Here is a 115,343-nt window from a genome sequence, read left to right on the forward strand (position 1 = left end):
GGCGACGACACGGTGCGCGTCGTCGTGATCGGGGCCGCCGGTCCAGCGTTCTCCGCGGGACACGATCTGAAGGAGATGATCGGTCGAACGCTCATGGAGGAGCAGGCCATTTTCGATGCGTGTGTCGAGATGATGCAGGCGGTGGAGGGAATCGGACAACCTGTCATCGCTTCGGTTCAAGGAGCGGCGCTGGCGGCGGGCTGCCAGCTCGTTGCATCTTGTGACCTCGTGGTCGCGTCGTCGAATGCCACGTTCGGGACGCCGGGCGTGAAAATCGGCCTGTTTTGCTCGACACCGATGGTGGCAGTCAGCCGGGCAATCGGACGCAAGCGCGCGTTGCAGATGCTTCTGACCGGTCAAACGATCGACGCAGATACCGCAGCGGACTGGGGCCTGGTCAACCTGGTGGTGCCGGACGAGGATCTCGCCGCCGAGACCCGCGCGCTCGCAGAAAGGATCACGACGGCCAGCCCATTGACGGTGAGGATCGGCAAGCAGGCGTTCTACCGTCAGATCGACCTGCCGCAGGACCGGGCGTACGACGCGATGGCGGAGACGATGGCTACCAACGCTGTCAATCACGATGCGCAGGAAGGCATGCAAGCGTTTCTCGAAAAGCGCACTCCGCAATGGGAAGGGAGGTAGCCGAGGCTCGAGCCGTTGCGCCGCCGAGCCGACCAGTGGAGGATTGACGTGCAGTGGCTGCGGCCGCGGGCCGTTGGTGTGCGCTGACGGTGGACCGCGACGGGTCGGTCACCGAGTTTTTTTGCTCGCAGCAGGGTATCGGCCCTGCCGGAGGAGATGAGTGATGTTCATCCAGGTCATGCAAGGAAAAGTAACGGACGAGGAGGGCTTGAACAGGTGCCTTGACAAGTGGGTCAACGAACTGCAACCGGAGGCGATCGGGTTCTTGGGAACCACGCAAGGATTGTGCGATGACGGGACGTTCATCGCGTTGGCCCGGTTCGAATCCGCCGAGGCAGCCAAACGAAACAGCCAGCGTCCCGAACAGGGCGCATGGTGGGCTGAGGCGCAGCGGTGCTTCGAGGGAGGGAAAATCGAGGTGATGGACTGTCCCGAGGCCACGTCGTGGATGGGCGGAGGCTCGGACGAGGCGAAGTTCGTGCAGGTGATCGAGGGCCACACGACCAACGCGAGTCGGATGCGGGAAATAATGAACGAGGCCGAACCCCAGTTGCGTGAGCTGCGCCCCGAGATTCTCGGCGGAACGCTTGGGACCTACGGCAAAGACGGATTCGTGGAGGCCGTGTACTTCAGTTCCGAGTCCGAGGCCCGGTCGCACGAGAAGATGCACAGGCCGGCCGAGTTGCAGTCATTGTTCGAAGAAGAGAGCCGGTTGAGGGCGGACGTGTCGTACTACGACATGCACAAGCCGATGCTGGTCACTGCAAAGCGGTAGAGGTTCTCCATAGGGCGGGAAGACCACCCTCGAGATACCGGACCGCATCGCTTCTCGCAGGCGGTCCGGTTCCGAAACCCACAGCCTGATACCGCAACATCCCTTTCGGATACTAGAACGAGGGGAGCCGCAATCAGCGCCGCGTCGAGGCTCGCTCGACGAGTTCGACGGGTAGCGCGAGCGACTCCACCTCGTTTCCCGCCATCACCGACAGGAGATGACCCACCCCGGTGGCGCCGATCTGACGTGCAGGTGACCGGATCGTGGTCAGCGGGACCGGAAGTTGTGCAACGACCGGAATGTCGTTGTATCCGACGAGCGCGAGATCTTCCGGGATGTGAAGGCCGAGGTCGCGGGCGACGCCGAGAACGCCGATGGCGATCGTGTCGCTGACTGCAAAGATCGCCTTCGGGCGCGATTCGGGTTCCAGGAGTGTTCTTGCTGCGGCGACACCGCCTGACACTTCGAAGTCCGAGTGGACGATCCGGGCGGGATCCAATGTGACCCCGCGTTCTGCCAGCGCGCCGCGAAACCCGGCAAGACGATTCTGTGAGGTGCTGGCGTAGTCGGGGCCGGCGATGACGGCGATCTCGGTGTACCCGAGGTCGAGCAGGTGCTGCCCGGCCAGGTATCCACCTCTGTGATCGTCTCCCGACACGAAGGGCAGGCCTACGTCGGTGTGGCGGTTGAGTTGCAGCATCGGTAGTTCGCCTACCGGGAGGGAGTCGACGAATTCACGGCCGGGACTGTGCAGGCTGCTGAGCAACAGGCCGTCCACCTGCCTGCTGACGAGGAATTCTATGGAGCGGCGCTGGGCGTCGAGGTCATCGGGGGGGCTCGACAGCAGCACCGAATAGCCTGCCTGGGTCGCGGTCTCTTCGATGCCCTGGAACATTGTCGCGACAACCCCGTCGGTGAGGCGCGGCATCACGACGCCCAGCGTTGTGGTCTTTCGTGTACGCAGACTCGCGGCCCACAGATTGGGTTGATAGCCCAATTCGGTTGCAACTTCACGGACACGTCGCGCGGCTTCGGACCATCCGTCGGCAGGCTCGGGCTGGCGGAGCACACGCGATGCCGTCGACACATGAACACCGGCGCGCTCGGCGATCTCCCGCAGGGTAGGCGGACGACGCCCGGAGGTGCGGGTCAGGCGATCCGGCAGATTCACGTTCGATCCTCGCGGTCAGGGGTTCGGGCCCGGGCACGTCACAATTGACGGCGGCCGGACAGCGTCATAGCCTACGTGCCGAAATCGATTGCGCAATCGTTCTTGCGAACGTTTGTGCGCGCGCCTGCCGGCCTCGTGGAGGAACCATGTCCGATCCGCAGACCCTGACCCAGTTGTTCGAGCTCGACTCCCTGCTCGACGCGGAGGAGATCGCGATCCGAGATACCGTGCGCCGATTTGCCGAGGAACGGATCCGTCCTCACATCGGCGAATGGTTCGAAGCGGCGGCACTACCCGTCAGGGAGTTAGCGGAAGGTCTCGGTGAGCTCGGCGTTCTCGGCATGCACCTCGACGGTTACGGGTGCGCCGGAATGAGCGCCACCGCGTACGGTCTGGCCTGCCTCGAACTCGAGGCGGTGGACTCCGGAATCCGCAGCCTCGTTTCGGTGCAGGGATCGCTGGCGATGTACGCGATCCACCACTACGGCAGCGAAGATCAGAAGCAGGAGTGGCTACCGCGCATGGCCGCGGGCAAGGCGATCGGATGTTTCGGGCTGACCGAGCCCGACTTCGGGTCCAACCCTGGCGGGATGCGTACCAACGCCAAGCGGGACGGGAACGATTGGGTGCTGAATGGCACCAAGATGTGGATCACCAACGGGTCCGTCGCCGACGTCGCCGTGGTGTGGGCACGCGCCGACGACGGCGTCCGCGGATTCGTCGTGCCTACCGACACCCCCGGCTTCTCGGCACCGGAGATCAAGAACAAGATGTCGTTGCGGGCATCCGTCACATCCGAGCTGGTGCTCGAAGACGTGCGCCTGCCCGCCTCTGCCATGCTTCCAGAAGCGAAGGGGCTGTCCGGACCGCTCGGCTGCCTGAACGAGGCACGCTTCGGCATCATCTTCGGATCGATGGGCGCAGCGCGTGATTGCCTGGAGACCGCGATCTCGTACGCGCAGGACCGTCAGGTTTTCGACAAGTCTCTCGCCGCGTATCAGATCACTCAGGCCAAGATCGCCGACATGGCCGTCGAGGTCGGCAAGGGGCATCTGCTCGCCTACCACCTCGGGCGGCTCAAGGACCGCGGCGTGGTGCGCCCCGAACAGGTCAGTACGGGCAAGCTGAACAACGTCCGCGAGGCCATTGCCATTGCCCGCGAGTGCCGAACCATCCTGGGTGCGAACGGAATCACGCTGGAGTACCCCGTGATCCGGCATGCCAACAACCTCGAGTCCGTCCTCACCTATGAGGGCACGTCAGAGGTGCACCAACTGGTGATCGGAAAGGCGCTGACCGGCGAGGACGCATTTCGGTGAGCGGGTCGCTCGAGGGCTTGCTGATCGCGGACTTCGGCCGCGTGCTCGCCGGGCCGTATGCCACGATGCTGCTTGCCGATCTCGGTGCCGACGTCGTGAAAATCGAACGTCCGGGATCCGGTGACGATACCCGGCGGTGGGGTCCGCCCTGGGTGGGAGACGAGTCCACCTACTTTCGCTCGGTCAACCGCAACAAGAGGTCCTTCGCATGGGACTTGCGCGACCCTGATCATCTCGAGCAAGTGCGGGAATTGGTCACCCGCGCGGACGTCGTGGTGGAGAACTTCCTTCCCGGGACGATGGATCGGTTCGGACTCGGTTACGACACCGTGCGCGAGCTCAATCCCGGTATCGTCTACTGCTCGGTCACCGGTTTCGGTGGACAGAACCATCTGCCTGGGTATGACCTGCTCATTCAAGCGGTCGGTGGACTGATGAGTATCACAGGACCCGATCCGCAGACCCCGACCAAGGTGGGAGTCGCGATGGTGGATGTCGTTACCGGACTGCACGCCGCTGTCGGGATCCTCGCTGCGCTTCGGCACCGGGACCGCACCGGAGAAGGTCAATGCGTAGAAGTGAACCTGCTGTCATCGTTGTTGTCGGCACTCGTCAACCAGACGTCGGGATACGTTGGTGCGGGTGTGATTCCGCAGGCAATGGGTAACAAGCACCCGAGCGTCGCTCCGTACGAGGTGTTCCAGACCGGCGACAAGCCGCTTGTGCTGGCGGTGGGTAACGATCGTCAATTCGCCTCTCTCGTCAAGGTTCTCGGAATTCCCGAACTCGCCCAGGACGAACGCTACGAAACCAATGACCGGCGGGTGGCGCACCGGGAACAGCTGGTCGAAGATCTCACCGAGGCGTTGTCTACGGACACCGCTGACGCATGGTTCGACCGACTCACCGCCGAGGGAGTCGCCTGCGGACCGCTCAACGACATCGCCGACGCCGTCGCACTGGCCGAGCGTCTCGGCCTGGAACCGGTGGTGGAGATCGACGATTCGAACCGGGCCGAACCCGTACGCCAGGTAGCGAACCCGATTCGGTTCAGCGTCACACCCGCAACCTACCGCAGCGCACCGCCGCGCCTCGGTGAGCACACCCCGCCGGAGCGTCCCGGCCGAGGTCGGTCAGTGTAGGGCTGTTCGAGCAGCCCTTGCCCGATGATCGCGCGTGGCGTTCACTACGAATTGGGTCGGCGCATCGTTGGTGTCAGCCGACCGTCCAGCAACTGAGAACACGCGGAGTTCCTTGTTCTCTTCGTTCGCTCTCGGTGCCGCGTGACCAGCAACTATTCTGGATTTCAACACGAACTCTCCGACGGTTCGATGTACGGCAAGGGGTGGATAGCGATGGCGGATCGACCACGCGAAAACCGTGAAGTACTTCCGATTCCGCATCGGCAGTATCTCGGCCTGGTGACCTACGACGCGAAGGACCCGGACACTTCGTTTCCGCCGATCGAGCCACTGCGACCACCGGCCGGTGCCCCTAATGTGCTCGTCATCCTGCTCGATGACGTGGGTTACGGGGCAAGTAGTGCCTTCGGCGGGCCGGTGAAGACTCCGACCGCAGAACGCTTGCAGCGCGGCGGTCTCACCTACACCCGGTTCCACACCACCGCTTTGTGCGCGCCGACCCGAACTGCGCTGCTCAGCGGACGTAACCATCACTCGGTGGGGATGGGCGCGGTCACCGAGATGTCGACTTCGGCGCCGGGGTCCTCGGGTCTGCGTCCGAACACCAAGGCGCCCCTGCCCATGACATTGAAACTCAACGGCTACTCGACGGCCCAGTTCGGCAAGTGTCATGAGGTACCGCCCTGGCAGACCTCGCCAGTCGGCCCTTTTGATGCCTGGCCCTCAGGTGGCGGTGGGTTCGAGCACTTCTACGGGTTCGTCGGTGGCGAGACGAATCAGTACTACCCGGCGCTCTATGAGGGATTTTCCCCCGTGGAACCGGACAAAGGACCTGAGGACGGCTACCACCTCACCGAAGACCTGGCCGACCATGCCATCGAGTGGGTTCGCGCCCAGAAGTCTCTCGCGCCCGACAAGCCGTTCTTCATGTACTTCGCCCCCGGCGCCACGCACGCACCGCACAGCGTTCCCAAGGAGTGGGTCGACAGATACACGGGCAAGTTCGCCGAAGGTTGGGACGCGCAGCGTGAAACGACACTTGCGAAACAGAAGCAGCGCGGCGTCGTTTCGCCCGATGCCGAACTGACCGCCCGGCCGGAGGTGATCCCCGCCTGGGACGACATGGACGATGCCCTCAAGCCGGTGCTCGAACGTCAAATGGAGGTATACGCGGGATTCCTCGAGCACACCGACTTTCAGGTCGGTCGCGTTATCGAGGCAATCGACGCATTGGGCGCGCTCGAGGACACGTTGGTGTACTACATCATCGGTGATAACGGGGCCTCCGCCGAGGGAACGCTCAACGGGGCGTTCAACGAGCTGGCGAGTTTGAACGGGCTCCCCGAGGTAGAGACGACGGAGTTCCTGACGGAGGTCAAGGACAAGTTCGGAACGCCCGAGGCCCACAATCACTACTCGGTGGGTTGGGCGTGGGCTATGTGCGCACCCTTCCAGTGGACCAAGCAGGTCGCTTCCCACTGGGGTGGCACCCGCAACGGAACTATCGTGCACTGGCCGACCGGAATCGCAGGCAAAGGAGAGATCAGGTCGCAGTTCAGTCACGTCATCGATGTAGCGCCGACGGTCCTCGAGGTGGCGGGACTTCCTGAGCCCACATTCGTCAACGGCGTGCAACAGTCGCCGATCGAGGGCACCAGCATGGCGTACAGCTTCGACGATGCGGACGCACCGGAACGGCACGACCTGCAGTATTTCGAGATGTTCGGCAACCGCGGAATCTACTACAGGGGGTGGAGCGCCGTCACCCGACACAGCACACCCTGGTTGGCGAACGAGGTTCTGCCCGCGTTCGACGACGACGTATGGGAACTCTACGACGGAGCCGCCGACTGGACGCAGGCACACGATCTGGCGGCCGAGATGCCCGAGAAGCTCGCAGCATTGCAGAGGCTGTGGTTGATCGAGGCCGTGAAATATAACGTACTGCCGATAGACGACCGCCGGTTCGAAAGGTTCAACGCGACCATTGCCGGCCGTCCACAACTGATTTCAGGCAACAAGCAGGTTCTGTTTCCGGGAATGAAGCGGCTCAGCGAGAACAGCATCCTCGATATCAAGAACCGGTCGTTCACGGTGACTGCAGCGATCGAGACACCCAGGAAGGGCGCCGCCAACGGCGTGATCATCGCGCAGGGCGGTCGTTTCGGCGGATGGGCTCTGCACGTCAACGCAGGACGTGCACAGTTCGTCTACAACCTGCTCGGCATAACAGAGTTCGTGATCACGGCCTATGAGGACATCCCTGCGGGGAGTCGGCAGATCCGAGCCGAGTTCGCTTACGACGGAGGCGGTCTCGCGAAGGGCGGCGACGTCACTCTCTACTACGACGGTCGCAGCGTCGGCACCGGCCGGGTCGAACAGACCCACCCGATGATCTTCTCCGCGGACGAGACCACCGACATCGGCGACGACTACGGTATGCCCGTCAGTGCCGGCTACAACGGCGCTACCAAGTTCAACGGGCGTATCGAGGTTGTGCAGTTGGATGTCGGCGACGACGACCATTCTCACCTGATCGACCCGGCTGAAGTCGCCCGGGTGGCCATGAGCCGTCAGTGACGGCGCCGCCGCATCTCGGCGAGGGTAGCTATCGGCCGGGTGGTCAGCGAAGGGCCTGTTTGATCAGCCCTCGTCCGACGATGAGGCGCTGGATCTCGCTGGTGCCCTCGTACAGGCGAAGTAAGCGAACGTCGCGGTAGATTCGTTCGACGGTCACGCCCCGCATGTAGCCGCTGCCGCCGTGAATCTGCACCGCCAGATCTGCCACCTTGCCCACCATTTCAGTGCAGAAGAGTTTTGCGACCGACGGTGCGATCCGCCGGTCTTCGCCGGACACCCATGCCCGGGCGGCGTCGCGCACGAGCGACCGTCCGGCCATCACTCCAGCCTGCTGATCGGCAAGCATGGCCTGCACCAACTGGAACTCGCCGATCGCGGAGCCGCCCTGGGTGGCGGTGGTCGCGTAGTTCAATGATTCGTCGAGGGCACGCTGGGCGGCACCGACAGACAACGCCGCGATGTGCACACGACCGCGGGCGAGGGACGTCATAGCGGCGCGATACCCGACGTCTTCGCTTCCGCCGACCAGAGCCGAGTCCGGGACCTGGGCGTCAGTGAAGTGCACGTCCGCCGTCCACGCACCTTCCTGACCCATTTTCCGGTCCTTGGCTCCGACCAGAACACCCGGAGCGTCGGCGGGGACGAGGAACACGGCGATACCGGTTCCGTCCGCGTCTGCGGGTCGGGTACGGGCGAAGACCACGAACAAGTCGGCGAGGGGAGCGTTGGTGATGAACCGCTTCTCGCCGTTGATGATCCAGCCGCCATCGGTACGAGTGGCCCTGGAACGCAACCCCGACGGATCAGACCCCGCACCCGTTTCGGTCAGCGCGAACGATGCGACCACATCGCCCGAGGCGATGCGCTCCAGCCACATTGCCTTCTGCTCGGCGGTGCCGTAGTTGACCAGCACCTGGCCCGCGATTCCGTTGTTGGTGCCGAACATCGACCGGAGTGCGAGCGAGGAGTAACCGAACTCCATGGCGAGTTCGACGTCCTGAGTGAGGTCGAGGCCGAGGCCGCCCCACTCCTGGGGGATGGCGTAACCGAACAGGCCCATCGCCTTGGCCGCGTCTCGGATATCGTCCGGAATGGCGTCGGCATCCATGATCTCCTGCTCGCGCGGAATCACTGACGTGCGTAGGAAACTGCGCGCCTGCGCGAGGATATCCCGAAAATCCTCGGAACCGACCTGCGACGTCATGGAATCACCGACCCGCCAAATTGTCAGGGAACACAGACGAATGGTAGCTGCCCGAGCAGAGGGGCGGTGGTTTCCGATCCGTCATTCGGAGCCTATGCTTCGCTCCTCTCGTTGCCCGGCGCGGTCAGATTGCCGACGCCTGGGATGAACCGCCCCACTGCACCGCTGTACTCGAGGTAGTCGTCGCCGTGAACGCGGAGCAGGTAGGGCTCCTCGACGACCTTGACCTGCAATTCGATTGCCGTCAGCAGCAAGACGAACCCGACGATCGCGAGGATGTTCGGCACCATCAGGGCGATACCCGAGGCGAAAACGAGCATTGATGTGAAGAACGGGTTGCGGACAATGGAGAACGCGCCGTGACGGACCAATGTTGTCGACTCACTGGCATCGACCCCGATACGCCAGGATTCGCCCATGCCGGCTTGCGAATACAGTGTGGCCGCTATGCCGAGGAGCGCGAGCGCGACCCCGAGCGCCTGAATCCACCACGTGTGTAGAAACTCGAGCGGCGACACCGCTCCAATCAGCTGTAGCAGCGGCGCAACGATACCGACGACAATTGCAACGATGAATCCTGCGCCTGCCATCCATTCCAGCGACCCTGGCGGGCCGCTGATGCCGCGAAATCCGGTCGATCCGGTGCGGCGCCACTGTAGCCAGCTACGCCACCCGAATCCGAGCGCGGCGAATACGAAATAGAGTGTGAGCGCAGCGATGTCCACCAGCAAGTCCTCTTCTTCCAGCTTGTTGCCCGACTTCCCGGACTATATGCACGCATTGCAATATATACAGCATTGAAGATATGCGGTATGGAAACCGGTGGCTTCGGATGCGATCTTGCTGTGGAGTCCATGGGATGGCTGGTCACGGAAGCGCTGCGACCCCGGCCCGAGTGAGGCCGGGGCGGCAGCTCGCTCTTCGCTCAGGGTGTGGCGAAGAACTCCTCAACTGCGGCCTGCGCATCGGGATTTCCCATATCGATAGCGATGACCGCACCCGCAACTGTGCCGATGGCGGTACCGACTATGCAGCCGGCGAGCATGTTCGGGAAGATCGATATGCACCCGACAACCGAGCCGACGTTGGCACCGACCGCCACGCCAGGCAAACCCCCGTTATTCCAGCCGATGTTGATTTCGTTGGTCATGTTGTCGAAGGCGGACTGCTTGGCCTCGTTCCCGGGGAAGAGGTATTCGGCCGCCTGGCTGTTTCCGTCGGGCATCGGGGTCATCAAGGGCTGAGACCAATCGATTGCCTGAGGCTGGGGAACGATTTCCTGAGGCTGGGGCTCGATTGCCTGGGGCTGGGGCTGAGCGAACGCCGTTGAAGCACCGACGACCATCGCACCGGCGACCAACACGGACAGCATCACAGTTCTCGAGAGTTTCATTGAATTCCTACCATGTCGTAGTACGAACACGGACCTCACCTGAGTGCACCGAACATCTTGTGCGTGGACCATATTCGCTGGAAACCGAACGGCTACATGAATATGTGGGTGCGCAGTGATGCTCCCCGTGTTCGCAGCTACGCCATAGGCCTCCCGGAATCGTCCCTCGCAGTGCGACGGAACCCCATTGCACGGTCCCAGGTATTTACAGGGTCTCGAGGTAGTCGAAGACCGCCGGCGTCACTGCGGGGTTGGCGTTGCTGATGCCGGTGACGGCTCCGATCCCCGCGCCTATTGCGGCACCCGGGATGCACCCGCCGAGGATGAAGAAAATGCATCCGACGACAAACCCGATACCGGCGCCTACAGCAGTTGCAGTCGCGCCGCCGTTCTGCCACCCGATTTCTATCTCGTTCAGCATGTTGGCGTATGCCGTGTCCTGATCGACCGGCGTGACGGCGAGGGTTCCCGCGACCGGTGTCGTGGTGGGTGTCAGGCTGAGGAACCTGCCGTCATTGCTGACAACGGGGTCGATCTCGAATTGCACGCCCGCGATCGAGTACCGGAGTGGAATGGTCGCTACCGTCGCTCCGGAGTCGTTGGTGACGTCGACGGCGGCAGCGGTCTTGGACAGGCTGAAAGCTCCTGAGTCGAGAGCAGTGTCTACCGATCGGCCATCTGGGCTCAGACTGGTGAGCGAGGTGACGGTCTGATCGACTGGAGCGGGATTGGCGTACGCGGTGCCCACTCCCACACACAGGGTGGCGATCAGCAGCGCTGCCAGGGCTGACACTCTATGCAGTTTCATGGCGCTTCCCATGGGTAGTAGCGGATGACATCGACAAACCTGGTTCGACCTGGCGCTCCAGAGTTACCCGACCGCTAAAGCGCCCGTAACCTGCCTTCTGTTGCCATCCATCTTCCCTTGTAGGGTGTACCAATTTTCGGTATTTCGGTAAAACACTTATGAAATGAGGTTCCTGCCTCGGACTACACAGTCAGCCGATAAAACCGCCAGAACCCGAAATTCTCGATCGGCAGGATGTCCATGGCGGAGAAACCAGCGGCCTCTGCGTAACCGCGCAATGTGCTGGGTCGCATGACCGTTCCGGTGCCTGCGCTGGGAGTATGGCTCATTCCGTCGGGGAGGCACACGGTGAGACTGATTCCGTACATGAATCGCTCGAGGTCGCTTCCGGGTGCCGAGAACTCGTCATCGACAGCCTCGTCCATCACGATCAGCACACCGCCAGGTTCGAGGGCCCTCCGTGCGGCAGCCAGCACGTCCACTGGGTCGGGCATGTCGTGGATGCATTCGAAAGCGAAGGCAGCGGTGCAACTACCTTCGGGGATTCCTGTGGCGTCGGACTCGGTGATGGTGATCCGTTTTGCGACGTCCGGGTGTGCGCTGACGTTGGCCTTCGCGAGTTCGACTGTTGCGGGGTCGATGTCGTAGCCACGGAGTTGAGCGCCCGGGTAGGCGCGGGCCAGGGCAATTGTCGACCATGCGCCGCCACACCCCACATCGGCGATGACGGCGTCGGGCGTACGCAGTAGCGAGTCCACCTCGGGGACCGAAGCGAGGGCGCCCGGCAGAGCCTGCTCGTACCACGGTCTGTTCATGTCGGCCTGTGACTCGCGGGCGTCGGCGCCGAACTTCGCCCATCCCACACCTCCGCCGGCTCGGTAGACCTCGAGAAGTGCAGGCATTTGCAGGGCCGCGGCGACCACTTGGCGTGCGAGTGGGGCGAGGTAGGAGAGACTGCGTTCGTCTGTGAGTGCCTCGGTGGCGCCGGCAGCCAGTGCGAACGTTCTGGGATTACCGGAGTTCGCGGTGACGAATCCTGACACCGCCTGGTGTTCGAGCCACTCTCTCGCGTATCGCGGATGCGTCGAGGTGCGTTCGGCCAGTTCCTCCGCGGTGGCCGGGCCTTCGGTGGCGAGACTGCGGTACCAGCCCATGCGGTCTCCGATATGGATGGAGAGGACGTCGATCGCGCCGAGCGAAGCGTCGAAAATGCGCTGGGAGAAGGTGTCTGCGTCGGCGTCGGGTGAGAGTGTGGACATCACTGATCTCCGGTCGGAGTGCGTGTGCAGCTTCGTCCCTTCATGCTAGCCACTGATCTGGAGGTGATTGCTTTGCTCGCCAGGCGCTGGGTCGGGAGCTTGCGCGAACAGCACTGGGCAATCTCACGCTGCCCCACTCTTCGCGGCTGTTGTTCAGTGCCAGCTGTGATCGACCACCGCGGTTCGGGGACCGAACTTGGGTTTCACGGCGCCGCCGCTGACCTCCAGCAGTCGGATGGCCCGGTACCGGTGTGGCCGGATTGGTTCGAGATACGCCACCATCTCGGCATCGTCGATGGGCCTGCCCAACAGTGACCACCCCACCACTGCCGCGAGGTGGTAGTCCCCGACAGACAGAGCGTCGGAGTCACCGAGTGCGCGCTGCGCTACCTCGGCTGCCGTCCAGACCCCGACACCCGGGACGGACATCAACCGCCGAGCAGCTTCTTCGTGAGGGAGATCGATGATCTTCTCGAGGCGATCCGCGACTCGAGCGCACTGGACGATGGTGCGCGCCCTGTTCGGATCGACGTTGGCGCGATGAAACTCCCACGAAGGCACGCGCCGCCATATGTCCGCCGTTGGTGGAAGCCACATTCCGTCCGGGGTGGGTCCGGGCGCGGGCTTCCCGAATTTCCGGACGAGGCGCCGCCACGAGGCGGCTGCGGCGACGCCGTGGACGCGCTGTTCGAGGATCGCGGGTACGAGGGCTTCGAATACCCGGTCCGTACGGCCCAGGCGCAAGTGCGGAAAACGGCGGTGAGCCTCGACAAGGACGGGATGTTCAGGGGCGAAATCCTCGCAAACATCGTCGACTCCGACGAGGCGGCCCAGCCCGGCAACCAATTCCTCGGACCCTTCGCCCCAGGCCTGGCAGTGCACCGTATGGCGATCGGGTTGGGTGATCCGATACGTGACGGGCCCTGAGTTCTGCACAGAGGTCCGCCAGATCGAACCGTCCGGAGCCTTTCGGTGGCAAGGGTCGCCTTTGCCACGCTGAAGAGGCTGCAACGTCATAGCGACGTCGAGGGGGCGTTGCGCGGTCACGGTGGCTTCGGCCACCTCCAGCGAAGCTGTCATCCATGCGAGCGTAGCTACTGCAGGGCATACCGCCGCCGAAGGAGGTCTGGGTACGCACGTAAAGTCGCAGCCATGATCATCGTGAGCACCGACGGATCCTGCCTCCGCAATCCCGGTGGGGCGATCGGCTGGGCATGGGTCAACCACGAGGGGCCCAGCCAATCGGGCGGCGAGCCTTCGGGCACCAATCAGATCGCCGAACTGCGGGCGTTGCTCGAAGCGATCATCTCGCATCCCGGATCGGACCCGCTGCTGATCGAATCCGATTCTCAGTACGCCATAAAGTGCGCTTCCGAGTGGCTTCCCGGGTGGAAGCGAAAGGGGTGGAAGACTGCGAGCGGGGCCCCGGTCAAGAACCTCGAGTTGGTGCAATCCATCGATCTGGCTATCAGCGAACGGCTCGGCCCGGTCCGGTTCCGCTGGGTGCGCGGTCACGTGGGCAACCACTACAACGAGATGGCCGACGCGCTCGCCGGCGAGGCTGCGCGCACCGCAGCTTCCGAGCCGGTAGCTTCCACGCGGATGGACACATCTCCGCAGGCTTCGACTCCTCAACCGTCGACTCCGGTCGAACAGCCCGGCACCGAGCCCGAGGATGCGCTTACGTTGTTCTGAGTCGCCTCGTCATCGAAATTGACGTGTGGCAGGAAGTGTCGAAGGAGAATCTGTGTCCGAAGATTCGCAAGTGCAGGAGTTCTGGCGCAGCCTCGGGCTGCCCGGAATCATCGACGTGCACACCCATTTCATGCCCGCGAACGTGATGGAGAAGGTGTGGAGCTACTTCGATGCGGCCGGGCCTCTCACCGGCCGTCCTTGGCCGATTCGCTACCGGCACGATGAGGATGTCCGCATCGACCAACTCCGCAGGTTCGGAGTTCGGCGCTTCACATCGATGATCTATCCGCACAAGCCGGACATGGCCGCATGGCTGAACCAATGGTCGGCCGAGTTCGCGGCACACACACCCGACTGCCTGCGGACATCGACGTTCTACCCGGAGACGTCGGCGGCGACGTATGTAGCTGAAGCGATCGAGTCGGGCACTCGGGTCTTCAAGTCGCATATTCAGGTGGGCGACTATTCGCCCAACGACCCACTCCTCGACCCGGTATGGGGACTACTCGAGGAGTCCGGGGTCCCCATCGTCATCCACTGCGGCTCCGGCCCTGCGCCCGGCAAATACACGGGTCCTGAGCCGATCTCGGAGTTACTGGCGAGATACCCAGGATTGCCTCTGATCATCGCGCACATGGGCCTGCCTGAATATCGGGACTTCCTGGAGCTGGCTGCGAAGTACCCCAACGTCTACCTCGATACGACCATGGCGTTTACCGATCACTCCGAAGAAATGTCGCCATTTCCACGTGATCAGGTGTATCGACTGGAAGACCTGCAGGATCGCATCGTGTTCGGCAGCGACTTCCCCAATATTCCGTATCCGTACCTCGACGGGCTCGCGGGGCTCACCCGATTCGACCTCGGTGAGGCGTGGTTGCGGGCGGTGTGCCACGACAACGCGGCTCGGCTGTTCTCGATCGAGTGACTCACCCGTTCGGATCAATTGTCAAAGTCTTGTGCGAGCACGGGTTACACCCGGACGGCGCGTGGCCGCCGGGTGCAACTCCTTTCGGTTGGCGCCACTCGGTTGGCGCTACGACGAACCGCAACACGCGGCCGGGGAGCGCGACTCGTTTGCAGTTGATTCTTCCGACGAACCGCAGCACGCGGCCTGGGAATCCGGTTCCGAGCCTGGTGCCTTGCGGAACGTGTCGCTGTCGGCAAGGACCGTGTAGACCTCCCACTGCTCATTCGATGGGCCGGTGACCCACACCTTGTCCTGGGTGGCGAAGCAACAGGTGGTGCCGATCTCCTCTGCGGTGAAGAGGCCTTCGTCGCTCAATCGGGCGATCTCCTCGTGCACCTTCTCGCTGCTGTCGACCTCCACTCCGAGGTGATTGATGGTGCCCCCGGTCCCAGGGTTCTCGAACAAGACAAGCTTGAGCGGCGGCTCGGCGATCGCGAAATTGGCGTACCCCTCCTTCACCTTCGCGGGCGCTGTGCCAAAGAGCTTCGAGTAGAACTCGACGGCCTGATCGAGGTCGTCGACATTGAGGGCGAGCTGAACGCGTGACATGAGAACCTCCACCTATTCGACATATGTTGGATTACTTTCATTGGTACCACCTTTTTGACATATGTCAAGAAGGTTGGCAGAATGAGTTCATGCCCAAGACCCTGCCCGTGATCGATGCAACCGCGCCGATCTGCTGCGCCCCAGTCGCGTCGGGGCCGATTTCGGACGGCGCGGCCCTCGAGGTCGCCGTCCGGTTGAAGGCTCTCGCGGACCCGGTTCGGATCAAGCTGATGTCGATCCTGCTCTCCGCCGGCAAAGGAGAGGTCTGCACGTGCGATCTCGCCGGCGGCCTCGGTTTGTCGGAGTCGACGATCAGCCATCATCTTGGTCAACTCAAGAAGGCGGGCATGGTGACCGGTACCCGACGTGGAATGAACGTCTATTACCGTGCGCAACCCGACGCTCTCGATGCGCTTCGATTGGTGCTCGATCCGAACTGCTGTTCCTAGAACCCCTTTAGTAGCAGAGCCATTCATCCTGGCGGCGTGTGGGATTCGTAACGACGGCTGGTCACCATGTGCGATTCCTCGTTAACTTCTGCTATCTTGCTCGGCGAGTCAGTGGCCCAGAGATGGCCGAGGTGTGAGGGAGTAGAAAAGAATGCGGTTGCAAAAATCGGGCCGGTTGTCAGCCGTTGTGGCAGCCGTGATGGTGGCTTTGGGCGCCGGGGGTGCTCAGGCAAGTGCCGAGCCTGCGCCACTGCCTGTGCCGTACTCCTCTCTCCAGTCGGTCGGGGCGGCGATCATGAACCCGGATTCGGATCCGCCCGGCGCAAACGACTGGTCCTGCAAGCCCACGGAGGAGCACCCGTATCCCGTGGTGCTGGCACATGGAACCTTGGCAAACATGGCGCTCAACTTCGGGACGTTGGCCCCGTTGTTGAAAAACAATGGTTACTGCGTGTTCGCCGCCAACTTCGGTCAGGAACCCGGCGCCGGCTACATCGGCTATCCGGGCGCGACAATCGCTTCGGGAACGGCTTCGATGGCGCAATCGGCCGCCGAGTTGGCAGAGTTGGTCGAACGGGTGAAGGCGGCGACCGGTGCCCCGAAGGTCGACATCGTTGGGCACTCGCAGGGTGGATCGATGCCCCGCTACTACCTGAAGTACCTCGGCGGCGCGGAGTCGGTGGACAAGATGATCGCGCTGGGGCCGTCGAATCACCCCGGATCGAATCCGTTGGCTGAGCTGCTCCCCGGGGCCGCCGCAGCTCTCGGTGCTGGGGGAATCGAACAGACGAGCCTGTCTGACTTCCTCCACGAATTGAACGAGGGCGGCGAAACCATGCCCGGCGTCACCTACACCGTGATCACAACCAAGTACGACCTGATCGTCGTGCCCTACACGGCGGCATTCCTGTCGGGCGACAACGTCACGAACATCCTGTTGCAGGACGAATGCCCGCAGAACATGGCCGATCACATGTCGCTGGCGTTCGACAAGCTCACTCTCAGTTACGTGCTCAACGCGCTGGATCCGAGCTACCCCATAGCTGCGTGCGAATTCTCGCCGCCCTTGCTCGGTAGCTTCAGGTAGACGGAGATCACGAACGGCTACGACAGGTCCCGGAATGTCATGACGAATCCGACCAGGGTGGTCAGGAAGGCCAGGACGTAGACGGGTACCTGTAGCCAGACGGGTGCGGTTCGGTACGCGATCATCGCGACGGCCATCGCAGTGACGATGAGCACCACACCGTAGAACGGTGTTCGCTGGGGATGGTCGCCTCGGGCCATGTGCGTGAAGGCCTTCAGCCTATCGGTTCGGAAACCCTGGTCTGTGCGACCCATCGGCCGCGCTGTCGGGTGATCTCGATGGGATGGTCGAAACACTTGCTGATGTGTGCTGTGGTGAGGACATCGGCGACCGCACCCTGTGCGATGACCCGGCCGTCACGGATGAGGACTGCATGAGTGGTGGTTGTCGGGATTTCCTCGAGGTGGTGTGTGACGAGAATGCTGGCGAGATTCGGAAAGCGGATTCGCAACTCGTCCAGCGCCGTGAGGAGTTGTTCGCGTGCAGCCAAGTCCAGCCCGGTGGCCGGTTCGTCGAGCAGTAGCAGTTGAGGCTCGCCGATCAATGCGCGGGCGATGAGAGCGCGACCACGCTCACCCTGAGACAAGTTCGGCCACAGGGAATCTGAGCGGTCCTGCATGCCCAGTGAGCCGATCAGTTCATCGGCGCGCGCAACCTGGGCTTCGGTGGGTGAGAACCGAGGAATGAACTCGGGAGTATTGGTCAGGCCCGTGAGCACCACTTCACGCACAGTCAGAGGGTGTTGGACCGTGTGGCGCGGGTTCACGTGGCCGATGTGAGCGCGCAGCTCCCTCATATCCACTCGACCGAGTCGGTGGCCCAGTACGTGAACGAATCCATGCGTCGGATGGGCGAAGGCGCCGAGCATGCTCAACAGCGTGCTCTTGCCCGCCCCGTTCGCGCCTAGTAGCACCCAGTGCTGACCGCGTTCGACGTGGAGCGTGACATCGCTGAGCAGATACCGTCCGCTCCGTACGAGATCGACGTGTTCGGCGCTGACGACCGAGTCGCTGGTGGTCACTGGGCTTCACCTTTCCGCAACAGCGTCATGACGGGCTCGAGATTGGCGGCTGTGGCTGCGACGGACGCTTCGACATCGCCGGCGTGTAGGGCGCGTAGGAGATCGTCGTGCGCGCACCCTGTGTCTGGCCGCGCTGGTTCGTGATCGACCAACTCCGATAGCGCCTCCACCAGTTTGGGCCGGATTGATTCGAACAGTACAGAAAGAATCGAGTTGCCCGCGATGTCGACGACCGCCGCGTGGAAGTCGAGATCTGCCTCTACCAAGACCGCAGTGGCCGCGGTCGTACTGTCCTGCCGGGTCCCGAGTAGTTCCCGGAGTCGTCGCAGATCTTCGGGGCGGGCACGTTCTGCAGCCAGCCGGGCCGATTCGATCTCGAGGGCGCGCCGCATCTCGCACACCTCGAGGAGTCGCGCGCGGCGCATCAGTTGCTCGAGTTCTGCACCAGCGATGGTTGATCGCGCTACGAACGTGCCGACGCCGTGTCGTACTTCGAGTAGACCGTCGCGGGCGAGGAGTCGAACCGTTTCGCGTACGGACGATCGGCCGACTCCCAGTTCTGCTGCCAGTTCTGCTTCGCTGGGGATGCGAGCGCCCAGGGGCCACTCGCCCGAGCTGATCCGCTCGGCGAGCAGATCTTCGAGTTGAGGTACCAGTGGGCCGCTTCGGAGGCGCTGACGTGCGGACATTCCACGAAGCTAGCGCAGTCCTCAGACGTCTGATGACCACATTGCGCATAGGGTGAGTCGAAGGAGAACCGATCGAGAGGGAATCGCGGTCGGGGAGAGGTAAAGCCCATGGCCATCGCCACCGCAGATCATGTGACCCGGGAGAAGTTGCTCGACTTCGTCCGCCCGCGCCACCACAGCGTCCTGATCACCCGGAGGAGCTCGGGAGGGTTGCAGATCTCCCCGGTCACGTCGGGACTCGACCGAGAAGGCCGGATCGTGATATCGACCTACCCGCAGCGCGCGAAGGCCGTCAACGCGCGCCGCGAGGCCGCCGTGAGCGTGTGCGTCCTCTCCGACGATTTCGGCGGCGCGTACGTGCAGATCGACGGCACCGCGGAGGTGCTGGACATGCCGGAAGCGCTGGAGCCGTTGGTGGAGTACTTCCGCGTAATCTCCGGTGAACACCCCGATTGGGACGAGTACCGCGACGCCATGCGGAAGCAGAACAAGAGCTTGATCCGGGTCACCATCGAGGAGTGGGGACCAATCGCGACCGGCGGCTTTCCGCCGGATTCCGGCCGCGGATAGCAACCCGCCGCGTTGGTGCGGACTCCCATCAAGTCACGACTCGATGTCGAGTAGTGCGATCGCGCGCAATGTGCCCTTGCGTTGGGTACGGCGTGGGACGAGGGGGCCTCGATACTCACTGGTTTCCTGATCGTGATCGCTCCCTCCGGGGCTATATTGACTAGAACGTGTTCCACTTACGGTTGGAGGGGGAGTCCCTATGGGTCAGGTTCTCGACAGGATCGAGGCAGTCGCCGACGAGATTCGTGGCCAGGCAGTCGCATCCGAAGCCGGATGCAGGCTCACCGATACCGCCGCCGGACTTCTGCGCGACTCCGGTGCGATCCGACTGTTGCAGCCCAAGCTCTACGGAGGCCACGAGGCGCATCCTCGCGAGTTCGCTGAAACCGTCATGGGTATCGCAGCGCTGGACGGTGCGAGCGGGTGGGTCACCGGGATCGTCGGTGTACACCCATGGGAACTGGCCTTCGCGGATCCGAAGATTCAGCAGGAGATCTGGGGTGAGGACTACGACACTTGGGTGGCGTCGCCGTATGCACCGATGGGTATCGCGACCCCAGTCGACGGTGGCTACCTCCTGTCGGGGCGATGGTCCTTCTCATCCGGCACGGATCACTGTCAGTGGGCTTTCCTAGGGGCGATGGTCGGCGACGGTGAGGGCGGCGTCGCGATGCCACCGTCATCTCTGCACGTGATCCTGCCCCGTACCGACTACGAGATCGTCGAGGATTCATGGGACGTGATCGGCCTGCGCGGAACGGGGAGCAAGGATCTGATCGTCGACGGCGCCTTCATCCCGAGTCACCGGACGCTGGACGCGGCGAAGGTCATGGACGGACGCGCTCAGAAGGAGGCGGGGAGGTCCGAACCGCTGTTCAACATGCCGTACTCGTGCATTTTTCCGCTGGGTATTACGGCCGCCGTCATAGGGATCGCTGAGGGTGCGCTCGCGTGCCACATCGCTGTGCAGAAGGATCGCGTGGCCATCACCGGCCAGAAGATCAAGGAAGATCCGTACATGCTGAGTGCGCTCGGGGAGTCGGCCGCCGAGATCAATGCCTCGCGCGTATCCCTCATCGAAACCGCGGAACGCTTCTACGACAAGCTTGACGCAGGCAAGGAGATCACCTTCGAGGAGCGTGCGATCGGCAGGCGAACCCAGATCGCCGCCGCGTGGCGTGCGGTGCGTGCGGTGGATGAGATCTTCACGCGCGCAGGAGGTGGCGCGCTGCGTTACAGCACGCCGATGCAGCGGTTCTGGCGTGACGCACACGCAGGTCTGGCTCACGCGGTCCATGTGCCTGGCCCGACCAACCACGCGAGCGCTCTCACCCAACTGGGGGTCGAACCACGAGGAATGATGCGGGCCATGATCTAGGGGGCGGGAAGTGCCTGGCACAGAGCGTTGATCGTGGCTTCGAACCGGGCCGACGACGGTGTGCTGTAGCCGACGACTAGACCGTCGACCTGATTCTCGACCGCATCCGGGTGTCGGAAGGTACTCAGGCCCATGACCTCGACTCCGAGTGCGGTGGCCCGATCGACCGTGGCCGATTCCGTCCCTGCAGGTAGTTCGAGGACAGCGTGCAGACCCGCTGCGATCCCGGTGACCTTGACGTGTGGTGCCCGTTCGGCGAGGGTCGCGACCAGGGCGTCGCGTCTGCGGCGATACGAGGTACGCATTCTGCGGATGTGCCGGTCGAACGCGCCGCTCTCGATGAAGTCTGCCAACGTGAGTTGATCTGTGGCACTTACCCATCTCTCGTAGATGCCCTTGACGGCGAGGATGCCGTCGATCAGATGTTCAGGCATCACCATCCATCCCACCCGGATCGCGGGGGAGAGCGTCTTGGTCGCGGTTCCGAGGTAAACCACTTGGTCGGGTGCCAGGCCTTGTAGGGCACCGACGGGTTGGCGATCGTAGCGAAATTCCCCGTCGTAGTCGTCTTCGATCACGATCCCACCGGTAGTACGCGCCCATTCCACGAAAGCCGTTCTCCTGCTGGGGTGGAGCGGGCCGCCCATCGGGAATTGATGTGCCGGGGTGAGCAGAGCTGCCGAAAGGTGCCTGCCGCTGATGTCGGGGGGTTGCGCGCCGAGGGTATCGAGTTCCATCGGGGTGGTGACGACGTCGGCATCGTGGAGGAGTTCGCGATGCAGATGTAGCCCGTACCCCTCGACCGCGAACGTTCCCTCCAGGGAGCGGGCGAGCAACCATAAACCGTGTCCTGAACTCGCGCTGACGACGATTTGCTCGGGATCGGCTCGTACTCCTCTCGCGCGCGAGAGATATTCGGCCAGGGCGCGCCGTAGTTCGATTCGGCCCCGCGGATCACCGTGTCCAAACGCCTCGTTGGGTGCCGCCGTGAGTGCGCGTCGGGCGGATGCAAGCCAAGCGGTGCGGGGAAATTCGCCGACATCGGGTGAACCGGGTACCAGGCTCAGCGCTGGAGTGGGTGAGGAGGACGGCAGTGAGGAGGTGATGTGGGGACGTGGTCGGTGCGGAGGCTCGCCTGTGCGGTCGGCGACTCGGGTTCCAGATCCCTGCCGAGCGGTGAGCCAGCCCTCGGCTACGAGCTCGGCATATGCCTCGGCGACGGTGTTGCGGGCGATTCCGAGGTCCACGGCAAGCGTGCGCGATGCAGGCAGAGTGGTGTCGGCGCCGAGCCGGCCCGACCGAATCGATTCGCGCAGTGCGGAAACCAGCCGTGCTCGCAGACCGCGTGAAAGGGAGCCGGACGCGGTCAGATCGAGGTGGAGGTCGCGTCCGAGCCCAGAATTGGCCCAAGGTTTCATGATCGAATTGAACCATGAAGTTGGACAATTTTGCGCCTACCGTTCTGGGTATGACCACAACAGAGCGCAAGGCCCGCATCAATCTCGCACACAACGCTCCGGCTTTCTACAAGGCAATGTTCACGCTCGATTCTGCCGCGCGGCAGGGCTTGGAGCCGGAACTGGTCGAGTTGATCCTCACCCGCTGCTCGCAGATCAATCATTGTGCGTTTTGCATCGACATGCATACTGCCGACGCACGCAAGATCGGCGTCAGTGAGCAGAAGTTGTACCTGCTCAATGCCTGGGAGGAGGCGCAGGGTCTCTACACGGACAGGGAACGGGCAGCGTTCGCGCTCGCCGAAGCGATCACCGTCTTGACCGACGGATTCGTTCCCGACTCGGTGTACCAGGAGGCCGAGGAACATTTCGACGAGACGGAGTTGGCCCAGCTCATCTCGCTGGTGGTCACGATCAACGCGTGGAATCGTATCGCTGTGACCACGCGCATGTCCCCACAGGCGCGTTAGGCATCGGCGCAGTTGCCGCGACTGCGCCGCTCGCCTAGCGCGTGAATCGACTGAGAAAGCAGTGGCATCCGGTCAGGGAGCGGAGAAGGTGGTGATCTTCGCTGACCGATGCTGCTGCGCCAGTTGGCGATACATAGCCGCGTTCGCAGCGTTGCGGGATACCTCGTCGTCGGTCAACTCCCGACGTACTTTCGCCGGTACTCCCGCAACGAGCGAACGCGGAGGAATCTTCTGACCCTCGAGAACCAGTGCGCCCGCCGCGATCAGAGACCCTTCGCCGATGACTGCGCCGTTGATAATCGTCGCTCCCATGCCAACGAGAGCGCCGTCCTCTACCGTGCACCCGTGCACTACGGCGTTGTGACCGACGCTGACATTGCGGCCGATCGCAACGGGGAACCCCGGATCGGTGTGCACAGTCACTCCGTCCTGGATGTTGCTTCCCGCACCAAGAGTGATGGAATCGCAGTCGGCGCGCAGAACCGCGCTGTACCAGACGCTGGCCTCCGCACCGATTGTCGTGGCACCGAGCACCGCGGCAGTGGGTGCTATCCACGCGGTTTCGTCGATCTGCGGCGAGTTGCCGTTTATTGCAGCGACATGTGGTTCTCTCACAGAGTTCCCTCCTTCGGGCAGCCGAGTCTCAGCTACATCGGGTTGGAGTCATTCTGACGCGACTCAGAGGAGGTTGACCCTCTTGTAGATGTGTTTCGTTGGGCCGCCGACGAGGCCTACGCTGTCGAGGAACTGCATCAGCTTGGACCCGGACGTGCGGACGGTGTCCTTGTAGTGCCGGTTTCGCTTGGCTTCGGCCTTGGCACGCTTGGGGTCGAGGCCGACGTTCTCGTAGACCCCTTTGCGGACCAAGCTCTTCATGATGATGTACACGCTTGCAGCCGTGCTGATCCGTTCGTACTGGAGTCTGAACCACCCGGCGCTCTCGAGCCGGCGGGCGACTTCCTCGCGCGCGAAGCGGATGTGTCGGGCCTCTTCGAGAACGTGGATCTTGCTGACTGTGCGCGTGAGGGGCTGAACGCGCTCGTCCTTCATGAAATCGCGCTGCATCATGTCGAGGATCTCCTCGGCCGCCATCACGCCGGCGTAAGCGTTGGCGCCCCTGTAGGTGCTGCCAAAGATGCGTCCGAACTTGTGGATCACTGGGTGGGGGCCGTAACTCGGCATGCCCAATCGCTCTCCGGCGCGCGCGAACATCACGGAATGGCGGCACTCGTCGGCCACCTCGGTGAGGGCGAACTGGACGTGTCGCGAATGCTTGTCCTGGCCGTAGATGTCCTTCAGGAGCATCTGCATCAGCAGGATTTCGAACCACAGTCCGACACTCGCGATGCTGGCAGCCTCGTGCTTGGTGAGTTCGACCTTCTTCTCGTCGGTCATCTCGTCCCACAATGCGGTGCCATAGAGTGTGCTCCACTCGGGCGTGAGGCCGAATTTGTCGGCGGGAATGGGCGCTTCCCAGTCGACCTCGACCATCGGGTCGTAGGACTTGCGGGCCGACGATTCCAGCAGTCGGCTGGCGGTCTCTTCCCGATCCGAGACTTCAACCGGTGTTTTCATGACTACCTCTCGATCAATGATCGGTGCTGCCCAATGATCGGCGCCGGCCAGTAGATGTGACATCAAGTAACCGACACCCAACGATACTGTGACGGCGGTCGTAACGGCAAGGTTCGGCCTCGAGCCGCCGCGGCGTAGCACCCAGGCGGTGGACGGGCAGCGCCGGAAACGTCGGCACCGTGTGCAAGAGTTGCGGGGCTCACGAGCGCAATCGACAGACAACCCAGAAAGGACTGCGCATGCCGGCCCTTACACGTTCCGATGCTGCCGCACCGGATCACCTGACCGCGGAGAATCTCGAGGCTCTCACTGCCGCGATCGAGGAAGGTAAACGGGCGACCGTGTACCTGCGTGAGGCAATGCCCAGTCTCGGGCTCGAGGTTGGAACCTCGGCGAAAGTGATCTCTGTGCAAGGAAATACGCTGCTGATTCGCCCCAAGGGAGTGGACGACGAGCTCCCATTCGAAACAGAGGAGCTCTTGATGACGCGACCCCCCGCGCCCAAACCAGTAGCCCCGGCAGAGCCGGTCGTGCATCAGGGCATCGAACCCGGCCCCCCCGTTGCTCCGAAAACTCCCACAGGCAAGGCTGCCGCAGCCAAACCGGTCGCCACATCGAACGCCTCTGCGGCACCATCGCGGCGCACAGCCAAGAAGGCGCCCGCCGGCCTGAGTGTGACGATCCAGGCCGATACCGACAACGAGTGGAGCGTCACGGTCGGGACCGGGGCAAAGAAGCCCGGCAAGGCGATCCCCGTCTCGCCCGATGCTGTCGAGCGCGCTGTTCGAGAGCTCGGTGAGGAATCGGCAATCGAGGCAGTCGAGTCCGTCATCGCTTCGGCACGCAACCTCGCCGCAGCCCGTGTGGACGAGTTGAGCAGGCAACTCGAGGACGCGCGAAAAGCGCTGGCGGCGCTTGGCGTCGGCGAATGATCACGGGACGGTCACGGGGCGCGGATTCTACATCGCCATTCCGCCGCACCAGCCTTGCGTAGGGTGGGATTCTGAGAGGGAGGCACGCGGCCGTCAGGGCTCATTCCTGGAAGGTTTGAATATGTTGAAACGACTAGCAGCGGTTGTCGCAGTGGCGGCGGGAATTCTCGGTTTCGTCGCAGTAGGGTCCTCTGCAGCAGCTCCGGCCGCTGTTATCGGGGGCGGTTCGGGGATCGTGGTGGATAACGAACTGCTCTGTTCGGTCACCACTATCGGACATGACAACTCGGGTCGGCTCGTCGGTCTGACAGCGGGGCACTGTGGTGAGGTGGGTTCGCAAGTTGTATCGGAAGCGAATCCGGACGCCGGTGTCGTCGGCCGCTTCGTCGTGGCCAATCACTCCCTCGACTATGCGGTGATCGAGTTCGACCCCGCGAAGGTCACCCCGGTCAACAAGATTGGCGGCGTCACCATCACCGGGATCGGTGGACCAGCGTCCTTCCCTCAGATCGCCTGCAAGGAGGGCCGGACTACGGGTAACACTTGCGGTGTCGTCTACGGCGACCTCTTGCAGACTCACGAAACATGGACGCAGGCCTGCGTGATCGAGGGCGACTCCGGTGCTCCGATGGTGGTCGGCACGACGCTGGTGGCTATGGTCAATGCGTACCTGGCGGCACCTTGCATCGGCCCGGAGATCGGTACCACCATGAGCGCGATCGTCAGTGACATGAACTCCAACGGTGGTCCAGGAGCAGGCTTCCAGCCCATCTAGGATCGCGACCCGTTGCACGGCGGGTGCTGTGCAACGGGTCAGCCAAGGTTGTCACCGGCTTGTGTGCCGTCGAACCCTTTCAGGCCGCGATCTCACATTGCGTACTCGGTGTAGGTGCCGATCGTGGTGAAACCGATCTTCTTGTACACCCGGGCGCCGTCGGACGAGGCTTGAAGGACTGCGCGCGGCACGCCCGCCGCCCTGGCCAAGTCCAAGGCGGCCAACGTCACTGCGGTCCCGAAGCGCTTCCTCCGATGAGCTTCCAGAGTGACTACCCCATACAGCCCAGCGACCTCTGAGTTGAAATGAATCTCAGCCCCCGCGACGGGTTTCTCTCCGACGTATCCGACAACGAATCGACTCGCGCAGTCGCTGTCCAGGACGGCCGCAGCGGCCATCTCGTAGAACGCGACAACGGCAGGAGATGGGGGAGTCCAGTTGCGCGACATCAGCGAGGCATAGTCGGACAACTGCTCGGCAGATTCGACGGTGACGATCGCCAGATCTTCAGGAAGCCGTGGCAGCGGTAAATTTTCGAGGTCCGCGACCATCGCTTCTTCGGACTCCGATTCCGACAGCCCGTCATCGAGCAGGATCGCACCGAGGTTCGCAGGTGTCGAGGTCGGAGCCACCCACCAGGAAAACGGTCGCTTCGTCGCCGTGGTCTCGGAAATGACATCGGCGACCCGTTCACGGGCGGTGTCGTCGGTGAATCGTGCACGGCAAACGAGATTGAAGGTGTCGTCGGAGAGCCCGCTGTCAGCTATGACGACATCCCCGCTGTCGAGCACCCGCGCACCCTCTATCACGGAATGAAGATGACTGGCGTGCGACGCGCAGTTGGCTTCCATCGCTTCCAGGATCTGAGCAAACACTCCTCGAACCATACCCACGCCGGTATGTTCGGGCATCCCTGTTTTGAGGCTGTCCCGTCGGCGGAGAACGCCCCGGCGATCTCAGGGTAAAATACCGAAACCGCAGGGGCGCAACCGAATCTGCGTGTCAATTCGAGAAGATGCCATTGGATGGTCAATCGCAGACTGCGCCCTCCGAGGCGGAGCCGACAAGTTTCGTGTACTTGGCGAGGACTCCGCGGGTGTAGCGAGGGGCCAGGGGCTCCCATCCGTTCTTACGGGCGGTGAGTTCCTGTTCGTCGACGAGCAGGTCCAGTGTGGCCTTGCCGACGTCCAACCGGATCTGATCCCCGTCCCGTACGAATGCGATCGGGCCTGCGTCGACGGCCTCCGGTGCGACGTGCCCGACGCACAGGCCGGTGGTGCCACCGGAGAAACGCCCGTCGGTGAGTAGGAGCACGTCCTTGCCGAGTCCGGCGCCCTTGATTGCCGCGGTGATCGCGAGCATCTCGCGCATTCCCGGACCACCTTTGGGCCCTTCGTAGCGGATCACGACGACATCACCGTTGGTGATGGTTCCGTTCTCCAGCGCATCCATGGCGGCCCGTTCGCCATCGAAGACGCGGGCGGTTCCGGTGAAGACGTCGGAATCGAAGCCGGCGGACTTGACGACGGCGCCACCCGGGGCGAGGGAACCTTTCAGGATCGAGATTCCCCCGGTGGGGTGGATCGGAGAGTTCATCGCGCGCAGCACCTTGCCGTCCGGGTCGGGAGGTGCGATTTCCGAGAGGTTCTCGGCCATGGTCTTGCCGGTGACGGTGAGGCAGTCGCCGTGCAGCAGCCCGGCGTCGAGTAGAGCTCTCATGACGACGGGGACGCCGCCGATGTGGTCGACGTCCTGCATCACGTGCTTGCCGAACGGTTTGACGTCCGCCAAGTGTGGGACGCGGGCACCAACCCGCGCGAAGTCGTCGAGTGTCAGCTTCACGTTGGCTTCGTGGGCGATGCCCAGCAAGTGCAGGACAGCGTTGGTGGATCCGCCGAACGCCATGACCACGGCGATGGCGTTCTCGAACGCTTCCCTGGTCAGGATGTCCCGGGCGGTGATACCACGGCGGAGCAGTTCCACCACCGCTGCGCCGCTGCGCCTCGCGAATCCGTCGCGGCGGCGATCGGTTGCGGGTGGGGACGCGCTGCCCGGTAGCGACATCCCGAGTGCCTCGGCGGCGCTGGCCATTGTGTTCGCCGTATACATCCCGCCACACGCGCCCTCACCGGGACAGATCGCACGCTCGATGGCGTCGACGTCCTCGCGACTCATCAGACCGCGGGAGCAGGCGCCGACCGCTTCGAACGCATCGATGATGGTGACTTCGCGCTGGGTGCCGTCGGACAACTTCGCGACCCCAGGCAGGATCGAACCCGCATAGAGGAACACGTTCGCGAGGTCGAGGCGAGCCGCCGCCATGAGCATGCCGGGTAGCGACTTGTCGCAGCCAGCCAGCATCACAGACCCGTCGAGGCGCTCGGCTTGCATCACCGTCTCCACGCTGTCGGCGATCACTTCTCGCGATACCAGTGAGAAGTGCATTCCCTCGTGGCCCATCGAGATGCCGTCGGAGACGGAAATTGTGCCGAACTCGAGCGGGTAGCCGCCGGCCGCGTGGATACCGTCTTTGACGGCCTTCGCGAGCCGGTCCAGGGATAGGTTGCAGGGAGTTATCTCGTTCCAAGACGAGGCAACGCCGATCTGCGGCTTTTCCCAGTCCTCGTCGCCCATGCCGACGGCGCGGAGCATTCCGCGCGCAGCGGTCTTCTCGAGGCCGTCGGTGACGTCGCGGCTGCGGGGCTTCAGATCCGGATTTGTGATGGAAGTCATGCGCCTCAGCCTATGCATGAATCTCTGCACCGGCCAGATGAAGGAACCTCGGCGCCCGTGCTCGGTCGGCGGACGTGGGAAAAATACCGGTAAGGCTCTCGACCAGCGGAAACATCTACCGGGGGGTAATTTGTTCTGCGATGAGCAGAGCGTGGTTGGTGTGGGGTGTCGGTGTTTCGGCGTATGTCGTGGCCGTCCTGCAACGCACCTCGTTCGGGGTGTCCGGGCTGGCGGCAACCGAACGATTCTTGATCAATCCGAGCGTGCTGTCGGGTTTCGTAGTCCTGCAGATCGTGGTGTACGCAGGTATGCAGATCCCGGCAGGCGCGTTGTTGGATCGCTACGGTTCGCGCGCCATGATTGCCACGGGTGCGCTGATCATGGCGTCGGCACAAATGATGCTCGCGGTCACCGAATCGTTGCCGCTGGCCTACGCCGCCCGTGTCCTCGTCGGTGTCGGCGATGCCCTGACCTTCATCTCGGTATTGCGTCTGGTGCCGCAGTGGTTCGAGTCGCGCCGGGTCCCCGTCGTGTCGCAGTTGACCGGAATTTTCGGGCAACTCGGCCAGATCCTGTCGGCGTTGCCTCTGATGCTGCTGCTGAATGGGCCGGGATGGAGTTTCGCGTACGGAAGCGCAGCGGCGATGGGGATGCTGGCGTTCGTGCTGGGCCTGGCTGTCATCCGCAACGCTCCGCCCGGACTCGAGCCGGTCGCGGCCCCCGCGGGGCTGCGGGAGGTGGGAAAACAGATCCGGGTGGTGTGGGGGCGTCATGGCACCAGACTCGGGTTCTTCACCCACATGGGGACGCAGTTCTCGATGACGACCTTCGCCCTGCTCTGGGGCATCCCTTACCTCAGGTCGGCACAAGGACTGTCGCCCGCAGAGGCGGGTTCGCTGCTGACGTTGTCGGTTATCTCGGCGATTGTCGCCGGGCCGGTCATCGGCATCCTCAGCGGCCGCTTTCCCATGCGCCGCTCGTATCTGGTGCTGTCCATCATCATCAGCAACGCGCTGATGTGGACCATCGTGCTGGCTCTGCCGGGTCCGGCACCGAGTTGGTTGCTGGTGATCCTTGTGGTGGTTGTCTCGGTGGGCGGCCCCGGGTCGATGATCGGATTCGACTATGCCCGCATGTTCAATCCCAGCACCAGCATGGGAACCGCGCAGGGAATGGTCAACATCGGTGGGTTCTTGGCTTCGTTGCTGGTGATCCAGGCGATGGGAATCATTCTCAACGCAATGGGCGGATACTCGTTCGACGCTTTCCGGGTGGCTTGGCTCGTGCAATACCCGGTCTGGGGCGTTGCGATCTTGGGGGTGCTCGTGACACGGAGGAAGACGCGCAAGCAGATGGGACTGGTGCTGAGGCCGATCCGTCAGGTGTGGCGAGAGCGAAGTGGTCGTTAGACGGGCCTAGTTACACTCTTGCACGATGTGTAACACTACTCCGCATGAGCAATGAGCGACCGGAAGATCAAGCCGTCCTGACGGTACCCCCGATGAAGTGGGATGCCTGGGGCGCGCCGGAGAAGAGCAAGACCCTCTCGGACGGCATCAAGGGCCTGCTGCAGCAGGCCCTCGGCGTCAAGATTCGACAGACGCCCGAACGCATGGCCGAAGAAGATGTGATCCTGGCCCCGAGTGCGGTGTCCGAGGGGCAGCTCGCAGGTCTCGCCGCGATCGTCGGTGAGCAGTTCTGCAGCACCGCCCACAACGACCGTCTGCTGCGGGCTGGCGGCAAGAGCACTCTCGACATGCTGCGGCGCCGCAGCACCGATCAGCAGAACGCACCCGACGTCGTCGTCGTCCCGGGCACCGAGGACGAAATTACCGAGATCTTGGCATTCTGTGCTGAGAACTCGATCGCGGTCGTGCCGTTCGGCGGCGGCACCAGTGTCGTCGGTGGGCTGGACCCGGTGCGCGACCGATTCGACGCGGTGGTCTCGGTGGACCTGCGGCGGTTCGACTCGCTGATCGACCTCGACACCGACTCGGGCATCGCGACCCTGGGTGCGGGCGTGACCGGTCCGCGCGCTGAGGAGTTGCTCGGTGAACGTGGCTTCTCGCTCGGGCATTTCCCGCAGAGCTTCATGTTCGCCACCATCGGCGGCTTCGCGGCAACCCGCTCCTCGGGGCAGGCCTCCGCAGGTTACGGCCGGTTCGAAGACATGGTGCAGGGCCTGCGGGTGATCACCCCGGCGGGCATCCTGGACACCGGGCGCGCGCCTGCGTCCGCGGCGGGTCCGGATCTCGGCGAGTTGTTCGTCGGCTCGGAGGGAACCTTCGGCATCATCACCCAGGTCCGTGTGCAGGTGCATCCGGTTCCGGAGGCCGTCGTCCGGGAGGGGTGGCGCTTCCCTGATTTCGAGACCGGTGCGGCAGCATTTCGTGCACTGCGGCGCGCAGGCGCGGTTCCGACCGTGCTGCGGCTGTCCGACGAGGCCGAAACGGGAGTCAACCTCGCGACCACCGAAAAAATCGGCGAGGAGACCGTAACCGGCGGATGCCTGGCAATCACCACGTTCGAGGGCACCGCCGAACACACCGCGGAGCGGGTGGCCGAGGCTCGTGCCGTCCTGGAGGCCAACGGCGCGACCTCACTCGGTGAGGAGCCCGGGCAGGGTTGGGAACACGGCCGTTACGACGCCCCCTACCTCCGCGACGCACTGCTCGATGCCGGCGCGCTGTGTGAGACCCTCGAGACGGCCACCACCTGGGGCAACCTCGCGAATTTGCGTGCCGCAGTCACGAAGGGGCTGACCGAGTCGTTGTCCGCGCAGGGAACCCCGCCGCTGGTGCTGTGCCACATCTCGCACACCTACGCGACTGGCGCGTCGCTGTACTTCACCATCGTGTGCGCACAGAACGACGACCCGATCGACCAGTGGAGCAAGGCCAAGGCCGCCGCCGGTGACGCGATCATTGCCGCCGGTGGAACCATCACGCACCACCATGCCGTCGGCGTCGATCACCGGCCATGGATGCGGGACGAGGTCGGCGACCTGGGCGTGACGGTCCTGCGTGCGGTCAAGAACGCCGTCGATCCCGCCGGAATCCTCAACCCGGGCAAGTTGATTCCGTGAGCACACAGAAGGCGATCGAGAAGGTCACCGTCCTGATCAACCCGCTTTCCGGGCACGGCAACGGACCGGCTGCGGGTCGCAAGGCGGTCGCACGCCTGCGTGAGCGGGGAGTTGCCGTCACCGAGATCATCGGGACGGACGCCGATCACGCCCGCAAGCTGGCCGAGCGGGCCATCGAAGAGGGCACCGACGCCCTCGTCGTGGTAGGCGGAGACGGTGCGATCAGCATCGGGTTGCAGGCAGCTGCACAGTCCGGGGTGCCGATCGGGCTGATCCCGGCGGGTACCGGCAACGACCATGCCCGCGAGTTCGGCATCCCGGTCGGTGACCCTGTCGCGGCGGCGGATGTGGTCGTAGACGGCGAGGTGCAAGAATCCGACCTCGCTCGGATCACGCTCGACGACGGGTCGATCGTGTGGGCGGGCACCATCATCGCCAGCGGGTTCGATTCACTGTGCACGGATCGGGCGAACCGGATGTCGTGGCCGAAGGGGCCGATGCGGTACAACCTGGCGATGCTTGTGGAACTCACGCGGCTCAAGCCCCTGCGCTACACCGTCGAACTCGATGACGAGAAGGTGAAGGTCGACGCGACGCTCGTCGCGGTCGGCAACGGCCGTTCGTACGGTGGCGGGATGCAGATCTGCCCGAAGGCGGACAAGACCGACGGTCTGCTCGATGTGACGGTCGTCGAGCACGGTCGTCGATCGAGGCTGGTTCGGCTGTTCCCGCGGGTGTACAAGGGCACGCATGTGGACCTGCCCGACGTGCGTACCTACCGTTCGCGCAGCGTGCGGCTGCAGTGCGAAGGAATCACCGCCTATGCGGACGGTGACAGGGTCGGGCCTCTTCCGGTGACGATCGAGGCGGTCCCGTCGGCGTTGCACATCCTGAGCCACGTGCCCGCCTGAGTTGCGACCGCGGGGTGGTCCATCGCTACCTACCGCGGAGTCGGTCCATCTCCCGGCGTTCGCGTTTGGTGGGCCGGCCCGCTCCGCGATCGCGGCGAGGAACAGATGCGAACAGTTCGCGTGGTGGGGGCGGTGGTGTGTTGTCGGTGAAGCATTCGACGGCCACTGCCGCTCCCACGCGTTTGGCGATCGGGCGCGTGACGACCACGATGCGTTCGGTGCCGGCGGCGCGGATGCGTACGTCGTCGCCTACTTTGACGGGCTGCGCGGGCTTGGCGGTGGTGCCGTTGACTCGCACATGACCCGAACGACATGCAGCGGCTGCAGCCGACCGAGTCTTGAACAGTCTGACCGCCCATGCCCAGCTGTCGACCCGAACGCTTGTATGGTCGATATCGGAACGCGCCACCCAATCAGGATACGAAAGCGTCTCGGAGATCGTCCCTTTGCGCCGCGAATGTCCGGATTGTGCGACACTTCCGCCATCTACGTTCGACAGACGGAGTATTCATGGAGAATTCGCGCAAGATCGCCTTCGGAGCTGTTGCGGTGGGGAGCCTGTGTTTCGTCGGACCTGGAACGGCTGTGGCAGACCCGAATTCGCCGCAACCCGGTTCGGTCGATGTAGACCCCGCTCTGCTGCAATCCGACACGTTCGTGGGAAATCTGCCCCCTATGCCGGTCGGGACGTACAAGGGAATATCGAGCCTGCCCTTCGTCGACCAGATCTGGAATGGAAAGACCTTCGGGTTCGGCACAGTGGTCGACGACTTGAATGTGGAGTTCCCGGCTCTGTTCGGCATGACCTTCCAGGACGTGAACGGTGATGTCGTCACCGACTACAGTCCGGCAGGCATGAGCTTCTTGACCGACCGGATCACCATGAGGCCGGACGGATCCTACGAGGGCAGCTTCTACATCAACGACGTCCCGGTTGCCAGCTTCATCCTCCACAAGGACTTGCCGCCGATGGACGAGATGCCACCGTTGGACGAGATGCCGGCGTTGGACGAGATGGGTCCGTTGGATCACTTGCCACCGTTGGACGAGATGCCGGCGATGGCCGAGGTGGGTCCGTTGGATCACTTGCCACCGTTGGACGAGATGGCACCGTTGGACGACTTGCCGCCGATGGACGAGATGGCTCCGGAAGCGCCGCAAGCCTGATAACGCCGGATACTGAGAGTGGCGCGCAGTAGAACGGCCGCGTAGTACAACGGCATGATGTCGGCCTCGCATGCGACCGGCAGACAGAGGTGGTACGGGTGGGCATCGACAATGACGTCTACAACCGTGTGGGCGAGTCGTGGTGGGACGAAGACAACCCACTGAACTTGCTGCACGGCAGCATAACGCCCGGACGCTTCGCGTACTTCCGCAAGGTACTTGGCGAACGCACCGGCCGTGATTACGCTGGTCGCGACTACACGGGCCGCCACGCCCTCGATATAGGTTCGGGTGGTGGGTTCCTCGCGGAGGAGTTCGCTCGTATCGGGTTTCGGGTAGTCGGCGTCGATCCATCGCCGGTGTCGGTGGATGCCGCACGCCGACACGCCGCCGTATCGGCACTCGAGATCGAGTACCGGATCGGTACGGGAGAACGGTTGCCGGTCCCGGACGCCCAGTTCGACGTCGCCTATTGCTGCGACGTCCTCGAGCACGTGTCGGATCTCGAGGCTGTGATTGCTGAGACCGCGCGTGCCCTGAAGCCTGGCGGACTCTATTTCTTCGACACTCTCAACCGCACGTTCGTCAGCAAGCTCGTGATAATCAAGATCATGCAAGAGTGGCGGCTGACCAGGCTTTTCGACACCCCCATCCATGTATGGTCGATGTTCGTCCGGCCCGCGGAACTGGTGTCGGTCATGGAGCGTCACGGCCTTCGACTCGGCGAAATCGTCGGACTCGGGCCGCGGTCGAAGAATCCTCTTCGGTTGCTCGACCTCGTGCGGGCCGGTGGCGCGCGCCTCAGCTACGGAGAGTTGAGCCGCCGACTCGACTTCGGGCAGGTCAAGAGTACGGCCAACTCGTACATGGGGTATGCCGTCAAGCGGTAGAAGACCTGTTCTGGTTTGTCGAGAGCTTTCCAGACGTACCGGTCGCATGAAGCACGGCCGCGTCTGAAGTTCCTCGGACGCTCACCGTTCGATTTACTCTCCGATGTAACCCGTCTCGGGGTTGATCAGATCGAGGAAGTTGGCGATCGCCTCTCGATGCTCGTCGACGGTTGGTGTGGGACAAACTGCGAATGGGTCGCCAGCTACATGTCGTGAGCTGGAGAATCCGTACGCCTCGTTCGGTCCGGATTCCCATGTGTAGTCGGACGTGTTGTCCGGGCGGATTTCGATTGTGAAGATCTCGCCCGTGACCGTCAGCGTGAACGGCCCGTCGCCTGCGGTCGGCCGACCCAAGTGAGGTGGCCGCCGACCTTGTCCAGGCTGGGCGGCCACCTCACACTCGCGGACCGGGGCAGCCCGCTTCACCTACGACTTCGTCACTGCGTAGCAGTGGTACTGGATCAGCTGTAGTCGTAGAAACCCTTGCCGCTCTTCTTGCCGAGGTGTCCTGCGTCCACCTTGCGCTTGAGCAGCGTCGGGGGAGCGTAGTGCGGTTCGGCGAACTCCGCGTACAACGACTCCGCCGCGGCGAGAGTGATGTCGAGACCGACCGTGTCGATCAACGTCAGCGGACCCATCGGATAGCCGCAACCCCCCTTCATGGCCTCGTCGATGTCCTCGGCGGTCGCGTATCCCGACTCGAGCATCCGGACGGCGGATGTGAGGTAGGGGATGAGCAGTGCATTCACGATGAAGCCTGCTCGATCGCCTGCGCGAACGGTCTTCTTGCCAAGCGCGTTCTTCGCGTAGTCGGTCACCGCGGCAACGGTTTCCTCCGACGTTACGAGGCTGACGACGATCTCCACCAACGGCATTACCGGAACCGGGTTGAAGAAGTGAATACCCACGACCTGTCCGGGACGCTGCGTGGCGTTGGCCATCTTGATCAGCGGGATGGACGAAGTGTTGGACGCCAGGATGCCCGATGGCTTGACGATCTTGTCCAGCTTTTGGAAGAGGTCGACTTTGAGCGCCTCGACCTCCGGTGCAGCCTCGATCACGAGGTCGCGGTCCGCGAACTCTTCGATGTCGAGGGTGACCCGAACTCGCGCGAGGGCCGCGTCCGCGTCGGACTGCTCGAGTTTCCCGGCCTTGACGCCGCGGGCCAGGGATTTCTCGATCCGTGCTCGCGCTGCCTCGGCGAACTCCTGCTTGGTCTCGAGGACGAGGACCGAACTTCCAGCCTTGATACATACCTCGGCGATGCCTGCACCCATGGTGCCACCGCCGATCACACCTACTAGCTCCACGATTCTCCTTCTACGTGCGACTGCCGGATATGCGGCGCCGCCTACTTCAACACCGCGGCGGTGCCGCCTACTTCAACACCGCGGCGGTGCCGCCTACTTCAACACCGCGGCGGTGCCGCCTACTTCAACAGCGCGCGGGACATCACGACGCGCTGAATCTGGTTGGTGCCTTCATAGATCTGAGTGATCTTGGCGTCACGCATCATGCGCTCGACAGGGAAGTCGGTGGTGTAGCCGGCGCCGCCGAACAACTGCACAGCGTCGGTGGTGACCTCCATCGCGACGTCGGATGCGAAACATTTTGCGGCGGCGGAGATGAACCCGAGGTTCCCCTCGCCGCGCTCTGCGCGGGCGGCGGAGCTGTAGACCAGCAGCCGTGCGGCTTCGACCTTCATCGCCATATCGGCGAGCATGAACTGCACGGCCTGGAAGTCGCTGATGGACTGGCTGAACTGCTTGCGATCCTTCGTGTAGGCGAGGGCGGCATCGAGCGCACCCTGAGCGAGACCGACGGCCTGCGCGCCAATGGTCGGCCGTGTGTGGTCAAGAGTCTGCAGAGCAGTCTTGAACCCGGTGCCAGGCTCCCCGATGATGCGGTCCCCGGGCACGCGGCAGTTCTCGAAGTACAGCTCGGCGGTGGGCGAGCCCTTGATCCCGAGTTTCTTCTCCTTCGGTCCGACGACGAAACCCTCGTCGTCCTTGTGGACCATGAACGCGGAGATGCCGTTGGCGCCCTTGTCTGGATCGGTCACCGCCATGACGGTGTACCAGCTGGACTTGCCGCCATTGGTGATCCAGCACTTGGAGCCGTTCAGGATCCAGTCGTCACCATCGGCTTTCGCGCGCGTACGCATGCTCGCGGCGTCGGAACCGGCCTCGCGCTCGGACAGCGCGTAGGACGCCATCGCCTCACCCGAAGCCAACTGCGGAAGGACCTGCTGCTTGAGTTCCTCGGAACCGTTGAGGATCAGGCCCATGGTGCCGAGTTTGTTGACTGCTGGAATCAGTGAGGAGGAGCCGCACACGCGAGCGACCTCCTCGATGACGATGCAGGTGGCGACCGAATCGGCGCCCTGCCCGCCGTATTGCTCTGGGACATGGACAGCATTGAAACCCGAGTTGACCAGGGCGGTGAGGGCTTCCTCGGGGAAGCGGGAGTCCTCGTCCACTTCTTTGGCGTAAGGTGCGATCTCCTTCTCGGAGAGCGCGCGGATCGCCGACCGCAGTTCGTCGTGCTCCTCACTGAGCTTGAACAGATCGAAGTCCGGATTTCCGGCCATGGGGGTACTCCTCGTCTAGTTTCATCATTCAGCCTCGGCGACACCGAGCCTGGCTGGCACTACGTGCCAGGTCCTACTCTCGTTTGGGCGAGTTGCAAGCTCGTAGTGGGCATGCGGCCAGCAGCCCTGTGCAGTCAACCACGGCACTGAGTGCCAGTCCAGGGTGGTTGTGGTCACCGGGTCGTTCATACGCGACGCTCGGACAACTGTGTTTTGATCTGTCCGGTGATCTCCTCGACGGGGGTGCCGGGTGGATACGATACGACCAGGACCGCATTGCGGTCCTGGTAGGACGCACCCGGCGCCACCCCGAAGGTCCGGCGCACGTCGAGTAGCGCGCGTTCGAGTTCGTCGGACGTGGCGCCCGGATCACCCCGGATCATGTTCCGAAGCAAGAAGTTGTGGCACGCGGTGACAGCGGCGGCGAACCCGATCACCTTCAGCGGCGGTTCGGTGGGCACGGCGCCGCGTAGGTAGTCCACGAAAGACCGTTCGTAGCGGTCGCCAGTGACAATTTCCCGCTCGCGTAAAGCGGGAACGCGTTGTACCACGTGGTACCGGCGGACCGAGAGGTCGCGATTCTCACAGAACCGGTCGAATACGAGACTTGCCGTCTTGCACACCGCAGCCCACGGGTCGTCGGACTCCGACGACAGATGCTCGGCGACCTGCTGCAGCAACGATTCGTGATCGGCGAAGATCACATCCTCCTTCGAGCGAAATTGCCGGAAGAATGTGCGCCGCGACACACCAGCCGCCGAAGCAATCTGCTCGACGGTGGTCGCTTCGTACCCGTTCTCGGAAAACAACCGGATGGCCTGTGACACGACGTGCATGCGGAAGGCTGTGGCATCGAGGCCGGGGGCATGAACACGTTCGGTCATGACGTCCAGTATCCACTTCGTTGATCCGAGACCGCCGTTCGCTGGACTGCCGCCCAAAACTGCCGTTAGCTGGACTGCAGCGACCAAGACCGCCATTTTCTGGACTCCGGCAACCAAATGGGCGGATACTCGAATCAGTTGGCCCCGCGTTGTTCGAGGGCTGCGGAAGTACGAGATCAGCCGCGCTCACCTGCACAGCGCCCTACCGAAGGGGGGAGAAAGCCACGCTACCCCCCCATTGTCCTGTCTCGGCTGACGCGCTGCCCTCGTTCGTGCTGTCGGGGATACCTTTCCGAAAGGGAAGCCTGTGGAGCCCGCCGAATCGATGAAGATGAGTGGTCCGGGGGCGGGAAGCGGGGAGCGCTTCCCGCTTTCGGCTGCGCAACGGGCCATCTGGTTCGCTCAGCAGCTCGATCCTCGAGTCCCGATCTCCGTCGCGCAGTATGTGGAACTGAAGGGCGATCTCGATGTCGACCTGCTGCGCCAGTCGAACGTTGCGGTCGGCCGTGAGTTCGAGTCGCCGTTCCTGAAAGTGGTGGACGTGGACGGGCAACCGTTCCAATACGTCGACCACGACATCGATACGTCCATTGCCTTTGTCGACTTTCGCGGCGATCCCGACCCGGTGGCGTCCGCGCACGCTTGGATGGATTCCGACTACGCCCGGCCGCTCGATCTCGCGCTGGATCGTCTCGTCGAGACCACGATCCTGTGCATCGGAGATTCTCATTACCTGTGGTACAGCAGGATTCATCACGTAGCTCTGGACGGCTACGGCGCAATGACGATGGTGCGACGTATCGCCGACCACTACACGGCTGAGATCGAGGGTCGTGAACCGGACTCGAGTGTGCCGGCGGATCCGCGGAAGCTGTACGAGCTGGATCGCCAGTATCGATCCTCCAGCCGGTTCGCCACGGACCGTGAGTACTGGGCGAGCAGGGTCGAAGGGCTTTCCGGGTCGAGTCTGGGCGGGCCCCCGGCGCCTGCAGTGGCCAAGAGCAAGCTGGTAAGCACCTCTCTCTCCGACACGGCGGCGGCCGCGAGTTCGGCCGCCACCATCATCGCGGCCTTTGCCTGCTACCTGTCCCGCATGACGGGAAAATCCGATGTGCTCGTAACTATTCCGGTGTCCGCGCGAACGACCGCGCTGCTCCGCAACTCCGGCGGGATGATGGTCAACGTCGCCCCGCTCGCCGTGCATGTCGACCCCGACGACACGGTCGGCGACCTGGTGTCACGGGTGCAACGTGAGCTCGTTGGCGCGTTGCGCCACCAGCGGTGCAGCCTCGACGACATCCGCCGCGACGTCGGTGAGGTCAGAAGTGCCCAGCTGTTTGGACCAATGGTCAACGTGATGCTGTTCCATCAGACGGTCACACTGGGTTCGCTGGAGGGTGAGTTCAACATCGTGACATCCGGGCCTGTCGAGGACTTGCTGGTCAACGTCTATCAGAGCGGCACACCGGAAAGGCTCTACGTCGACTTCCGTGCGAATCCGAATCGATACGACGACGCGGACTTGTATGACCACCATCGGCAGTTCGTCGAATTGCTCGAAGAACTTGCCATCGCCGACCCGAGCGCTCGGGTAGACAGCATTCACGAGATCAGTGCCCGCGCGGGCCGACGACTGGTGCAGGAGGCGGCTGAAGTCGAGTATTGGCGACAGAAGCTCGCCGGCTTGCCTGATCTCCTGCCGCTACCGACCGAGAAGCCACGGCCTGCGCGGTTGTCTGCGGAAAGCGATCGAGTGTCAGTGCGGATGCCGGGCGACTTGCACCGCCGCATTACCGCGGTGGGCGAGGAGACCGGCACCAACGCGGGCACGGTGTTCTTGGCGGCGTTGTCGATCCTGTTGGGCCGGGTAACCGGGAGTGACGACATCGCCGTCGGAACGAATGTCGACGGAGCAGGCCGCTCGGACATAGTAGTGATCCGCACCAGGTATTCGGGCGACGCGTCGTTCCGCGACTTCCTTGTGCACGTAGATACTGTCGCCACCGAGGCCCGAGCCCACACTGGTGTTCCGTTCGAGCGGTTGGTGCGCGAACTCGATGTCTCGAGATCGGACGCCTACGCGCCCATCGTTCAGGTGTTCCTCGACACGCGCACCTCCGGCACCCGAGCCCCGCCGCTACCCGGGCTCGACGTTTGCGTGTCGGTGCCGGAATCCGTCGACGGTTCGGGTAGGTCGGTGGGCGCGACCATCGAACTCGTTTTCGCCACGGATTTGTTCGGAGCCAAGGCTATCCGTGCCTCGGTCGAGCGTTTTCGGTGCATTCTCGAGGCGATTGCCGCCGATCCGGATGTCCGAATCGGGGATATCCCGATTCTCTCCGATGCCGAATGGTCCGCACTGACACCGGTACTCGGCGGGTCGGGCCGCTCCACGCGGACCTTGCCCGAAATCTTCGCAGGTGCCGCATCACTCGACCCCGGGGCAACTGCTCTGTCCCAGCAGGAAGAGGAGATTTCCTACGCCGACCTGGACCGGTGGTCCACACAGGTCGCGCGACTGCTGATCGAGCGCGGCGTGGGACCGGAGTCCTTTGTCGCACTGGCACTGCCGCGATCGTTCCGCTCGGTGGCCTCAGTCTGGGCGGTGGCGAAGACCGGGGCAGCCTTCGTGCCCGTGGATCCAAACTATCCGGCCGACCGAATTGCCTACATGCTCAATGACTCCGGTGCAGCATTGGGTTTGACGGAGCAGTCGATGCGCGCCGGCCTTCAAGACTCGATACCGTGGACGGCCCTGGACGACCCGGACTTTCGGGCTGCTTGCGCAGCACAGTCCGATGCACCACTCACAGACGAAGATCGCGTCCGGCCATTGCATCTCGACAACGCCGCGTATCTGATCTACACGTCGGGTTCGACAGGGCAACCCAAGGGCGTGACGGTCACCCACCGCGGCTTGGATAAGTTCGCGAAGGATCAGCAAAAACGATTCGGGGCGACGAGGTCGTCGAGAACCCTTCACTTTTCGACTCCGAGCTTCGATGCGGCGATGTTCGAGTATCTGCAGGCATTCGGGGTCGGTGCCACGATGGTGGTCGTGCCGCCGTCGGCTTACGGTGGTGCCGAGCTTGCCGACCTGTTGCGAACCGAACGTGTCACCCACGGGTTCATCACCACGGCGGCGCTGGGCACGATCCCGCCCGATGAACTCGAGCACTTTCTCGACGTCGTCGTAGGCGGCGAGGTCTGCCCACCCGAACTGGTCGACAGATGGGCACCGGGACGTCGGTTGTACAACGCTTACGGCCCGACCGAGACCACGATTATGTCGAACATCAGCGTGCCGATGGCTCCAGAGGACCCCATCACACTGGGTGGGCCGCTGCGTGGCGTCGAAGAATTGGTGCTCGACGACCGGCTGCATCCTGTTCCTATCGGCGTTCCGGGTGAGCTGTACATCGCGGGTGAGGCGCTGGCTCGTGGATATCACCAGCGGCCCGGTCTGACAGCGACGCGGTTCGTGGCCGACCCGTACGGCCACGGACGCATGTACCGGACGGGCGACATCGTGCGGTGGCGCCCCGATCGCACTCTCGAGTACCTGCGGCGCAGCGACTTCCAGGTCAAGGTACGCGGCTTCCGGATCGAGCTGGGCGAGATCGACGCGATGCTGCAGGCACAACCTGAAGTGCGGGATGCCGTCACAATCGGGAGAGCGGGACCCTCCGGCGACACCGTCCTGGTCTCCTACGTCGTCCCGTCGAACGGTCAGCCGGTCGAGACGGCCGAACTCCTACGGCGAGCACGGAGCAGGTTTCCCGCCTACATGGTGCCCGCTGTGGTCATGGTATTGGACGAGTTTCCGCTCAACCCCGTCGGGAAACTGGACCGGGCAGCGTTGCCGGAACCGAAGTTCCTGTCCGAGGAAGCCTCGTTCCGGGCACCGACCGGGCCTGTCGAGGAGTCGATCGCCCAGGTCTTCAGAGAGGTTCTCGGGGTGGAGAGGATCGGCGTCGACGACAGGTTCTTCGATCTCGGCGGAAACTCGTTGGTAGCCACTCGGGTGATCGCGCGCGTCAATGCGTCGCTCGGATCGGATGTGGGTGTACGGGCGTTGTTCGAGGCGCCAACTGTGGAACAGTTGGCGGCCTACATCCAACGACACGGCCCGCATCCTGAGAGCAGACCGCCACTCGTTGCGGGCGAGCGGCCTGACCAGGTGCCACTATCGCTGGCGCAGCAGCGGATGTGGTTCATCAATCAGTTCGACACATCGTCGGTGGCCTACAACATTCCCATGGCCGTGCGCCTCACCGGCCCCCTGAACGCGAAGACACTGCAGGCCGCGGTCGCCGACGTGGTAGAGCGGCACGAATCGTTGCGTACCGTCTATCCCGTCACCGAAGATGGCCCATGTCAGGTGATTCTCGATGCGAGGCAGGTGGTTCCAGACCTGACTCCGCACGTCGACGGGGACGAATCGCTGAACGACCGGATAGCACGGTTGCTCGCGGACGGGTTCGACGTGAGTGCGGCCGTCCCCCTACGTGCTGTGCTGTTGTGGACCGGCCCGGATGAGCACGTGCTCGTGATCGTGGTGCACCATATCTCGGCTGACGGGGCGTCTCTGATGCCGCTGGCCCGGGATTTGATGGTTGCCTACTCGGCGCGCCGGGCAGGTACCGAACCGAACTGGGAACCGTTGCCGGTGCAGTATGCCGACTACAGCGTGTGGCAACGTCGGCTCCTCGGAGACCCCGACGACCCCGCCAGCCTGATGTCCCGGCAACTGGGTCACTGGCGAAATGTCCTCGCCGATCTTCCCGAAGTGAGCGACCTTCCATTGGACCGGAGGCGCCCGCCCGCGCGGTCACTTCGAGGCGCGTCCGTGCCGTTCACGATCGATGCTGGGCTGCACCGGAAACTACTGGCTCTCGCACGTGGGAACAACGCGACCTTGTTCATGGTGATGCACGCGGCACTGGCCGTGCTGGTGTCGCGGGTGTCGGGATCGGGTGACGTGGCCGTCGGTACCCCGATCGCGGGGCGTGGTGAGGCGGCGTTGGACGACCTCGTGGGGATGTTCGTCAACACATTGGTGCTTCGCACAGAGGTGCACTCCGCTGCGGCGTTCGTCGATGTATTGGCCCAGGTGCGCGAGTCCGACCTCGACGCGTTCGCGCACACCGAGGTTCCCTTCGAGAGTGTCGTCGACGAGTTGGCTCCAGTTCGGTCGACGTCACACTCGCCGCTGTTTCAGGTGCTACTCGAGTTCCAGAACACTGTGCGCGCACACCTCGAACTACCGGGCCTGACCGTCGATACGGTTGACGTGGACCCCAGGGTCTCCAAGTTCGACTTGCAGCTGTCGCTGGCGGAAGACTACGACGAAAACGGCTCTGCCGCTGGAATGTCGGCGTCCTTCATGTACGCGACGGATGTGTGGAACCACGCAACGGTGGAAGCACTTCGCGACCGCTTCGTTCGGGTGCTTCGGACAATTGTCGACCGACCCGCAGTGGTCGTGGGCGATATCGCGGTCCTAGGCGCGGTTGAGCGCGACCTGCTCTTGTCCCAGTGGCACCGCGAGGGGATCTGGTCCGGAGAACGGACATTGGTCGAGCTGTTCGCGAAGGTGGCCGCGCAGACCCCGGATGCTACAGCGGTGGTGTGCGGCGACGAGACGCTGACCTATGGGGAACTCAGCCGGCGGGCGAACCGCCTGGCACGGTTGCTGATTTCGCGTGGTGTGGGAACCGAGTCGCTGGTCGCAGTGGCGATGGACCGCACGCCGAGTCTGATCGTGACATTGCTGGCCGTGCTCGCTGCCGGCGGTGGATATGTACCGGTCGATACTGGATACCCTGCTGAGCGAGTGGCGGCGATGTTCGAGGACGCGCAACCGGTATGCGCGGTCGTCAGCGCGGAGTTTGCGGCGCTGGCGCTGAGTGACATTCCGTTGGTGGTCATCGACGATCCGGAAACCGATCGAGCCGTGGCGCGGTTCTCCGGGCTGCCGGTGACAGACTCCGACCGGTTACGGCCCCTGCGGCCGGATGCCGTTGCGTACGTGATCTTCACGTCGGGGTCCACCGGTCGTCCGAAGGGCGTACAGGTATCCCACCGGAGCGCTGTCACGTTGCTGGCGAACACCCGTGAGCTGTTCGAGTTCGACTCGTCCGATGTGTGGACGCTCTTCCATTCGTACGCTTTCGACTTCTCGGTCTGGGAACTGTGGGGCGCCCTCGCGTACGGAGGCCGGCTCGTGGTGGTCGACTACTACACGGCGCGGTCACCGGATTCTTTCCTCGAGCTACTCCGCAAGGAGAAGGTGACTGTACTCAACCAGACCCCGACTGCCTTTTACCAGTTGATCGAGGCCGACAGGGCGGCGAGTGCCGTGGAGGATTCCACCACGGCATTGTCGTTGCGTTACGTGATCTTCGGTGGTGAGGCTCTCGACTTCGGTCAGTTGGAGCGGTGGTACGTCCGCCATGGTGACCGAGATCCCCTACTGGTGAACATGTACGGCATCACCGAGATCACCGTGCATGTCAGCTTCCTCGCGTTGAACCGTGCGCTGGCATCGGCGATGTCGGGTTCAGTGATCGGTGTAGGACTGCCAGGTCTTCGGGTGTACGTCCTCGACGATCGGTTGCACCCGGTGCCTCCCGGAGTGGTGGGCGATCTATACGTGTCGGGTGATCAGGTGGCCCGCGGCTACATCGGCCGGTCCGGCACGACCGCAGCGCGTTTCGTCGCCGATCCGTTCACTGGCAGCGGATCAGGCGACCGAATGTACAGGACGGGCGACGTCGTCCGATGGGACACGCAAGGTCGTCTCGAGTACATGGGCCGCAGTGATTTCCAGGTGCAGTTGCGCGGATTCCGCGTGGAGCTGGGCGAAGTGGAGGCGGCCCTGACCGCGTGCGCGGGAGTCGCACAGTCGGTGGTGACCATTCACGGTGGAGATCGGGACGGCGACCGGTTGGTGGGCTACCTGGTTCCACAGGAGGGCGCCGATGTCGACGTGTCGGCGGTCCTCGACACGGTCGGGGCGACCGTGCCCCCGTACATGGTGCCGGCGGCGGTAGTGGTCCTCGATGCACTGCCTCTGACGATCAATGGCAAACTTGACCGGAAAGCCCTACCGGAACCCGATTTCGGGATGTCGACCGTCGGGTTCGTCGCCCCGCGAAACCCGGTCGAAGAGATTGTCGCCACGGTGTTCGCCGACCTGCTCGGCATCCACCGAGTGGGAGCTGACGACAGCTTCTTCGCGCTCGGCGGGAACTCGCTGACCGCGACCCGGCTCATCGCCCGCGTCAATGCGGCCGTCGGTGACCGCCTCGGGGTGCGTGACGTGTTCGACGCCCCGACCGTCGCCGCCCTGGCCGCCCGTGCCGAGGCCCGCCGAACGCCGGGGTCTTGGCGGATGCCTCCATCCCCGAGGGAGCGGTCACGAGAGGTGCCGGTGTCGCTCGCACAGCAGCGAATGTGGTTCATCAACCAGTTCGACACGACGAGTTCGGCCTACAACGTCGCGATCGCGCTGCATCTGACGGGGACACTCGACGCACAGGCGCTGGAAGCAGCCGTGGCAGACGTGGTCGAGCGCCACGAATCCCTTCGCACCATTTTCCCTTTGACCGATCGAGGTCCGCAGCAGGTGATCCTTCCGGTCGGCGAGGTGGCTTCGGTCCTCGATCGGCACGCAGTCGTCCCGGATGATCTGGACGCCCAGATCGACCGCCTGCGCTCGGCGGGGTTCGACGTGACCACGCAGGCGCCGGTACGAGCCCGCCTGTTCATGCTTGGTCAGAGTGAACACGTGTTGGCAGTGGTGGTGCACCACATTGCAGCAGACGGCTTTTCGATGACTCCGCTGGCCAGGGATCTGCTGTCCGCGTACACGGCGCGGCATCGCGGGTCGGCACCCGACTGGTCTGCGCTTCCGGTGCAATACGCGGACTACACACTGTGGCAACGAGACTGGCTCGGTGACGAAGACGACGACAGTTCGCCGCTCGCGAATCAGATCGCCTACTGGGAGAAGACTCTGGCCGATCTACCCGACGTGCTGGACTTGCCGACTGACCGGCCTCGGCCGTCGGCGCGGACCCTCGAAGGTCGGAGGGTCTTGTTCGAGATCGGTTCGGATCTCCACCGGGGTGTCGTGCAGGTGGCCCGCAGACACGGGGCGACCGTGTTCATGGTGCTGCACTCCGCGTTGACGGTCCTGCTGTCGAGGCTCAGCGCGTCCGAGGACGTCGCAGTTGGTACTCCGATCGCGGGACGCGGTGAAGTCGAACTGGATGATTTGGTCGGCATGTTCGTGAACACCCTCGTACTCCGTACGCGCGTCGACGGCGCCCGTGCGTTCACCGAACTCCTCGAGGATGTCCGGGAAACCGACCTCGGGGCGTTCACGCACGCCGATGTCCCGTTCGAACGTGTGGTGGAGAAACTGCGCCCATCCCGTTCGACGGCATACTCACCACTGTTCCAGGTAATGCTCGAATTCCAGAACACCGAGCGCCCTGAGGTGGAGTTGCCGGGCCTGCATGTCGAACCACTCGACCTTGCCTTCGACACGATCAACTTCGACCTGCAGTTGACCTTGCGGGAGAACATCGATGAGGACGGCACCCCCGCGGGTATCAGCGCGGCACTCGGGTACGCAACCGATATCTTCGACGAGGACACGGTGGCCGCGTTCGCCGATCGTCTTGTCCGGATCATCGATGCGGTAACCGCTGCGCCAAACGTACAGGTTGGCGATGTCGATGTACTCGGCGCCGACGAACGGGCTGCCCTGCAGGCATTGAGCGCCGGCAACGAACGGCCTTGGCGCATACCGGATGGTGGTGTCGAGGCACGTACATTGCCCCAAGTGCTGGCGTCTGCGGCTGCCGTCGACCCCGAAGCGTGTGCTTTGATATTCGAGGATCTCCGATTGTCCTACCGAGATCTCGACGCCGACTCGAATCGGCTTGCCCGGCTACTGATCGCTCGCGGTGTGGGTCCGGAACAGGTTGTCGCTCTGGCACTGGAACGGTCGATCGAATCCGTGTCGGCCGTCTGGGCAGTGGCCAAGACCGGCGCGGCCTTCTTGCCGATCGACCCGAGCCATCCAGCCGATCGCATCGAGTACATGCTTTCCGACTCGGGCGCGGTCGCCGGGATCACCACGTCGGCGGTACGGTCCGCGCTGCCGGGCAGAGTCTCCTGGCTGGTACTCGACGACCCCGCGACCGACGCCGAGCGGGCAATGTTCGCGGAGACGGCCGTAGACGACACCGACCGCACGTCGGCGCTGCGGATCGACCATCCCGCGTACCTGATCTACACCTCGGGATCGACCGGCAGGCCGAAGGGAGTAGTGACCACACACAGAGGTCTGGGCAATTTCGCTGCGACGGTACAAGGCACCTTCGGCGTTACGCCGTCGACCCGGACGCTGCACTTCGCGTCACCGAGCTTCGACGCCTCGGTGCTCGAACTGATGCTCGCGGTCTCGGCAGGCGCGACAATGGTGATTGCCTCCCCGTCCCTGTACGGAGGCAACGAGTTGGCGGCCCTGCTGCAGCGTCATCGGGTCACCCACTGCTTCGCGACACCAGCGGCGCTCGCTTCGGTCGACCCCTCCGGTCTCGAGGGAGTGCACTGTGTGGTGACCGGTGGCGAGGCCTGCCCACCCGAGCTCGTGGCCCGTTGGGCTCCTGGCCGACGCATGTTCAACGCATACGGCCCGACCGAGACCACGGTGGCGTCCAGCATCAGTGGTCCCCTGATGCCGGGCGAACCGGTCACCATCGGCGCCCCCACACTCGGGTTCACCGAGATGGTCCTCGACTCGCGATTGCATCTCGTGCCGGTCGGGGTTGCGGGCGAGCTGTATCTCGCCGGTCCTGCGCTCGCCCGCGGTTATCACGGTCAGCACGTGCTTACCGCGCAGCGCTTCGTGCCGAGCCCCTTCGGCGTGCCCGGCGGCCGGATGTACCGGACCGGCGACCTCGTGCGGTGGACGGTGGACGGGCAACTCGAATACCTCGGACGTACCGACTTCCAGGTGAAGATTCGCGGGTTCCGGATCGAGCTCGGGGAGGTGGAGTCGGCCCTGCTCGCACACGATGACGTGGCTGCGGCCGTCGCCGACGTGCGCCGGGGCGGGCGCTTCGGAGACTGGTTGGTCGGGTATGTGGTGCCCGAACCCGGCGCCCAAGTCGATCCGCGGGCTGTGCTCGACTTCGTCGGTACCCGGTTGGCGCCCTATATGGTGCCCGCCGCCGTGATGGTGATCGCGGAGCTGCCGGTAACGGTCCACGGCAAGATCGATCGAAAGGCGCTGCCGGAACCAGACTTCGGTGCCGTGGTCACCGAGAGCCGGCCACCGCGAACTGCGACGGAGACAGTACTCGCCGACTTGTTCGGGGAGGTGCTCGGGCTCGAGTCGGTCGGGGTGGAGGACTCGTTCTTCGCGCTGGGCGGCGACAGCATCATGTCGATTCAGTTGGTGGCTCGCGCGAAGGCGGCGGGGCTGATTCTCTCGCCTCGCGACGTGTTCGAGCGTAGAACCGTAGCAGGCCTGGCCGAGGCGGCACACCACCAACGCACCGATGCGGTGGTGCTCGAGGAACTGGCAGGCGGCGGGGTGGGCCCGGTGCCGTTGACGCCCGTTGTCACGTGGATGCTCGAGCGCAGTGGTGGCAGGCTGGATCGGTTCTCCCAATCTGTATTGGTGACTGCGCCTGCTGGACTCACCCGCAAGGAACTCGCCGCCGCCGTCGACGCAGTGCTCGACCGACACGACATGCTCCGCGCACGTCTTGCTGTCGATGAAGACGGACGGTGGCAGATGACGGTGCTGCCGATCGGATCAGTGGCGGCGAACGCGTTGATCCACCGCGTGCCTGTGGCCACGTTCGACGCGAGCGAGTTCCCGGATGTCGCCGCCGCGGAACTCGCGGCTGCTGCCGACCGGTTGAACCCGGCCACAGCAAGTATGGTCCAGGTGCTCTGGTTCGACGGTCCGGCCGGGTTCGGTCGCCTGTTGCTGGTCGCGCACCACCTCGTAGTCGATGGTGTGTCGTGGCGCATCCTGATCGCGGACCTGGCGGCCGCCTACGCCCAAGTCTGCGCTGGACAGCAGACCGCGCTGCCCGGAATCGGGACGTCGATGCGCCGGTGGGCACACGGTCTCACCGACGCCGCAGCCGATCGTCTGGAAGATGTCGAGTTGTGGAAGTCGATACTGGACGGTCCCGATCCGCCGCTGGGCTCCCGGCCACTGGATCCGGCGATCGATGTCGACGCCGCAACGGGCCGCGTCACTGTAGAGGTTCCAGCGAGCGTTACCGAGGTCCTGCTCACCGCGCTGCCGACGGCCTTCCACGGCGCGGTCGGCGACGGCCTCCTCACCGCGCTCACACTGGCGATGATCCAATGGCGGCGGCGGCATGGTGTCGAGACCGACGACGCGCTGATCAACCTGGAGGGGCACGGTCGAGAAGATCACGTTGCGCCCGGCGCCGATTTGTCCCGGACCATAGGCTGGTTCACCACACTCTTCCCCGTGCGATTCGACCTGAACGGTATCGATGTCGACGACGCCCTTGCGGGTGGTGTGGCTGCCGGGGCAGCGATCAAGGCGGTCAAGGAACAGTTGCTCGCGATTCCCGATCGTGGGATCGGGTACGGGATGCTTCGGTACCTGAACCCGAGCACGGCGGCGGTGCTCAGTCGATTCAGGCCTCCTCAAGTAAGTTTCAACTATCTCGGTCGTGTGGAAACGAGTACGGGAGACGCGCCCTGGCTTCCCCTCGAGGGCAGTGCAGACCTGGGCGGAACTCAGAATGATGACATGCCCGCAGCCTGGGTGGTGGACATCAATGCAGCCACAATCACCCGGGGCGACGAATCGGTGCTCACCGCCACATGGTCCTATCCGACCGGTGTGCTGGACGACGAAGAGGTGAAAGAGCTTTCCGGACTGTGGTTTCGGGCGCTCACCGCATTGGCGGGGCACGCGAGCCAGCCCGACGCGGGTGGGTTGACGCCGTCCGATCTCGACCTCGTCTCCATCGAACAGGCGGATATAGACCGGCTCGAGACGGCCTACCCGGCACTCGTGGACATCTGGCCGCTCTCGCCGCTCCAGGAGGGCCTGCTGTTTCACGCGCAACTCTCCGAGTACCACGTCGATGCCTACCAGGTTCAGTTGGTGCTCGATCTCAGCGGCACCGTCGACTGCAGTCGATTGCGCGGTGCTGCGCAGGGAGTGCTCGACCGGCACGCGAACCTACGGGCGGCCTTCGCCGAAACTGCTACCGGACCGGTGCAGGTGGTTCCGGACCGGGTCAGCCCGCCATGGACGGAAATCGACTTGTCCGAGCTCGACGACACCCACCGCGGTGCGGAGCTCGCCGACGTGATGGCTCGAGACCGCGCTGCGCACTTCGACACGACCGAGCCCCCGCTGCTCCGATTCACGCTGCTGCGCACCGCATCCGACCGGTACCGGTTGGTGATGACCCACCACCACATTCTTCTCGACGGGTGGTCGACGCCGCTCGTGATCAAGGACCTGCTCGTGCTGTATGCCACGGGCGGTGACGTCGCGGCGCTTCCGCAGGTCACGCCCTACCGCGACTATCTGAGGTGGATTCGCCGACAGGATCGCCAACGATCCACGGCTGCCTGGATATCCGCTCTCGCCGGTGTAGAGGAGCCGACTCTGGTGGCCCCCGCCGCACAGGCCATGAGCTTCGCCGAACCGGTCGACGTCCGCCTGGATGTGGGCGAGGACAAGACTCGGAAGCTGGAAACGCTCGCCCGTGAGAGGGGGGTGACCGTCAACACCCTCGTCCAGGTCGCTTGGGGGTTGGTGCTGACCACTGTCGGCGGTCGTGAGGACGTGACGTTCGGTGCAACGGTGTCTGGTCGCCCACCGGCACTGGAGGGCATCGAGTCGATGATCGGCCTGTTCATCAACACCGTGCCCGTTCGCCTGCGCCTGCGCCGGGATGAAACACTCGCCCAACTGCTCGAGCGTTTCCAACGTGAACAGGCGGCCCTGCTCGACCACCACTACCTGGGACTCACGGATATCCAGCGTGCCGTCGGCGACGGTGCGGTGTTCGACACCTTGACCGTGTTCGAGTCGTATCCGGTCGACCGAATGGGATTCTCGGCAGACACCGACATCGACGGCATGCACGTCACGAATATCGAAGGGATCGATTCCACCCACTATCCGCTCACACTGATGGCGCACGTCGACACCGGTCTGCACCTGCGTCTTCGCTACCAGCCGAACGTCTTCGAGAGCGAATTCGCCGAATCGGTGGCGGCGCGGGTTGCCCGCGTCATGCAAATCATGCTGACGGGCATCGACACCCCCATTGCGCAACTCACGTTGCTGTCGCAACCCGAACTCGAGGAGTACACCGCGGTCGCCGGCGCACCGGCCGGTCCACCGCTTTGCCTGTCTCAGATCCTTACCGCAGCAGTCGGGGACCGGCCGGATTCGCCCGCGTTCGTCTTCGACGGCCAGGAGATGAGCTACCGCGAACTCGACGAGCGCTCGAACACATTGGCCCGGATGCTCATCGAACGGGGTGCCGGGCCAGAGACATTCGTCGCGCTCGGGCTGGCACGCTCGGCCGAGTCGGTGCTGTCGGTCTGGGCGGTCGCAAAGACGGGTGCCGCGTTCGTTCCCGTGGACCCGAACTACCCCGCCGACAGGATCGATCACATGTTGCTCGATTCGGGTGCAGCGATGGGCGTGACGACATCGGCTCATCGGCACCGGCTACCCGACTCCGTGCCGTGGTTGGTGCTCGACGATCCGACACTCGACGAGGCCCCGGCCGATGCCGACGCGGCATACTCGGTCGGCACCGCCGACGCGGCATCTTCGGTCGGCACCGCCTCCGGGACCCGTGTCACCGATGTCGATCGCCGGTCGGTGCTCGACACCGACCACGCCGCCTACGTGATCTACACATCCGGGTCGACGGGTCGGCCGAAGGGTGTCGTCGTCACCCACCGGGGCCTGGCGAATCTGCTCGCCGAGCAGAACGAGCGCTACGAAATATCCCCGGACGCGAGGTGCCTGAACATCTGTTCACCGAGCTTCGACGTCGCGATCCTCGAATTGATTCAATCGTGCGCGGCGGGTGCGACTCTGGTGATCGCCCCTCCCGATGTCTACGGTGGTCCCGAACTGGCCGCGTTGTTGCGCAGGGAACGTGTCACACACGCGTGCATCACCCCGGCGGTGCTGGCCACCGTGGAGCGTGACGGCCTAGAGCATCTCGAAGTCCTCGTGGTGGCCGGTGACGCCGTCGGCGAAGAATTGGTGACCACCTGGGGCGCCGATCAGGCGATGTTCAACGGCTACGGTCCCACCGAAGTCACCATCCTCACCACGCTCAGCGAGCCGATGTCCCCCGGTGAGCCTGTCACCATCGGAGGACCTGTCCGCGGCCTCGTGCTGTCCGTTCTCGACAACCGACTGCAGCCGGTTCCGGCGGGAGTGTCCGGCGAACTCTACATCGCGGGACCGGGGTTGGCCCGCGGATACCATCGCAGGCCGGGGCTCACGGCGGAACGATTCGTCGCCAACCCGCACGGTTCGGGCCGGATGTACCGCACAGGTGACGTTGTGCGGTGGCGCCGTGACCATACCCTGGAGTACCTCGGACGCAGTGACTTCCAGGTGAAGATCCGTGGCCAGCGCGTTGAACTCGGGGAGATCGACTCCGTCCTCACCAGTCATCCGAACCTCGACTTCGCCACCACTGTCGGCAGGACCGGCCCGCTCGGTGACACAGCGCTGGTCTCATACGTTCTGCCGCACGACGGTGAGGTGGTGGAGTCCCAGGATGTGCTCGAGTTCGTCGGAGAGATCCTACCCAAGCACATGGTCCCCGCCGCCGTCATGGTGCTCGACGAGATTCCGTTGACGCCGGTAGGAAAGCTGGACCGGAAAGCTTTGCCTGCACCGGAATTCGTATCACCGGCGAGGGGGTACCGAGCACCTGTCACCCCGGTGGAGGAGGCCGTCGCGAGTGCTTTCGCCGACGTGCTCGGCGCTGCGCGGGTCGGTGCGGAAGACAGTTTCTTCGAACTCGGCGGCGACTCTCTCAGTGCCACCAGGGCCGTCTCTCGGATCAACTCCGCCCTTGACGCCGCGATCGGCGTGGCAGCACTGTTCGACGCCCCCGTGGTGGCTGACCTCGCGGTTCGGATCGAATCCGAACAGGGAACAACGACGTCGGTGGCGCTCGCCGCGCGACCGCGGCCCGAACGGATACCCTTGTCGCTCGCGCAGCAACGAATGTGGTTCGTCAACCAGTTCGATACTTCTTCACCCGCTTACAACATCCCGATAGCCCTGAGACTGTCCGGTGCCCTCGATCGAGACGCCCTGAGTGCGGCGGTGGGCGATGTCGTGGAGCGGCACGAGTCTCTGCGAACCGTATTTCCGGGTTCGGTGGATGGACCGCACCAGGTGATCGTCGATCCCGGACAGGCAACGCCACCGCTCGAGTCGCTGGTGGTCTCGGATGACAGGGACCTACGGGATGCGCTCTCAGCCTTCGCTGCCACCGGCTTCGATGTGAGCTCTGAGATTCCCTTCCGGGTGACCTTGCTCGAAACCGGTTCGGACCAGCACGTTCTGGCAATCGTGGTGCATCACATCGCGGCCGACGGGTTCTCCATGATGCCACTGGCACGGGATCTCATGCTCGCATATACGGCCAGGACGATGGGGGAGACACCCGGCTGGAAGCCGCTATCGGTGCAGTACGCCGATTACAGTGTGTGGCAACGAGATTTCCTCGGTTCCGAGGACGAATCCGGTTCCGTGATCTCGAGGCAACTGGCCTACTGGTCACGCACCCTCTCCGAAACTCCGGAGGTGCTTGCGATCCCGGTCGATCGGCCTCGACCATCCGAGCGGTCGTATCGTGGCGAGGTCGTGGAATTCACGGTGCCGACCGGTCTGCACGGGGAGCTCGACAATCTGGCGACGAAGCACAATTCGACACTGTTCATGGTGATGCACGCTGGATTCGCCGTTCTCCTGTCGCGGCTGTCTGGCTGCGACGAGGTCACCATGGGAACTCCGGTCGCAGGCAGGGGTCAGGCGGCGCTCGACGATGTGGTCGGCATGTTCGTCAATACCCTGGTGTTGCGGACACCGGTGGACGCGCGGGCGTCGTTCGGTGAGGTATTGAAAGCGGTCCGAGCTGTGGACCTCGGCGCATTCGAGCACGCGGACATTCCCTTCGAACGACTGGTCGACCACCTCGCTCCCGAGCGGTCCACCTCGCACGCGCCGCTGTTCCAGGTGCTGATCGAGTTCCGGAGCGCGCAGGGTCCCCGCCTCGAACTGCCCGGACTGATCGTCGACTCTGTCGACGTAGACCTCGCAGTTGCGAAGTTCGACTTGGAGTTGAGTCTCGAGGAACGCGTCGACGTGGACGGCGCACCGGCGGGGATTGTCGCAGGCCTACGCTTTGCGACGGACGTCTTCGATCGCGAGACCGTGGTTCGCCTCGGAGAGCGGTTCATGCGGGTACTCAGGTCGGTGACAGCTGCCGGAGACCTGCCGGTGGGTGACATCGAGATCCTGGACCGTGCGGAGCGTGGTCTGCTCTTGCCGCCGCCTGCCGCCAAGCCTGTCGAGTCGGCCGCAACCCTTCCCGAACTCTTCGAGCGAGTCGTGGATCGTTGCGGAGGAGCGAAGGCCGTCGTCTGCGAGGGTGTCTCGCTGACCTATGACGAACTCGATGCGCGGTCGAATCGGTTGGCGCGGTTGCTGATCGCACGGGGTGCCGGCCCCGAGACCTTGGTAGCGGTGGCGGTCGTCCGGTCGGTCGATCTGGTGGTGGCGATTCTCGCGGTGGTGAAGGCCGGCGCCGGCTACCTGCCGGTCGACGTCACGTATCCGGCGGAACGGTTGGAGTTCGTGTTCGCCGACGCACGTCCGGTATGTGTGCTGACCACCGAGAGCGACGCCGACGCTGTCCGGTCGAGTGGAGTTCCGATACTCGTGATCGACACCCCTGCCGTGGCTGCCGAACTCGAGCGTCAATCACCCCAGCCGGTCTCCGACATGGACCGGACGGGACCGATGCACCCGGATGCGGTTGCCTACGTGATCTACACCTCCGGGTCGACGGGGCAGCCGAAAGGCGTTCAGGTATCGCACCGCAATGTTGCGACTCTGTTCTCCAGTACCCAGTCGCTGTTCGGATTCGGCCAAACCGACGTGTGGACCATGTTCCACTCGGCAGCGTTCGACTTCTCCGTCTGGGAGTTGTGGGGCGCGCTGGTGCACGGTGGCAGGTTGGTAGTGGTGGACTACTTCACGACGCGTTCACCGGACACTTTCCTGCGGCTCCTTCGTGACGAGAAAGTCACCGTGCTGAACCAAACGCCCACCGCGTTCTACCAACTCGTGGAGGCAGACCGGAAGTCGGGCGACGGCGAACTCGCTCTTCGCTACGTCGTGTTCGGCGGGGAGGCGCTCGACCTCGGGCAGCTGACCCGTTGGTATACACGGCACGCCGACACTGCACCGGTCCTGGTCAACATGTACGGCATCACCGAGACGACGGTGCACGTCAGCCATCTTCCTATGGACGAGCAGCTTGCGGCGGAGGCGTCCGGGTCCGTGATCGGCCGGGCGATTCCCGGCCTGCGGGTGTATGTGCTGGACTCGCGTATGCACCCGGTGCCTGCGGGGGTGGTGGGGGAACTCTACGTTTCCGGCACGCAGGTTTCGCGCGGGTACCTCGGCCGGTCCGCTCTCACGTCGACACGGTTCGTGGCCGACCCGTACAGATCCGGCACCCGAATGTACCGGACAGGCGACCTCGGCCGTTGGGACAAGGACGGACGCGTCGAATACCTCGGCCGCAACGACTTCCAGGTGCAGCTGAAGGGATTCCGGATCGAACTGGGTGAGGTGGAATCCGCGCTGCTCGCCTGCGAAGGGGTGGCGCAATCGGTGGTGCTGTCGCGCAGTGAGCGACTGGTGGGCTATGTGGTGCCGGAGACCGGCCGAATTCTCGACCCGGTGGCGATCATCGATGAGGTCGGTGATCGTCTGGCGGCGCACATGGTTCCGGCCGCAGTTGTGGTACTCGACGCGCTGCCGCTCACCGTGAACGGCAAACTCGACCGCCGCGCTCTCCCCGAACCGGACTTCGGACAACGAGTGTCGCAGACCAGAGCGCCGGTGACCGAGGCGGAGCGAATCCTCGCCGACCTGTTCGCCGAGGTGCTCGGTCTCGAATCGGTAGGCGTGGACGACTCGTTCTTCGCCTTGGGTGGCGACTCCATCATGTCGATCCAGCTCGTCACCCGAGCGAAGGCATCCGGCGTCTTGATCACTCCGCGTGACGTGTTCGAGCGCAAGACGGTCGCCGCGCTGGCGGAGACGGCGAGGACGGGGCAGGAGGCGGTTACCCTCGAGGAGTTGCCGGGCGGCGGGGTCGGTGAGCTTCCGCTGGCCCCCATCGTGCACTGGATGTTGGACAGGGGTGGCGATTTCCGGCGGTACTCTCAGACCGCCCTGTTCACCACACCCGCCGATCTCGATGGGCGGATCTTGACGGAAGCTATGCAGGCGGTCCTGGACCGGCACGACATTCTGCGCTCGAGACTGCATCGCAGCGACCGGTCCGAACGAGGCTGGTCGATGGCGGTGCAACGGCCGGGCTGGGTACGCGCGTCCACCGTGGTGCGGACGGTACCCCTCGACTCCGAGGAGTCGTTCACCGATACCGCACAGCGCGAACTCGAGTTGGCGGCAGACCGTCTCGACCCGGAGTCGGGTGTGATGGTGCAGGCAGTGTGGTTCGAGAACAACGAGTCTCCGCAGGCAACGGGCCGGTTGCTGATCGTTGCTCACCACACCGTGGTCGACGGGGTGTCCTGGCGAATTCTGATCCCAGACCTAGCCCTCGCGTGCGCGCGGGTGAAGTCGGGAGAGGCGCCTGCCCTGCCCGTTGTAGGGACTTCGATGCGCCGGTGGGCGCATGCCCTCACCGATGCGGCGCAGGAACCTGATCGAAAAGCCGAGCTCACTGCGTGGCGGCGAATGCTGGACGCACCCGACCCGCTGTTGGGATCACGGCCTCTCGTCTCTTCCGACCGCCAGACCTCGAAGGTCGAGGTCCGGGTTCCCGCAGACGTGACCGAAGTCCTGCTGACCTCGCTTCCTCGAGCCTTCCACGGCAATGTGGCAGACGCGTTGCTGACAGCCCTGGCGCTGGCGCTCGTGCGCTGGCGGCGGATACGCGGGATCGAATCCTCCGATGCTCTTGTGAATCTCGAAGGACACGGCCGCGAGGAGCAAGTGGTTCCGGGGGCGGATCTGGTCCGAACAGTCGGATGGTTCACCACGATCTTCCCCGTGCGCCTCGATCTCGGTGCCGTGGACGTCGACGACGCGTTCAGCGGTGGCAGTGCGGCCGGAGACGCGATCAAGTCGGTGAAGGAGCGGTTGCATTCGATCCCTGACCACGGCATCGGTTTCGGTCTCCTCCGATACCTCAATGACTCTACAGCGCAGGAACTTTCGGAATTTTCGAGTCCGCAGTTGAGTTTCAACTACCTCGGCAGGATCGGCGCCGGTCCCGCGACGAACGGTGACTGGATGCCGTTATCCGATGCCGGACTCGATGCGGACGCATACTCGGACATGCCGCTGGTCGCCACGGTCGATGTGAACGCGATGACCACCGAGACCGCAGCGGGTTCCACGCTCGTCGCCACGTGGTCGTTCCCAGTCGACGTGCTCACGGATGCCGACGCCACGGAACTTGCGGGGCTGTGGGTGACGGCACTGGAAGCTCTTGCGGCGCACACCCAGTCGGGCGGCGGCGGATTCACCCCATCCGACCTCGACCTCGTCAGGCTCGGACAGGGCGCGATCGACGACCTCGCGAGCCGGTACCCGGCGATGGCCGACGTGTGGCCGCTGACTCCGCTGCAGTCGGGCATGCTGTTCCATGCCGAACTGGCTGACGAGTCCGTGGACGCATACCTCGTGCAGTTGAGCCTCGATCTCGGCGGGGACGTGGACGCCGAACGACTGCGCCGTGCGGCACGAGCCCTTCTCGACCGGCACCCCAACCTGCGCACCGCATTCGTCCACGATGCCGAGGGCGGAGCTGTGCAGGTGGTATCGCAGACCGTTGCGTTGCCCTATCGAGAGATAGATCTGAGCGGACTCGACAGTGACGCTGCTGCCGCAGAAATCGAGCGGCTGCTGGCCGAAGACCGGACCACGCCATTCGATATGGCGACACCGCCGTTGATTCGGTTCCTCCTCATCGCGTGCCCCGGCGGAACGTACCGGCTGGTCTCGACCAACCATCACATACTTCTCGACGGTTGGTCGATGCCACTGCTGATCCGGGAATTGCTCACTCTGTACGCCACGGATGCAGATCCGTCCCCGCTGCCTCGCGTCGGCGACTACCGCGATTATCTCGAGTGGTTGACCAAGCGCGACCGCTACGAGTCGGCCCGTTCCTGGGCAGACACGCTGGCTGGGGTGGAAGAACCGACGCTGTTGGTCCCCGAGGACCGGGCACGGCGGTTGTCCACGGTCTCGTCGGAGTGGGAATTCGACCTCGATGAGGACCGAACGAACGAGTTGCGCGAGTTTGCCCGTGCGCGGGGGCTCACGCTCAACAGCATTCTCCAAACCGCATGGGGCATAGTTCTGGCGATGCTGACCGGGCGTACCGAAGTCGTATTCGGCGCCACCGTATCCGGGCGACCGCCAGAGCTGTCCGGGATAGAGACGATGATCGGACTGTTCATCAACACTGTCCCGGTGCGCGTCACAGTGCGTCCGGCCGAAACCTTGGGCGCGTTGCTCGAGCGTGTGCAGGCTGAACAGGCGCAGATGCTCGACCACCACTACACGGGCCTCGGGGACATCCAGAATGCCGTGGGAGCAGGCGTCGGCTTCGATACGTTGACGGTCTTCGAGTCGTACCCGGTTGATCGCGCCGGACTGTCGGAGGAGACCGACATCGCAGGCCTGCGCGTGACGGGGGTCCAGGTCCGCGACGCAGCCCACTACCCGCTCAGCCTCGTCGCGTCGGCAGACAAGAGCCTGCACCTGAAGTTCGAGTACGTGCCCGATCTGTTCGACGAGGCCGCGATCGAGAGCATCGCGCAGCGGGTGGTGCGTGTGCTCTCGGCCTGCGCCGGACCCGAAACGACGCTCGCCGAGCTGTCACTGCTCACCGACCGGGAACGAGGGGAACTGGTTCCGGTACGGGGCGGTGAGGGCCGCTCGGTCCGCACGCTCGGTCAGATTTTCACTGACGCTGCGGCAATGGATCCGGATGCTCTCGCACTGCTGTCAGGTGACGAGGAGGTGTCGTACCGCGAACTCGATGACCGTTCGAACCGGCTGGCACGGATGCTGATCGAGGCAGGTGCGGGTCCGGAAACCTCGGTGGCGGTAGGTATCGCCCGCTCGATCGAGTCGGTGGAATGTGTCTGGGCGGTCGCCAAGGCGGGAGCCGTATTCGTACCTGTCGACCCGAACTACCCAGATGAGCGCATCCTGGACATGCTGACCGATTCGGGATGCATTCTCGGCCTGACAACCGCTGAGTACCGTGATCGGCTACCTGGAAGCGTCGATTGGCTGATCCTCGACGACCCGGCTTTCACCGACGAATCGGCGAGCCGGTCCGTGGCACCTGTCGGCGACGACGAACGTCTCGGCCCGGTGACTCTCGACACCGCCGCCTACCTTGTGTACACGTCGGGTTCGACCGGCAGACCGAAAGGTGTCACCGTCACTCATCGCGGCCTCGACAACTTCGCGCGCGAGCAACTCACCCGGTTCGGCGCCGGTCCGGGGTCGCGCACGCTGCACTTCTCGACGCCGAGCTTCGACGGGTCCGTGTTCGAGTACCTGCAGGCATTCGGTGCCGGGGCGACGATGGTGATAGCGCCGACCACGGTATTCGGTGGTGAAGAGCTCGCCCAAGTGATTGGCGACCGGGGCGTCAGCCACGCCTTCATCACCACTGCGGCGCTCGCATCGCTCGACCCGGTCGGCCTGGACGATTTCACCGATGTCGTCGTCGGTGGGGAGGCTTGCCCGCCCGAACTCGTGACCAGATGGGCACCGGGGCGGCGGCTCTACAACGCCTATGGGCCCACCGAGACCACGGTGATGTCCAACATCAGTGATCCAATGGTCGTTGGTGGGCCGATCACCATCGGGGGACCGATCGGTGGAGTCGCGGAATTGGTGCTGGACGCGCGACTACAACCTGTTCCCGTCGGTGTGCCCGGGGATTTGTACATTGCCGGAGCCGGCCTGGCGCGGGGTTACCATCGCCGCGCGGCGCTTACCGCAGAACGATTCGTGGCCAACCCGTCCGAGCCGGGCGAGCGAATGTACCGCACGGGTGACATCGTGCGCTGGACCGCCGAGCACACCATCGAATACGTGGGCCGTAGCGACTTCCAGGTGAAGGTACGCGGGTTCCGGGTCGAACTCGGCGAGATCGACGCCACGGTGACCGCCGATCCCGAGGTTCGATTCTCGGCCACGGTCGCCTGCCGAGGTCCGTCCGGAGACACGCTCCTCGCGTCGTATGTCGTGCCCGCACCGGGATGCACGCTCGAGGCAACCGAGATCATGGACCGTCTCGCGGCGCGGTTGCCCGCCCACATGGTTCCGTCGTCGATCTCGGTGCTGGAGAAGATTCCACTCACCGCGGTCGGAAAGTTCGATCGAAAGGCTCTGCCAGAGCCTGATTTCGGGATCACGACGGCGGAGTACAGGGCGCCGGCCAACCCGGTCGAGGAGACGGTGGCCGAGGTCTTCGCAGAGGTACTCGGCCGGGATCGTGTCAGTGTGGATGCGGGATTCTTCGACCTCGGCGGCAACTCTTTGAGCGCAACCAGAGCGGTGGCTCGTCTGCGCGCCGCGCTCGATACCGACATCGGAGTGCGGGCACTGTTCGAAGCGCCGACGGTCGAGGAGATCGCGGTGCGCATCGAGCATGCCGACGCCGGTCCGGCCGGGCGCCCCGAACTCATTGCGCGCGAGCGCCCGGACCGGATCCCGTTGTCTTATGCGCAGCAACGTATGTGGTTCATCAACCAGTACGACACGAGTTCGTCCGCCTACAACATTCCGATGGTGGTACGCCTCGCCGGGGACCTCGACGTGGACGCATTGGCTTCGGCGATCGCCGACGTCGTGACCAGGCACGAGTCGTTGCGTACACGATTCCCGCTCCGGGATCGCGAACCCGTGCAGGAGGTGCTCGAACCCGAGACGCTGCTGCTCACACCCGCACAGGTCGCAGATGATCACCAATTGCGGGAAGAGTTGACGCGGCTGGTGTCGTCCGGATTCGATGTCACGACCTCTGTGCCACTGCGTATCGCGTTGTACGCCGCCGACGACTCGACGCACGTGCTTGTCGTGGTGGTGCACCACATCTCGGCCGATGGGTTCTCGATCGGACCACTCGTGCGGGATGTGATGATCGCTTACGAGTCTCGGGTACGCGGGTCCGCACCCGATTGGCCGCCGCTCCCGGTCCAGTACGCGGACTACGCACTGTGGCAACGGCAACTGCTGGGCAGTGAAGACGACCCTGAATCGGTGATCTCGCGACAACTGGACTACTGGACGTCCACACTGTCGGGTCTCCCCGAACTTCTGGAACTGCCGACCGACCGGCAAAGGCCCGCCCAGCAGTCGTTCCGCGGAGACCGCGTACGTTTCGCGATCGAAGCTGAGCTGCACCAGAGGATCAGGGCACTGGCACGCCGCTACGGGTCGACCGAATTCATGGTCGTGCATGCCGCACTGGCGATCTTGCTCGGACGACTAGGTGCCACCGACGACGTGACGATCGGAACCCCGATCGCAGGCCGGGGCGATGCCGCGCTCGACGATCTCGTTGGGATGTTCGTCGGCACCCTCGTCCTGCGCAGCACGGTGGAAGCTGGAGAATCGTTTGCCGCACTCCTCGAACACGTCCGGGATGTCGATCTGGGCGCCTTCGCGCACGCCGATGTTCCCTTCGAACGCGTTGTGGATGCCGTGGGCCCGGTGCGGTCGACCGCACACTCACCGATGTTCCAGGTATCGCTGGAATTCCAGAACACCGAGCGCCCCACGCTGCAGTTGCCGGGGTTGACCGTCGAGGGCCTCGATCCGGCTGTGCACGTCGTCAAGGTCGATCTCGAGGTAATCCTCGTCGATCAGCTCGATGCGGACGGTGTCGCCGCAGGCATGTCCGGTGCGATCGACTACGCGCTCGATCTGTTCGACCCCGCGACCGTGGAGAGCTTCGCGGAGAGGTTCGTTCGAATACTCGAGGCCGTCACTGTCGACCCGGACCTCTCGGTGGGCGACATCGAGATACTCGGAGCCCACGAGGTCGCGGGGTTGGCCCCGGCCCGAGGTCCTTCCGACGCACCGGATCTTCTTCTGCCGGAACTGCTGTCGGCGGCGGCGAATCGAGATCCGGACGCGGTTGCGGTGTCGTATCAGGGACGGCCGATGTCGTACCACGACTTGGACGTGGGATCGAACCAACTGGCACGCAGGCTGATCGAGATCGGTGCGGGGCCGGGCAAAGCGGTCGCGGTCAGCGCCGCGCGGTCCACCGAGTCGGTATCGGCCGTTTGGGCGGTCGCCCGGACCGGCGCGGCCTTCCTGCCGGTCGACCCTGGATATCCGCTCGAACGGATCGAGCACATGCTCTCCGACTCCGGTGCGGTGTCGGGCGTGACCCTCCGTGCGCACAGAGATCGGCTTCCCGACAGTGTGAACTGGGTCGTAATCGACGACGCCGATGAGCAACAGCGGATTCATGAACAGGCCGGCGACCCGGTCACCGATTTCGATCGGATCGTCCCGCTACGAGAGTTGCATCCCGCCTATCTCATCTACACCTCCGGATCGACGGGGACCCCTAAAGGTGTGGCGGTCACACACCGTGGCCTGGCGAACCTGGCCGCCGAGGAGCGTGACCGCTTGGCGGTGACACCCGAGTCCCGAATTCTGCACTTTGCGTCACCGAGCTTCGACGCATCCGTCTTCGAACTCGTCATGGCGTTCTGTGCTGGTGCGACGCTGGTGATCGCGCCGCCGACGATTCTCGGTGGTTCAGAACTCGCCCAGATGATCGGCGAGGAGCAGGTGTCCCATGGGTTCGTCACCCCCACCGCGTTGGCCTCGATGGATCCACGCGGGTTCGAATCGCTGCGGTCTCTGGTGGTGGCCGGCGAGCCGTGCTCGCCCGAACTCGTCGCCCGATGGGCTCCTGGCCGCCGGATGTTCAACGCTTACGGGCCGACCGAGACCACGATCATGTCGAACATCAGCGACGAGCTGGTACCCGGCGAAGCGATCACGCTCGGCGCACCGACGCGGGGTATCGCGGAGGTGGTGCTCGATTCCCGTCTGCGCCCCGTCCCCGTGGGCGTCGTGGGTGAATTGTATGTGTCGGGGCGCGCCCTGGCCGACAGGTATCACCGTCGGCCCGCGTTGACGGCATCGCGGTTCGTGGCCTCGCCGTGGGGTGCGCCGGGAGAGCGGATGTACCGCACCGGCGATGTCGTACGGTGGCGCAGCGATGGAACTCTCGAGTACGTGGGCCGCAGCGACTTCCAGGTAAAGATCCGCGGCTTCCGTATCGAGCCCGGGGAGATCGACGCGGCGCTGCTCGATCATGCCGAGGTCGAGTTCGCGGCCACGATCGGCAGGGTCGGTCCCGCGGGTGAATCCTTGCTCGTCTCCTATGTGCGCCCGGTCGACGGCGCGAGCATCGAGACCACGGACCTTCTCCGAGCGGTCGGGCAGCGACTGCCCGCCCACATGGTGCCTGCGGCGATCGTCGAAGTCGACGAGGTTCCGCTCACCCCGGCAGGCAAGCTGGATCGCCACGCGCTGCCCGCACCCGAGTTCCTCTCGGGTACCACGTACCGGCCACCAGCCAACGCTCTCGAAGAAGCGATCGTCGATGTGTTCGCCGAGGTACTCGGACTGGAGCGAGTGGGCGCCGATGACAACTTCTTCGAGCGGGGCGGTAACTCTCTCCTCGCGACGAAGGTGTCGTCCGGCCTGCAGGATCGGCTGGGGCGGAAGATCCCGTTGCAATGGATTTTCCTGGATGCGACACCGTCCGGGCTGGCCCATCGAATCGAACTGCCCTCCGCGGAGGGCGGCGTCGAGGAAGCCCTGGCCGTGGTGATCCCATTGCTTTCCGAAGGCGACGGCCGCCCGTTGTTCTGCGTACATCCGGGGATCGGACTGTCGTGGGGGTACGCCGGATTCGTGCCGTACCTGCCGAAGGGCCGCCGTGCGTTCGGGCTGCAACTTCCCGCGATCAGTGGCGAGCCGCTATCCGAATCGATCGAGGAACTCGCGCACCGATACGTTCGAGAGATCCGGGCCATCCAGCCCGAAGGGCCCTATGACCTGCTGGGGTGGTCGCTCGGCGGGGTCATCGCCCACGCCATGGCTGTAGAACTCCAAGAGGCCGGAGAACAAGTGTCGACGCTCACCCTCATGGACAGCTACCCGGAAGACGGCGTGGAGCCGATATTCGGCAGACTCGGAATGCATGATTTGCTCCTCGGTCTGGGTATCGATACCAACATTCCGGACAGCGAGTTGACGTACGAGCGTGCTGCCCGACTGCTGAACGAGACGTTCGGCATCGACGATGGCGTGACGGCTGCTCATCTGGAGCGGATCAACGCGGGGTACGAGAATTCGAGGCAGTTGGTGCACCGGTTCGTCCCCCGTGTCTTCGAAGGGGATGTGCTCGTCTTTTCTGCCTCGCGCGATGAGGACGAAACGAGCCGAGAAGGTCAGCAGAACTCCGAAACAGCCATGGCCAGAACACGATCTGCGCACGAGTGGCGGCCGATCGTGACCGGGCGAATCACTGAGCACAAGGTGGACTGCGGGCACAATCAGATGATCGAACCGCGCTCCCTCGCGGTCATCGGGCCACTACTCTCACGGGCACTCACCGACCGCCGCTGAACTGGATGATTCGATCCCGCACCTGCCCGTTTCACGGCCGATCGCATACGACTCGAGTGGGAGGCGGGGGACGGGCCCGGTAGTCCGGAAGCGGTGTTCGGCGAGAATATGGATGGTATGGCGGGCCGGCTCACCCAAATCCGCTGGTTGTCGACGCCCCAAGCCGCGGGTACCGTTGCTGGGGGTATGCAAATTGCGACACGTCGTGAGTGCCTGTGTCAAGGTCGGTGAGTTTCGTGGGAAAGAGGAGGTGTGGCATCGGAATGAGAAGCCAACCTCCCAGTATCAACTGAAACCGCTCCACCGGTATGTGCTGCGGTTTCATGTTGTGCCCTCAGCCCGTATTCGCCGGCACGATGTTGTTCTGCCGACTTCCTCGAAAGCTCCACCATGCCTCAGTTGCGTCCGATCCGTTCACTTCTGCCCAGCCGTTCCACCGGTCTGACCGGCGCCGACACCGCCGCCGGTGAAGAGGCTGCTCACCGTGGCGCAGAAGCAGTGTCTCCGAAGCCGAAGGTGGATCGAAGTTCCGTCGGAAAAGTGGTCCAAAGCGCCGTCTACCGTGACGGCAAGAGGATTGCCACCGCTGCCACCCTGTCCGAGGCTCTCCGTGGCGTGCAGGACTCGTCTTCGATGGCTTGGATCGGCATGTACCGCCCCAACGAATCCCAGTTGTATGCGGCAGCTGAGCAATTCGATCTGCATGAACTGGCGGTGGAGGACGCCATCGTCGCCCATCAGCGCCCCAAGCTCGAGCGCTACGGTGAGACCCTGTTCGTGGTCCTACGTGCGGCGCGGTACCGCGACGAGACAGAGAGCGTCGAGTTCGGTGAGTTGCACGTCTTTTGCGGTCCGAGTTTCGTGCTCACCGTCCGGCACAGCGAATCACCTGATCTCGCGGCGGTCCGGCGGCGAATGGAGGGCGATCCGAACTTGCTCCGTCTGGGGACCGAGGCTGTCCTCTATGCAATCCTCGACGCGGTTGTCGACGGATACGCGCCGGTGGTGTCCGGGCTGCAGAACGACATCGACGAGATCGAGACCGAGGTCTTCAGCGGAGCGCCCGGAGTGTCGCGACGCATCTATGAACTGACCAGAGAGGTCATCGAGTTCCAGAGGGCGACGAGGCCTCTGCTCGGCATGCTGCAGGGATTGTCGGCGGGATTCCACAAGTACAACACCGACGACGAGCTGCGACGCTATCTTCGGGACGTCACCGACCATGCGACTGTCGCAGTCGAACGGGCCGACAACTTTCGCCAGTTGCTCGGGAACATTTTGACGGTCAACGCCACACTGGTCTCGCAGGAGCAGAACGAAGAGATTCGCAATCTGACCCATGCCAGCATCGAGCAGAACGAAGAAATCAAGAAGGTGTCGGCATACGCGGCGATTCTCTTCGCGCCGACCCTGATCGGGACCATTTACGGTATGAACTTCGACTTCATGCCCGAATTGCATTGGGATTTCGGGTATCCGTTCGCCCTGTCGCTGATGGCGCTTACCTGTACCACGCTGTTCACGGTCTTCAAACGCCGCAACTGGTTGTGACAGGAGCCAACTGCGGGGAATGGAATCGCAGGTGGTCGATCGACGCGGTCAGAGTTCGCCCGTGCCGTCGGCGAATTGCCACCGTAGCCCTATCGCACACTATTTGAGGGCAACACCGTCCGAGTTGCCAACTGCGGTGACACTATGGACAAGTGGATCTTCCCGTGATGCCGCCACTGCAGCCCATGCTCGCGAAAGCTGCTTCGCGCATACCGCCGCAACCTGACTCCGGATCGACGTGGCTGTACGAGCCGAAGTGGGACGGATTCCGCGCCCTGGTATTTCGTGACGGTGCCGAGGTGGTGCTCTGTTCGCGTGGCGGAAAGGACCTGGCCAGGTACTTTCCCGAACTTGTGCGTGCGGTGAGGGATGAATTGCCGCAGCGGTGCGTGCTCGACGGTGAACTCGTCGTGCCGCGGAGTATCGGCGGCCGCACGCGCCTGGACTGGGAATCGTTGTCAGAGCGCATTCATCCGGCGACCAGTCGGGTGACGATGCTGTCGGAGAAGACTCCAGCCCAGTTCATCGCTTTCGATATGCTCGCCCTCGGCAACCACGACTCGAGCCGGGAAGACTTCTCCGCTCGCCGTGCGCAATTGGTTGACACCATCGGCGGTGGACCCACTTGCCACGTGACCGCAGCAACCGGATCCAGCGAGATCGCCGCCGAGTGGTTCGAGATGTTCGAGGGCGCAGGCCTCGACGGTGTGGTGGCAAAGAAACTCGTCGGCCCGTACATGCCGAACAAGCGGGAAATGGTGAAGGTGAAGCACTCCCGAACCGCAGACTGTGTAGTCATCGGATACCGGCCGCACAAGAGTCAACCAGGTATCGGATCCATGCTGCTCGGCCTCTATGACGGCGACCAGATCGCGATGGTCGGCGGTGCATCGGCTTTCACTTCGGCTCGGCGCGTCGAATTGCTCGCCGAGCTGGAGGAACTGCGTGTCGGCGAGGACGTCGTCGCCGAGGGTGAGCCCACCCGTTGGCGATCCGGCAACGACCGGCGCTGGGTGCCGCTGCGACCCGAGCGGGTCGTCGAGGTGGCGTACGACCAGATGGAGGGTTCCCGTTTCCGGCATGCGGCGCGGTTCCTGCGCTGGCGTCCGGACCGCACACCTGACGAGTGCACGTTCGGGCAACTGGAGGTTCCGGTCCGATACGACCTTGACGACGTACTGACGGGAGGTTCGTAGATGGCGAGCCCTGCGGAAGAACTCGACGTCGATGGCGTCACCGTACGTCTGTCGAATCCGGACAAGATCTACTATCGGAAACTTGGCGCCGAAGGTGGCACGAAACGGCATCTGGTGGAGTATTACCGTTCGGTCGCCCGAAGCGGCGCGCTGCTCGACGCGTTACTCGACCGACCGACGCACCTGCAGCGGTTCCCGGACGGCATCGACGGTGAAGAGATCTACCAGAAACGAATTCCGGCGAAGCGCCCCGACCACGTCGGCTCATGTGAGGTGACGTTCCCTTCGGGTCGGAAGGCAGATGTGCTGCGAGTGCGAAGCGCTCCGGACATCGTCTGGGCAGCAAACCTCGGCAACATCACGTTCCATCCGTGGGCAGTCCGGTATCCCGATGTCGACCATCCTGACGAATTGCGGATCGACCTGGACCCGCAACCAGGCACCGGATTCGATGATGCCCGCGCGGTCGCACTCGAGGTGCTCCGACCGCTGTTGAGCGAACTCGGTCTCACGGGGTTTCCGAAGACGTCGGGGGGCCGCGGCCTGCACGTGTATCTGCGCATCGAGCAACGATGGGACTTCGTGCAGGTGCGGCGGGCGGGCATCGCCCTGGCTCGTGAGATCGAGCGGCGCAGTGGGGATCGGGCCACCACGAACTGGTGGAAGGAGGAGCGCGGCGAGCGCATCTTCCTCGACTTCAATCAGAATGCCCGCGACAAGACCATCGCGTCCGCATACTCGGCACGCAAAACACCGATTGCGACAGTGTCCACACCGGTAACGTGGGATGAACTCGTCGATGTCGACCCCGACGAGTTGACTATCTCGACGGTGCCTACGTTGCTCGAGAAGCGCGGCGACCCGATGTCGGCCATGAGTGACACGGTGCAGTCACTCGATGTGCTGCTCGAGATGGCGGATCGAGATGACGCAAGGGGGCTCGGAGACCTCCCGTACCCGCCCAACTACCCCAAGATGCCCGGCGAACCGAAAAGAGTACAGCCCAGTCGGGACCGTGATCGCCGGTAGCGACGCAAGCACAGCCTTCGCAAGGCTCGGCGTCGGGAAGGTTAGGTCGCAATGAACTATCCGACAGTCAGCACCGCCGGAGTCCTTCTCGGTGTGCTCGTTGCGGCACTCGGAACACTGGCGATCGCGCCGGCCACCGCGTCTGCCCTGTCCATCTCTTGCGCCGGACAGGCCGGCTTGGGTGAAACCGCGATCGTCGGTCATACAGGCTGCGGTGCTCTCGCCGATTCGAGTAGCACTTCTGTGGCATTCAGCAGAGAAGGCGTGGGTTTCGCCGATGCAGCTCGGGCGGGCGCGGCACTCGGGGTCGGACTCGACGGCGGTGTCGGTGCCGCCGAAGCGAGAGGCAGTGCGGTCGCCGCGATCGCGGTTGGGCCCGAGAGCGTCGCCATCGGGACCGTCACCGGCGGCGGTCCAGCGTTGGCGCTCAGCGGTCCGGGCGGGCGAGCACTGGTCGCGGAACCGGCCAGGGGTGTGGTGTGCTCAGGCGGACCGTCGCTCGCCATCAATTTCCATGCTGGTCAAGCATGTCTGAGCGACGGCAGCACATCCTGGCAGCTTCCCTGACCTATCGCCGGTTCGCGTCGTAGGGTGATGTCAACCCCCAACGCAACCGCATCTACGAACCGAGGAAGCATCATGAGTGAGCACGTCTACAGGGTTGTCGAGATCGTCGGTTCGTCGACCGAGAGTACCGATGCCGCCATCAGGAACGCGATCGGGCGCGCAAACGAAACCTTGCGCAACCTCGAGTGGTTCGAGATCGTCAGCACTCGTGGCCACATCGAGAATGGTGCCGTCGCGCACTACCAGGTGACGGTCAAGATCGGATTCCGTGTCGAGCCCGGCGATGCCGTCTGAATTGACGCTCAGTGTTACAAGCGGGCCCAGCCCAAGCAGTTTTCGACCCGAAAGAGGTCATTGTGGAAGGGATCATCGAAAGTCGATCCCATATCCACTGTGGTGACCGAGGTGACTTCGCAGCAGTCGCGTGAACTCGTCTCGAAGCGGGCGGGCCGGTCTGGCTCTCGACCGAAACTGGAACACGTTATAGTCTGTTTTCACGTTTTGGATGCCGGAGTTCGCGCATCCGGGTAGGGGAGAACCGTGACTTATGTGATCACGCAGCCGTGCTGCAGCGACGCCTCATGCGTAGATGTCTGCCCGGTCAACTGCATCCATCCCACTCCGGAGGAAGAGACCTTCGCGACAGCGGAGATGCTTTACATCGACCCGGACACTTGCATCGACTGCGGTGCCTGCGTTGACGAATGCCCGGTGGACGCGATCTACGCCGAGAATGAACTCCCGGATATCGACGAGCCGTATCTCGACATCAACGCCCAGTACTACAGCAAGTACCCCATCGGACCCGACTGGCCCGAACCGCTGAAGTTCCCGGTGATCGACGAGGCATTGGGAACGCTCCGTGTCGCCGTCGTCGGATCCGGTCCGGCTGCGTGTTACGCCGCGATGGAACTGACTGCAAAGCCACGCGTCGAGGTAGACATCTTCGACCGCCTACCCACCCCGTACGGCCTGGTCCGGGCGGGGGTCGCACCTGACCACCAGAGCACCAAGGGGGTCACCGGGCTTTTCCGTTCGGCCATCGGCAAGCGCACCGTGCACTGCCACTTCAATGTCGACGTGGGTCGGGACATCAGCCATCAGGAGTTGCTCCAGCACCATCACGCCGTGATCTACGCGGTCGGCGCGTCAGGCGACCGCAGGTTGGGGGTTCCCGGGGAGGATCTGACCGGAAGCCACGCCGCCACCGAGTTCGTAGCCTGGTACAACGGTCACCCCGACTACGCCGACCACACGTTCGATCTGTCGGGTGAGAGGGTCGTAGTCGTCGGCAATGGGAATGTGGCACTCGATGTGGCCCGCATCCTCGTCACCGATCCCGAAGACCTGGCCAAAACAGACATCGCCGATTACGCGCTCGAGGCCTTGCGGGCAAGCAATGTCCGTGAGGTCGTGATCCTGGGGCGTCGGGGCCCGGCCCAGGCCGCCTACACGCACCCCGAACTTCTGGGCCTCGACCGCATTCCGAACGTCGACATCGTCGTCGACCCGGACGAAGCGGCTCTCGATCCCGCCAGTCGTGCGTTCATCGACGGAGACGAGTCGGAGCCGTGGCAGCGCAGCAAGGTGACCCTGATCGAGGAGATCGCCAAGCGCCCAGTCGATCCGTCGAAGAAGCGGATAGTGTTGCAGTTCCTGACCTCGCCCGTCGAGATTCTGGGCACCGACTCCGTCGAAGGTGTGCGAATCGTCGAGAATGAGATCGTCGAGGGGCCGAACGGCACGTTGGGTGCGGCCCCGACTGAAACAACCTCGACGCTGACCACGAATTTGGTGCTGCGGTCGATCGGCTACCGCGGCCAACCGGTGCCCGGAATCCCCTTCGACGACCGCCGCGGCGTCATCCCCAACGAGAACGGCAGGGTGATCGACCCGGACACCGGAGCACCACTGCCCGGCGTGTACGTGGCCGGCTGGATCAAGCGTGGGCCGACTGGAGTGATCGGCACCAACAAATACTGCTCCGCGGAGACCGTGAGAATGCTGATCGACGATTTCTCGGCGGGAAGGCTGGGCGAGCCCGCTGATCACGACTCCTTCGACCGATTGCTTGCAGACCGGGCGCCCGCTGCCATCGACTACCAGGGCTGGCAGCGTATAGACAAAGCCGAGGGTGCCGCAGGTAGGTCGGCCGGACGGCCTCGGACCAAGTTGACCGACGTCGAAAGCATGTTAGCCGCGGCTCGCGCGGATTCCTGAGGCCGCGCGGGGCGAAGCAGCTGCGGTCGGACTTCCGCTGTCAGCCGATGTGTGTTTTATTGGTCAATGCGCTTGGGGGGTCCGTCGGGGATGCGCGTAGATACTTCGTCGAACGAGAGTGGTCATGGATGGGCATGTCAGAAATGGGTAGTTCCAGGACGAGGCGCTGGTCTTCCCGTGTCGCAGTCGCTGTGGCTGGGGCATTGATCTCCGCAACTGCACTGGCAGGGGTCGGAAATACCGAACCGTTGTTTCCTGGTGGACCGGAAATCCCTGGTTTTCCAGGGCTTTTCGGCTCAGTAGAACCGCCGCTTCCCGAACCGGCGAACTTCTCGGCCCCATCGATCGATCCCAGTTCCGGTGAAGTCGTCGGCGTCGCGCAGCCGGTGATCATCCGTTTCAACGAGGCGATCGATGACCGTGCCGCCGCCGAGCGAGCCATCAAGGTCACCACCAGCCAGCCTGTCGAGGGCGGCTTCTACTGGATCAACGACAGCCAGGTGCGCTGGAAGCCCACCGAGTTCTGGCCCGCGCATACCCAAGTCACAGTCGATGCCGGCGATTCGCAGTCCACGTTCGACATCGGTGACGCGTTCGTCGCAACCGCGGACGACAACACAAAGCAGATCAGCATCTCTGTCAATGGCGAGGTCGTCAAGACCATGCCGACGTCGATGGGCAAGCCCGGATACGAAACGCCGAATGGCACGTACATCATCGGCGAGAGGGTGCGTGAGATGTACATGGACTCGTCCACCTATGGTGTGCCGATCGACTCTCCGGAGGGCTACCGAACCTACGTCGAGTACGCCACCCGGATGTCCTACAGCGGAATCTTCGTCCATGCCGCCCCGTGGTCTGTGAATCAGCAGGGCCATAGCAACGTCAGCCACGGCTGCCTCAACGTCAGCACCGAGGACGGCAAGTGGTTCTACGAAAATTCGAAGAAGGGCGACGCAGTGATCGTGCGGAACACCGCCGGGGGCACTCTGAGCGGTTCGGACGGGCTGGGCGACTGGAACCGCTGAGTCCCCGCTGATCCGACCCAATCTGGTTCTGCGCGTGGGAGTTTACCGTCCGCAGAATGCAATGTTCGACAACGCGCTCGTGCCCATCGCGCGGCCGTCACCGCGGGGAAGCGGTTGCACCTGCAGCCCAAATCGGTTGAGGTGTACTTCTTCTCCGCGGTGAGGTTGAGCTCAGAGGCAGGTAGCCTCTACCAGATCTTGACGCGTTGCGCCGGGTCGAGGTAGAGCGTGTCACCGGGCTGGACGTCGAATGCCTCGTGGAAGATGTCGAGATTGCGGACGACCCCGTTACACCGGAACTCCGGCGGCGAGTGCGGGTCGACGGCAAGGCGACGGAGTGCCTCGGCGTCACGGGCTTTGGTACGCCACACCTGCGCCCAGCCGAAGAACACGCGCTGCAGCCCGGTCAGGCCGTCGAGGACCGGCGGTTCGCTTCCCTCGGTTGCGATCTGATAGGCGACGATCGCGATGGAGAGCCCACCGAGATCGCCGATGTTCTCGCCGATGGTGAACTCGCCGTTGACGCTGTGACCGGGGAGTGCCTTCGGCTCGAACTGGTCGTACTGCTCGATCAATGCCTTGGTGCGCTTGCCGAACTCGTTGCGGTCGTCGTCAGTCCACCAGTCGATCATGTTGCCATCGCCGTCGTACTTGGCACCCTGGTCGTCGAATCCGTGGCCGATCTCATGGCCGATGACGGCACCGATCCCGCCGTAGTTGGCCGCGTCGTCCGCGTTTGCGTCGAAGAACGGGGGCTGGAGGATTGCGGCCGGGAAGACGATCTCGTTCATCCCCGGGTTGTAATACGCGTTGACCGTCTGCGGTGTCATGAACCATTCGTCGCGGTCGACCGGGCCCCCGAGTTTCGCGAGCTCGTAGTCGTACTCCGCCGCATAACCTCTGCGGTAGTTGCCGACCAGATCGTCGCGGGAGATGGTTACGGCCGAATAGTCACGCCACTTGTCCGGGTAGCCGATCTTGGGCCTGAACTTGTCCAGTTTGCGCAGCGCGGCCTGCCGAGTCTCCGGGCTCATCCAGTCGAGATCGGTGATGTTGCGGCGGTACGCCGTCTGCAGATTGGCTACGAGTTCCTGCATCCGGGCTTTCGATTCGGCTGGAAAGTGGCGGTCGACGTACAGCTTGCCCACGGCCTCACCGAGGAGGTCCTGTACCAGCGAAACGCCGCGCTTCCAGCGCTCGCGGATCTTCTCGGCGCCTGTCAGTGTCTTGCCGAAGAACTCGAAGTTCTCGTCTACAAGTGACTGCGTCAGATAGGGGGCACGGGAACGGATGACGTTCCACGTCGCCCAACCCTTCCAGTCCTCGAGATCCTCCGACGTCCACAGCTCGGTGAATGCTGTCAAGAAGTCTGGTTGGCCGACGACGATCTCTGCGAACTTGTCCGGGGTACCTCCGAGTGCGTCGATCCACGCGGCCCAGTCCAAGCCGACGGGCAGTTCGTCGAGGGTGACGAGGTTGTAGGAGAGTTCGGCGTCACGACGCTTCACCACGTCCCAGTGCCCCGCCGCGATCTTGGTTTCGAGCTCGAAGACGCGCTGGGCGTCGTATTCGACATCGGCGAGTGCGAACATCCTCGCGATGTGCGCCACGTACGCCTTCCGGATCTCGGCGTGCTCGTCCAGACGGTAGTACGCCTCGTCAGGCAATCCCAAGCCTGACTGGCTGAAGTGCACCAGATAGCGCTCAGAGTTCTTGGCATCCGTGTCTACGTAGTGACCCACCGCGCCGCTGACGCCCGTACGTTGCAACCGGCCCAGCACGGTGGCGAGGGCGGACAAGTCGGCAGCTTTGGCGACGGCGGCGAGCTCGTCGGCGATGGGCGTCAGGCCGGCGGACTCCACGGCGTCGGCGTCCATGAAGCTGCCGTACAGGTCACCGATTCGTTGTGAGTCGGTGCCTACCGAGGCGGCCGACTCTGCCGCCTCCTCGATGATCGTCCGGACGTCAACCTCGGCTTTGTCGTACAGGGCGCGGAATGCGCCGTCGATGGCACGGTCCGCTGGAATCTCGTACTTGTCGATCCACCCACCGTTGACATGGACGAAGAGATCATCCTGGACGCGGGTGCCAGGGTCGAGGTGTGTGAGGTCGATGCCGGAGCGCTGAGCGGTGGTCATCCGTCCATCCTTACACTGTCCGTGGACCAGCGCTCCACCGTTGCGCAGAACTTGCCGCGAACTCACCCACCGAGACGGGCGTGCATCTCCCAGACGAGGACTTCGGCGCCGGAATCGGATGAGATCTGCTGACCGCCGGAAGCGGTCGCACGGACCGCGTCACCCTCGTACAGCGTGCCGACGCCCTCCATCTCTGCGGTGCCCCTTGCGACGAAGACGTGGAGGAAGGGTGCTTCGGGTAGGTTCACCGGCTTGCCGGGGAAGATCCGTGCGACATGTAGGGCCGCGTATTTGTTGTTGATCCGAATCGCCGAATTATTTTGGTATTGAGGCATTCCCGAAGCAACGACCATCAGACCGCCCTTGAGAACCTCGTCTTCGATCTCGAGTTGTTCGTAACTCGGGGTGAGACCGGCTTCGTCGGGTACCACCCACATCTGCACGAAGCGCACAGGTTCATGGTGCTGCTCACCGCCGAGACGCCAACTGTCGTTCTTCTCGGAATGCATGATGCCGCTGCCCGCGCTCATCCGTTGCGCAAGCCCGGGGTAGATGATGCCGGAGTGCCCGATCGAATCCTGATGGACGAGCGAGCCTCGCAACACCCACGTGACGATCTCCATGTCTTTGTGCGGATGAGTCTCGAATCCCTGGCCCGCCAACACGGTGTCGTCGTTGTTCACCAGGAGAAGTCCGTGGTGTGTGTTGTCCGGGTCATAGTGCCGGCCGAAGGAGAACGAGTGCTTGGAATCCAACCAGGAAACTCGAGTTTTGAGCCGATCACCAGCACGGTGAACGTACACGTGAGGCGTGGTGATTGTCGGCATTTCGGTCCTCCTTCGGGTGGTTCCCGTCCAGACTACGAGGTACCGACGGTGCGTGTTCGAGTGGCGGTGTCGATTGGGCATCGAACTGGTAGCGCGGTCGCGACGATGTTGGTCGGCTCGCGACGGTGGCAATTCGTCGCTCGCGACGGTGGTGATTTGTCCTGGCGGACAAATTGTGTTGCGGGTGCGATTTCGTAGGCTGAGAGTTCCAAAGATGCTGTTCGACAACAGTTTCAGACGAGACAGGGCCGTACTATTTGTGGACCGGCCCTCCTTTTCTACCCGTTTGTACCGTCCTAGATCGTTTCCGCGGCGTACAGTTTGAACTGTACGTATCAAAACGAAACGACACCGATTGGCGGCACATCGAAAGGGGCGTGATCAGGACGAATCCAGATCGCTACGATGAGCAGCTCCCGGAGTATCGAAGAATCGCGGATCTCGTCGATGCAATGGAAGAACGTATCGCGGCCGAGCGGGAGGAAAAAGGGATCGCCGGCAACCGGGCGGATCGAGCCGCTGTGCAGCAGGTCGAGCCTGCAGATCAAGCGCCCGCCTAGCGCATCGGTCCTCCAGCTTCGACGTATTGGCACCGGGAGTGCGAGTTCAGTTGGTGCATAGGTCAGTTGACGAGATCACCGGCGGATCGCCGATGCCAATGCTTCCCGCTGCCTATGGCGCGACCCATCACGCCCAGTACCCTCATGACGAGGCCGATCACGAAAAGTACGATTCCGAGTGTCGTGAGGACCGAAATTCCGGCAAGAAGGCCTATTACGAACGCGATGATTCCTAGGATGATCACGGTGTTCTCTCATTTCGATCCGGCGGTGTGAAGCTACTGACTCGGTTGCGGCAGTGTGCATTCCACCTGAGGATTCACACCCATGTAGTTCAGCGGCCCGGCGAGGACGGTTACAGCGATTGTCGCAGCAGTGGAACAATCGGCCACCACTTCTTCGAAATACCCTCGCTGGAACACGGCAACGGCACCTATGATCAGCCAGGCCAGCACAACGATCGATACGAATCGCCCGATCTGCATTGCGACCTCCCTGGGGTGCACCGCCGCGAGGGCCGGTGCACGTGTCCTAACTCAGGATACGCGGGAGCGTGGTGCATCGAAGCCGAGCGAGCAGCATGGACGATATCGTGAACCGCGTGAGCGAGTCGTTGAATCGAGACGGTGTGCGCGGACATCTCCATCGTCCGACGGCTGATGCGGTGGCGGGTCTGGTCCTGACGCACGGTGCTGGAAGTGATTGCAACACAAAGCTTCTAATGGAAATGGCCGAAGGATTCGCCGATCACGGGGTTGTCGTCCTGCGTTTCGACCTGCCGTTCCGGCAGGGCCGTGCGTCGGGTCCGCCACATCCGTCGAAGGCGGCGGAGGACCGCGACGGCATCGCTGCTGCGGTGGCTGTCATGCGTGAGTTGGTGACAGCGCCGGTCTGGGCGGGTGGGCACTCTTACGGTGGTAGACAGGCGTCGATGCTGGCCGCAGAACAGCCCGGACTTGTCGACGCTCTGCTGTTGCTGTCATACCCGCTGCATCCACCGGCCAAGCCGGAAAAGCTTCGCATCGAGCACCTGCCGGAACTACGCACCCCATCCGTGCTGGTACATGGGTCGAAGGATCCGTTCGCCACCAGCGACGAAATGCGGACGGCACTCGAATTGATTCCGGCAAAGACCACCCTCGTCGAACTGAGCGGCGCCCGTCACGATCTCTCGCCGGACAAGTTCCCGGTGGTCGAGCACGCGGTCAGTGCGATGCTAGAGCTTCTGTAGGTGGCAGAACCGTCCGAGCGATGTGGGTATGTTCGGTGAATGAGCAACGTGCAGACGCAGGCGCCTCGGTGGTTCACCTCGGCGTTGGCAACTCCGGTCGATACTGGCAAGGTCGACGTCGCAGGCGCACAGGTCCACTATCGCGCGTGGGGTCCGTCGGGTTCGCCGGGAATAGTCCTGGTACATGGCGGTGCAGCCCACAGCCGATGGTGGGATCATGTGGCGCCGATGCTGGCCGACGGGCGCCGCGTGGTTGCGCTCGACCTGACCGGACACGGCGATAGCGCGCGTCGCGGAGAATACGGTTTGGAGCAGTGGGCTGAAGAAGCACTTGCGGTGGCGAAGCCTGCGGGAATCTCGGGTGCGCCGGTGTTCGTCGGGCACAGCATGGGCGGCATGGTGGCCTACGTGGCCGCCCAGTTGTTCGGCGACGATCTGGGTGGTGTCCAGCTGATCGATTCGCCCGTCCGAGCCCGCACACCTGAGGAGGAGGAGGCGCGCAAGCAGCACGCATTCGGCCCGAAGAAGGTCTACCCGACCAAGACCGAGGCTCTCGAGCGCTTCCGATTCGTCCCGCCCCAGGCCACAGCCGTGCCCGCGGTTCTCCGTCACGTCGCGGAGACGTCGATGGAGGAAGTGGCCGGCGGGTGGTCGTGGAAGTTCGATCCCGCCTTCTTCACCCGCAAGAGCAGCGATCAACTAGGCGGATCGGACCCGCGGTGCCGCATCGCCTTCTTCCGCGCCGAGAACGGAATCATCAGCGATGCCATTATGGAGGGCATGCGCCACCGCTTCGGGCCCACGGCGGTGGTGGTCGAGATTCCCGACGCCGGACACCACGTGATGATCGATCAGCCGCTTGCGCTGGTTGTCGGCATACGGAGCGTCCTCGCGTCGTGGGATGCCGAAGATTCTGTATTGGAGATGCCTGGCTGAGTCAGGCCCTGGATCGGACCGCGGCGACGAACTGCTCGATCAGCGCCACATCTTTCACGCCGCGCGACGACTCGACACCGCTCGACACGTCAACACCCCACGCGCCGGTAGCGTCGACGGCAGTTCTCACGTTGCCAGGGTGAAGTCCACCGGCGAGTATCCAGTCGCCAGGGGGCTTGTTCTGCCCGGCCCAGTCCCAGGGCACCCCTGCGCCGGCGACCGCCCCGTCGACCAGCAGGTGGTCTTCGCCGAAATCGCCCGGTACGGTACCGGCCGACACTGCCCGGATTACGCCCAGACCTGCCTCGTGCAACCGGTGAACTTCGTCCGCGGATTTCAGGTCGTGTACCTGAACGGTGCCGACTCCAGCCGCAGCGGCCACCTCGATCACCTCTGCTACGGGAGCGCCTTTGAACACACCCACCGTGACTGTGGGGCCGGTGACGCGACGGATCAGTGGCGCGGCATCGTGTGCGGATATCCTGCGGACGCTGTCGGCGAAGACGAAACCCACGGCGTCGACACCTAGGCGCGCCGCCGCATCGACCGAGTCTTCGTCCAGCAGGCCACAGATCTTGATAAATGTCACGTCATGACCTTAGTGGTCGGCTCCATGCTGGTGACCACCGAGTTTGTCGGAATTCGGAAGGCGAACGCCACCAACGCCGCACAGCGAACCAACCGGGAGGCAGGGCCCACAGGCGAACCCTGCTGTGAGCATCACGGCAGGCCCTCTTCGACCAGACGGGCCGCGGCCAGGAACTCGGCCGCCGTTCGGCGAAGATAATTCGGGCGCACCTCGACACCGTTGATGTGCGCAGTGCGTCCGTGCGTTCCGGTGCAGTCGACACGAATGTCGCCTTCGTCGAGCCAAACCTGCCCGTAGTAGTCCTCGCCCTCGTCTTCCGGCAGTCTCACGATCTCATGACCCGTTTCGCGGATGAGCCGAACCAGATGCGCAGCGAAAGACTCGTCGCCAAGAGCGCTCCAGTTGCATCCGGTGCAGCCCAGATCGTGACCGATCCTCTCCAATTCGTGCCCGTCGATGGCCTGCTCCGGGGTGATCTGTTTCGTAGCACTCATTTCCGGTTTCCTTCCTCGACGAACGCGAAATCCCGTGGGATTGGTGCGTCAATGTACTCCACCTTCGGTCCGAGTATCGGAGGGTGTGATGCTCCCACTCGTGAGGTCCAGGCGATCGTGCGCGGATTGTGGGAATTGGCTGGTCCGCCCATCACTTGCCTGCCTAACGGGCGGAACGTGTTCTATATTTGCGGCAGCCCATTGACGTCCAGTGAGAAGAGTGCACGGCATGTATCAGTGGTCCGACACCGATCTGATGTTCCGCGACGCGGTCCGAGGTTTCATCGACAAGGAGATTCGACCGCACGTCGACGCGTTGGAGTCCGGCGAGATGCCCCCGTTCGACATCATCCGCAAGCTCTTCGCCACCTTCGGACTGGACGAGATGGCTAGTGACGCGCTGCAGAAGTCTCTCGCCCGTGAGCGTGGCGAAGACACGGGTGACGAGGCGAAGCAAGACAAGCCACGTGGACTCGGCGGAGCGGGCAGTATGGGCGTGGTAATGAACGCCGAACTGGCCGGTGTGAGTCTCGGGCTCGTTGTTTCGCTCGGCGTGAGCCTGGGGTTGACGGTCGGGACCATCCGCAGTCGTGGGACGCTGGCCCAGAAGGAGCGCTGGCTTCCCAGCCTGGTCACCTTCGAGAAGGTGGGTGCGTGGGCGATCACCGAACCCGACTCCGGTTCGGACGCATTCGGAGGCATGAAGTCGTACGTCCGGCGCGACGGGGACGACTACATCCTCAACGGCCAGAAGACGTTCATCACCAACGGCCCCTACGCCGACGTCGTCATCGTCTACGCCAAGCTCGACGAGGGCGATTCTTCTCTCGATCGTCGCGACCGCAAGGTCCTCGCCTTCGTCCTCGATGCCGGTATGGAGGGATTCACCCAGGGCCCGCCGTTCAAGAAGATGGGCATGAATTCGTCGCCAACCGGGGAGTTGTTCTTCGACAACGTTCGCATCACCCGAGACAGATTGCTGGGCGAGACCGAAGACAGCGGTAGTTCCGACGGAAAGTCCAGTGCCAAAGAGAATTTTGCCGCCGAACGCATCGGCATCGCGACGATGTCACTCGGCATCATCAACGAATGCCACCGGCTGTGCATCGACTACGCGAAATCCCGTAAGACGTGGGGTAAGGAGATCGCCCAGTTCCAGCTCATCCAACTCAAACTCGCCGAGATGGAGATCGCGCGGATCAACGTGCAGAACATGGTCTTCAATGCCATCGAGCGCACCGCGGCGGGTGATCAGGTGAGCTTGGCAGAAGCCTCCGCGATGAAGCTCTACTCGTCCCGGGCGGCCACCGAGGTTGCGATGGAAGCCGTACAACTGTTCGGTGGCAACGGCTACATGACGGAGTATCGCGTCGAGCAACTCGCGCGCGACGCGAAATCGCTGATGATCTACGCCGGCAGTAACGAGATTCAGGTGACTCACATAGCGAAGGGATTGCTTGCGCTCTGAGCGAATTCGCTGCCCTCAGGCTTTCACAGTCGTTCGTCTCCACGGCTCACACTGACCCCAGCAGCGCCAGGACGGCTACGGGAAGCAGGAGCAGCCATTGGGGCAGCCGGAACAGCCGTGATGAACCGTCGAAGGTCAGGGTGATCGCCAGAAACACACCGGCGTAGGCAGCGAAATGCGCGGCCAGCAGCAGCCCCACGAGGCGTGTGCCCTCCGGCTGTACGAGACCCAGGTATACGAGGGCGGCTGCAGCGAAGACCAGGTCCGCGCTGACCAGATGCCACACCGAGTGCATGGTGCGTTTGGGCACCTGGGCAAGGGTGGATGCAAGCAGGGGCCGGACCACGTCGGCATGGCCGGCCACCAAGTGAATGACAGCGACACCGGCCGCTGTGACTCCCGCGGCGAGAAGCATGCCGTTCATCGGGTGCCGATCCCGTGAGTGACGACATACGCCAATTCGTTGGCCAACTCCGCGGTGACCGGCTCGCCCATCAATCCCACGTGAAAGAAGACCGCGCCAGCCAACGTGTCGAGGATCAGGTCTACCGGAACGTCACCAGTGAGCTCGCCGGATGTGGCGGCGCGTTCGAAGATCTCGACCATTCGCCCTCTGGCCGGAGCCAGGAAGGTCGAACGTAGGCGCGCACGGAGCACGGGGTCGGCCGCGAAGTCGGCCAACAGGCCAGGCAAGGCGGCCGCGGCCGCCGGCTCAGAGAACTCCTCGACCAGGTTCTCGGTGAGCTGGGCGATATCCCCCGCCAAGGTGCCAGTGTTGGGGACGGGGCCGACGTCGGTCGCGGTAAACAGTGCGTCGTACACCAGTTCCGGCTTGCCGGACCAACGGCGATAGATCGCATCCTTGCCCGCCCCGGCACGGGAGGCAATGGCGGTGATCGAGGTCCCCGCGTACCCATGCTCCAGGATCAGTTCTTCGGTGGCCCTGATGATGGCATCGTGCGTGCGCCTGTCACGTGGACGGCCCGATGCCTGTTCTGTGGTAGTCACACCATTACCTTACGGGACTACCCGTTTTGTAAATTGGTCAGGCCTGCATCCCTACACAGCTCGCTCCATTGAGCCCTGCACGTAGTTGTACCGGGGCAGCGGCTACAGGACGGGGTATTGCGTGTACGCGTCCATGTCCGAATTCATTGCTAGCGTTGACAAATGGATATGCGTCGATAAAGTATTTACCGACGCTAATTAATCGGAATGCTCAGCCCCCGACCGCGAACGTTCGTTGGCCGCTCGGCAAAAATGAAGCTCGAGCAGTTCGATCCACTGTCCACCGCTGAGGGGCACGTCGCCTGTGATGCCGGAAACAACAACCGCACGGCCCCCACCGATGAAACGTGTGGCCTTCGCGAGCTATGCCGGCACCGCCATCGAGTACTACGACTTCTACATCTACGGCACCGCGGCGGCACTGGTGTTTCCCACCGTATTCTTCCCGAACCTTTCTTCGACGATTGCGACCATCGCATCGTTCGCCACGTTCGCGGCGGCCTTTTTCTCCCGGCCAGTCGGGGCGGCTGTCTTCGGCCACTTCGGCGACCGGCTCGGCCGAAAGAAGACTCTGATCGCGACTTTGATGATCATGGGCTCGTCGACGGTGGCGGTGGGGTTGGTTCCCAGCGCCGCGACCATTGGTACCGCCGCGCCGATCCTGGTACTAGGCCTTCGCCTGATGCAGGGGTTCGCCGTCGGCGGAGAATGGGCGGGCTCAGCGCTGCTCAGCGCCGAGTATGCCCCGTCAGCCAAACGTGGGATGTACGGGATGTTCACCCAACTCGGCGTGGGGTCCGGTCTGGTGTTGAGCAACTTGGTGTTCCTGTCGGCGAACGTGACGATCGGCGAGGATAGTTCGGCCTTCATGACCTGGGGGTGGCGGTTGCCGTTCTTGGCCAGCGCCGTCCTGATGATCGTCGCGCTGTACGTGCGCCTGAACATCGACGAAACGCCCATTTTCCAGAAGGAGAAGAAAGACCACTCGGTCGCCCGCGCTCCGCTGGCCGATCTTCTACGTCAGCAGACGAAGCAGGCTCTGCTCGGCGCCGGATGCCTGACCGGAATATTCACTTTCAGTTTCATGGGCGGCACCTACCTCACCGGGTATGCCAGTACCGAACTCGGGCATCCGCGCAACCTGATTCTGACTGTCGGCGTACTTGGTGGGCTGTCACTGATCCTGTGCACCGCAATCTCGGCGCGAATATGTGACACGTATGGGCGGCGGAAGATCATCCTGGCTGGGTTCGCACTCGGGGTGCCGTGGTCCTTCGCTGTCCTACCGCTCCTGGACACCGGTTCGGCGACCCTGTTCGCTGTCGGTATCGCCAGTACCTTCGGGATCCTCGGGGTGTCCTACGGTCCGATGGCGTCGTTCATCCCCGAGGTGTTCCGGACCCGGTTCCGATACACCGGAGCCGGACTCGCCTTCAATCTCGGCGGGATTCTCGGCGGCGCGATACCGCCGGTCATCGCAGGTGCACTGTTGGCCACCTACGGAAGCTGGGCGGTCGGTCTGATGATGTCACTCCTTCTCCTCGTCAGCTTCGTGAGCGCCTACGCCCTACCCGAAACGAAGGATGTCGTCCTCTGATACCTAGAGGGTCAGGGCTTCGGTCACCGGAGTCCCGTACGCGATCCGAACGTTGCCGCCCAGATCGGTGTCGTGCTCGATCATCCCGCTCCATTTGCCCAGGCTCGGCGATTGCTCAGGATTCTCGGCCCTGCGATACCCAGTGCGGATGGAGCGAACGCTCGCCTTCTACATGCTCCAGGGCTGAATTCAGCACAGCCATCTGCGCCTCGTTCAGTTCGATGTCGAGCGCACCGACATTTTCGTCCACCCGTTCCGCGCGGCGGGTTCCCGGAATGGGAACGACAGACAGCCCGAATTCGGTGCGTTGCGCGTAGAGCCACGCCAGCGCGATCTGCGCGGGGGTGGCCCCAACTTCACTCGCCACGGCTTTCACCGCATCCAACACACCGGAATTGCGCTGTAACGCGCCGTCCGCGAATCGCGGAAGCCTTCGGCGGAAATCGTTGGGTCCCAACGACTCGAAATCGGTGATGGTTCCGGTGAGGAAGCCGCGTCCGAGCGGAGAGTAAGGAACGAATCCAACCCCTAGTTCGGCTGCAGCGGGCACGATTCGTGCCTCGACGTCACGACTCCAGATACTCCATTCCGACTGGAGTGCACTGATCGGATGTACCGCGTGCGCGGCCCTCAACTCTTCAGCCGTCACCTCCGACAGTCCGAGATGTCTCACCTTGCCGGCCGCTACGAGTTCGCCCATCGCGGCGACGGTCTCTTCGATGGGAACCGAGGTGTCGCGGCGGTGCATGTAGTAGAGATCGATCGTGTCGATCCCTAGTCTGCGCAGACTCGCGTCGGCCGCAGTGTGGACGTAGGCCCTGTCTCCTCGGGCCGAGGCACCACCTTCGCGACGTGCTCCGGGATCCCTCAGAATTCCGAATTTCGTTGCCAGCGTGACCTCCTCACGCCGGTCCTTAAGGAACTGAGCTATCAACCGCTCGTTGTCACCGTCGCCGTACACATCGGCGGTATCGATGAAGTTCACTCCGATATCTACTGTGTGATGCAGTGTGGCGAGCGCGGTTTCGGAGTCGGTCCCACCGTAGGACGGTGCGAAAGCCATTGCTCCGAAACCCATGTCGGACACGGTGAGGGAACTACCCAGAGTTGTCGTACCGATGGTGGTCATTGTCATCCTTCATTTTTCGCGGGCACGGCTAGGAGGGGCAACGCGGGTTCCAACTTCGTGTCCATCATTCAAAGGTACGACCCACAGTGCACCGTGACGAATACACGACGGTTTGTTGGACGCGTGAATGGTTGTGCTCGCACGCTCTAGTGCGGAAGCTGGAGAGGGGAGCGATCTCATGTCCTGACTCGTCGTGAACCGATACGAACTCTGGAACGAAGGCATTGGGGTGACGGAATGACTGCGATTTCAACGATCGACCTTTCACTCTGGCGGGCGGGTGGGCAACCCGCGGCGGACGTCGCCCGGGAGGTGGATGCAAGCTTGCAGCGCGCCGGGTTTCTGCTGGTCCGAGGGCACGGAGTTCCCCGTGACCTGGTCGCTGACGTACGGGTCGCCGCCCGCAACTTCTTCGCCCTCCCCGAAGAGGTGAAGGCTCGCTACTCGACGATCGTCGGCGGACGCGGCTGGATCCCGCCGGGAATGGAGGCGGACGGGTACGCCGAGGGCACCGAGACGCCCCCGGATCTCAAGGAGTCGTTCATCGCCGGGCCCGAGACGTCTGTCGGAGACCCCGTCGTCGATGACGTGTGGTTCAGTCCCAACGTGTGGCCTACCGAAGTGGTGGAACTTCGTGATCTCCTCACCGCCTATACCGAGGCGGTGCGCAAGTTGTCCAACGAGCTCCTGGCCTTGTTTTCCACCGCGCTCGGGTTGCCCGGTGACTATTTCGAAGGGTGCACCGATCGGCCGACGTGGATGTTCAAGATCAACCACTACCCGCCACTGTCGTCGGTGGGTGAGCCCGAACCCGGCCAGTTCCGTATCGGGCCACACTGCGATTTCGGCACCGTTACCGTGCTCGATCGGGAACCTGGCGAGGGCGGGCTCCAGGTACATACCGATGAAGGAGGTTGGGAAGACGCGCCTTACGACCCGGAGGCCCTCACCGTCAACATCGGTGATCTCCTCGAATACTGGAGCGGAAGGCGCTGGCCGTCGGGCCGGCACCGAGTCCTGCCGCCTCAAACCGGGGCTCCTGAGGAGGACCTCGTCTCGCTCATCTTCTTCTATGAACTCAACCACGACGCTCGGGTGACACCTCTCGATCCGCCGATCGGAACGGTCGCCGGGCTCGAGCCGGTCATTTCAGCCGATTTCATCAAGTCGCGACTGGACAAGATCACGATGTAGGGCCTACGGACCCTCATAGTCGCGAAGACCCTCGCCGGTCAGTTCCAACCAGCGGGTGATGCGGAGGTCGTGCAGAAACTGCCGATCGTGGCTCACCACGATCAGTGCACCCCGGTAGCTGCGCAGAGCCTGCGTGAGGTGCGCAAGGCTGGGTAGGTCGAGGTTGTTGGTGGGCTCGTCCATCATCAGTAGGCGCGGTGACGGTTCGGCCAGCAGTATGGTCGCGAGTGCCGCTCGTAGCCTTTCCCCACCGGACAGTGCGGACGCGCACACATCGGAATCGCTGCCCCGGAACAGGAACCGGGCCAACTGGGCGCGGATCTGTTCCGCCGACGCGTGCGGTGCGGCCGCTGTTGCGTTCTCGGCCACTGTCAGCGACTCGTCGAACACGTCGAGTCGTTGCGGCAGCGTCTTGAAGGGCACTCTCGGTCCGGTCGCGGCCACGGCATCGAGCAACGTCGTCTTGCCCACGCCGTTGCGGCCGATTATGGCGATGCGCTCGGGGCCGACGACATCGAGCGAGACCCGCTGTCCGCTGACGAGGTCCAGTTCCCGGGCGGACAAAACCTGTTGGCCGGGATGCACCTCCGTATCCGGGAGGTCGATTCGCACCTCGCGGTCATCGCGCAGCGCGCTCTCCGCTTCGGTCAGCGTTTCCCTTGCCTCTTCGACCTTGCCGAGGTGGTTGTTCCTCAGCTTGCCTGCCGACTCCTGTGCTTGACGTTTCAGTAGCCTCATCTTGGCTCTCGGCGCGCGCTTGTTCTCGAACATTTTCTGCCCGTACCGTTTACGACGGTCGAGCTTGATGCGGGCCTCGGCCAGTTCCCGCTTCTGCTTCTCCACGTCGTTTCGCGCGTCGCGCACCGCGGCTCTCGCGGACTCCTGCTCGGCCTCGACGGTCTCCAGGTAGGTGCTGAAGTTTCCTCCGAACAAGCGAATCCGACCACCACGTAGTTCTGCAATGGAATCCATGGAGTCGAGCAGGCCTCGGTCGTGGCTGACCGTCAACAGCGTGCCCGAGAACCGTTGCACCACATCGTAGAGTCGGCTGCGGGATTCGATGTCGAGGTTGTTGGTGGGCTCGTCGAGAAGGAGAATCTCCGGTTCCTTCAGCAATTGCGCTGTGAGGGTGAGTAGAACGGTCTCACCGCCTGACAGTTCACCTACGGTGCGATCGAGGTCGGATGCGCGTCTCACTACCCGTTCGAGGCCGAGTCTGTGAAGGGTGGACACCGCGCGCTCCTCGATGTCCCAGCGGCCTCGAACGGCATCGAAGTCGGCGGACGTACCGGCCCCGGCCTCGATGCGGTGCAATGAAGCCCGGACCTCTGCTATGCCCAGTAGACGATCGATCCGACGCGTCGGATCGAGTGTGACGTCCTGCTGAAGGTACGCCACCTCGCCACGCGCGGTCACCGACCCGCGGTCGGGGTGCAAGCGACCGGCGATCAACCGGAGCAGTGTGGACTTCCCCGAACCGTTGAGGCCGACGAGGCCGGTACGCCCGGTACCGATGACGGCATCGAGGCCTTCGAACACCGGTTCACCGTCCGGCCAGGTGAACGTGAGATCGGAGAGAGATAGGTATGACTGGGCCATGGTGTACTCCAGAGGTATGTGCGGATGACGACTCGCGTGACTACCTCGTCAGGAGCAATGGCCCGTTCCCTTCGTGTCCGGTGCTTGTTCGGCACGTCCACGGTAGGGCGCGACCGATATTCGCGCAATCGAATTAGATCTGAGGGCCGTCGGCCCTGAGTTCGTCCACCTTCGCCATGGCCTCTCGTAATTCGGCGAGCCACTCCTCGGTGTGCTTGCCGGCCAGTCTCACCGTCCACATCAGAGCGTCCGAGCGAGACCTCGCTACCCCGGCGTCGACGAGTGTGTCGAGAACTTTGCGTTCGGGTTGGCGGAGTCGGGTCATCACCGGGACGGCCAGGTGGGTGAAGAGAATGGTTCGGTCGTCGAGGGTGACACCCCATGCAACCTTGCGTCCGTATCGCAACTCCGCTTCGTCGGCGATCTGCATCCGGGCTGCGCGGGTCGATTCACGGAACCGGGCGACGCGACCGTCCCCTGCGGCCTCGGAGTTCGTGTCCGCAGAATCGACGGGGGGCAATGCACCGACCACGATGATCTCCTCGCGGTCGACCTCGACGGTGGGGGGTCCGGTGAACCAATCGTCGGGGAGGCGGCCACTGAACCAGTCGGCTGCGTCACTCGCAGCAGGAACGTCAGCTTGCTGCCATCCGCCGGGCCGCCCGAATCGGCGACTGCGGGGACCGTGTGCGTTCTTCATGGCATCCTCCTCGGAGCCTGGTATGACAAACACGGTGTTCTCTAATTACATGATTACACCGTTTACTCGAAACGCGCCACCATCTCAGGCATGATCGTCTCCGTGCGCACCGCAACTGTTCGTCACAGCACCACCCGTCCTGCCTCGACCCGAAAGGCGGCGGTGGGGATAGTCGTACTCGCGACGGTGCTCTCGGCCTGCGGACTCTTCGGGCCCGACCAACCCGACACCGTGTCGCAGCAATTCGTCGACGCACTCAACAGCGACGACGTGCAGGCCGCGGCAGACCTCACCACCGATCCCGTCGCGGCTTCCGCGGCGATCCAGGCGATGTATGACGGGCTGGGCAACAAGGACGGGAAGTTCACACGCACCGGTGCGCTGGAGTCGGGCGACGACCGCGGAACCTTCACGATGGATGTGGACTGGCCGTTTGCGCCGGGGCAGGACTGGAGATACAGCACCTCCGGCAACGCCACCAAGGAGGGCGACGACTGGAAGATCGTGTGGGATCCCGCAGTGCTCGCACCCGGTCTCTCGGATGATTCCACTCTCCGCTACACCCCTACGTCCGGGACGCCTGCGAAGGTTCTTGCCGCCTCAGGCGCTCCGATCCTCGAGCAACAGGTGGTGACGCTGGTCAACCTCGAGCAAGGAGCGAATACCGTCGCGGTGGCACAGTTGCTCGCCCCCATCGAACCGACGATCACCGCGGCCTCCCTGCAGCAGAACCTGGACGGCGCCGAAGGAGGCCCGGTCACGGTCATTTCTCTGCGCACCGAGGACCTCGCGCCGATCGAGTCGCAGTTGCGGCAACTCGACGGAGTGACGTTGGTACCGCAGACCAGGCTGATCACGACCGACAAGGCGCTGGCCTCGCCGACGCTGTCCGATCTCGGAGACCTGTGGCAGCAGGGACAAGATGCATCTGCTGGGTGGGCCGTGCAATTGGTCGATCAGGACGGAACAGCCGAGACGATCGCCGGCGAGCAGGGGCCCGACGCGCCCGACATCGCGACGACTCTCGACATCCCTCTTCAGATAGCGGCGGAGCGGGCTCTTGCCGATGTGCCGCAGCAGGCTGTGATCGTCGCGCTACAGCCCTCGACGGGAGCCGTGTTGGCGGTGGCGCAGAACGCCCCAGCAGACGCGGTAGGCCCGATCGCGCTCACCGGTCTCTACCCCCCGGGGTCGACGTTCAAGACGGTGACGACGTCCGCTGCCCTGCAGGCCGGAGTCGTCACACCCGACACTGTCCTGCCTTGCCCCGGTACCGAAAACATCGATGGCAGGCAGATCCCCAACGACGACCAGTTCGATCTCGGTGACGTCCCGCTGCATACCGCCTTCGCCCACTCCTGCAACACCACCATGGGTCGGTTGGCCGCAGGGTTGCCGGACGATGCCCTCCAGAAGGCTGCTCTGCAATTCGGTTTGGGCGTCGACTACGTCACTCCCGGGTTGACGACCGTCACCGGAAATGTGCCGGTCGCGGACAGTTCGGCCGCCCGAGTCGAGTCAGGCATCGGACAGGGCCAAGTGACTGCTTCGCCTTTCGGCATGGCAATGGTCGCCGCGTCTATCGCAAACGGTTCGACCCCACTGCCCATGATTGTCGACGGGCAGCCGGGTACGGCGGACCAGACGCCCCCACCGGTGCCCTCGAACGTCACCGCGGACCTGCGGACCATGATGCGTGAAACCGTGACCGGCGGTACGGCCACTGCGCTGCAGGACATTCCGGGGCTTCTCGGAAAGACGGGTACGGCGGAAGCGGGAAGCGGACCGGCCCACGGTTGGTTCGTCGGAATCAAGGACGACCTGGCATTTGCAGTCTTCATTGCCGGAGCCGACAGTTCGGGTCCAGCGGTGCAGGCCGCAGGGCGGTTTCTTCGCTGAATCTCATTGCACGTTGCAATCCGAAGATAGGTTGTGACTCAACGTAGTTCCTGCGTAGCAGCTTGTGCTTGCCACGCAGGTCGGTAAGTTCCTACTCCGTGGCCCTGCTCGATTTCGGAGTTCTCCTCGTAGCCGGGTTCTTCGCTGGACTGGTCGGCTTCGTAACGGGCTTGGCCTCCATCGTGTCTTATCCCGCACTGCTCGCCGTCGGCCTGTCGCCGGTGGCGGCGAATGTCACCAACACCGTTGCGCTGGTCGCGGTCGGTGTCGGAGCCCTGTCCAACTCCAGTAGGGAGGTCGTCGATACCGGTCCCAGGCTGTGGCGATGGGCGCTGTACTCGGCTGTGGGCGGATGTGTCGGTGCCGGGATCCTGTTGTTGGCTCCGGAGGGGTCGTTCGAGGCGATAGTGCCGTTCATGGTCGCGTTCGCGGCACTTGCGTTGCTGCTGCAGCCGCGGATCCGCATGCTGGCGGGCGAGCGTGACTTGCCCCGTACCTATTCCGTGTCGTTGTTCGTGGTCGCAATCTACGGCGGATACTTCGGCGCGGGCGCAGGCGTGATCTTCCTGGCGATCGCCCTGATCCTCACTTCGGAGAAGATCTGGCGCGCGACCATACTGAAGAGTTTCCTGCTGGGTATCGCCAATCTGGTGGCAGCCATCGGATTCGCGGTCTTCGGCCCCGTCCATTGGAGCGCCGCCGCCGCGATGGCGATCGGCGCCCTGGCCGGCGGCTGGTGCGGACCACCTGTCGTCAAGCGGATACCGCCGTCTGTGCTCCGCGTTGTCATCGCCATCGCCGGATTCGGGCTGGCCGGCTGGCTGTTGGTGCGCTGAGTGCAGCGGTGAGCCGACAACGCGCTCAGACTGTCAGTGCACGCCCTTCATCAGTTGCTTGATCTTCGGTGCGGCGATCAGGAGGATGATGCCCACCCCGATGGATCCGAGCCCGACTGTGGTGAAGAACGGAATCTCATTGTCCTGGTTGTAGTAGCCGGCGAGGGTGCCCGCCATGGCGGTTCCCAGCGCCACCGACAGGAAGAAGAGCGCCACCATCTGGGTGTGAAAGACCTTGGGAGCCAACTTGGTCGACAGTGACAGACCGACCGGGGACAGCAGCAGTTCGGCAAATGTGAACAGCAGCAGGATTCCGGCCAAGCCGAGTACTGGCGCGCTGTTGGCGCCGCCACCGGACATCGGGATGAATGCCAGGAATGCGAGCCCCATGATCATGGTGCCGACGGCGAACTTTATCGGGGTCGACGGCTGACGGTCGCCCAGCTTGGTCCAGGCAGTCGCAAAGATGCCCGCGAAGATGATGATGAAGATCGGATTGAGCGACTGTACCCACGTTGGAGGGAACTCCCAGCCCAACACATTGCGGTTGAGCCGTTGGTCCGCGTACACCGCGACGGTGGTGAACTGCTGCTGAAACAGGGACCAGAACACTGCGCTGGCGATGAACATCGGGATGAACGCGTAGACGCGGCTACGTTCGACCGCAGTGATGCGGCTGCTCGTCAGTATGACGACGAAGTAGATGACGGTCGCCGCGATCGTCAATCCGACGACGATGTTCGACAGATCGTTGGTGTTGATCACGCCGGTCAAGCTCAGCACGGCGACTACGACAACGGCACCGGCACCGATCGCGATCCACCGGCTGCGCTGATCCCGTGGAAGCGGGTTCGGTGCTTTTGCACCGATGCCGCGCAGCCGCTTGCGACCGATCGTGTACTGGGTGAGTCCCAGGGCCATGCCGATCGCGGCGAGCGCGAAGCCTGCGTGGAATCCGATGGTGCTCTGAGCCCAGCCCGTGAGAAGTGGGCCGACAAGGGCACCGATGTTGATGCCCATGTAGAAGATGGAGAATCCGGCGTCGCGGCGATCGTCGTTCTCTTCGTAGAGATCGCCGACGAGCGACGTGGCGGTGGCTTTCAGTCCGCCGCTGCCGAAGGCGACGCAGACGAGGCCGACGCCGACACCCCCGAGGCCGGGGAGTACGGCGAGGGCGATGTGGCCGAGCATGATCAGGATGGCGCTGTAGAACAGGGTGCGTTCCGAGCCGAGGAGCCGGTCGGCTACCCAGGCGCCGAGGATGGTCGAGAGATATACCGTGCCGCCGTAGGCGCCGACGATGCTGGTAGCGGAGGCCTGGGTGATCCCCAGGCCACCGTCGGAGACCGAGTAGTAGAGGTAGTAGATCAGGATGCCCTGCATCCCGTAGAAGGAGAATCGCTCCCACATCTCGACGCCGAACAGGTTCGACAGAGCGAGCGGTTGGCCGAAGAATCCGTGACTGGATTTCTTCTCTTCCACTTTGGGATCGAGTGTCTCACTCATGAGGAACCTGCCTCACATCGAGTCGGTGCCCGGCGCCGGCTATACGGACTTGCTCACGTTCGCGTGGCGGCGCGCCCTCGTGAGGGCTTTCGCGACGGCCCGCCAGCCGAGGAGAAACACGGCGAGAACGGTACCCGCCACGATGATGAAGCTTAGCGCCGTACCCTGGCTGCTGGCGATACGTAGCGCCATGCCGATTACGAGCGTCGACAGCCACAGCAGGATTCCGGTCGGGACGATCAGAACCGCATCGAACTTGTCGCGGTAGAGCGCGATAGTGGCGATCCAACCAATCACCAGACCGGTCAGAAAAGGCCATGCCGTGTTGGCCAGTCCCGCCAGCGTGTTCGCCTCGTCGTGGCTGTTGCGGCCGATGGCGCAGAACGCGACGACGAGGACGATATCCAGCACGAGAGCGGGCAGGTACTTCTTCACGGACCCAGCCTAGATGGCACGCGCCCACCTTCCTCGGGGGAAGGTGGGCGCGTGTTTTGGGGGCGGAGGCTCAGGCCTGGAATCCTGCTTCGATCTCGAGAGTGAGGGTGATCTTGTCGCCGACGACAGCTCCGCCGGTCTCCAGCGGCATTTCGACGGTGATACCGAAGTCTTTGCGGTTGATGACGGTGGTGGCTTCGAAGCCCGCCACTGGTCCGTGGCCCATTCCAGGGTTGACGCCGTTGAACTGGAGCGCGAGCTCGACGGGACGGGTCACGCCGCGGAGGGTGAAGTCGCCTTCGACAACGTAGTCGTCGCCCTTCGTGCGGAGGCCGGTCGACTTGAAGGTGGCGGTCGGGAACTGCTCGGCGTCGAAGTAGTCGGGCGACCTGAGGTGGCCGTCACGGCCTTCGTGCTTGGTGTCGATGGACGCGATCTGGATCTCGGCGCTGACGGAGGCGGTGCCATCCTCCGCGACTGTGATCGCGCCGCTGAAGTCGTCGAACGTGCCGCGGACCTTGCTGACCATGAGGTGGCGTACGGAGAACTCGACAGAGGAGTGGGTCGGATCGATGGCCCAGGTTCCAGCGGACAGGTTGGGGAGGGCGACGGTGGCGGTGGTCATGTGAACTCCTTGGATCGACGGGCGAAGTAGTTGAAATTTTAACTTCGTAGGTAGACAACGGCACTGGACGGGGACTTGTTCCGCAACGGAGCGTGATCTACGTCACTGCTGGATGGCCTACTTGTGTCACGCGAGCGTGACAGGAAGCGTGAGCCTAAGAAGTCTATCGCTCGAATTGACCAGGGGCGCTGGAGCGTCGAGCGCTATATGTGCGGAACCACGATGTCTCGATCGAGGGCTGCTGTGCGCGGTTTACGGCTTGGAATCAGGCTCGGGCTCTGGAGTGTGGGAGGAATGTTCGTCTGCGGGTATGGGCGACTGTTCTTGCCGTTCGAACTCGAGATCCATCGCCAGATCCTCGTGCTGGTTGTACCGGAAGAGGATGAGGAAGACTATCCAGCCGACAAGGGCGACGAGGATATAGCTGACCACGCGGTAGACGAAGACCGCTGCGAGTGACTGAGACGCAGTTGCTCCTGCCGCAGTCAAGGTGGCGATCAGGGTGCCGTCGACGAACCCAAGTCCGCCCGGGGCCAGCGGAATACTCGCCACCGCCTTGGCAGCGGCGAACGCGATGAGCAGGCCCGCCAGCGATGGTTCCGCGCCCACCGCCCAGCATGCAAATCCGAGGCATGCAACGTCGGCGAGCCGGTGTACGCCCGACCATCCGAACGCGACCAGGGAATCGCGGCGCCCGAGTTCTACCGACTCGAGCTGGCTCAGGATCTTGTTCCAGCGGTCGACGCCGGTGTCCGGAGGGTTGTCGCGCAAGGTGTTGTACCGGGACAGCAACCATCGCCCGATCGAATCGATGGAACCGGGGTTTCGGGAAACGTGCCGCAGGCCGTAGAACAGAGCGAACGCCGCGACCAACGACAGCACCAGGGTGACGGGGCTCACCTTCGTGCCCACGGTGAAGGCGCCTGCTGCACCAAGCAGCGCAAGGCTGCCCGCCGCGATCACCCCCGAGATCGCCAGCTGCCACGACGCCACGATCGGGGTGGCGCCCCACTTGCGGGTCTGCTTGTAGGTGAACGCTGTGGAGAACACCTGGCCGGCAGGCAGGGTGACGGCCATCGCCGTACTCGCGTAGATCACCGACACCGACTTCAGCTGACCGACCACAACGCCGCCCGCTTGCAACAGGCGTTGCTGGACAGCGCCGTATCCGCTCAAGGAGACGGCCTGAGCGCCGATACACGCGGCGACCCATCCCCAGTGAATCTCGGTGAGAGCCCTCCACGAATCGCTCAGTGTCGGCCACAGGTAGATGGCCTCGACCGTCAGCAGTGTCACAAGGCCCGCGCCGAGCAGCCATTTGATCCACCAGAATCGACTTCGACGACGAGCCGACTCGGCTGAGGGAGGGTCGGATCGGGGCTGGGCCACGTTGGTCAGCGTAACCAACGGGTGGCGGATTACTTCGGATAGTCCTCGGGCCAAGCCAGATGCGTGTTGCGGCGGCGCCCCCGCAACTGGACCTGTTCACCGAGTTCCCAGTGTCTTTGTTCTTCGTCGTCTGCAAAATACAAGGCACTCGTCGACGCCAGTACGCGGCTCGGATGAAGCTTGGCGAGCTCCGTGAGCCGTGACGCCTCGTTGACGGGATCGCCGATCACTGTGTACTCGAAGCGTTCGGATGCACCGATGTTGCCCGCCACGGCAAGGCCCGCCGAGACGCCGATACCCACGTCGAGGCCGGTAATCCGGTTCAGGGCGAACCGCAATTCCCTGGCCGCGGCCAGGGCGGCGGTCGGAGCGTCAGGGCGGTCCAGGGGGGCTCCGAAGATTGCGAGCGCCGCATCACCCATGAACTTGTTGACGAATCCGTTGTGGCGGTCGATCACGTCGACGACTATGCGGAAGAATTCGTTCAGGAGGTTCACAACCTCTCCTGGGGGCCGTTCGGCAGCAGCACCGGTGGAACCGACCATATCGACGAACAACACGGCCACGAATCGAGTCTCACCTCCGAGTTCTGTTCCGAACTGCAGCGCTCGGCGTGCGACGTCCTCGCCGACGTGCTGACCGAACAACTCGCTCAGGCGTCGTCGTTCGTCCGATTCACGCATCATGCGGTTGAACCCGACTTGAAGTCTCCCGATCTCGCTTCCGTCGAATACCTCGACGTGGACGTCGGTGGCACCGCGCTGGACGCGTTCGATGGCTCGTCTCAGTTGCTTGATCGGGTCGGAAATCTGGCTGGCCGTGAGCATCGACAACGCGAAAGCCTGTGTGATCGTGATGATCGACACCAGCAGGATCGCCCATGCGAGGGCGTTGGAACTGAACAACAGTTCGTCGGTGAGCTGTGTGACGCACAACAGGATGATGCCGATGACGGGCAGTAGTGTTCCCAGCCCCCAGGTCATGGCCATCCGGACGCCGACGCCGGGAGCAACGGTGCGGTCGAAGTCACCCTCACTGAGAGCACGAGCGGCAACCGGACGCAGGATGCGTTCGCCGAGCATGTAGGTGAAGCCGAATGTTGTGGTGGCGGCCATGCAGACCGTGACGATTACAACAATCGCGAGTTCCGGCATCTCCGTGACCGTGAGAAATACGAAGATGATGCCGCCGAGGATCCACAACACAAGATGCACGATCGCTTGCCTCAGCGGTGCGTGCAGAGCCGCCATCTGCTGGCTGGGCGTAGGTGGACCTCCCCGTAGCTGCCACTGGACGACAGACCTCAGCATCATCGCCGCAGCGGTGAGGCTTACGACAGTGGCAAACGCGAGGTAACCACCGAAGATGGCGATGTTGCGAAATCGGTCTTCCGCGAAGGCCGGTGTTTCCGGGATCGGCACGCCGTAGCGCACGAACGCGAAGACCAGAATGGCGCCGAAGAAGTTGGCGAGGAGCATCGAGAACATATAGAGCGGCCAGCGACTGCGGACTGTCGTTGCAATCCCTCTATAGAATTCCCGCACGTCGTTAATTTAGCGGGCAGCGCGGGGGTGGAGTCGTAGATGTCCCTCAAAGCACGCGAATGCGTGTTCCCCGGGAGCCATCCGTGACAAACCTGGCGTGAACGAGCGCGCCCGAGTAGCGGCCACAGCCTTCCTGATACTTCCATGAACCGGGTGCTTATTCTGATCGGTATGGAGGCAAGGGATCTGCGCGTAACGGACGCGGAACGAGAGCACGTCAGCCAGTTGTTACAGCGGGCGGTCGGGCAGGGGATGCTCTCGCTGAGTGAGTTCACCGAGCGGATCGATGCGGTCCTTGTCGCGAAGACACGAGGCGAGCTCAATGCGGTTCTGGCGGATCTTCCGGGCATGGAGATGGTTGCCCCGTCGACACCGCCGCCATCGCCTACGCCCGCGCATACCCCGTATCCCCTGCCTCAGAACATCGCCCAACCGGTGGCACCGAACGCGTACGCGACACCGATCCCGACGACGCGGGAAGTCATCCGAGGCCGGATGTCGGCGGTCAGCCGTAGCGGGCCGTGGAGTGTTCCGCCGGTTCTCGAGGTGGACAGCAAGCTGTCGACCGTGACGCTCGACTTCACCCGAGCCATCATGGCTACGCAGGTGGTGCACGTAGCGATCGACGACTACGGAAGCACGATCACGCTGGTCGTGCCTGAAGAGGCGACGGTCGACCTGGGCGGGGTGGAAACCATCGGTGGCACGGCAAGGAACAAGGTCCGCACCGGCCCGCCGATCGGCCCACTGCATGTCGTAGCGCACGGCAAGGTCCGGTTCGGGAGTGTCACGGCAAGACACTCCCTGAGTGCGTCCATTCGCCGGATGTTCGGGTAGTAGATCTCATCCGGCGCGATTCGTCACTGCCGGTTCTGCCGCGCGATGAGTTCGCTCACGCTCACGGCGGTGTCGTCGTCCGCGCGGTGTCTGCCGCTCGCCGCGTCTTCCGGAGCGGCGGGCGGCTCGTCGACGCTACGACGACGCTTCTCGTTGATTGGAACACCGTTCGGGCCCTTCGAAGGGGTGTCGCTCCTGTCTTTCTCGCGCCGACTGTCGCCGACCGGCTGTGATGCCTCCGGTTCGCTGGAACTCGGCTGCGAGGTCACTGGGCGCGGCGAGAAGGTGGGGAACGGCGGCACGGACCCAGTCTGTTTCGCTTCGGGAGACAGCCCTTGCCCAGGCTTCTCCTTGTCGGACTGACCCTCACCGGACTGACCCTCTCCGGACAAGGAGATCGCACGCCGCTGTGCTGTGGACGTGGATCGAAGGTCCGCGAGCCAACTCTCGATGGGCCGCGACTCGGTGGTGGGTCCCTGCGTCGGAGCCGCTGGGCGCGGTGGCGGTGCCGGAAGCGACTGCGACGAGGTGCTCGACGGCGTCGGGGACGGCCGCCGGGAAGCGGACTCCGACGACGCCATGGTCCCCGGTTCCGGTGGTGGGTCGTCGTCACTGTGCTCCGGCGGGCGGGCGGGACGTCCGGTCGCCGACCGTCGAGCTTCGGTCTGGGCGTGACGCGCCTTTGTCTCGTCCTCGGAGGGCTTGCCGGGCGGCGCCTGATTGGTGACCAACGGCATTGGTTGGGTGAGGGGCTCAGGTTTTCCGGGCGTGAATGTCCCGGCCTTGCCGCGCGCGGATGAGCCGGCACCGGCCGGCATGAGTTCCGGAACGTCGGACGGCATCAAGGCGGAGTCGAGGATGGGCTCAGCCAGACCGATTTTCGCCTGGATACGCTTCATCCACGCCGGCGCCCACCAGCAGTCGTCGCCGAGGAGTTTCATCGTGGCAGGTACGAGGAACATACGGATCACGGTGGCGTCGATGACCAGCGCAGCGATCATGCCGTACGAGATGTACTTCATCATCACCAGTTCCGAGAACCCGAAGGCGCCGGTGACGACGATGAGGATCAGGGCCGCCGCGGTGATGATGCGGCCCGTGTGCGCGGTGCCGATACGGATCGATTCCGCCGTACTCGCCCCTTGGGCTCTCGCCTCCACCATCCGCGAGAGCAGGAAGACCTCGTAGTCGGTGGACAGGCCGTAGACGATCGCGATGATCAGCACCAGGATGGGAGAACTGATCGGTCCCGGAGTGAAGTTCAGCCAAGAAGAACCATGACCGTCGATGAAGATCCACGTCAGGATGCCGAGCGTGGACCCGAGGCCCAGCGCACTCATCAGGGCGGCCTTGATGGGCAGCACCAGCGAGCCGAACGTGAGGAACATCAGCAGCGTCGTCACGAACAGGACCAGGACCACCATCGCGGGCAGGTGGTCGAGCAGCGCGGCGATGCTGTCTTGCTCGATCGCCGGAGTCCCGCCCACCAGCACCTGCACACCGTCGGGATTGTCCATGGCACGGAGGTAGTCGATGGCCGGCTTCGAATCGTTGCGGTCGACCAGGCCGGCTTTGAGGACGACGACGCCGTCCGTTGTGGGCCCTTCAGGAGTGAATCTCTCGATCAAGCCAGGTGCCTCGCTGGCATCCCTGATGATCTCGCCGAGTTGCTGGTTGTCCGCGTCGGACACGACAAGTTTCAGCGGTTCGGTGCGCAGAGACGGGAAGATCTCGTCGAACTCTTCCTGCGCCTCGCGAGTCGGATTGTTCGGGGGAAGATACGTCTCGTTGATGCCTCCGAACCTGATCCCTGTCAGCGGGATGATCAACAGGAGGAGGCCCACGACGATGGGGATGGTGACCTTGAGCGGGTTCCGCATCACCCAACGAGTGAGGCGGCCCCAGATGCTCGCCTCGATCTGTTCGGCGTTCTTGGTCTGACGGAGACGGTCCAGGGTAAGCGAGTCGACCCGCTTACCGAGGATGCCCAGGATCGCAGGCAGGATCGTGATGGACGTCAGAGCGGCGAGTCCCACTGTCGCGATCGCGCCGTAGGCGACCGACTTCAAGAAGCCCTGCGGGAAGATCATCAGCCCACCGAGGCTGACCATGATCATCGTTGCGGAGAAGACCACGGTGCGGCCCGCGGTCATCACCGTTCTACGTATGGCGGAGGGGGTGTCGTGCCCCTCCGCCATCTCTTCTCGGAATCGGCTGACGATGAACAACCCGTAGTCGATGGCCAGGCCCAGTCCCACCAGAGAGACCACGGGTGCGACGAACGAGTTGACCTCGGTGAAATTGGTGAACAGACGGACGATGCCGTTGGCGCCGACGACGGTCAGACCACCGATGATCAGCGGCAGCGCCGCCGCGACGACACCACCGAACACGAAGAACAGAAGGATGCCGACAGCGGGGATCGCCAACAGTTCCATGCGGCGAATGTCGTTGGCCATCGTGTCGTTCAACGCCCTGGCAACGGGCTGGAGCCCGGAGAGTTGCACGTCGACACCGTCGATGTAGAACTCGTCCTTGACGTCACTGAAGTTATTCGTGACCTCGGTGTCGTTGTCTCCGACGATCGCGACACTCTCGATTGCGTGCTGTTTGTCGGCATCCGACGCGGCCGCAAGTCGCGGCGCGTTGCCCACCTCGAAGTAGCCGCCGTTGATCCTGAGGATCTTGTCCGGGTGGTTCGTGACCAGCGCTTCGAGGTTCTCGACGATCTTCGCCTGGAATTCCGGATCGTCGACCGTCTTGCCCTCTGGCGCCGTATACATCGCCACGACATCGCTGGTGGTGTCTCGGCCGAATGTGCTGTCAGCCAACTTGGCTGCTGCGACCGACTCCGAACCCGGGTCGTCCCAGCCGCTCTGGCTGAGATGGTCACCGAGACTCAGGCCATAGGCAGCCAAACCGAGCAAAAAGGCAACCATGATGCCGATGACGGTGAATCGGGCCCGGTAGACAATGCTTCCCCAGCTCGCGAACACAGATTCAACTCCTACTCGGCAGCACTTTTCCGCCCGACGAGCAGGGCGGAAAGCGGTCGGAATGGCTGCAACCAGGCGCCCTCGTCGGGCAGCGTGTCGAGGCTGACCCTAGGCAGTGGCTCCCGGAATACGCCGGGGATGTCTTCGAGATCGACGAAGTCCAACAGGTCGGACGCTACTGCCCAACTGGCGTGCTCACGGAATCCGATTATCTGAACCGGAATGCCAGTCGCAGCGATGTCCTCCAACGGCTCGCGGAAAGCTTGACCGTCGGCGGAAGCGACCATGACACCGGCCAGACCTTCGCCGAGACGAAGCGAGATGTGGTCGAGCATGTCGGAATCGACGTCGCTGTCCTCATCCACCTTCGGTTTGGCGAACACCGCGAACCCCACATTACGCAAGGCCTCGACCCACGGTCTCACGACGTCGGCGCTTCCGGGCGCGATGTTGGTGAAGACGGTGGCCTCGGGCTCCAGGGTGTCGGTGCCGACCGCGGACAGTTCCGCGGTCCGGGAGAGCAGCCAGCGACCGAGCGCGTCGAATCGTGGCCGGTAGGCAGCCGTCGGCCTGCCACCGAGGATGGAGCCGAGCCCCATGTCCAGGTTGGGTGCGTCCCAGACGAGGAGGACCCTCTTGGGGTGGCGACCGTCACGACCGCTCACCATGGGTGATTCTGACATCACTGCGCCAGCGGTACCCAGTGGCGCCGCGTCGGCTAGATCGGAGTACTGCTCGCTGACGCTCATGCCCTGATCTTCCCCCAAATCAACTCGGTGATCGTGCTGCCGACCCGGTGAGCCTTGTCCTCGAACTTCGTCACCGGACGTTCGTGCGTCATCGGTGACTCCCAATCGAGAGAGGTCAGAAGAGGTTCCGCGTTGCCGGCGTCGGCGATCGCTTCGGCATACTCGGCATGATCTGTTGCGACATGCAACACACCGCCAGTCTTCAGTCTGCTCGCTATCAATTTAAACGTCGGGGGCTGCAGCAGGCGCCGCTTGTGATGCCGAGTCTTCGGCCAAGGGTCCGGGAAGAATACACGGACACCCGTGAGTGATTCCGGTCCGATCATGTTTTCGAGCACGTCCATAGCATCGCCGCGGAGTACCCGAATGTTAGGGATCGCGTCCCGTTCGATCTGCTGTAGTAACTGTGCGAGTCCGGGCCGGTAGACCTCTACGGCTATCAGATTCACGTGAGGTTCGGCCTTTGCCATCGCTGCGGTGGCGGTGCCCGTGCCCGAGCCGATCTCGAGAATCAGCGGGGCCTCCCGCCCGAACCATTCGGCCGTGTCCAGGAGATTGTCCGATACATCCGCGCCGATGGACGGCCACTGCCGATCCCATGAGGCCTGCTGCGCGGCGGTCAGGGAACCCCTTCGCGAGCGGAAACTCGTTACCCTCGGATGGAGACGCGACCTCCTCGGGTCCTGCGGCTGACCCCCCTCCGGGCTGGTGGGAATGTCCTGATCGGCTTGGTTCACCGGACCATTGTCACGCATAAGGGCCGATTCCGGCATACGGGTGTGGAGTTCATCTCGACGTTTTTTGCCCGTCCCTGCTCGGCCAGCGCTGTTGCTTGCGGTGATTTGACAACGATCTGAAACAATCGGCGCGTTGCGAAAGGGGTGGCTGCGTCATGGGCACGGTGGATGCCGACGGCGGGGATTTGTCGAGGCTGGTCGAACAGGTCACAGCGCTGGACCCGATGACAGGGCCCAGCGTTCGCGAGGCGGCAACCGCATCTCGGGCACCGATTCGGGTGCTGACAGCCGGTCGAGCCGGTGTGGGCAGGTCCACGGTAGCCGCGGCGCTGACCGCGACTGTGAGCACGGATGTGCTCATCGAAGAATCCGACCCGGTCGACGTGCCCGATGCGCCCGATCCGACTCTGGACGCGGACTTGGTGGTCTACGTGCTGGTGGAATCGGTACGCGACGCGGACCGGGAGGCGGTGCGGTCACTCGATCCGGCCCGTGTCCTCTTCGTGCTCAACAAGTCGGACACACTGGGCGAGTCGCGTAGTCCGGAAGACGTGTGGTCTGCGGCTGTTGCACGCGCATCGGACTGCGCGGCGACAGTGGGCCTTCCGACCTTGCCGCTGATCGGTTCGCTTGCGGTCATCGGAGAACCATCGGACGCGGACCTAGCCGTTTTGCGGACCAGCCCCGGCGACCTCGAAGTTCGTTGGGGAGTTCACGCTGTGGCATGCGCCAAGGTGGCCATCGAGGCGAACCCGGAACTCGACGCCGACGGGATCGATGCTGTCTTGCGTGACGCGAGCGGGATCGGCTCGGTGACGACCGCTGTTGCCGACCTTGTCGATGGAATCCGGGCGCGGCGGGCCGCGGAATTGCTCGAGGCCCTGCGCGCACCTTCGATGCGTAACAGTTCAGCGCGCGGCGTGCTGGAGAAGTATCTCGCCGGGGACGAGGCCATCGCACTCGCAGCCGAAGCAGCGCGACTGCATCTTCGGGTCCGGCCCCCGGTCGCACACGATCGTCCGCGAACCGCCGATGATGCGCTCCGGTGTGCCGACTGGTGGCGAGCGCAACTCGCCCAGCAATCGACTCCACGCCAGCGACGCGCAATCGTCGACGTTCGTCGCCACTACATCCGGCTCTGGCAACAGATGAGCGGCAGTCACAGCGCGTGACGGCTCCACCGCCGCAGTTGTCGGGTCTCCCAGCCGAGACCGTTGCTGCCGTCACCCGCTGGAATCCTGTTGCCGTCGGGCAACTGGAGGCCGGTAGGGGTCCGGGGAGCACCGTGTTCGTGGCGGGGCCTCCTCGTGCGGGGAAGTCCACGCTGGTGGATGGGCTTCGCGCGCTCGACTCCTCGGCGCTCGAATTCGTGGGGGAGCCGGCCGACGCCGCCCTCGTACTGATGGTCTTCGATGCCGCGGCGCCGCTCGGACGAGAAGAACTGTCCGTCCTCGACGCCGTCGCATCACCGGCATGCCCGGTAGTCTTCGCTCTCACCAAGACTGACGTCCACCACGATTGGTCCGGGGTGAGCAAGCGCAACCGAATGCTGTTGGCCCGCCATTCGGCGCGGTTCGCCGACGTGAAGATTCATCCCGTCACGACTGTGACCGGATCCGGCGTCGAGGCATTGCTTGCAGCCATACGTTCTGCGGCTCGAGGCGGGGCGCGAGATGGGCTTTCGGTCACCGAGACCGTGCTCGAACAGACCCGGCGGATGATCGTGTCCACTGCGCGGTCGATTGGAGAGACCGAGCCGGGTGCGCAATTGCGTACGGAACGGCTGGAGGCTTTGACACACCGAGAGGGCCTGCGGGCCGAACGTGCTTCGCAATTGCGTGGCCAAGTCCAGTTGGCCAGGATCGAGTTGATGCACGAGGTTGCATCCCAGGTGCGTACTACGGGAGCGACTGTCCGCGCCGAAATCGATCGTGCCCGTCCACAGTCTCTCGCCTGCTACCCGGACCGGATGGCGCAACTGATCCGCGACAAGAGCGTCGCGGTCGATGCCGCGGTGACTGCACGTCTCGATGATCTGTGTACGCACATGGGTGTGACACCGCACACAATGGAATCCGAGGTTCCGCCGGCGGACTCGCTTCTCCCGGAAAGACCCGATCGGCGGCATCGCGGGTTGGAGGACCGCATGACGATTCTGATCGGAGCGTCGCTGGGACTGGGTCTGGGCAGGCTGGCGGTCTCGCCGTTGTCGATGGTGCCCGCGCTCGATATTGCAACCGTTCCACTGACCCTTGCTCTGGGAGCGGTCGCGGCGTGGGGGCTGACGAGGTCGCGCGGACACGCAGCGGAGCGCGTTCATGTACAGCGGTGGGCCACGGACGTGTTGGCTCAGGTCAGGTCCGAGTGGGAGCAGTTCGTTCTGGGTCGACTGCTCGCCACCGAAGCTCAGGTCGGTGAAGCGGTCGTCGCCGAGAGCCGGGTTCGCATCCGTCAAGTGGATGAGAGGATCGTGCAGATCGACAGCGAACTCCGTGCACTGGCTGCGAAGCGCAGCGCGCAGTTGTCTTCCTGCGAGCGTGACCTCGCTGCCGTCGAGCGTGGACTGCGGCACGTTCACAGACTGACGGTGGAACCGAATCTTGTTGCGGAGCGTCTGAATACATAGGTGCCCGAACGTCGTTCGTTGGTTCTCGGGTTCGATCCCGTTGAATTGCCGTGAATCGTGGGTGAGACTGGGCGGAAAGCGAAGGGAGGTCGCAATGGCGACAGAGGGATTTGTGGTCCCGGATGTGCTGTGCATGGACCCAGATACGTTCGGCCACGACGCTGGGGCCGTTGCGCTGACGGATCCGGCATACGACGTCGACGACGACGGCTTGCTGGACACCCAAACCTTCACCACCGAACGTGCGGTAGTCATCGCCTCGGACATGGACGCAGACGGTGACGCCGACCATGTGACAGTGATTGCAGAGGATGGTGCCTACGCCTCGTGGGAGTTTCATCGAGACGGCAACGGCGTCATCAACTGGGAACGCACCGACGAGGGGGCACTCGGTAACGGCTGAACGACTCGAAAATCACTCTCCAGGATCGGGAAAGGCGCCTGGAAACGTATCTGAATCGTTTCTGTGACCTTTCCAACCACGCCCGATTCCCCGAGATCGGACTCGCGGCGTTAACCTCTAGGGATAGGACACCCGGCGCCCGCGTCTTCCATGTGGCATGGACGGCCTGGCTGGACCCCGCCGAGAGGGGGAAATCGGATCGTCTGGCACTCGCTGTGAGGTTACTCTCAGTGGACGGCAGATGCGTCCGGTTCCGGCTCACCCCAGGAGAGTTTGATGACCTCAGCGACCATTCCCGGTCTGAACGGAACTGACGGCACGCCCCCCACGGAGCACAGCGAGCTGCTCGCCTGGGTTCGAGAGGTTGCCGAACTCACTCAGCCCGACCGCGTAGTTTTCGCCGACGGCTCGGATGACGAATGGGATCGATTGACCGACCAGCTCGTCGCGGCGGGCACATTCACTCGGCTCAACGACGAGAAGAAGCCGAATTCGTTCGTGGGCAACTCCGATCCGTCGGATGTCGCGCGCGTCGAGTCGCGCACCTACATATGTTCGCGGGAAGAGATAGACGCCGGTCCCACCAACAACTGGATGGACCCGACCGAGATGCGGGCACTGATGACCGATCTCTACCGCGGGAGTATGCGAGGACGCACCATGTACGTGGTGCCCTTCTGTATGGGCCCGCTCGGGGCCGACAACCCCAAGTTGGGTGTCGAGATCACCGACTCCGAGTACGTCGTCGTGTCCATGCGCATCATGACGCGTATGGGTGCTGCTGCGATGGAAAAGCTGGGCACCGACAAACCTTTTGTGAAGGCACTTCATTCGGTGGGCGCACCGCTCGCAGAGGGTCAGGCCGACGTCCCGTGGCCTTGCAACGACACCAAGTACATCACTCATTTCCCCGAGGACCGCGAGATCTGGAGTTACGGTTCCGGCTATGGCGGAAACGCCCTCCTCGGTAAGAAGTGCTACTCGCTACGTATCGCGTCGGCGATGGCTCACGACGAGGGTTGGCTGGCCGAGCACATGCTCATCCTCAAGTTGATCTCGCCCGAGAACAAGCCGTATTACATCGCGGCCGCATTCCCGAGTGCGTGCGGAAAGACCAATCTCGCGATGATCCAGCCCACAATTCCCGGATGGCGCGCCGAGACCCTCGGTGACGACATCGCATGGATGCGCTTCGGCGAGGACGGCCGTCTGTACGCGGTCAATCCGGAGTTCGGTTTCTTCGGTGTTGCGCCCGGAACCAACTACGGTTCGAATCCCAACGCGATCAAGACGCTCGAAGCCGGTAACTCGCTGTACACCAATGTCGCCCGGACCGATGACGGCGACATCTGGTGGGAGGGACTCGAAGGCGACCCCCAGCACCTGATCGACTGGAGGGGCAACGACTGGACGCCCGAGTCGGATGAGAAGGCCGCGCACCCGAACTCGCGCTACTGCACCCCGATGTCGCAGTGCCCGATTCTCGCGCCCGAGTGGGATGATCCGCAGGGTGTGCCGATCTCGGCGATCCTGTTCGGTGGGCGTCGTAAGACCACGGTTCCGTTGGTGAGCGAGTCCTTCGACTGGCAGCACGGCACGTTCCTCGGTGCCACCTTGTCATCTGAGCAGACCGCTGCCGCCGAGGGTGCCGTCGGTACGGTTCGCCGCGACCCGATGGCCATGCTCCCATTCATCGGCTACAACGCCGGCGACTACATCAACCACTGGATCAACATCGGCAAGAACGCCGACTCGGAGAAGTTGCCGAAGATCTTCTACGTCAACTGGTTCCGTCGTGGCGACGACGGACGCTTCCTGTGGCCCGGATTCGGCGAGAACTCGCGTGTACTGAAGTGGATCGTCGACCGCATCGAGCGCAATGCGGACGCCGAGTCCACCCCGATCGGACTCGTTCCGACGGCGGAAGATCTCGAGTTGGACGGCCTGGACGTGAACACCGACGACGTCAACGAGGCGCTGAAGGTGAACGTCGACGAGTGGAAGCAGGAATTGCCGCTGATCGAGGAATGGTTCGACTTCCTCGGCGAGAAGGTCCCTTCCAGCATCCGCGACGAATTCGAGGCACTGAAGCAGCGCCTAGGCTAGTCCGCCATCGATGACAGAATGTCGCAGTGGCCCAGTTGAACTGGACCACTGCGACATTCGTTTTTCCGGCCTTGTTACGAGCGCGATCGGCTATCCGGTGTAGCCGAGCGGCATCAGGACGGACTTCGTCTCGCAGAAGGATTCGAGTCCTTCCGGCCCGTTCTCACGGCCGATCCCGGAGGCCTTGTAGCCGCCGAACGGTGATCCAGGGTCGAACGCATACCAGTTGATCGCATACGTACCGGTACGGATCTGCTTCGCGATGGCAAAGCCGTGTTCGATGTCGGTGGTGAACACTGATCCGGCGAGCCCGTAGTCGGAGTCATTGGCGATCTCGATCGCCTCTTCCTCGGAGTCATAGGGGATCACGGCCAGTACGGGCCCGAAGATCTCCTCGCGGGCGATGGTCATCGAGTTGTCGACATCGGCGAAGATCGTAGGCTCGACGTACCAGCCCTTGTCGAATCCCTCGGGCCGTCCGCCGCCGAGCACGATCCGGGCACCTTGTTCCTTGCCCTTTGCGATGTAGTCCTCGACGCGATTGCGCTGTTTCTCGGAAATCAGCGGACCGAGTTGGGCAGCCGGGTCGGAGGGATCCCCGACTGTCATGAGTCCGGCTCCCGCCACCAGGGCATCGAGCACCTCCTCGTACCGCGAGCGGGGCGCAAGGATGCGCGTCTGAGCCACGCACGCCTGACCGGTGTTCATCAGTCCGGACATCACCAGCATGGGCATCGTGGCTTCGAGGTCGGCGTCTTCGAGGATGATCGCTGCCGACTTCCCACCCAGTTCGAGTGAGCAGCTCTTGAGGTTCTGTGCTGCGATTGCTCCGATTCGGCGACCGACCGGACTACTGCCGGTGAACGTCACCTTGTCGATGCCAGGATGCGAGACGAGGTATTCGCCCGTCTCGGCGCCACCTGGCAGGACGGAGATGACTCCCTCCGGGACGCCCGCTTCGGCGAAGATCTCGGCGACAATATGCGTGGCGAGCGGAGATTCAGGAGCAGGCTTGAGCAGAATGGTGCACCCAGCCAGCAATGCCGGGGCCAGCTTGTTGACGGCGAGGAACATCGGCACGTTCCAGGCGAGAACGGCGGCCACCACGCCGACCGGCTCGCGCAGCACCCGCGACTGGCCGAACACGCCGGTACGGGTCTGTTCCCACTCGAACTCGTTTGCCAGACCGGCATAGAAGTTCAGGGTTGCCAGTGAGGGTGTCTGTTGCATCATGCCGACCATGGCGGGCGGCTGTCCCATCTCGGACGAGATCAGCGAGTTGAGAGTTTCGCTGCGCTCCTCGATCAGCTTGGCCGCCTTCGCGAGGATCTCACCCCGCTCAGCAGGAGTGGTGTGCGGCCAGGGACCCTGCGTGAATGCTTGCCGGGCCGCGACAACGGCGTCGTCGATGTCGGCCGGCGACGCGACCGGGCAACTACCGACGCGTTCTTCGGTTGCAGGGGAGAACACTTCGAGCACTTGATCGGTCGCCGGCGCTACCCACTTGCCTCCGATGTAGAGCTTGTCGTAGTCGGTCATTGCTCCATTCCCTCTGTCGGTGCCCCCCGGTCGGAGGCTGTGTCGGTGAAACTGTCGAATCCGTAAGGTGTGTGGGGCCCGATCGCCGCGACTTCGAGCAGTCCGGTCCCGACGGCGGTCTCGCCGCCTTCGCTGAGATGAAATCGGGTGAGATTGTCTACAGGACAGAACATTCGAAGGCCGGGCTCTATCTCGGATACCCGCTTGCGCAGTCCCTCCACCACTTGCTCGCCTTGCCACATACCGTGCCGCCAGTCCGACTCCAGGCCATAGCCGGTCCCGATCCCGATGTAGTTCGGCAGCAGCAGGTCGCAGGTGACCGTGGCGATGCCGTGGCCCGGTCGGTGGAAGGTGAGCGAAGCCGACGTCACGTCCCGTGTTCCTGGTGCGAAAGTCAACTTGTGTTCGGGCCTGCCCAGCCATTCTGGTTCGATGCCGGGATCCGGCCAGATGCGGACGGCCTCCTCGACGATGCGCCTGCCGCGCTCATCTTCCTGCAGGATTACAGAGATCGAGTAGTTCTCGAACTGCATCACCGCGTAGATCCAGAAGAAGTTCGAGTTCCCTTCGACCGCGCGCCTTCCGGGTGGCTCGGCTTCGCCGACCGGGCGGACTCCCCAGGATCGGTCGCGGTTGCCGCGCCAGGTGTCAGGAGTAACGGGGTGGCGCCTCCCGTCGATCGTGAGTTCTCCTGTCCACGTGCCAGTTTGGACGAATCGGCTGGTATCGAACGTGACACGTTCGAGTTGTCTGCGGAAGTGTCGTGGCTCGAGTGTTGCAGGAATCGTGGCATCGAAGGTGAGGGAAAAGGAGAGGTCGTACTCGCCGGGTGCCAGCACTACGCGCAGGCGTGTCAGGCCTTCGAGAATCTCGACCCGGAATGGCCCGACGGTGGTGTCGGCGCGGTCGTTACCCAGCGCCGTCGACCCACGTACGACGATGTGGTCGTTGCCGCGACGGAGCACTGCGAAAGCGTCCGTGACACCGAGATTGGGGTACTGACCGAGTCCGACGATGAGGAAGAGATCCGGGTCCGCGGACGGATAGCAGTTGAAGTAGTAGCGGTCGTAGAAGTTGCGGTCGGACGTCGCCACCCGCCGAATCGGCTCTGCCGCCTGATGAATGGGGTAGTCGTCCATCGGGGAGAGTGGATTGGTGTAATCGGCCCTCATCGGATCTTCTCCCAGTACGTTCCATCGAGCATCGCCTCGAGTGGTGCGCGGTGCAGGATCAGATCGTCGGGATCTTCCGGCGAGGAAGCTTGTCCGAAGTGGATGGCGCGCGTTTGGATCCGCATCATGATTGTGGCGTGACGCAGGGCTGCGTAGGCGATGTAGTACTCGAGATCGCGAGGTGTGTGTCCGGTCAGTTCCCCGTAGACGGCGGCCAGGTCGCCAGGGCGCATGAAGCCTGGCATTCCGCCCTGCCCGGCGTCTGCGGCGATGTCCTCGAAGAACCGGTGCAGAAAAGCCATCCAGCCGAGGTCCAGTTCTCGGGGACCGAGTGTGGCCATCTCCCAGTCGAGTACCGCAACCGGCCGGAAGTCGTCGTACATGATGTTGCCGATCCGGGCGTCTCCCCAACAGAAGACGGCGGGAGAGGGGTCGTCGGGGCGGTTCTCCTCGATCCAGGCGAAACCCCGCTCGATCAACGGAGAACGCGGACCCGACTGTGTGGTCCACTCGTAGAATTCGCGCTCCCGCCGGATGTGCGCGGCGAGTGCCTCGTTCACGGTGGGGCCGGAACCAGGGAGTCGTAGGAACGTGAAAAGCTCCCAGGGCCGGGCGATTCGATGGAGTTGGGCAAGCACGTTCACGGAACTGTGCTGAAGTCGGTCGCGCTGTGAGTCTGTTGCGTCCGTGACCCACGAGCCGAAGTTGTAGGGCATCACATCTGGTGGGATCTGCCCAGTCATGCGGGCCATCACGAAGAAGGGTGCACCCAGGGGTTCGGGATCGGACTCGGACCAGTACACAGCCGGGACGGGAACGGCTGAATGTTCCTGGATCCGCGACATCACCTGGAACTGGCTTTCGAGGTCGTAGTGGGGGAAGACGGGCATCGTGGTGTCGGTCGGGGCAACTCGTGCCACGAGTGCGTGAGCTTCGTCGCCCCAGGCGGCGTCGAACAATATGGTCTCGCTCGACATGCCGTTGGCCTCAGGGAGTTGGACGCGCGTGATCACGGGCGCCGCGGCGTCGGGTAGTTGCGCGGCGAGCCATTTGCCCAGTGCCTCGCGCAGCAGTTCAGGGTCTCGCCGGGAGTCGCTGGGGCGTGCAACTTCGGACAGGTGGTCGGGATCGTCCGATCGGGCTGCGCTGGTGCTCACGGTCACCCTCCTCCCCTGAACGCGTTGTGACTCTGAACACTAGAACACGTTACATAGTTTGGGAACAGGTGGTGAGATCCCGAGCTGCGGGCGAGAGTGTGGAAAGCGGCCGAATCAACTGCCGTAGACGGCGAGCCCGCCTGCTCCGACGAGAGTTCCCGATGCCCCTAGTTGGGCGGGAACCACGCGCAGATTCGACACGAACGACAACCGGGCATGGCGTTCGGCAGCTCCCCGCAGCGGATCCCACAGCGGAGGTCCCGCGTGCGCGAACCCTCCACCGATCACCGCAAGGTCGACGTCGATGATTGCGGCGGCGGACGCGATGGCCTGCCCGAGAGCGGTCCCCGCACGATCCAGCGCTGCCAACGCGACAGCGTCGCCGCTCGCGGCAGCCTTCGCCAACTCGACACCCGTCGAGCCGCGCCACCCGTTCGCACGGGCCCAGCGCACCGACGATGGTCCGCTCGCCACCGTCTCGAGGCATCCGATGCCGCCGCACGTGCAGGGATCGGTGCCGCCGGGAACCACGATGTGGCCGATGTGTCCCGCGTTGCCGGTTCGGCCTGCAGTGATGTGACCACCGAGTACCACACCGCCGCCGATGCCGGTCGAGACGACGAGACTGAGCAGGTCGGGGGTGCCACGGCCGGCTCCGTGGTGATACTCACCGAGAGCCGCGGCGGCGCCGTCCAGAGCCAGCTGCGTCGAAGCGCCGGGAAACAGGGTCTGCACGGCTCCGGCCAGCTCGAATCCACCTGACCATTCGTCTATGTTGATCGGCCAGACCATTCCGGCGGCGGCGTCGACCGGGCCTGCGGAGGCAATGCCGACGGAGGTAACCGGTGCCGATCCAACGACCTCGCGCAGCAACGCAGCGCAAGCGTCCCAGACCCCGGACCGAGGAGTCGGGGTGGTGGCGGGGCGCGGAACGGTCCCGTCGGCCTCGGCGACCCCGGCAGCGATCTTGGTGCCACCGATGTCGAGAGCCAGCGCGACCAAGTCAGCGCTTCTTCATCACGAGAACGAGGTTGCTGACCAGGAACTCACGTACCCCGGGAATTCGCACGATCCACCATGCCCAACGCGGGTGGTAGCGAGGGAAGGCGGCTAGTAATTCGGCGTCCTGGGTTTGCCGAGCCCACCGGAGTCCCTCGGTTGCCGATACCTCGAACAATGAGACACCGTAGCGATTTTTCGGTTCTCGGCCGGTCTTGCGCAGGTAGCGCCTTGCCGCATACTCGCCCCCGAACGCATGCCACGGTCCGGTCTCGTGTCCACCGAACGGACCCCACCACAGCGTGTACGACAGCACGATCAGGCCGCCCGGACGGGTGACGCGCACCATCTCCTCCGCCATAGCCCACGGTTCGCTGACGTGCTCGGCGACGTTGGAGGAAAAGCAGATGTCCACCGATGACGTCCGTATCGGCAACGCCAGCCCGGACCCGCGTATGGATCCGCTGGTAGGAAGGCCCGCGGCATGCATCTCGGACGGATCCGGTTCCACCGGAACGTACCAGGCACCCGCTTTCTGGAACACCTCGGCGAAATAGCCGGGTCCACCACCGACGTCGAGCACAGTGCTTCCAGACAGGTCGGATTCGGTGAGACCGCCGTACAGGTCGCCGATGAGCTGAACGGAGTCGCGGGCTAGCGAGCCGTAGAAGAGATCGGGGTTGCTCTGCTCGTGCCGGAAGTCGCTGAGCAGGCCGAACGACCGTTTCAGCGTTGCCCGTCGACCGAATCGCCGCGTCACGGGGTGTGTGGTCACGGTAATGAACTCTAGCCACTCGAGACGTCCACGAGGCAAACCACCCACCGTGGCTGCGCAGTCCGGCGGAATCCGACAGATATGGTGTTCGGGGGTCAGGGCACGCAACGCCCAATCTCGAGGCAACAAATACCGCACCGACAACAGGAGTACACGAACGTGCGAGAGGTTCTGCTGCTGTGCTGGCGCGACACCGGGCACCCGCAGGGTGGCGGCAGTGAGCGGTATCTCGAGGAGGTCGGCGCCCAACTCGCCGCGCGGGGAATCAAGGTCACCCTTCGGACTGCCGGCTACCGCGGAGCTGCAAAGAAGGAGACGGTAGACGGCATCGAGATCAGTCGTGGAGGCGGACGCTACAGCGTGTACCCTCGCGCTCTCGCCGCGATCGCCGCAGGCAGACTCGGATTCGGTCCGCTCAGGGGCATCCGGCCCGATGCGGTCATCGATACCCAGAACGGAATCCCGTTCTTTTCCCGCGCCGTCGTCGGCGCGCCCGTCACGCTGCTCGTGCACCATTGCCACCGCGAGCAATGGCCGGTGGCGGGGCGGTTGATGGGCAAGGTGGGCTGGTGGCTCGAATCGCGGCTGTCACCACGCGCCCATCGGAACAACCAGTACCTCACGGTGTCGCTCCCTTCCGCAGAGGAGCTGGTAGACCTCGGCGTCCACCGGGACCGCATCGCCGTTGTGCGTAACGGAGCCGACGAGATCCCCGCCGGTGTCGCGGTCGGCGGAGCAGACTCGCGGACCGCACACCCGAGCGTGTGTGTTCTGTCACGGTTGGTGCCGCACAAGCAGATCGAGGATGCACTGGAAGCAGTTGCCGCCCTACGCCCGGCTATCGCCGACATCCACCTCGATGTCATCGGCGGCGGGTGGTGGGAGCGCAATCTCCGAGACCGCGCATTCGAGTTGGGTATCGGTGACGCCGTCACTTTCCATGGCCACGTCGACGAGACCCGCAAGCATCAGTTGCTGTCTCGGTCATGGGTGCATGTGATGCCGTCCCGCAAGGAGGGCTGGGGTCTGGCGGTCATCGAAGCCGCCCAGCACGGCGTTCCGACCATCGGTTATCGCAGTTCCAAGGGGCTGACCGATTCGATCGTCGACGGCGTGACCGGCGTCCTGGTGGGCGGTGCCGAGGGGGACGAGGGCGATGTCGGTGCGCTGACCGAAGCGGTCAACACGCTCCTGCTCGACCCGGAGATGCGGCTGGTGCTCGGCGAGAAGGCGCGTATCCGCGTCGGCGAGTTCTCCTGGGAGCACACCGGCAACGGCGTCCATCAGGTACTTGCGACGACCGCCGCGGGTCTGTGGACGTCAGGGCTGGTGTCGCCGCAGGCGTCGCACTCGAGCCTCGAGGATGCCCGCTCCGAGTAGGCCTGCGAAGAACAACAGAGCCCACAGCGCGTGAGCCGAGATCGCTAGTGCCCGCACCTGCTCGGACGCCTCCCGCGCCGCGACATCACCGTCTACGCGATACAACTCGAGATACTCGTCCGAGAAGAGCCGATTCAACCCGGCCAGTGTGGCTGCGGATTCGCCCAGCGGTCCGGGTGTGTCGCGCTCGACCAGAACCCATCGGACGCCGAGTGCGGCAAGGTCGGCCGCCGATCCGCCGTGTAGAAGCACTCGTTCCACCTGTTGCGCGCGTGAACCCTCGCCCTCCACGACGCCGCCCGCCACCACCAGTTCGCCTGTTTGCAAAACGTCCTTGGGCAGCAGCCTCGGGGCGGGATCGAGCACGGGTGCCGGGCCGGTATAGGAGAAATTGCGGAACATCCCGGTGGGAAGGACCGCGACATCGCCGCGGTTCGATTCGGTGTCCAGCTGGGATGCCACCTGTTGCCAAGACTGCGGGTACTCGATCGGGCGCAGCGATCCCCCCACCCCCCAGGCGAGGTCGGGGAGGGCGAGCAGCACGACGAGGACAGCAGAGACGGACCAGGTGCCCGGGCGCCGAAGCACCGCTGCCGCGGCAGCAAGCGCGTACAGCGGAGCGGCGAGCGCCACCCACTTCTGGGCGTCGCGAAGCAACCCCGCGCCGGGAACGGTCTGGACCACCCAACGTCCGAACTCGAGGCCCCATGGCGTTGAGCCCAAAGTGGGCATCAACACCGCAATCAGTGCGAGTGCTGCGAGCGCGGACACGACGGGGTGCCTGCGCCTACGCCACAGAGCAGGTAATCCACACAGGACGATGCCAAGCAGCAGGGCAGTGCCCAACAGCGCGAACAGCGTCGTTCGGGTGTCCGGGACGGAGGCGCTGTTCCAAATGCCCCCGAGCCCGGCGAGGCTGCCCAACGTGGCCAGCCCCGGCTCGGCACGGGCCGCGAACGCAGCAACTCCGGCCGGGTCGGAGCCGCCCCCACCTCCTGACAGCGCCGTCGCCGCCAGCCAGGGCGAACTCGCGATCACGAACAGAATCAGCGCACCGGTTGCCCGGCGCCAGGGGGCAGACCTTCCACCGGGGACCACGAGCACTGCGAGTGCCGTTGCCGTCGCGAGCAGCACCCCGGTCGGGGTGAGACCGGCTGCCGCGAGACAGGCGGCGAGGGCGAACCACCCTCGGGTGCGGCCCCGGCGAATCGCGACCGCCGCGCACACCGTCCACGGCAGCGCCGCGTATCCGGTCAGCAAACTCCAGTGTCCCTGTAGTAGACGCTCTGCGACGTAGGGATTCCACACCATCACCGTCACGGCCACGAGCTGGGACCCGAGCCCGGCGGTCGGCAG

The 115,343-nt window shown here is 63.7% G+C and carries 87 protein-coding genes (2 of these 87 cut by a window edge); 40 read left to right on the plus strand and 47 right to left on the minus strand.

The features are described from left to right. A protein-coding gene (locus AB0I57_RS01040) for an enoyl-CoA hydratase (protein WP_358328593.1) crosses the window boundary here: on the plus strand, window positions 1-645 show its 3' portion. It extends 138 nt beyond the left edge of the window; 645 of the gene's 783 nt are visible here — the last part of the coding sequence; its start codon lies off the left edge, out of view; it ends in the stop codon at window positions 643-645. Window positions 646-808: 163 nt separating this feature from the next. Continuing rightward, complete coding sequence (locus AB0I57_RS01045; RefSeq protein ID WP_358328596.1) at window positions 809-1,420, plus strand: hypothetical protein; 612 nt, start codon at window positions 809-811, stop codon at window positions 1,418-1,420. A gap of 133 nt (window positions 1,421-1,553) precedes the next feature. Here AB0I57_RS01045 and AB0I57_RS01050 read toward each other — a convergent pair whose 3' ends face one another. Continuing rightward, on the minus strand, window positions 1,554-2,591 hold the full coding sequence (locus tag AB0I57_RS01050; protein WP_358328599.1) for a LacI family DNA-binding transcriptional regulator: 1,038 nt from the start codon (window positions 2,589-2,591) through the stop codon (window positions 1,554-1,556). Between the two features lie 146 nt (window positions 2,592-2,737). On the opposite strand from AB0I57_RS01050, the gene AB0I57_RS01055 reads away from it, so the two are divergent. The 3 genes from AB0I57_RS01055 (at window position 2,738) to AB0I57_RS01065 (ending at window position 7,632) form a co-directional block, all read left to right on the plus strand. After that, window positions 2,738-3,910 carry an acyl-CoA dehydrogenase family protein gene (locus AB0I57_RS01055; protein ID WP_358328602.1) on the plus strand — a complete coding sequence of 391 codons (1,173 nt, stop codon included), beginning with the start codon at window positions 2,738-2,740 and terminating at the stop codon, window positions 3,908-3,910. After that, window positions 3,907-5,052 (plus strand): CoA transferase, encoded by a 1,146-nt coding sequence (locus AB0I57_RS01060; protein ID WP_358328605.1) that lies wholly within the window; start codon window positions 3,907-3,909, stop codon window positions 5,050-5,052. The genes AB0I57_RS01055 and AB0I57_RS01060 overlap by 4 nt, the downstream gene beginning before the upstream one ends. 213 nt (window positions 5,053-5,265) lie before the next feature. After that, window positions 5,266-7,632 (plus strand): arylsulfatase, encoded by a 2,367-nt coding sequence (locus AB0I57_RS01065; RefSeq protein WP_358333002.1) that lies wholly within the window; start codon window positions 5,266-5,268, stop codon window positions 7,630-7,632. A 43-nt stretch (window positions 7,633-7,675) separates the two neighbouring features. Here AB0I57_RS01065 and AB0I57_RS01070 read toward each other — a convergent pair whose 3' ends face one another. The 6 genes from AB0I57_RS01070 to AB0I57_RS01095 all read right to left on the minus strand — a co-directional run bounded on the left by AB0I57_RS01070 (window position 7,676) and on the right by AB0I57_RS01095 (window position 13,376). Continuing rightward, the gene (locus tag AB0I57_RS01070) at window positions 7,676-8,836 is read right to left on the minus strand and encodes an acyl-CoA dehydrogenase family protein (RefSeq protein WP_358328608.1); all 1,161 of its coding nucleotides are present in this window, start codon (window positions 8,834-8,836) and stop codon (window positions 7,676-7,678) included. Between the two features lie 92 nt (window positions 8,837-8,928). Continuing rightward, on the minus strand, window positions 8,929-9,561 hold the full coding sequence (locus AB0I57_RS01075) for an isoprenylcysteine carboxylmethyltransferase family protein (RefSeq protein ID WP_358328611.1): 633 nt from the start codon (window positions 9,559-9,561) through the stop codon (window positions 8,929-8,931). A gap of 200 nt (window positions 9,562-9,761) precedes the next feature. Next, window positions 9,762-10,229: a hypothetical protein gene (locus tag AB0I57_RS01080; RefSeq protein WP_358328614.1), complete on the minus strand. Its 468-nt coding sequence runs from the start codon at window positions 10,227-10,229 to the stop codon at window positions 9,762-9,764. Window positions 10,230-10,434: 205 nt separating this feature from the next. Beyond that, window positions 10,435-11,037 carry a hypothetical protein gene (locus tag AB0I57_RS01085; RefSeq protein ID WP_358328617.1) on the minus strand — a complete coding sequence of 201 codons (603 nt, stop codon included), beginning with the start codon at window positions 11,035-11,037 and terminating at the stop codon, window positions 10,435-10,437. Between the two features lie 182 nt (window positions 11,038-11,219). Then, window positions 11,220-12,296: a class I SAM-dependent methyltransferase gene (locus AB0I57_RS01090; RefSeq protein ID WP_358328620.1), complete on the minus strand. Its 1,077-nt coding sequence runs from the start codon at window positions 12,294-12,296 to the stop codon at window positions 11,220-11,222. A gap of 153 nt (window positions 12,297-12,449) precedes the next feature. Further along, entirely contained in the window at window positions 12,450-13,376 is a 927-nt protein-coding gene (locus AB0I57_RS01095) for a DNA-3-methyladenine glycosylase 2 family protein (RefSeq protein ID WP_358328623.1), read from the minus strand. Window positions 13,377-13,448: 72 nt separating this feature from the next. On the opposite strand from AB0I57_RS01095, the gene AB0I57_RS01100 reads away from it, so the two are divergent. Continuing rightward, window positions 13,449-13,991 (plus strand): ribonuclease H, encoded by a 543-nt coding sequence (locus tag AB0I57_RS01100; protein ID WP_358328626.1) that lies wholly within the window; start codon window positions 13,449-13,451, stop codon window positions 13,989-13,991. A 52-nt stretch (window positions 13,992-14,043) separates the two neighbouring features. Further along, window positions 14,044-14,919 carry an amidohydrolase family protein gene (locus tag AB0I57_RS01105; RefSeq protein ID WP_358328629.1) on the plus strand — a complete coding sequence of 292 codons (876 nt, stop codon included), beginning with the start codon at window positions 14,044-14,046 and terminating at the stop codon, window positions 14,917-14,919. Window positions 14,920-15,027: 108 nt separating this feature from the next. Here the strand turns inward: AB0I57_RS01105 and AB0I57_RS01110 are convergent, their stop codons facing one another. After that, on the minus strand, window positions 15,028-15,510 hold the full coding sequence (locus AB0I57_RS01110) for an ArsI/CadI family heavy metal resistance metalloenzyme (protein WP_358328632.1): 483 nt from the start codon (window positions 15,508-15,510) through the stop codon (window positions 15,028-15,030). An 89-nt stretch (window positions 15,511-15,599) separates the two neighbouring features. On the opposite strand from AB0I57_RS01110, the gene AB0I57_RS01115 reads away from it, so the two are divergent. Both AB0I57_RS01115 and AB0I57_RS01120 read left to right on the plus strand, forming a co-directional pair. Continuing rightward, window positions 15,600-15,959, plus strand: a complete 360-nt coding sequence (locus tag AB0I57_RS01115; RefSeq protein WP_358328635.1) for an Rv2640c family ArsR-like transcriptional regulator — start codon at window positions 15,600-15,602, stop codon at window positions 15,957-15,959. A 151-nt stretch (window positions 15,960-16,110) separates the two neighbouring features. Then, complete coding sequence (locus AB0I57_RS01120) at window positions 16,111-17,046, plus strand: alpha/beta fold hydrolase (RefSeq protein ID WP_358328638.1); 936 nt, start codon at window positions 16,111-16,113, stop codon at window positions 17,044-17,046. A gap of 17 nt (window positions 17,047-17,063) precedes the next feature. Here the strand turns inward: AB0I57_RS01120 and AB0I57_RS01125 are convergent, their stop codons facing one another. From AB0I57_RS01125 to AB0I57_RS01135, 3 genes are read right to left on the minus strand one after another with little or no spacing between them, the layout of a single operon-like run. Beyond that, entirely contained in the window at window positions 17,064-17,246 is a 183-nt protein-coding gene (locus AB0I57_RS01125; protein WP_358328641.1) for a hypothetical protein, read from the minus strand. Window positions 17,247-17,260: 14 nt separating this feature from the next. Further along, the gene (locus tag AB0I57_RS01130) at window positions 17,261-18,067 is read right to left on the minus strand and encodes an ATP-binding cassette domain-containing protein (protein WP_358328644.1); all 807 of its coding nucleotides are present in this window, start codon (window positions 18,065-18,067) and stop codon (window positions 17,261-17,263) included. Next, window positions 18,064-18,756: an FCD domain-containing protein gene (locus AB0I57_RS01135; RefSeq protein WP_358328647.1), complete on the minus strand. Its 693-nt coding sequence runs from the start codon at window positions 18,754-18,756 to the stop codon at window positions 18,064-18,066. Before AB0I57_RS01135 ends, AB0I57_RS01130 begins: the two co-directional genes overlap by 4 nt. 108 nt (window positions 18,757-18,864) lie before the next feature. On the opposite strand from AB0I57_RS01135, the gene AB0I57_RS01140 reads away from it, so the two are divergent. Next, entirely contained in the window at window positions 18,865-19,326 is a 462-nt protein-coding gene (locus AB0I57_RS01140; RefSeq protein WP_358328649.1) for a PPOX class F420-dependent oxidoreductase, read from the plus strand. Between the two features lie 199 nt (window positions 19,327-19,525). Continuing rightward, the gene (locus AB0I57_RS01145; RefSeq protein WP_358328651.1) at window positions 19,526-20,704 is read left to right on the plus strand and encodes an acyl-CoA dehydrogenase family protein; all 1,179 of its coding nucleotides are present in this window, start codon (window positions 19,526-19,528) and stop codon (window positions 20,702-20,704) included. On the opposite strand, the gene AB0I57_RS01150 is transcribed toward AB0I57_RS01145, so the two are convergent. Next, window positions 20,701-22,122, minus strand: coding sequence for a PLP-dependent aminotransferase family protein (locus AB0I57_RS01150; protein WP_358328654.1), 1,422 nt, complete (start codon window positions 22,120-22,122; stop codon window positions 20,701-20,703). The two genes, AB0I57_RS01145 and AB0I57_RS01150, sit on opposite strands and share 4 nt — an antisense overlap. Before the next feature lie 50 nt (window positions 22,123-22,172). Between AB0I57_RS01150 and AB0I57_RS01155 the strand changes: the two genes are divergently transcribed. Then, window positions 22,173-22,631: a carboxymuconolactone decarboxylase family protein gene (locus AB0I57_RS01155; protein WP_358328656.1), complete on the plus strand. Its 459-nt coding sequence runs from the start codon at window positions 22,173-22,175 to the stop codon at window positions 22,629-22,631. Window positions 22,632-22,703: 72 nt separating this feature from the next. On the opposite strand, the gene AB0I57_RS01160 is transcribed toward AB0I57_RS01155, so the two are convergent. Together AB0I57_RS01160 and AB0I57_RS01165 are read right to left on the minus strand one after the other, a co-directional pair. Further along, window positions 22,704-23,246, minus strand: a complete 543-nt coding sequence (locus AB0I57_RS01160) for a gamma carbonic anhydrase family protein (RefSeq protein ID WP_358328659.1) — start codon at window positions 23,244-23,246, stop codon at window positions 22,704-22,706. A 63-nt stretch (window positions 23,247-23,309) separates the two neighbouring features. Continuing rightward, a complete protein-coding gene (locus AB0I57_RS01165) occupies window positions 23,310-24,206 on the minus strand; it encodes a diiron oxygenase (protein WP_358328661.1) in 897 nt (298 codons plus the stop codon). A gap of 239 nt (window positions 24,207-24,445) precedes the next feature. Between AB0I57_RS01165 and AB0I57_RS01170 the strand changes: the two genes are divergently transcribed. Both AB0I57_RS01170 and AB0I57_RS01175 read left to right on the plus strand, forming a co-directional pair. After that, window positions 24,446-25,138, plus strand: a complete 693-nt coding sequence (locus AB0I57_RS01170; protein WP_358328664.1) for a DUF6319 family protein — start codon at window positions 24,446-24,448, stop codon at window positions 25,136-25,138. A 121-nt stretch (window positions 25,139-25,259) separates the two neighbouring features. Continuing rightward, a complete protein-coding gene (locus AB0I57_RS01175; protein ID WP_358328667.1) occupies window positions 25,260-25,913 on the plus strand; it encodes a serine protease in 654 nt (217 codons plus the stop codon). 92 nt (window positions 25,914-26,005) lie between these two features. Here the strand turns inward: AB0I57_RS01175 and AB0I57_RS01180 are convergent, their stop codons facing one another. Together AB0I57_RS01180 and ilvD are read right to left on the minus strand one after the other, a co-directional pair. Further along, window positions 26,006-26,788: a GNAT family N-acetyltransferase gene (locus AB0I57_RS01180; RefSeq protein WP_358328670.1), complete on the minus strand. Its 783-nt coding sequence runs from the start codon at window positions 26,786-26,788 to the stop codon at window positions 26,006-26,008. 154 nt (window positions 26,789-26,942) lie between these two features. Next, window positions 26,943-28,646: a dihydroxy-acid dehydratase gene (gene ilvD, locus AB0I57_RS01185; RefSeq protein WP_358328673.1), complete on the minus strand. Its 1,704-nt coding sequence runs from the start codon at window positions 28,644-28,646 to the stop codon at window positions 26,943-26,945. 140 nt (window positions 28,647-28,786) lie between these two features. Between ilvD and AB0I57_RS01190 the strand changes: the two genes are divergently transcribed. From AB0I57_RS01190 to AB0I57_RS01200, 3 genes are all read left to right on the plus strand, one after another. Then, complete coding sequence (locus tag AB0I57_RS01190; RefSeq protein ID WP_358328676.1) at window positions 28,787-30,055, plus strand: MFS transporter; 1,269 nt, start codon at window positions 28,787-28,789, stop codon at window positions 30,053-30,055. A 92-nt stretch (window positions 30,056-30,147) separates the two neighbouring features. Further along, entirely contained in the window at window positions 30,148-31,731 is a 1,584-nt protein-coding gene (locus tag AB0I57_RS01195) for an FAD-binding oxidoreductase (RefSeq protein ID WP_358333005.1), read from the plus strand. Further along, window positions 31,728-32,642 carry a diacylglycerol kinase gene (locus AB0I57_RS01200; RefSeq protein WP_358328678.1) on the plus strand — a complete coding sequence of 305 codons (915 nt, stop codon included), beginning with the start codon at window positions 31,728-31,730 and terminating at the stop codon, window positions 32,640-32,642. The genes AB0I57_RS01195 and AB0I57_RS01200 overlap by 4 nt, the downstream gene beginning before the upstream one ends. Before the next feature lie 25 nt (window positions 32,643-32,667). Here the strand turns inward: AB0I57_RS01200 and AB0I57_RS01205 are convergent, their stop codons facing one another. Then, the gene (locus AB0I57_RS01205; protein WP_358328681.1) at window positions 32,668-33,051 is read right to left on the minus strand and encodes an RNA-binding S4 domain-containing protein; all 384 of its coding nucleotides are present in this window, start codon (window positions 33,049-33,051) and stop codon (window positions 32,668-32,670) included. Window positions 33,052-33,152: 101 nt separating this feature from the next. Between AB0I57_RS01205 and AB0I57_RS01210 the strand changes: the two genes are divergently transcribed. Together AB0I57_RS01210 and ubiG are read left to right on the plus strand one after the other, a co-directional pair. Further along, window positions 33,153-33,809, plus strand: a complete 657-nt coding sequence (locus AB0I57_RS01210) for a hypothetical protein (protein ID WP_358328684.1) — start codon at window positions 33,153-33,155, stop codon at window positions 33,807-33,809. An 89-nt stretch (window positions 33,810-33,898) separates the two neighbouring features. Continuing rightward, window positions 33,899-34,699 carry a bifunctional 2-polyprenyl-6-hydroxyphenol methylase/3-demethylubiquinol 3-O-methyltransferase UbiG gene (gene ubiG / locus AB0I57_RS01215; protein WP_358328687.1) on the plus strand — a complete coding sequence of 267 codons (801 nt, stop codon included), beginning with the start codon at window positions 33,899-33,901 and terminating at the stop codon, window positions 34,697-34,699. A 93-nt stretch (window positions 34,700-34,792) separates the two neighbouring features. Here ubiG and AB0I57_RS01220 read toward each other — a convergent pair whose 3' ends face one another. The 4 genes from AB0I57_RS01220 to AB0I57_RS01235 all read right to left on the minus strand — a co-directional run bounded on the left by AB0I57_RS01220 (window position 34,793) and on the right by AB0I57_RS01235 (window position 38,173). Then, window positions 34,793-35,125: a hypothetical protein gene (locus AB0I57_RS01220; protein WP_358328690.1), complete on the minus strand. Its 333-nt coding sequence runs from the start codon at window positions 35,123-35,125 to the stop codon at window positions 34,793-34,795. A gap of 35 nt (window positions 35,126-35,160) precedes the next feature. Then, the gene (locus AB0I57_RS01225; RefSeq protein ID WP_358328693.1) at window positions 35,161-36,009 is read right to left on the minus strand and encodes a 3-hydroxybutyryl-CoA dehydrogenase; all 849 of its coding nucleotides are present in this window, start codon (window positions 36,007-36,009) and stop codon (window positions 35,161-35,163) included. A 119-nt stretch (window positions 36,010-36,128) separates the two neighbouring features. Further along, a complete protein-coding gene (locus AB0I57_RS01230) occupies window positions 36,129-37,289 on the minus strand; it encodes an acyl-CoA dehydrogenase (RefSeq protein ID WP_358328696.1) in 1,161 nt (386 codons plus the stop codon). A 185-nt stretch (window positions 37,290-37,474) separates the two neighbouring features. Further along, the gene (locus AB0I57_RS01235) at window positions 37,475-38,173 is read right to left on the minus strand and encodes a TetR family transcriptional regulator (protein WP_358328700.1); all 699 of its coding nucleotides are present in this window, start codon (window positions 38,171-38,173) and stop codon (window positions 37,475-37,477) included. A gap of 331 nt (window positions 38,174-38,504) precedes the next feature. On the opposite strand from AB0I57_RS01235, the gene AB0I57_RS01240 reads away from it, so the two are divergent. From AB0I57_RS01240 to AB0I57_RS01275, 8 genes are all read left to right on the plus strand, one after another. Further along, on the plus strand, window positions 38,505-65,216 hold the full coding sequence (locus tag AB0I57_RS01240; RefSeq protein ID WP_358333008.1) for a non-ribosomal peptide synthase/polyketide synthase: 26,712 nt from the start codon (window positions 38,505-38,507) through the stop codon (window positions 65,214-65,216). Between the two features lie 390 nt (window positions 65,217-65,606). After that, window positions 65,607-66,767, plus strand: a complete 1,161-nt coding sequence (locus tag AB0I57_RS01245; protein WP_358328703.1) for a magnesium and cobalt transport protein CorA — start codon at window positions 65,607-65,609, stop codon at window positions 66,765-66,767. Between the two features lie 152 nt (window positions 66,768-66,919). Then, on the plus strand, window positions 66,920-67,963 hold the full coding sequence (locus tag AB0I57_RS01250; protein ID WP_358328706.1) for an ATP-dependent DNA ligase: 1,044 nt from the start codon (window positions 66,920-66,922) through the stop codon (window positions 67,961-67,963). After that, on the plus strand, window positions 67,964-68,992 hold the full coding sequence (locus AB0I57_RS01255; RefSeq protein WP_358328708.1) for a DNA polymerase domain-containing protein: 1,029 nt from the start codon (window positions 67,964-67,966) through the stop codon (window positions 68,990-68,992). It begins immediately after the preceding gene. Window positions 68,993-69,043: 51 nt separating this feature from the next. Then, on the plus strand, window positions 69,044-69,559 hold the full coding sequence (locus AB0I57_RS01260; RefSeq protein ID WP_358328711.1) for a DUF6764 family protein: 516 nt from the start codon (window positions 69,044-69,046) through the stop codon (window positions 69,557-69,559). Window positions 69,560-69,631: 72 nt separating this feature from the next. Further along, window positions 69,632-69,853 carry a dodecin gene (locus tag AB0I57_RS01265; RefSeq protein WP_358328714.1) on the plus strand — a complete coding sequence of 74 codons (222 nt, stop codon included), beginning with the start codon at window positions 69,632-69,634 and terminating at the stop codon, window positions 69,851-69,853. A gap of 246 nt (window positions 69,854-70,099) precedes the next feature. After that, window positions 70,100-71,779, plus strand: coding sequence for an FAD-dependent oxidoreductase (locus AB0I57_RS01270; RefSeq protein ID WP_358328716.1), 1,680 nt, complete (start codon window positions 70,100-70,102; stop codon window positions 71,777-71,779). Window positions 71,780-71,907: 128 nt separating this feature from the next. Further along, a complete protein-coding gene (locus tag AB0I57_RS01275; RefSeq protein WP_358328719.1) occupies window positions 71,908-72,807 on the plus strand; it encodes an Ig-like domain-containing protein in 900 nt (299 codons plus the stop codon). Between the two features lie 188 nt (window positions 72,808-72,995). Here AB0I57_RS01275 and AB0I57_RS01280 read toward each other — a convergent pair whose 3' ends face one another. From AB0I57_RS01280 to AB0I57_RS01300, 5 genes are all read right to left on the minus strand, one after another. Then, on the minus strand, window positions 72,996-74,945 hold the full coding sequence (locus tag AB0I57_RS01280) for a M13 family metallopeptidase (RefSeq protein WP_358328721.1): 1,950 nt from the start codon (window positions 74,943-74,945) through the stop codon (window positions 72,996-72,998). A 62-nt stretch (window positions 74,946-75,007) separates the two neighbouring features. After that, window positions 75,008-75,772, minus strand: a complete 765-nt coding sequence (locus tag AB0I57_RS01285) for a pirin family protein (protein ID WP_358328723.1) — start codon at window positions 75,770-75,772, stop codon at window positions 75,008-75,010. Between the two features lie 335 nt (window positions 75,773-76,107). Then, window positions 76,108-76,320, minus strand: a complete 213-nt coding sequence (locus tag AB0I57_RS01290) for a hypothetical protein (RefSeq protein WP_358328725.1) — start codon at window positions 76,318-76,320, stop codon at window positions 76,108-76,110. 74 nt (window positions 76,321-76,394) lie between these two features. Next, a complete protein-coding gene (locus AB0I57_RS01295) occupies window positions 76,395-76,577 on the minus strand; it encodes a hypothetical protein (protein ID WP_358328727.1) in 183 nt (60 codons plus the stop codon). Between the two features lie 33 nt (window positions 76,578-76,610). Continuing rightward, window positions 76,611-76,817, minus strand: coding sequence for a hypothetical protein (locus tag AB0I57_RS01300; RefSeq protein ID WP_358328729.1), 207 nt, complete (start codon window positions 76,815-76,817; stop codon window positions 76,611-76,613). Window positions 76,818-76,924: 107 nt separating this feature from the next. On the opposite strand from AB0I57_RS01300, the gene AB0I57_RS01305 reads away from it, so the two are divergent. Then, a complete protein-coding gene (locus tag AB0I57_RS01305) occupies window positions 76,925-77,563 on the plus strand; it encodes an alpha/beta fold hydrolase (RefSeq protein ID WP_358328731.1) in 639 nt (212 codons plus the stop codon). Between the two features lie 39 nt (window positions 77,564-77,602). Beyond that, entirely contained in the window at window positions 77,603-78,499 is an 897-nt protein-coding gene (locus AB0I57_RS01310) for an alpha/beta hydrolase (protein WP_358328733.1), read from the plus strand. A gap of 1 nt (window position 78,500) precedes the next feature. Here the strand turns inward: AB0I57_RS01310 and AB0I57_RS01315 are convergent, their stop codons facing one another. Together AB0I57_RS01315 and AB0I57_RS01320 are read right to left on the minus strand one after the other, a co-directional pair. Further along, complete coding sequence (locus tag AB0I57_RS01315) at window positions 78,501-79,088, minus strand: phosphoribosylanthranilate isomerase (RefSeq protein WP_358328735.1); 588 nt, start codon at window positions 79,086-79,088, stop codon at window positions 78,501-78,503. A gap of 131 nt (window positions 79,089-79,219) precedes the next feature. Next, entirely contained in the window at window positions 79,220-79,582 is a 363-nt protein-coding gene (locus AB0I57_RS01320; RefSeq protein ID WP_358328738.1) for a hypothetical protein, read from the minus strand. A gap of 229 nt (window positions 79,583-79,811) precedes the next feature. On the opposite strand from AB0I57_RS01320, the gene AB0I57_RS01325 reads away from it, so the two are divergent. Further along, window positions 79,812-81,050: an acyl-CoA dehydrogenase family protein gene (locus AB0I57_RS01325; RefSeq protein ID WP_358328741.1), complete on the plus strand. Its 1,239-nt coding sequence runs from the start codon at window positions 79,812-79,814 to the stop codon at window positions 81,048-81,050. Between the two features lie 46 nt (window positions 81,051-81,096). On the opposite strand, the gene AB0I57_RS01330 is transcribed toward AB0I57_RS01325, so the two are convergent. Continuing rightward, window positions 81,097-81,474, minus strand: coding sequence for a hypothetical protein (locus tag AB0I57_RS01330; protein ID WP_358328744.1), 378 nt, complete (start codon window positions 81,472-81,474; stop codon window positions 81,097-81,099). Further along, window positions 81,471-82,058 (minus strand): TetR/AcrR family transcriptional regulator, encoded by a 588-nt coding sequence (locus AB0I57_RS01335; RefSeq protein ID WP_358328747.1) that lies wholly within the window; start codon window positions 82,056-82,058, stop codon window positions 81,471-81,473. The genes AB0I57_RS01330 and AB0I57_RS01335 overlap by 4 nt, the downstream gene beginning before the upstream one ends. Window positions 82,059-82,398: 340 nt before the next feature. Between AB0I57_RS01335 and AB0I57_RS01340 the strand changes: the two genes are divergently transcribed. Beyond that, window positions 82,399-83,655, plus strand: coding sequence for an MFS transporter (locus tag AB0I57_RS01340; RefSeq protein ID WP_358328750.1), 1,257 nt, complete (start codon window positions 82,399-82,401; stop codon window positions 83,653-83,655). A 115-nt stretch (window positions 83,656-83,770) separates the two neighbouring features. On the opposite strand, the gene AB0I57_RS01345 is transcribed toward AB0I57_RS01340, so the two are convergent. Further along, window positions 83,771-84,784: an aldo/keto reductase gene (locus AB0I57_RS01345; protein ID WP_358328753.1), complete on the minus strand. Its 1,014-nt coding sequence runs from the start codon at window positions 84,782-84,784 to the stop codon at window positions 83,771-83,773. Window positions 84,785-85,021: 237 nt separating this feature from the next. Here AB0I57_RS01345 and AB0I57_RS01350 point away from each other — a divergent pair, with 237 nt between their 5' ends. After that, the gene (locus tag AB0I57_RS01350; RefSeq protein WP_358328756.1) at window positions 85,022-85,978 is read left to right on the plus strand and encodes a 2-oxoglutarate and iron-dependent oxygenase domain-containing protein; all 957 of its coding nucleotides are present in this window, start codon (window positions 85,022-85,024) and stop codon (window positions 85,976-85,978) included. A gap of 3 nt (window positions 85,979-85,981) precedes the next feature. On the opposite strand, the gene AB0I57_RS01355 is transcribed toward AB0I57_RS01350, so the two are convergent. Beyond that, complete coding sequence (locus AB0I57_RS01355) at window positions 85,982-87,577, minus strand: ABC-F family ATP-binding cassette domain-containing protein (RefSeq protein ID WP_358328759.1); 1,596 nt, start codon at window positions 87,575-87,577, stop codon at window positions 85,982-85,984. Between the two features lie 133 nt (window positions 87,578-87,710). Beyond that, window positions 87,711-88,277, minus strand: a complete 567-nt coding sequence (locus tag AB0I57_RS01360) for a hypothetical protein (protein ID WP_358328762.1) — start codon at window positions 88,275-88,277, stop codon at window positions 87,711-87,713. A 90-nt stretch (window positions 88,278-88,367) separates the two neighbouring features. On the opposite strand from AB0I57_RS01360, the gene AB0I57_RS01365 reads away from it, so the two are divergent. Beyond that, a complete protein-coding gene (locus AB0I57_RS01365; protein ID WP_358328765.1) occupies window positions 88,368-90,176 on the plus strand; it encodes a penicillin-binding transpeptidase domain-containing protein in 1,809 nt (602 codons plus the stop codon). Between the two features lie 98 nt (window positions 90,177-90,274). Continuing rightward, window positions 90,275-91,012, plus strand: a complete 738-nt coding sequence (locus AB0I57_RS01370) for a sulfite exporter TauE/SafE family protein (protein ID WP_358328768.1) — start codon at window positions 90,275-90,277, stop codon at window positions 91,010-91,012. Window positions 91,013-91,045: 33 nt separating this feature from the next. Here the strand turns inward: AB0I57_RS01370 and AB0I57_RS01375 are convergent, their stop codons facing one another. The 5 genes from AB0I57_RS01375 to AB0I57_RS01395 form a co-directional block, all read right to left on the minus strand. Beyond that, complete coding sequence (locus tag AB0I57_RS01375) at window positions 91,046-92,518, minus strand: peptide MFS transporter (RefSeq protein ID WP_358328771.1); 1,473 nt, start codon at window positions 92,516-92,518, stop codon at window positions 91,046-91,048. Window positions 92,519-92,557: 39 nt separating this feature from the next. Then, window positions 92,558-92,953, minus strand: coding sequence for a DUF3054 domain-containing protein (locus AB0I57_RS01380; protein ID WP_358328774.1), 396 nt, complete (start codon window positions 92,951-92,953; stop codon window positions 92,558-92,560). A 70-nt stretch (window positions 92,954-93,023) separates the two neighbouring features. Further along, on the minus strand, window positions 93,024-93,578 hold the full coding sequence (locus AB0I57_RS01385; RefSeq protein ID WP_358328777.1) for a YceI family protein: 555 nt from the start codon (window positions 93,576-93,578) through the stop codon (window positions 93,024-93,026). 252 nt (window positions 93,579-93,830) lie between these two features. Continuing rightward, window positions 93,831-94,967, minus strand: coding sequence for a YbhN family protein (locus AB0I57_RS01390; RefSeq protein ID WP_358328780.1), 1,137 nt, complete (start codon window positions 94,965-94,967; stop codon window positions 93,831-93,833). A gap of 29 nt (window positions 94,968-94,996) precedes the next feature. Beyond that, window positions 94,997-96,454 carry an adenylate/guanylate cyclase domain-containing protein gene (locus AB0I57_RS01395; protein WP_358333011.1) on the minus strand — a complete coding sequence of 486 codons (1,458 nt, stop codon included), beginning with the start codon at window positions 96,452-96,454 and terminating at the stop codon, window positions 94,997-94,999. A 228-nt stretch (window positions 96,455-96,682) separates the two neighbouring features. Here AB0I57_RS01395 and AB0I57_RS01400 point away from each other — a divergent pair, with 228 nt between their 5' ends. After that, the gene (locus tag AB0I57_RS01400) at window positions 96,683-97,348 is read left to right on the plus strand and encodes a DUF1707 domain-containing protein (protein WP_358333014.1); all 666 of its coding nucleotides are present in this window, start codon (window positions 96,683-96,685) and stop codon (window positions 97,346-97,348) included. A 23-nt stretch (window positions 97,349-97,371) separates the two neighbouring features. On the opposite strand, the gene AB0I57_RS01405 is transcribed toward AB0I57_RS01400, so the two are convergent. The 3 genes from AB0I57_RS01405 to trmB are packed head-to-tail and all read right to left on the minus strand — an operon-like array spanning window position 97,372 to window position 101,866. Continuing rightward, the gene (locus tag AB0I57_RS01405; protein ID WP_358328783.1) at window positions 97,372-100,344 is read right to left on the minus strand and encodes an MMPL family transporter; all 2,973 of its coding nucleotides are present in this window, start codon (window positions 100,342-100,344) and stop codon (window positions 97,372-97,374) included. A gap of 11 nt (window positions 100,345-100,355) precedes the next feature. After that, window positions 100,356-101,093, minus strand: coding sequence for an NYN domain-containing protein (locus AB0I57_RS01410; protein WP_358328786.1), 738 nt, complete (start codon window positions 101,091-101,093; stop codon window positions 100,356-100,358). Continuing rightward, window positions 101,090-101,866, minus strand: coding sequence for a tRNA (guanosine(46)-N7)-methyltransferase TrmB (gene trmB / locus AB0I57_RS01415; protein ID WP_358328789.1), 777 nt, complete (start codon window positions 101,864-101,866; stop codon window positions 101,090-101,092). Before trmB ends, AB0I57_RS01410 begins: the two co-directional genes overlap by 4 nt. A 119-nt stretch (window positions 101,867-101,985) precedes the next feature. Here trmB and AB0I57_RS01420 point away from each other — a divergent pair, with 119 nt between their 5' ends. The 4 genes from AB0I57_RS01420 to AB0I57_RS01435 all read left to right on the plus strand — a co-directional run bounded on the left by AB0I57_RS01420 (window position 101,986) and on the right by AB0I57_RS01435 (window position 106,965). Continuing rightward, window positions 101,986-103,002, plus strand: coding sequence for a hypothetical protein (locus AB0I57_RS01420; RefSeq protein WP_358328791.1), 1,017 nt, complete (start codon window positions 101,986-101,988; stop codon window positions 103,000-103,002). Beyond that, entirely contained in the window at window positions 102,999-104,456 is a 1,458-nt protein-coding gene (locus AB0I57_RS01425) for a hypothetical protein (RefSeq protein ID WP_358328794.1), read from the plus strand. The genes AB0I57_RS01420 and AB0I57_RS01425 overlap by 4 nt, the downstream gene beginning before the upstream one ends. Before the next feature lie 94 nt (window positions 104,457-104,550). Then, complete coding sequence (locus AB0I57_RS01430; protein WP_358328797.1) at window positions 104,551-104,859, plus strand: DUF6802 family protein; 309 nt, start codon at window positions 104,551-104,553, stop codon at window positions 104,857-104,859. A gap of 276 nt (window positions 104,860-105,135) precedes the next feature. Further along, entirely contained in the window at window positions 105,136-106,965 is a 1,830-nt protein-coding gene (locus AB0I57_RS01435) for a phosphoenolpyruvate carboxykinase (GTP) (RefSeq protein WP_358328799.1), read from the plus strand. Between the two features lie 90 nt (window positions 106,966-107,055). Here AB0I57_RS01435 and AB0I57_RS01440 read toward each other — a convergent pair whose 3' ends face one another. The 5 genes from AB0I57_RS01440 to AB0I57_RS01460 form a co-directional block, all read right to left on the minus strand. Then, the gene (locus AB0I57_RS01440; RefSeq protein WP_358328802.1) at window positions 107,056-108,504 is read right to left on the minus strand and encodes an aldehyde dehydrogenase; all 1,449 of its coding nucleotides are present in this window, start codon (window positions 108,502-108,504) and stop codon (window positions 107,056-107,058) included. Beyond that, window positions 108,501-109,676 carry a hypothetical protein gene (locus AB0I57_RS01445; protein ID WP_358328805.1) on the minus strand — a complete coding sequence of 392 codons (1,176 nt, stop codon included), beginning with the start codon at window positions 109,674-109,676 and terminating at the stop codon, window positions 108,501-108,503. The genes AB0I57_RS01440 and AB0I57_RS01445 overlap by 4 nt, the downstream gene beginning before the upstream one ends. Continuing rightward, a complete protein-coding gene (locus AB0I57_RS01450; protein WP_358328808.1) occupies window positions 109,673-110,839 on the minus strand; it encodes a phosphotransferase family protein in 1,167 nt (388 codons plus the stop codon). The genes AB0I57_RS01445 and AB0I57_RS01450 overlap by 4 nt, the downstream gene beginning before the upstream one ends. Window positions 110,840-110,947: 108 nt before the next feature. Further along, window positions 110,948-111,835 (minus strand): ROK family protein, encoded by an 888-nt coding sequence (locus tag AB0I57_RS01455; protein WP_358328811.1) that lies wholly within the window; start codon window positions 111,833-111,835, stop codon window positions 110,948-110,950. Between the two features lies 1 nt (window position 111,836). Then, window positions 111,837-112,592 (minus strand): class I SAM-dependent methyltransferase, encoded by a 756-nt coding sequence (locus tag AB0I57_RS01460; protein WP_358333017.1) that lies wholly within the window; start codon window positions 112,590-112,592, stop codon window positions 111,837-111,839. 174 nt (window positions 112,593-112,766) lie between these two features. Here AB0I57_RS01460 and AB0I57_RS01465 point away from each other — a divergent pair, with 174 nt between their 5' ends. After that, on the plus strand, window positions 112,767-113,987 hold the full coding sequence (locus AB0I57_RS01465; protein WP_358328814.1) for a glycosyltransferase family 4 protein: 1,221 nt from the start codon (window positions 112,767-112,769) through the stop codon (window positions 113,985-113,987). Here AB0I57_RS01465 and AB0I57_RS01470 read toward each other — a convergent pair. Beyond that, window positions 113,928-115,343, minus strand: the 3' portion of a protein-coding gene (locus AB0I57_RS01470; RefSeq protein WP_358328816.1) for a hypothetical protein. Its footprint extends 303 nt past the window's final position; 1,416 of the gene's 1,719 nt are visible here — the last part of the coding sequence; its start codon lies beyond the right edge, outside the window; it ends in the stop codon at window positions 113,928-113,930. The two genes, AB0I57_RS01465 and AB0I57_RS01470, sit on opposite strands and share 60 nt — an antisense overlap.

This window comes from Rhodococcus sp. NPDC049939 (assembly GCF_040656415.1).
In the GTDB taxonomy this organism is placed as follows: Bacteria; Actinomycetota; Actinomycetes; order Mycobacteriales; family Mycobacteriaceae; genus Rhodococcus_F.

Excerpts from the sequence above, each read along its gene's own strand:
- AB0I57_RS01360 (WP_358328762.1), bottom strand. The coding sequence starts at position 88,277 with ATGAAGAACGCACACGGTCCCCGCAGTCGCCGATTCGGGCGGCCCGGC.
- AB0I57_RS01260 (WP_358328711.1), top strand. The coding sequence starts at position 69,044 with ATGAACTATCCGACAGTCAGCACCGCCGGAGTCCTTCTCGGTGTGCTC.
- AB0I57_RS01435 (WP_358328799.1), top strand. The coding sequence starts at position 105,136 with ATGACCTCAGCGACCATTCCCGGTCTGAACGGAACTGACGGCACGCCC.
- AB0I57_RS01440 (WP_358328802.1), bottom strand. The coding sequence starts at position 108,504 with ATGACCGACTACGACAAGCTCTACATCGGAGGCAAGTGGGTAGCGCCG.
- AB0I57_RS01090 (WP_358328620.1), bottom strand. The coding sequence starts at position 12,296 with ATGTCCACACTCTCACCCGACGCCGACGCAGACACCTTCTCCCAGCGC.
- AB0I57_RS01385 (WP_358328777.1), bottom strand. The coding sequence starts at position 93,578 with ATGACCACCGCCACCGTCGCCCTCCCCAACCTGTCCGCTGGAACCTGG.
- AB0I57_RS01420 (WP_358328791.1), top strand. The coding sequence starts at position 101,986 with ATGGGCACGGTGGATGCCGACGGCGGGGATTTGTCGAGGCTGGTCGAA.
- AB0I57_RS01110 (WP_358328632.1), bottom strand. The coding sequence starts at position 15,510 with ATGTCACGCGTTCAGCTCGCCCTCAATGTCGACGACCTCGATCAGGCC.
- AB0I57_RS01125 (WP_358328641.1), bottom strand. The coding sequence starts at position 17,246 with ATGGCCCGAGGCGACCATCCCCAGCGAACACCGTTCTACGGTGTGGTG.
- AB0I57_RS01045 (WP_358328596.1), top strand. The coding sequence starts at position 809 with ATGTTCATCCAGGTCATGCAAGGAAAAGTAACGGACGAGGAGGGCTTG.
- AB0I57_RS01345 (WP_358328753.1), bottom strand. The coding sequence starts at position 84,784 with ATGACCACCATCGGTACGACAACTCTGGGTAGTTCCCTCACCGTGTCC.
- AB0I57_RS01395 (WP_358333011.1), bottom strand. The coding sequence starts at position 96,454 with ATGTTCTCGATGCTCCTCGCCAACTTCTTCGGCGCCATTCTGGTCTTC.
- AB0I57_RS01355 (WP_358328759.1), bottom strand. The coding sequence starts at position 87,577 with ATGGCCCAGTCATACCTATCTCTCTCCGATCTCACGTTCACCTGGCCG.
- AB0I57_RS01155 (WP_358328656.1), top strand. The coding sequence starts at position 22,173 with ATGACCACAACAGAGCGCAAGGCCCGCATCAATCTCGCACACAACGCT.
- AB0I57_RS01165 (WP_358328661.1), bottom strand. The coding sequence starts at position 24,206 with ATGAAAACACCGGTTGAAGTCTCGGATCGGGAAGAGACCGCCAGCCGA.
- AB0I57_RS01230 (WP_358328696.1), bottom strand. The coding sequence starts at position 37,289 with ATGGCCGGAAATCCGGACTTCGATCTGTTCAAGCTCAGTGAGGAGCAC.
- AB0I57_RS01330 (WP_358328744.1), bottom strand. The coding sequence starts at position 81,474 with ATGAACGGCATGCTTCTCGCCGCGGGAGTCACAGCGGCCGGTGTCGCT.
- AB0I57_RS01175 (WP_358328667.1), top strand. The coding sequence starts at position 25,260 with ATGTTGAAACGACTAGCAGCGGTTGTCGCAGTGGCGGCGGGAATTCTC.
- AB0I57_RS01080 (WP_358328614.1), bottom strand. The coding sequence starts at position 10,229 with ATGAAACTCTCGAGAACTGTGATGCTGTCCGTGTTGGTCGCCGGTGCG.
- ilvD (WP_358328673.1), bottom strand. The coding sequence starts at position 28,646 with ATGACTTCCATCACAAATCCGGATCTGAAGCCCCGCAGCCGCGACGTC.
- AB0I57_RS01240 (WP_358333008.1), top strand. The coding sequence starts at position 38,505 with ATGAGTGGTCCGGGGGCGGGAAGCGGGGAGCGCTTCCCGCTTTCGGCT.
- AB0I57_RS01190 (WP_358328676.1), top strand. The coding sequence starts at position 28,787 with ATGAGCAGAGCGTGGTTGGTGTGGGGTGTCGGTGTTTCGGCGTATGTC.
- AB0I57_RS01070 (WP_358328608.1), bottom strand. The coding sequence starts at position 8,836 with ATGACGTCGCAGGTCGGTTCCGAGGATTTTCGGGATATCCTCGCGCAG.
- AB0I57_RS01150 (WP_358328654.1), bottom strand. The coding sequence starts at position 22,122 with ATGAAACCTTGGGCCAATTCTGGGCTCGGACGCGACCTCCACCTCGAT.
- AB0I57_RS01310 (WP_358328733.1), top strand. The coding sequence starts at position 77,603 with ATGAGCAACGTGCAGACGCAGGCGCCTCGGTGGTTCACCTCGGCGTTG.
- AB0I57_RS01410 (WP_358328786.1), bottom strand. The coding sequence starts at position 101,093 with ATGAGCGTCAGCGAGCAGTACTCCGATCTAGCCGACGCGGCGCCACTG.
- AB0I57_RS01285 (WP_358328723.1), bottom strand. The coding sequence starts at position 75,772 with ATGCCGACAATCACCACGCCTCACGTGTACGTTCACCGTGCTGGTGAT.
- AB0I57_RS01100 (WP_358328626.1), top strand. The coding sequence starts at position 13,449 with ATGATCATCGTGAGCACCGACGGATCCTGCCTCCGCAATCCCGGTGGG.
- trmB (WP_358328789.1), bottom strand. The coding sequence starts at position 101,866 with ATGCCGGAATCGGCCCTTATGCGTGACAATGGTCCGGTGAACCAAGCC.
- AB0I57_RS01275 (WP_358328719.1), top strand. The coding sequence starts at position 71,908 with ATGGGCATGTCAGAAATGGGTAGTTCCAGGACGAGGCGCTGGTCTTCC.
- AB0I57_RS01085 (WP_358328617.1), bottom strand. The coding sequence starts at position 11,037 with ATGAAACTGCATAGAGTGTCAGCCCTGGCAGCGCTGCTGATCGCCACC.
- AB0I57_RS01120 (WP_358328638.1), top strand. The coding sequence starts at position 16,111 with ATGCGGTTGCAAAAATCGGGCCGGTTGTCAGCCGTTGTGGCAGCCGTG.
- AB0I57_RS01350 (WP_358328756.1), top strand. The coding sequence starts at position 85,022 with ATGACTGCGATTTCAACGATCGACCTTTCACTCTGGCGGGCGGGTGGG.
- AB0I57_RS01195 (WP_358333005.1), top strand. The coding sequence starts at position 30,148 with ATGAAGTGGGATGCCTGGGGCGCGCCGGAGAAGAGCAAGACCCTCTCG.
- AB0I57_RS01320 (WP_358328738.1), bottom strand. The coding sequence starts at position 79,582 with ATGAGTGCTACGAAACAGATCACCCCGGAGCAGGCCATCGACGGGCAC.
- AB0I57_RS01300 (WP_358328729.1), bottom strand. The coding sequence starts at position 76,817 with ATGCAGATCGGGCGATTCGTATCGATCGTTGTGCTGGCCTGGCTGATC.
- AB0I57_RS01340 (WP_358328750.1), top strand. The coding sequence starts at position 82,399 with ATGAAACGTGTGGCCTTCGCGAGCTATGCCGGCACCGCCATCGAGTAC.
- AB0I57_RS01145 (WP_358328651.1), top strand. The coding sequence starts at position 19,526 with ATGGGTCAGGTTCTCGACAGGATCGAGGCAGTCGCCGACGAGATTCGT.
- AB0I57_RS01115 (WP_358328635.1), top strand. The coding sequence starts at position 15,600 with ATGCCCAAGACCCTGCCCGTGATCGATGCAACCGCGCCGATCTGCTGC.
- AB0I57_RS01055 (WP_358328602.1), top strand. The coding sequence starts at position 2,738 with ATGTCCGATCCGCAGACCCTGACCCAGTTGTTCGAGCTCGACTCCCTG.
- AB0I57_RS01400 (WP_358333014.1), top strand. The coding sequence starts at position 96,683 with ATGGAGGCAAGGGATCTGCGCGTAACGGACGCGGAACGAGAGCACGTC.
- AB0I57_RS01365 (WP_358328765.1), top strand. The coding sequence starts at position 88,368 with ATGATCGTCTCCGTGCGCACCGCAACTGTTCGTCACAGCACCACCCGT.
- AB0I57_RS01430 (WP_358328797.1), top strand. The coding sequence starts at position 104,551 with ATGGCGACAGAGGGATTTGTGGTCCCGGATGTGCTGTGCATGGACCCA.
- AB0I57_RS01210 (WP_358328684.1), top strand. The coding sequence starts at position 33,153 with ATGGAGAATTCGCGCAAGATCGCCTTCGGAGCTGTTGCGGTGGGGAGC.
- AB0I57_RS01280 (WP_358328721.1), bottom strand. The coding sequence starts at position 74,945 with ATGACCACCGCTCAGCGCTCCGGCATCGACCTCACACACCTCGACCCT.
- AB0I57_RS01245 (WP_358328703.1), top strand. The coding sequence starts at position 65,607 with ATGCCTCAGTTGCGTCCGATCCGTTCACTTCTGCCCAGCCGTTCCACC.
- AB0I57_RS01140 (WP_358328649.1), top strand. The coding sequence starts at position 18,865 with ATGGCCATCGCCACCGCAGATCATGTGACCCGGGAGAAGTTGCTCGAC.
- AB0I57_RS01255 (WP_358328708.1), top strand. The coding sequence starts at position 67,964 with ATGGCGAGCCCTGCGGAAGAACTCGACGTCGATGGCGTCACCGTACGT.
- AB0I57_RS01095 (WP_358328623.1), bottom strand. The coding sequence starts at position 13,376 with ATGACAGCTTCGCTGGAGGTGGCCGAAGCCACCGTGACCGCGCAACGC.
- AB0I57_RS01375 (WP_358328771.1), bottom strand. The coding sequence starts at position 92,518 with ATGAGTGAGACACTCGATCCCAAAGTGGAAGAGAAGAAATCCAGTCAC.
- AB0I57_RS01135 (WP_358328647.1), bottom strand. The coding sequence starts at position 18,756 with ATGTCCGCACGTCAGCGCCTCCGAAGCGGCCCACTGGTACCTCAACTC.
- AB0I57_RS01265 (WP_358328714.1), top strand. The coding sequence starts at position 69,632 with ATGAGTGAGCACGTCTACAGGGTTGTCGAGATCGTCGGTTCGTCGACC.
- AB0I57_RS01170 (WP_358328664.1), top strand. The coding sequence starts at position 24,446 with ATGCCGGCCCTTACACGTTCCGATGCTGCCGCACCGGATCACCTGACC.
- AB0I57_RS01325 (WP_358328741.1), top strand. The coding sequence starts at position 79,812 with ATGTATCAGTGGTCCGACACCGATCTGATGTTCCGCGACGCGGTCCGA.
- AB0I57_RS01235 (WP_358328700.1), bottom strand. The coding sequence starts at position 38,173 with ATGACCGAACGTGTTCATGCCCCCGGCCTCGATGCCACAGCCTTCCGC.
- AB0I57_RS01445 (WP_358328805.1), bottom strand. The coding sequence starts at position 109,676 with ATGAGGGCCGATTACACCAATCCACTCTCCCCGATGGACGACTACCCC.
- AB0I57_RS01065 (WP_358333002.1), top strand. The coding sequence starts at position 5,266 with ATGGCGGATCGACCACGCGAAAACCGTGAAGTACTTCCGATTCCGCAT.